Below are 115343 nucleotides of genomic sequence, written 5' to 3' on the forward strand. Positions count from 1 at the left end.
ACCGTGCTGTCCGTGGTCTCGGACTGAAGCTTCGACAGCTCCAGAATGGCAATGTAGGTATAGACCGGACTGTTGTATTCCTGAAAAGCCCCATGCTCCATGGTATGGGCATGCAGCTTCCGAAGCCGCTCCAGACCGTATGCCGCATAATCCTCGCGTCCTAATTGCTCCCCGGCAATTCTCGTAACAAAAGCTCCGATAATCGCAATATTGGTATAGTCCGGACCCACATTCCGCCTGATAATCGCCTCGCAGGCATAATCAATGGAATGAATCATATCTTCCCGCAGGCCTTCCGGAAAGCGGTGGCCGTGGCGTGCGATCGCCTGAACCAGCCGGCTGCCGCAGAAATCGGCCCAGTTCCAGTCCGGAGGCGCCATCTGGTGCAGCGGCTCCTCATAGAACCAGGACCAGATCCCGAAGGTAGCATGGCTCCGGTCGGTATCCTGCAGGGAGATCACCTGCCGGATGATATCGAATGCCCGCTGTTCATAACGGGCCAGCTCCGTATCAAGCAGTCCGAGTGCATAGGAGAGTGAATCTCTGGTGGAATGGATGAACTCCGCCTGCTTCAGGGTCGTATGATAACCCGGGCTGCTGAACGGGGAACGCAGCATGCAGATGCCCGGATCATAACGGGACTCCAGTCCGGCCATTCTTTGAATCAGCAGCTGCAGATGGTTCATCTCTTTATTTACAGGCTCTGCGGTTTCCTTCACGGTCATCTTCCTCACTTTCCTTCAGAGTTCAGCGGAACCGTCTGCTGCGGGTGCTGCGGGTGCTGGTGATCCAGCGCCTCTGTCAACAGCTGCATCACCAGTCCCTGACCGTACAGCGCCGGATACCTCTCAATGGCGTTGTAAGCTTCTATTGAAGTCATTACCGGGGTGCCTCCCGAGACTCCCTGCACCTCACCGTCTTCACGGATAAGCGGCAGGATTCCTTCAAGCGCCTTTCCGGCACTCTCCAGAAAAGAGTCATCCAGCAGGCCGCCCTTAACCGCCTTGAGGAAACCGCAGGCGATGCCGGCGCTGGCTGACGTCTCCTGGTAATAATCCGGCCGGTCGAGCACAGTATGCCAAAGTCCATTATCTCCCTGAACCTGCCGCAGGGCGGAAGCGAGCGTACGGTAGCGGCTACTGAGCTCTTCCGGGACGGTAACTACGCGCCCGGTCTCTGCCACAATCCCGGGAACGGCCAGCGTAATCCAGGCGTTGGCCCGGGCCCAGCGGGCAGCCGACATATGGCTGCCGTCCCGGCAGTTCCAGCCGTGGAACAGCAGCCCCGTCGCCTGGTCCTGCAGCAGTCGCAGATGCAGCAGGGTCTGCTGCAGGGCGGCCTCTGCAAGCCCTCGGTCGCCGGTCAGCCCGGCAAGCCGTGCCAGGAACAGCACGGCCATATACACCGTATCCGCCCACACCTGCTCCGGGAAGTCTACAGCCTCCGTCACGGTATGCTCCAGCGCCCCTTCCCGGGTTCGCGGCGCAGTCTCCAGCATCCAAGCGGCAATTTCCTGAGACCTGCTCAGAAACCAGGTGTCCCCGGTCAGCCGGTACAGTCCAGGAAACAGCGCATATGGAGCCAGGGAGTTGATGACCCGAACCCCCTCTGCCTTACGCTTATTCCGGTTCACCCAGAGCAGCAGATAATCAATTACCTTGTCTGCGCCGGTGGCAGTTCCGTATTCCATCAAGGAGATTACACCGACACCGGGCACCCAGTCCCAGTGATGAATATCCATCCCCCAATTGCCCTGATGCCCGACGGAAATCATATATTCGAAGATAAGATCCAGCTTCTCTTCTAACTCCTGTTTTGTACTCAAAACGTCCGAAGCCTCCTTGAACCGTGATAATCCCCCTCGAAATCTGCTTTGACCGGAGAGTTGCCCTGAAACGGAATTTCGCCAAACAGCGCTTTGACCGTAAGCTCTACCGTATCCTCATGCAGCGAATAAGCATTCACCAGCGTATCGAGGAATGGAATATCCTGCAGCAAATACGGCGATGCAAAAGAAATGCCGACCGGCTTGATCGTCTCCGCATGCTGCATAGCCCAGATGGCCTTGGCCGCTTCGCCTACCGGACGGGCCGTATTCATCATGCCATGCAGCGGTAGGAAATACGGTGCAAAAGCAGCATCCCAAGATATCCCTGTCTGCTCCCATTGCTGCAGTGTAGTCAGCGGTTCGAATTCATCGAGGATATCGACCTGCAGCCCTCTGCCCTTAAGCTGCTCAACGAAGAGATTCATCCGCTCGTATTTGCGTCCCTCCGTCACCTTGTTCAGCATGATCACCAGCACCCGGCGGACCGTCTGCGGACTCAGGGGCAGCTGGCCGGTCCGGTTGCGGACCAGCGTAATGCAGCGCCCGGCAAGCGCCCGGCTTAATTGTCTAACCTGCCAGTCCAGCTCGGGCGGCAGCTTATCCTCCAGCAGCGGTAATGCCAGCCCGTCTTCTCCCGCAGCGCCGGTAAACTGCATTCCAAGCCGGGCTTTCATCTCCAGAATCCGCCGGACGCTGGCCTTCAGCCGTTCCCTGCTTACCCGCCCGTCCGCCACCGCCTGCTCCATCACCGCGAAGTATCTCACACCCGGCCAGAGCAGCACATCCGTGCCGCAATTGAAACAATCGATCATGCGCTTCTCATAATCTCCCCAGGCCAGAAACCCGCCCATATCCAGCGCATCCGACAGCACCACCCCATCGAAGCCCATTCGTTCCCGCAGCAGCTCCGTAGTGATGCGCTCCGATACGGTTGCAGGCACCGGCTTCACGGCAGTATCCCCGTCTTCGATCCAGGGAAGGGCAATATGGCCGGTCATATAGGACATCACGCCCTGATCGATGATTCTCTGAGCCACATGTCCATATGTGGAGAACCATTCCTCTTCAGATAAGCTGTTAATCGTAGTAATGATATGCTGATCCCTGTAATCCACCCCGTCGCCGGGAAAATGCTTGGCGCAAGCCGCGATGCCATAATCCTGCATCCCGCGCATGACGGCCGTAGACAGGCGTGCCGCCCGCCCGGCATCATCCCCGAGACAGCGAGTGGTAATGACGGGATTCATCCAGTTCAGCAGAAGATCAACCCCCGGTGCCAGCGCCCAGGTGAATCCGGCTGCCCGGCCTTCCATCGCTGTATATTTACCGTATTCATAAGCCAGCGCTTCATCATCGGCTGCAGCAAGGGCGAGAAGGGGCGGGAAGGCTGTGAGGCTTTTGACTGCAGAGCCGGCCCCGAATTCCAGATCACCGGAGAACAGCAGCGGGAACTTGCTGATTCTCTGCAGCATCACGGTCCAGTCCCGGTAATCCTCCGCTCTGCCCGCAGCCTTCTGAATGACCTCTCCGCCGATAAAGAAGCTGCCCACCGGATATTGTGCCAGATACCCGCGAAGAGCGTCCTCGTCGTCCCCCCTGAACGGCAGTCTGCCTGCATGATCCTGCATCGTCTGCCCGATAAGCTCCCGCAAGCTCATAGCCTCCAGCGTGCCCTCTACCCAGTCCTGCTCTTCCTTGCTTAGCGGCCTCTGCATAGTCCCGATTCCTCCCGGTAATTTCTATTCCAAGTGTAACGAAAAGCCGGACCGCTCTAAATAAAGTCAACTATAATATAAGTTCAAAATTCTATAATCCTCCCACAAAGCGGGGTCTTAGCTTCGGTGATTACTCAGACATTTGGCCGGGACTCTTAAATAAATTCTTATGCAAAAATAAAATCACCCTAACGGTGAATCAAGCCGGAGGGTATGCGGGGTATGCGGGGTATGCGGGGTATGCGGGGTATGTGACCTGTACAGCTAATGTAGATATTAGGGCCACCACACAATGCTCCACTCACACTATTTCCGAAGCAGCCTCCGTTGTAATCAATAGTACTAATGCTCCTTATTCCCTCCTGCTGCCCACTTCTAGCGGATTCAGGGGTACTAATACCCCTCATTCACGCCTGCTGCCCACTTTTAGCGGATTCAGGGGCACTAGTGCCCCTCATTTACTCCTACTACCCACTTTCGGCGCATTCAGGGGCACTAGTGCCCCTCATTTACTCCTACTACCCACTTTCGGCGCATTCAGGGGCACTAGTGCTCCTCATTTACTCCTACTGCCCACTTTGGGCGGGTTCAGGGGCACTAGTGCCCCTCATTTACTCCTACTGCCCACTTTGGGCGGGTTCAGGGGCACAAGTGCCCCTCATTTACTCCTACTGCCCACTTCCGCGGATTCAGAGGGATTTATCCCTTTAATTTTCCCATGTCGCACACTTTTGGCGGAATTAGAGGGATTTATCCCTTTAATTTCCCCATGCCGCTCACTTTCGGCGGATTCAGAGGGATTTATCCCTTTAATTTCCCCGTACCGCCCACTTTTGGCGGGTTCAGAGGGATTTATCCCTTTAATTTCCCCATGCCGCCCACCTTGGGCGGGTTCAGAGGGATTTATCCCTTTAACTTCCTCATGCCGCCCACTTTGGGCGGGTTCAGAGGGATTTATCCCTTTAATTTCCCCATGCCGCCCACTTTCGGCGGATTCAGAGGGATTTATCCCTTTAATTTCCCCATGTCGCCCACTTTTGGCGGAATTAGAGGGATTTATCCCTTTAATTTCCTCATGCCGCCCACTTTGGGCGGGTTCAGAGGGATTTATCCCTTTAATTTCCCCATGCCGCCCACTTTTGGCGGAATTAGAGGGATTTATCCCTTTAATTTCCCCATGTCGCCCACTTTTGGCGGAATTAGAGGGATTTATCCCTTTAATTTCCCCATGTCGCCCACTTTTGGCGGAACCAGAGGCACTTTTGTTCCCCATTCCCCTCCTGTCGCCCACTTCAGGCGGATTCAGAGAGACCCCTGACACAGGACACATTCGTCCTTCAGACGAATCTGCTCCAATTCCAAAGAAGCCTATCCTCTGTAGACGAAATATAGTCATTCCCCGGAAATAGAAACTCCCCGCGGCTTCACACTTCAAAGCACGCGGGGAGCATAAGTCTTCATTCGTGAGCCCAAGCCTGTGTATTCCGCCCGTCAGGGCAGACTGATGAGCAGGGTCTCACTTAATTTGTTATTCTCCTTGTTCATCTCGGCATACCGCCAGATATCATTCACAAAGAAGCTGATGGTGAAGCTGCCAATGGTTGGCACTGTCCAGCGGGGTGTTCCCTGGGCGCTGCTGTTTGCTGTTAATGTGATCTCTTCACCCGGCTGGATCACGCTGGTGTTCGTGTCCGACCAGGATACAACCCCGCCATTTACCGAAAAGGCGCCGCCGGTGATCTGTCCGAGTCCGGTAGATGTGTTCAGCGGTGTAGGGCGGACGCCGATGTTCTTCACTTTGGCCCAGAAAATCAGCGAATCCCCCAGCTGCGGAGTGCTGTGCGCCGAAGGGCTGCCGTCGCTGTTCACGATATTCCAGCCGATATCCGTCACGGTCAGATCCGGCCCCGGCGCCGGCAATACCGATTCATAGCTCTGGAACTCCAGTCCGCTCACCATGACTTTTCCCTCGGTGCCTGTAATTTCAATCCGGTGCAGCCCGTACTCCAGGCCCGTCAGCTCGTAGACGATTTTATGATCCCCCTCAAGTCCGGCCTGCGGAATCACTATCGTCTCCATATATTCGCCGTCGACGTAGATGTCAGCACTGCCCATATCGCTTTTGATATCCGATCTCCAGCGGACGCCAGTGCCGTTAAAGCTAAACCCTGCCAAAGCATCCGGTCCATAGGTCACATGGGAGACCCCATTCGGCGCGGTCTCGAACCCGGTATAGTCGATGTAAGCATGGTTATGCGCAACCGGGTACCACGCGGAGACCGGAACATATAGCCCCTCTTCCAGCCTGAAATAATCGATATTCGCCCCGTTTCCTGCCGAGGTGAAGCTGATTGTGTTATAGCCCGCCTGGAGCGTGACCCCATACTGCCGCGCGGTTATATTGGCAGTCCAGCTTCCCGTAGAGGGCAGCGTAACCGTGGACTGTTTCACTCCGTTAACGAGGATATTTTTCTTCGATTCCTGATTGGAAGCGTATGCAATAGTTAAGGTGTAGCTGCCGCCGTTCGTGGAATAGAAGCCCTGAATGGCCAGACCCCCGCCATGTGTCTGCTCGACCACCTTCCCTCCCGAGGCGCTGCTGTTATTACTCACCTTCAGCGGCAGGGCAAACGAGGTGGCCTCCGCCTCGAATTTAGCCGGATCTCCCGTCACATGCGGCGTAACCGGCATGACCGGTGTGGTTGCGGATACGGCTGCAGTCAAAGGTGATACATTGCCGGAGTCATCCACAGCCTGCACCTTGTAGCTGTAGGTAGTCTGTGGCGCTACGGTATAGTCACTCCAGAAGGTAAGGCGTCCAGGAACATTAATTACCGGAGCCGTCCCGTTGTCACGGTACACGTTGTAGCTGACGACCGCATCATTATCTGTGGAGGCATTCCAGGTCAGCCTGATTTGCTCATGGCTTACGGCCAGTGCTGCCAGACTGGCCGGAGCGGATGGCAGAGTACTCTCCTGCTCATCCAGAATATACTGGACAGTCTCCCCGGCACCCAGCGAAACCGTAAGGGTAATATACGGTGTTGCTGTCAGCTGAACCCGGGAGTAGGCCGCAGCATAGGTATCTCCTGCACCGAAGCGTTCCCCCGTATACGTTCCGCTGGACGGCATCGCAACCCGCACCTGCATCGTTACCGGCGATTTCTCAAAGTTGACGAAGTTGAGCAGAATTTTATCGGACGAAGCGCCTATGGCCGTAACCCCCAGCGCCGAGGTATCCACTGCGCGGAAATATGCCTTTTGCCCGGTTAATGCAGACGCATTGAGAACTTCGTAGCTGAGCGGGCTTCCATGGGTCGCATAGGCGGCGGCCAGTCTGCGGAACGTCTTCAGCCGGGTCTCCCCGGACTCGTTGATATTGGCCGGCACTGCTGCCGTATCCTCATAGCGGTGCGTATTCCAGTTAATCGCGGAATCGAACAGCCCAAACTCCGTCCCGTCATTAAAGAAGGCGGCGTGCTGCATAATATGATCTACATAGCCGATATCCCCCCGCAGCTCCCGGTCAAAAGCAGAGGCGAACCTGTATGCATACGTGCCATATTTCGTATTGTCGGAATGATTGTCATTGCTGCCGGTCTCACTCATCGCCATTTCTTTGCCGAAGCCTTCATCCGCTTCGCTATAGACACGCAAATTCTCATACAGGCTTCCGCCCGGCAATGGCTGAACCCCGGTGCCGCCATAGCTGTGCCCGTTGGTCACATCCGACAGCGCTTCAATCGCCTCCCGCTGGCTGGCATCCCGCTCCCAGCCGTCAGGCGTTCCGTTATACGGCCAGTACGCCCAGCCGGGGGCCACAATCTTCAGGTACGGCTGGCTATTGGTCTGCCGCTCCTCATCCATCAGCTCATGAAGCGCAAGCACCGCCTTCTGTGCCCAGCCGAATAATCCCGGCTCATTGCCCGTTTCCGCATACTGGTACAGATCACCGAATTTGCTGACGAACCCGGCATAATAGCTCCGCAGCGCTGAGCTGATGGTTCCGGCGGCCAGCTCACTATTGCTCTTCCAGTTCCCGCCGATGATATTGACCATCGGCTCCAGATTCAGGTCGCGCAGCGTCTCCAGATAAGTCCGCCCCAGCGGGTCCCAGCCTGCGCTGGTATCGGACCAGAAGGAGGTGCGCATCCAGTTGCCGCTGTAAGCAATGCCCAGCCACTTGGTCATTGGCGCCAGATGACGGATTGCATTCTCGTCATACCTGAAGGTGGATGCGGCAATTGTGCTTCCAAGATGAATATACCGCCCGTGTATGGGCTCGGCGGCCTGCTCCTCCAGCGCATCCAGCCTGAAATAATCCCACTCAAACCACAGATACCTGTCCCCGTCATAACCGGGAGACTGCGGATCTGCGTATAAACCCCGGTCAACGGTGAGCTTAAGCTCATTCTGTCCTATCTTCAGCTGTTCTTTGGGAATGTAGAGCTTATAGGTCTGCTTCCATGTGCGCGTAAGCGGGGTCTCTCCATCATTCAGGCCGGTAATCTGAATAAGCCCGCTGAAGCTGCCGTTTGCGAAGACGGCCAGCTGCGGAATTGCGGTGCTTGCATCTATAACTTTGAAGCTGAACTCCACGCCGTAGAGAGGGACTCCGGTTAAATTAAAGGTGAGATTCATGGTACCGTTGTGGTCTGCTTTCATGCCCTTGGAGAGGGTATTCCAGCTCATGGGATTTGCGGGGAGGGTAATATTCTCACTGTACACATCTTGAAATACCGTAAATTCTGCCGAGCTGTTATCCTGCTCCCCTACCTGCCAGAGCAGCGTAGGCGGCTGATAGGTATCCTCTGTGACCGTCCTGCCATAAGGGGATTCAGCGGCAGGCAGCGGCGGCACCGCAGGTGACTTCATTTCTTGCACAGCAGTCAGTCCCGCTGGCGGTCCGGCGGACAGAATTCGCCCGCCAGGCGCCAGAACGGACATCAGCACCAGAACCGTAATGAGCAACTTGCCTGTTATCTTCTGTTTTCGCACATTAACACCCTCTTCTTGAGAATAAGATAAGGGCTCCCCAAATGCTGGTTCAGCGAATGAGAATACCCGGTATCCGGCAAGCGGCCGCTGGGACTGCCTGCTATGAATACCGGGCGTGCTATGGCCTTAGCTGCTTATTTGGCGGCCAGGAAAGCATCCAGTTGCGTTTGAATTTCTGTAATCACAGCATCCAGGCCTGCGGCCTTCAGCTTGCTGTTCATTTCCTTCAGGACCGGTTCAGGGTCCTTTTCCCCGGAGTACAGAGTGTTCTTATATTGCTTCGTAATATTGATCAGTGCGCCGATCTGCGACTGCACCTTGGTCGAATCAAAGACAAAGCCGATGACCGGCGAAACGGCAGAGTTCTTGTTCCAGTCAGTGTACAGCTGTACGCGGTTAGGATCTTCGTCTTTGTTCAGGTAGTTCAGCAGCACATTGCCGATCATCCAGGAAGACACGGAGTTGTAGCCGCTGTCCGGGATGAACTCCACCGTGTTGTTCTCCAGCTTCTTGTAATGCTTGCCCTCAATGCCGAAGGTCAGCAGGTTGTAGAGCACCGGATCGGTATGGATCAGGTTCATGAACATCATGGCCCGTTCAGGGTTTTTGGAGGTTCTGGAGATGGCGAGCATGGAGCCCTGCAGGCTCTTGGTGCTGACGCCAACCGGCAGCAGCGTCTTGATGATCATCGGCTTCTCGGCGAGCCGGGTCCAGTCATTGGTGGAGGTCGGATTCATATTGCCGTAGACGAACCAGGCTTTGCCGCTTTTGACCGCATCCTTCAGCTCAGTCTTGTCTGTGGCACCGTTCTTGTTAATATAGCCCGCTTCATACCAGCTGCGGATCAGCTTCAGCCGTTCCACAATTTCCGGCGTATCATATTCGTTGAATACCTTCATCGTTTTATAATCGAGCAGCGTCGGGATTTCATTACTGCCGTCGAGGTCTTCACTTTCCGGATATGCGGTGAACCAGTTCAGACTGTCCGTATGGTTCATGAAAAGCGGGGAAAGGGCGGGTTCTTTCTCCTTAATCGTCTTCAGCATCGGTTCAATATCCTCCAGCTTCTTGATGCTGTTCACATCGAAGCCGTATTTATCGACAATCGCTTTGTCAAAAGCAAACCCGACGGACTGGCCCAGCTCCTTCTCAGTGGGAATCGCATACAAATGTCCGTTAACAGTAGCCGCCTGCAGGTAAGCAGGATTGATCTGTGCCTTCGTTTCCTTGGCATAGGTCTCGATCAGCTCTTCCAGCGGCAGATACGCCCCCTTGGCGGCATTGGTCATGAAGTTCCAGGTGTAGACCATGTCGAACACTTCGCCGGACTGGATCATCAGGTTGACCTTATCGGCCGGTTTATCCCAGCTCAGCTGGTTAATCTTGATCGTGGCATTTATTTTATCCTTCAGATACGCATTGATCTCCTGCTCTACAGAAGCCACATCCTTATCCGGCCCGCCGGGCAGATAGAGCGACAGCTCCACCGGTTCCAGCGCATCCGGCGCTTCCGTCCCGGCCGCCTCCGTTGCAGCAGCTTCCTTAGTAGCTGCCGGAGCCGTGGTGCTCTCCCCTGCCTTCTCCGTAGGAGCAGCGGTATTGTTGTTATTTCCGGAGCATCCGGCTAGGGTAAACCCAACCATAAGTACAAGCGACAGCAGTAGACCCGTGACTTTTTTACCTGCCATACTTTGTTTCCTCCCCTTGATTGAACAATATATGCTAATCGGTTGATTCCGAGGTTAGCCTTTAATCGAGCCAAGCGTCAAGCCTTTGATGAAATACCGCTGAAAGAACGGGTAGGCCAGCACGATCGGGCCAATGCCAATCAGCGCCATCGCCATGCGGATCGTTTCCCCCGGTAATTTGGCCAGCTCGGTGGCCGAGCCCTGAATGAGCGCCCCGTTGCGGCTCAGGTAATCCGCCTGGGAGATCATTTTGTACATCAGATATTGCAGGGAATAGAGGTCGGTATCGGTGATGAAGATCATGCTGTTGAACCAGTCATTCCAGTAATGCAGTGTATTGAACAGCCCAATCGTGGCGAATACCGGCAGGGACAGCGGAAAAACAATCTGGAAGAACGTCCGCAGCTCCCCGGCCCCGTCGATTGTAGAGGCTTCGATCAGCGCAGGCGGTACACTCATCTGGAAATACGTTTTCATGATCAGCACATTGAACGGCGACAGCAGCATCGGCACGATGAGCGCCCAGATGGAGTTCTTGAGATCAAGCACCTGCGTATAGACCATATACCAGGGCACCAGCCCGCCGCCGAACAGCATGGTGAAGAAGATCAGGAAGGCGAAAAAGCCGCGGTATCTGAAATCGGTCCGTGAGATCGGATAAGCATACAGTGAAGAGATGAACACGCTGACCAGCGTTCCGGTGATGGTGACGAAGAACGACACGCCGTACGCTTTTAATACCACGCTGTAATCCTTGAAGATATACGCATAGGCTTCCAGGCTGAGCTTCTCCGGGATAAATTGATAGCCGTTCAGCACGATGTAATCATAGTCGGTAATGGAAATCATGAAGACGAGTACAATCGGCAGCAGGCAGGTAATGGACAGGATGATAAAAATAACATGGAGAATGATGTTGGTAAATCTGGATATTTCGTTATTAGCCACGGATTTCCACTCCTTTTTAGAATACCGCCTGGTCCTTGTCGACCTTGCGCACGATCCAGTTCGAGCCGAGGACCAGGAAGAAGCCGACCACCGATTGATACAATCCCGCTGCTGCGGACATGCCCAGGTTCCCCATATTAATCAGTGCGTTATAGACGTAGGTGTCGATGACCAGCGTTGTCGGGTACAGTGCTCCGGAATTCAGTGTGGTCTGGTAGAACAGCCCGAAGTCGGAGCGGAAGATCCCGCCGATGGCCAGAATCGTTGTGATAATAATGACCGGACGGATCAGCGGAATCGTGATATGCAGGATCTGCTTCCACTTGCTGGCACCGTCGATCAGGGCAGCTTCATAATACTCATTGTCAATGCCGATGATGGCCGCCAGATAGATGACACAGCCATAGCCCACTCCTTTCCAGAGGTTGATCAGCGGAAGAATGAACGGCCAATATTTCGGCTCGGAATACCAGTTCAGCTCATCCAGCCCGAACAGGGCGAAGATCCCTTTATTGATGAAACCGTATTCAACATTCAGAAAGGCGAACACCAGATAACTCACCACAACCATCGACAGGAAGTACGGGAAGAACATGATGCTCTGATAAAATTTGGCGGCCAGCTTATTCTTCAGCTCATTCAGGGCAATCGCGATCGATACGGCAATCACCAGGTTGAGAATAATAAACACAAAGTTGTAGAGCACCGTATTGCGGGTAATAATCCAGGCATCCGAGGTTGCGAACAGGAATCTGAAGTTATCCAGCCCCACCCACGGACTGCCGAGAATACCGTCGACATAGTTAATATTCTTGAAGGCAATAATGATCCCGAACATCGGCAGATAATTATTGACCAGCAAAAAAAGCACACCCGGCAGCAGCATCAGCAGCAGAACTTTGTGCTTCAGCAGATGTCTCAGCATGGCTCCACGCTTCGTGCTCCTGTGTACCGGCAGGCTGGCTCCTGCTTCGGCTACGCTTTTCTTCTCTTGAGTAATCATTCCTTCCGCCTCCTGATTCCTTCAGCAGTCTCTCTCTCCCATGACTTAAGTGTAGCCGGAGAACGGCTGATGCTAAATAAGGCCATCTATAATAAAAGTTCAAAATCCTACGGAGTTTAGAATTGTGGATTTGTAGTCATACAAAAAAGGCGCTCCACAATGATAGCTGTGGGGCGCCCCTTTTTAGTTAAGCTGACTCGTAGTTCAGTATCGTCTCATTGCTTACGTCAGTCTATGCACAGACCACACAACGCCCGAGGAGGAACCGCCAAGGTCCAGCGGAATTGTTAATCCATCTGCTGCGTAGAACAGTCCGATTACGTCGCCTGCCGTCAGTTCAAACTCACCCGTTAATGTCACTGTACCGTTCCCTAATATCGTCCGGAGTGACAACAGCAGTGCGATGTTAACATTCAGCAGAGGGAAGAGTCCGGTTACCAAATCTGTTACCGTAGGGGATGTTCTCCGCACTACAAAAGCCGGGTTCACTCCCGCACCCAACGCAACTGAAATCGCAGCCGTAGTACTGTAGTTAATAGTCGCCTCAAACGAATATCTGCCTGTGGCCGGGATCGTGTAGTTACCCGTTGTTTCGTTAAAAGTCGCGCTGTCGTAATAAGGCGTCGTCACCGTCCACCCTGTAAGCTGTGTGCTGGCTGCCGCCGAGAACGAAGGCAGGAATGCCGAGAAGCCTTCCGTTGAGATATTGGGGCCTGTCGCACCGGTGGTTCCGGTTAAGCCCGTGGTTCCGGTGACTCCAGTCACGCCGGTCACACCGGTTGCACCTGTTACGCCTGTTGCTCCCGTTACCCCAGTCGCTCCAGTCACACCTACTCCTGTCGCTCCGGTAACCCCGGTTGCACCTGTCACGCCTGCGTCTCCTGTTGCTCCCGTTACCCCAGTCGCTCCAGTCACGCCAACTCCTGTCGCTCCGGTAACCCCGGTTGCACCTGTCACGCCTGCGTCTCCTGTTGCTCCCGTTACCCCAGTCGCTCCAGTCACGCCAACTCCTGTCGCTCCGGTAACCCCGGTTGCACCTGTCGCGCCTGCGTCTCCTGTTGCTCCCGTTACTCCAGTCGCTCCGGTCACGCCAACTCCCGTAGCTCCTGTAACCCCGGTCGCCCCGGTCACTCCAGCTTCGCCCGTCGCACCAGTCACGCCCGCTTCGCCCGTCGCTCCGGTCACGCCCGCTTCGCCCGTTGCCCCAGTCACGCCCGCTTCGCCCGTCGCTCCAGTCACGCCCGCTTCGCCCGTCGCTCCGGTCACGCCCGCTTCGCCCGTCGCCCCAGTCACGCCCGCTTCGCCCGTCGCTCCGGTCACGCCCGCTTCGCCCGTTGCACCAGTCACGCCCGCTTCGCCCGTCGCTCCAGTCACGCCTGCTTCGCCCGTCGCTCCAGTCACGCCAGCTTCGCCCGTCGCTCCGGTCACGCCCGCTTCGCCCGTTGCACCAGTCACGCCCGCTTCGCCCGTCGCTCCAGTCACGCCTGCTTCGCCCGTCGCTCCAGTCACGCCAGCTTCGCCCGTCGCTCCAGTCACGCCCGCTTCGCCCGTCGCTCCAGTCACGCCCGCTTCGCCCGTCGCACCAGTCACGCCCGCTTCGCCCGTCGCTCCGGTCACGCCCGCTTCGCCCGTTGCACCAGTCACGCCCGCTTCGCCCGTCGCACCAGTCACGCCCGCTTCGCCCGTCGCTCCGGTCACGCCCGCTTCGCCCGTTGCCCCGGTCACTCCAGCTTCGCCCGTCGCCCCAGTCACGCCCGCTTCGCCCGTTGCACCAGTCACTCCAGCTTCGCCCGTCGCTCCGGTCACGCCCGCTTCGCCCGTCGCACCAGTCACGCCCGCTTCGCCCGTTGCACCAGTCACTCCAGCTTCGCCCGTCGCCCCGGTCACTCCCGCTTCGCCCGTCGCACCAGTCACTCCAGCTTCGCCCGTCGCTCCAGTCACGCCCGCTTCGCCCGTCGCTCCAGTCACGCCAGCTTCGCCAGTCGCTCCAGTCACGCCCGCTTCGCCCGTCGCTCCAGTCACGCCCGCTTCGCCCGTCGCTCCAGTCACGCCAGCTTCGCCAGTCGCTCCAGTCACGCCCGCTTCGCCCGTCGCTCCAGTCACACCAGTGGCTCCGGTCACTCCTGCGTTACCTGTTGCTCCCGTAACCCCAGTCGCTCCAGTCACTCCAGCTCCCGTTGCACCCGTAACCCCGGTTGCTCCAGCCACGCCAGCTTCGCCTGTCGCCCCGGTAATCCCCGTGGTTTCACCTAACAACTCAGCAGATACCAGCCGGTGGGCTGTTACCAGCTGTCCGGTGCTGCTCTTGCCCCACAGTGAAATCTGGATAGGGTCGTCCGTCATATCCTGGGTGACAAACAGAAATTCAAAAGCATCCAGATCCGCATAATAAGTGTTTGTTATCACTTCGTTTGCAGCCACATTCAGCGACTCGCTGACATACACGTTTCTTATTCCCCCGAGCATGTAATAACCCTGTACCAATACCGTAGAAGCTGAAGTACTGCTGCGGTTATCGATTCTGACCGTAACCTGCGTGGTCGGTCTAACACCTCCAACCATATTATTTTCCAGCGGTCCCGTTGATAAGAAGCTCATTTCCCAGTCTCCTTTAATTGCAGATTTAATTGTCCCATACTCTACTTCCTACTCCTGCTGAATCTATCTTTTCCCTCATAGAAGCTATATAGATTGAACTTGAAATGATTCCAATGGGGATGTTGTTGTCCTCCTTGGCTCAAGCTATATAGTACTGAAACTAGCAGTACAAAGATTGATTTATATAGTATTATTCCGGCACTCCCCTTACGGTGTGGACGTTAACGCTCCAATCCGGTACACATCCAGCACAAATGAATAAGCAGACAAAAAGGGACTTTCCCGAAGCCGCCACGGCCCGGTTAAGTCCCTGATTCATAATGGCTATTCTATTCCTGTCCCTTACTCAGCTGGCTCTCCAGACTCTCTGCATTTAGGGGATTATGCGGATCAAAGTCAGGATAGATATACTCCTCGCGCTGAAAAGAGTACCCCGTATCCGCAATGTCGAGCATCTGATTCAGCCGCTCCGTTTCGCTGCGGAGCCCCTCGTCAAGCGGCCTCTCTCCCGAGAGAATCTGCAGATACAGCTGCATCCTCGGACGGTCCCCCGAGTCACGCGGTTCCATGGATACCGAGCTTGGATCATATTGATCCATAATCTGCGGCGAGAGCGGATATATAGACTCAGCGGCATTCGGAACAAATTCCTTGAAGTGCCCCAGCCCCGGTGCAAGACCCGGAACATCGAGAATACCGTCCACCACCGGCAGGGCCAGCGCCTGCTGGAACAGAATGGTCAGGAATTCCCCGGACTGCAGGAATTTCCACACTTTAACCGCCGCCTCCCGGCTTGGAGCTGAACTATTCACAACCAGCGGAGAGTGCGGGATCATCATGAGCGCTCCGCCGCCCTGCTTGGAGGAGTCCGCCACGGGAGGCATTGCAACTCCCCAATCGTCCTTCGGCATATATTCCTGCAGCTTTACATAATCTTTGCTGGTGGCGTACATCATGCCGATATTGCCGTCCGCGAACTGCCGCAGGGCACTGTCACGCTTAAGCAGTGCCTCACCCGGATACAGACTCCCCTCACGCTTCATGTCCAGCACCATTTGCAGCCACAATCTGTATACACTCAGCTCATAACGCCCGGTCTGGTAATTATAAAGATAGTAACCGCTGGAGGTATTGGAGATTTCAAGACCGGTCTGCAGGCTATCCTGGCTGTCTCCGGCGGGAAGCGCGAAGCCGTATTTATTCACGCCCTCTCCTGCCTGGCTGATCCGGGCAGCAGCCTCTTTCACCGCTCCGAAGGTAAGCGGCGGGCGCTCCGGGTCAAGTCCGGCATCGCGGAACAGCTGCTTGTTGTAGAGGAGACGCACGGTATCAACACTGGAGGGCATGAAGTAGATCCCCCCTCTGAACAAAGAACTGTGTGCATAATTCCTGGCCCATGCCGGGAATCTGCTTAAGTCAGCAGTGTTCAATTCAGCAGACATATTAGCCAAATACCCTTTGTTGACATAGGTAGCCAGCCAGGTATTGTCGACACTGAACACATCCGGACCCTGTCCCGAGGTCATCAGCATATTTAAGGTGTCATCGTAGACATCTGCAGCGATATCCATAACGTTAATCTCGATATGATCCGGGTTGGTTTTGTTATATTGACTGATGGCATTCTTCACTTCCAGGTTCTCCGTCCAGTCATACAGGGCGATCTTTACCCGGATGGGCTGCACCGGCACCTCCGCAGGACCCGGACTGAAGTCCACCAGCAGCGGGCGGTCATAAGCAATGGCATACGCTGCAGTCCCGCATAATAGTAAGGCAAGGATATAGAACAGGAACCGTTTCATCTTGCACCTCCTGCGTTGACATCAAGACTCGTTGCGTTTTACAATGTATACCAGCTATTGATTGGTATTTTCCAACAATACCCGATAAATGGCAAGCCGCAAATATCGGGATGCCGGGGGAGGGCTCCAATGAGGAAGCTGTTTGATACGTTGTCGCGGACCCTCTTCTTGTATAATTTCAGCATCCGCAGCCGGCTGATTCTCTACTTCCTGTTCCTCGTCCTGCTTCCGACAACCATTATATCGGTGACGGTATATAACAAATCAGCCGATATTATCACCCGCAATGTTAATACATCCATTGAGAACAACTTCAATCTCGTTCAGGACAATCTGGCCCAGCGGTTCGAGGCCGCCAATAAATCCATGGTATCGCTCTATCTTAATTCAGAATTTGCTGACCTCATCTCCTCTAACCGGCCCACGGACAGCAGCGGAATCATTAATGAGCTGGCTGCCCTGAGCAAAATTCTCGAGAATTTCCCCGCGAACGGTACGTCTGGAAGCAGCTTTGTCCCTATGCTCTATATGCTGAACCGCCCGGAATATACCCAATATAACTTCTCCAGACGTGTATTCAATATCGATCTCATCTCTCTGAAGCCCTGGTATCTCGGCATTCCGGCCCAATCCGATTTCACTGTCGTCGGACTCAGCTCTCTGGATTCCAAGTACACTCTTAAATTCGCAAGGCGCCTGTTCGGCATCCGGCATGCACAGCTGCCCTTTGTCGGACTGCTCACCATCGACATTCCTGTAGCTGAATTCAGCACACTGCTGGAGCATTACAAGCCTACGCCCGGCAGCAAGGTCTATATCGCAGACGGAACCGGTACGATCGCCATCAGTCCGGAGCCGGCCCTGATCGGGCAGAACATCAACACACAGGACTACTACAGCAAGATGAACGCTCCGGCTGACGGTTCTGCGGGTCTGCATTCTTTTCACCAGATGATCGGCGGTGAGAATATGCTTGTCTCCTACCGGGCCATCGACAACACCGGCTGGACCATTCTCTCGTTCTCGCCTGTCCGTGAGCTTAACGGAGAATTAGCCGCCTTCCGCCGGGTGATGTATATCGTGATCGGCATCTGTATGCTGGTCTCGCTCATGATGGCCCTGCTGCTGTCAGAGAATATCTCAGCGCCGATCCGTAAGTTCATCCAGTCGATGTCGCATGCCGAAAGCGGAAATTTCAACATTACCATCCGCTACAGGCGCAAGGATGAATTCGCCTACTTGTTCAACCGCTATAACAAGCTGCTCCAGCAGATTAAGGCGCTGATTGACAAGCTCTATGTGACCGAGCTGCGCAAGAAAGAAGCCGAGCTCCAGACCCTGCAGGCCCAGATCAACCCGCATTTTCTCTACAACACCCTGGATTCGATCAACTGGATCGCCATTAATCACGATATTCCAGAGATCAGCAACATGGTTACCTCCCTCTCGGATTTCTTCAGGTACAGCCTGAGCAAGGGACGGAATATCATCCCGCTCCGCGATGAGCTGCGGCAGGTGGAGAGCTATCTGGAGATTCAGCAGTTCCGTTTCCGGGATAGGCTGGAATATGAACTCGAGGAGACGGACCCCAAGCTGCTGGAGGAATGCCTGGTGGTCAAGCTCAGCCTGCAGCCGCTGGTTGAGAATGCCCTGATTCATGGCATTCAGCAGCGCCGGGGTCAAGGCAGAATCCGCATCAGAGTCGACACTTCACAGGGGATTCTCAGCGTTTCGGTATTTGACGACGGCGTGGGGGCAGACCCGGAGCGGCTGAACCTGCTGCTAACCCATCCGCAGCCGGGCAACCAGTCCTATGGTATCCGTAATGTGCATATGAGAATTCAGCAGTTTTTTGGAGAGTCTTACGGAATCCGTTATTACGCTAATACCGAGGATGGCTGCGGCCTGCTTGCGGTGATCCGGTTTCCGGTGGTGACTATATGGGATGAGGTGAGTGAAGATGTTAACGATGATCGTAGCGGATGATGAGCCGTTTATCCGCAGCAGTCTGATCCACGTGTTCAAATGGCAGGAGGAATTCGGAATTGAGATTATAGGGGAGGCGTCTGACGGGCTGGAGGCCTATGAATTATGCCTGAAGCTTGCACCGGATATTCTGTTCACCGATATTATGATGCCGCTGATGGGCGGTCTGCAGGTGGCCGAGAAGCTGCGGGAAGCAGGCAGTCCTACCAAAATCATTATCATCAGCGGCGCCCAGGACTTCTCCTATGCCCGGGACGCGCTGAAGGTGAATGCCGAGGGATATATTCTGAAGCCGGTGAAATTACCCGAGGTCCGGGAGGTCTTCCATCAGGTTGTCGCTAAGCTTAAGGGAGAACGTGAGCATCAGATGGATGTAGAGCAGCTGAGGAAGCAGCTGCAGGACAGCATGCCGGTGATCCGCGACAAGTTCCTGCAGAATCTGATTGCCGGCCTATACCGGAACGAGGATGAAATTTGGCAGAAAATCGATTATTTCGCCCTTCCCTTCAAGCGGGGGACAGCTTTGACAGCCTGTGTACTGCAACTGGATGAATACCAGAGCGCAGTGGACAAATTCTCGGAGGAATACAAGCAGCTGCTCTATTTTTCCATTCAAAATATTATCAATGAGTGTCTGGTCAGCCACCCGTGCTCCATCAGCTTCGTCGCCAGCGAGAACGAGTTCATTATGCTTTTCTGCCCGGCAGACGATCCCTCGCCCTCTTCCATCTCAGAAGTATGCGGGCAGATTATCAGTAATATCCGCAAGTATCTGCGGCTGGATGCCTCGGCCGGCATTGGCAGAGCTTGTCCCCTGGCCGGCCAGCTGGAGGACTCCTATAAGGATGCGCTGGCCGCGCTGGTGTACACATTCTATACCGGGCACGGCTCTGTCCTCTACATTAAGGATATCCAGCCGGAAACGGAGACACTGGAGAGCACTTTCTTCTATAAATTCCAGGCCCGGCTCATGAATGAACTGAAGGCAGGCCATACGGGCACCGTCATGGAGCTGATGGAGCAGCTGTTCACCAGACTGGCCGGACCCAAGCTGCAGATCGGATATGTGCAGAGTATTTGTGCCGAGATGATTTTCACCTCCGCCAGGGCCCTGTATGAGATTGATGAGGATACCCGGCTGGTACTGAGTGACCGGATTACAATTATGGATAAGCTGTACCTTCAGAAGAATATTACCGGCCTGAAGGCGTATATGCTGTCGCTTTTTCATGACTTAAGTGCGTATGTAGCAGGCAAGAACACCTCCAAGAACAGCCGGATCATCAGCAAAATCCATTCTATTATCCAGGAAGGCTACGCCTCTGAGCTCTCCATTTCCAGAATTGCCGAGGAGGTATTCCTGACGCCTAACTATATCAGTCTGATCTTCAAGAAGGAGACCGGTGAGACGATTACCGACTATATCACCCGGATCCGTATAGGCAAAGCGAAGGAGCTGCTGACAAGCACAGACCTCAAAGTAATGGAGATTTCCGAACTCGTGGGCTATGAGAATCCCCATTACTTCAGTACGGTTTTCAAAAAAACCGTTGGCCTGCATCCGCTTAAATACCGCTCTGAACAAAATCAGTGATGCTGATCTCTATCTGATGATATAGGATCTGACGCCTATTCTGGAGTAGATGGCCGTGCTGGCTCCACGTTTACCGGATAACGGCAGGCCGGAACGTGTTGTTAATGTAGCTATATAGGCAAAGTCCGGGTGAAGTCCCTCATCCGCCAGGTATGCTGAGGTCCGGCTGCCCGGCACTCTTTCCCTGTTGAGTGAAGTGATCATCTCGGATGCGCTCTTAATACCCAGCCCGTGCCCGTAGAAGCGGTCATTCGACAGCATAATCGCGTTCTCCCCCTGCCACTCCGGCTTATCCGGATCATGATCGGGATTCTTGAAGTAGACTACATCCCCCGGCTGTAATTCCGACGGATTGAAGGTGGTGATCATCTTCAGATTGCTGTCATAGTTCCAGTCCCACAGGTACAGATCGGTGAAGTAGCGGTCGAAGGCATTCTCACCGATCATACTGATGGTCGCTCTATATAGAATCATTACCATCGCCATTGCGCATTCGAAGGCATACAGCTGTCCATTTACAAAAATATCATTGATTGCTGCAGAAGGGCTAACCCCTGCCTTCAATTCAAAACCGCCGCCCGCCGTACGATTCCAATATCTTGGATTGCAGCGGGAGTTCTTGAATGTCGAGAAGTCCGTCCCCCCGGCGTTCATCGCTCTGGCTGCAGCGATAATCTCCCCCCGCATTTTAATCTCGAATGCCGGATTCGCAGGAGCCGTGTATCCATACCCCATCCTGCTTCCCCCCTTCATCTTCTTGTCATGAAATATAGGTTATTGTACGTGTCGGGCCTCATATTGGTGCGTGGGACTTTGCGCCCAGCACAAAATAACCCCACAGAGTGGGGTCTTATCTTCAATAATTATATTAATTCTTGCGCTTCTTGTGTAAGGTTAGGCTAGGCTTCAAAGTAATTTCAAAAGCACGGCCCCAAATATAACCGGGATCATGGTAATGAAGTGCCGCACTGGAATATTCCGCAAATGACCAGGCAGCTCCGCTAATCTGACGGATACTGCAGGCTGGTTCAGGACTCCCGATAAGGAATGCATTTGTCCCGCCAAGGGTGGCCGTATGTGTCTGCATCCGCTCTCTCAGCAGAGCTTGTAAATGAGAATAGTCTTCCGGACTATTAAACAAAAGCATATTTTGATCTGCAATCGCAGCGACATTCACATATAACGAATGGGCTCTTGAATATTCCCGGATTTCACCAATAGCCAGCCTTTTGTAATAGTAATCTTTCAAGAAGCGTTTGAATAAAAGCGACCCGTGAGCGTTAACAGCAGAGCTAAGCGCCGCCGCATCTGTCTCGGTAACCAACAATGCATACCGGGCCTGGCCCATGCCCAGCGCTATCCCGATTTTGTTACCCGGCGTATTCCAGCCGCTATATCCTAATATACTTCCGGTATGCCGGCTGCCCAGCAGGCTTTCAGTTACCGCAGCATCCGCTGCACCGCTGCCGACAAAATCAATCACTACAGACAGAACACCATTGGCGTGGTTAGCCGCAAGGCGGTCAACCGCAGCCGGCGTCTGATCCGCAGCGGTAACCGCGATAATCTCCAAGGCAGCTGAACCGCCCACAGACTCAGACGCTGCACCCACAATGTCCACATGACGCAGAATGTTCTGATGTACATCCATATATTCATACGGACTCGTAATGGTAGAGCCATGGGGTCCGAAGTATTGAACGGCACACTCCGTCTTCGCCCCGTTACGATAGAGCTGATTCGCCATACGCGCCAATAACGCCTGTCCCAGTCCGTCTGCATCCGGCAGAATGATTGCACGCTCCGGATTTTGACCATTCATGCCGCCGAGCCAGCCATTAATGCACTCTTCTACAAAGTGAATCTCGTTAATCTGCACCCCTTGAGTATTGGCATCATCCACACCTACCGCAAGAAAATCAATATATCCCTCCTGCGCCAGCTTCTCCAGAATGTAATGGTTCGTTTTGAACTTATGCTGTCTCGTATTGTAATACTGTTCTTTATCGAAAGTAGCCGTGCTGCCATAGGAACCGGTTGGAGACAGATTATATCCGCTGAGAATATCGGCAAACTGCGTAAAGCTTCTTCGCGGCTGAAGCATGAAATTGCGTGATTCTGTATAGGCCGCCAAGTCCAGACCTTCTGCAAAAGACGTTGTAGCCAGCCTCATAATCGTATCCAGCACATACACCGGCTTGTCCGGATAAGACTGCTTCACTAAACGGATCACATCCAGCAGGTTCGTGATCTCAGGATCATAGGCCGGATAAGCTCCCCCCGCGTCCGCCCGGAGACGGCGGCTTCCGATCAGGCCCCCGTAGGCGAGCATATCCGTAGAGATTATAAAGCCGTCTGCAGACGCTGCATGATGAAGAATAAATTTCCGGATGCGGGCGGTGTCTCCATATGCCGGTGAAGATGTCGTTAGTAAGGTGGTCCCCGATGATGTCTTGTGCGAATCCAGACGGTTTCTAAGATCATTTACATGCGGGGTGATTACATGGATTCCTGCCGATTTCCCTTGAGTCATAACATCGTCCAGATTGACGGGTCTGTCATCCAATGGTACGTATAGCACCTTCTTCATTTGTATCAAGCTCCCTCTGAGTAGCAGATAGGCCCGGATGCCTTCACTTATAAGGTAAATTAGGCAGCTAAAATACAACCTGAAAATAAAAAAATATTAAATTTCCCAATATTGGCATCCATCTATTCAACTATGATACAATAAAACAGAACATATGTTCCTATTTATTCATCGATAATCATCATACACGCCCATATATACATATTATTATTTTTATTTCCAGAAAGGGGTAATCCGCTTTGGATAGAGCACAAACGGTATATGAACGCTACCGGAATGAACTCTGCCGGATAGGTTGGAGAGTACAGTATAGGGCTAAAAAGGCCGGACGGCTGGAATCTCCGCTTTTTGACAATATACAGGCTGGAACAAACTTTACTCAAGCTTCCGAGAACAAAATAATGATTGAGCAGCTCACGGAAGGCCTGCCTGCTTTTGAAAAATCCATCTTATATAACCTCTATCTGGAAGGGTACAGCGAAGCGGAGGTCGCCAAGCAATTCAATATGAGCCAACAGGCGGTGAGCAAATGGAAAAAGAAGATCATCCACCAGCTATCTCAGACAACGAAATTACAAGACTGATCCAAGCGGCCAAAAATAAAGAAGCCGCAGCGATGCTGCAGCTCCTTGAATTATTCCAGCCAGATATACAGAAGTTGAGCCAGTATGCCCGGTTACCCGATGAAGAGGCCGCCTCAGAAATTATCGTGGAGTTTCTTGAATTTATATCTGCACATGAAGAGACTACTCCTTGAACCCGGGCGCCTCCTGGAACCAGCCATTCACCTGCGCAGTCTCCTCGGTCAGAATATCGAGATAAATGGATGTACGGTAATCCGGTTCAGCCGGTACATTAATGTGTTGGTATGGATATGCAGAGCTTTGGTCAAGACTTTTACCATTAAGCTGAGGGAGCGGGCTGATCATGCGCTGTTTGGTGGATATGAGGAATGCCGCATGAGTAAAGACGTTTTCGAGTTATAGAATCTTTTTGTGCATATATGCTTGGGAACACTTAAAGCATTATCCAAAGCTTTTGGATAAATTCAGCAGACCATTGCCCTCAATGATATATTCTGCAGACCCTAGGTGAAAAGCTTGATAAGCTAGATCTGTCAGTGAACTTAATGAAACAATCAAGAAGATTAAGGATTAAGCATAGTCGTCATTCAATAAAGAGCCAGCCTGTTCCATGATGTTCGATATCGGACTTCAATGATCAGGCTGCTTTGTATTGCTTGAATCCCTACTCAGAATAGACCGTTGGAGTGATTAATGTTATTATTTTACATAATTAGGCATTTAAAGAGAGGGTTGAAGCTTGATGAACGCCAGATTATTCCGAAATATAGCGGTAATTACATTTTGTGTGGCCGTTCTCCTGTTTATCATCGATACGGTTTTTGTTTTTGATGATTCCTGGTTCAACGGAACTGGTATAATATCCACTTTTGTACTACCTCCTGTGGGGATATTGTCTGGTGTGCTAGCTTACCGGAAAACTGAATCAAGAATTGACGGTTTACTTATATTTGCCAACATATCTGCCCTGTTTATCTATTTCGCCTTCATGTTTATCGGTACTCTATTGCTCGGCCCCTGACTGTAACACAAAGAAGCAAGGATAGGATGATAAGACATCCTGGTCCTTGCTTCTCTAGTTATATGGAGCTATTATGAGCAGGCACCGGCTACTTGAGCAGCGATGAAATAAGCTCTGACTGCGAAGGCAGCCCAGCCGCTCATACCATTCGTGCATTCGAGAACCTTGACATCACAGAAGCAACTGACAGAAAACAGGCGGAATGGATTGGTTTTTTTATATTTTCATAGATAATATGTTCTATTGTTCAATCTATATTTGTGAAAATGGGAAGCAGAGGCAGTTACTCCTTGAACCCGGGCGTCTCCTGGAACCAGCCATTCACCTGCGCGGTCTCCTCGGTCAGAATATCGAGATAAATGGATGTACGGTAATCCGTTTCCTTCAGGCTCCTGCCTGTAATCTCGGCGATCCGGTTCAGCCGGTACATTAATGTATTGGTATGGATATGCAGAAAGGCGGCCGATTCCTTCAGATTCCCGTTCATCGTCAGGTAGACGGCAATGGTCTTGAGGAAATCACTCTTATGCTCGCGGTCATGCTCCTTCAGCGGGTAGAGCAGAGCGCTGCGCCGTGTGCGGCTGCGCTTCTGCTCCAGAATGGCCGGAAGGTAGGCCCAGAAGCCAATCTCTTCATAGAGCAGCAGCTCACGGGCGTGATAAGGCAGCAGCTTCTTAATCTCCAGAATCTGCAGCGCTTCGCGGTAAGCGGCGGCCGCAGAAGTATATTCGCGGTAGCCCGGACTGCAGCCGGCCTTAAGCCTGCAGCCTTCGCTTGCGCCCATATCCCGGATCAGCTTCTGCACGAACGAGGACAGCCGCTCCGTCCCTTCCACCGGGAACACAAACGAGAACAGAATAATCAGCCGGTTCTGCTCGGCAGTCTGGAACAGCAGCCGCTGTCCGGCATAGGCATCCATAATCCGGCGGAAATTCTGCAGGAAATGCTCATCCACCGGCTTATCGCTCTCCAGTACCCCGATATAATAGCTCTCCGGCAGCAGAATGGACCCGGCCTCCGCCTCCTGGCGGATGCGCAGCTCGCTCTCATAATGCGAGGTCAGCAGCTTCCAGAAGAAATCCTCGAATGTCTTCTCCTGCTTCGTCTTCCAGCCCCGCTGCTTCAGCAGATAACGCCCGGCAATGCCTGCGGCTTTTTCGACAATCCGTTCGGCATGGCCTTCGGCGAGATTCCCGCGGTCCACCACCCAGATGTAGCCGAGAATCTCCTGCTGGTGTTTGATGCACATAGCCAAGCGGGGGCCCAGACCTACCTCCATGACTGCAGGAATGCGGATGGGGTGGCTGGTATTCTCCAGATCATGCATGACCCCTTTTTTGCGGAGGCCTATAATCACCGTATTCGGAACTCTTTTGCCGATAATGGTCGAGATACGGGCCGGATCGCTCTCAAACTGATGGGAGCTGTACCCGATCACATGATGGTTGCTGTCCTCAATCGTCACCTGCGACTGAAGCGATTCGCTGATGGTATCCGCGAGGGATTCCATGCTGTCAAAAAAACGGTCAAATGTATGCTCTGATTCTGTCAATGTGCCCACCCCAACCTGAAGAATAACAGAAGCTTTAATCAATTTCTCTGTAGAATTGATTACATTATATTACACCGCTTGGCAGTTGCCTATAGGAACATCCAAGAAACACGGAGGAAACCTGACATGGACATTCAGTCTGCATAAAAATAGCCCGGCGATTGCCCGCCGGACTGTAAGGTGGTACCCCTCTACTCTTGTGTGATCTGTAAGCTCTATATGCTAGATCAGAGTGAACTCTTGTTCTACTGCTTTCTCTACCGTGAAGTACTCTTCCCCAAGAGCTTCTGCCACGGCTTGGCAGGTGATCTTTCCGTTGGCTACGTTGACACCGCTCTTCAGGCCGGCATTGTCTTCGATCGCCTGGAACACGCCTTTATTTGCAATTTGCAGCGCATATGGAACCGTTACGTTGGTTAAAGCAATGGTCGAGGTTTTGGCCACGGCACCCGGCATATTTGCTACCGAGTAGTGCAGAACGCCGTGTTTCTCGAATACAGGATGATCATGTGTGGTGACACGGTCAATCGTTTCAACGATACCGCCCTGGTCAATGGCCACGTCTACAATGACGGAGCCAGGCTTCATGGTTTTGACCATTTCTTCAGTCACCAGCTTAGGAGCCTTAGCCCCCGGAATCAGCACTGCGCCTACCAGCAGGTCTGCTTCAGCAACAGCTTTGGCAATGTTATATGGGTTAGAGATCAGGGTGCTGATCTGAGAACCGAAGATATCATCCAGCTGACGCAGTCTGTCCGCGCTAAGGTCGACAATGGTAACCTCTGCGCCAAGGCCGATCGCCATTTTAGCTGCATTAGTACCTACCACGCCGCCGCCGATTATGCTAACCTTACCGCGGCTTACGCCGGGAACACCGGAGAGCAGAATGCCTTGTCCGCCGTAGTTCTTCTGCAGGAACTGTGCGCCGAGCTGCACGGACATGCGTCCGGCTACTTCGCTCATCGGTGTGAGCAGCGGCAGTGTACGTCCATCCACTACAGTTTCATAGCCGATGGCGAATACGCCTTTGTCTTTCAGGGCAGCTGCAAGGGCAGGCTCTGGAGCAAGGTGCAGGTAAGTGAAGAGAATGAGACCCGGACGGAAGTAACCATATTCGCTTTCGAGCGGCTCTTTAACTTTCATAACCATTTCAGCGGCAGCCCAGACCGCTGCGGCTTCTGCAATCAGTTCTGCTCCGGCTGTGGCATATTCCTCATTCAGGAATCCGCTGCCCGCGCCGGCTCCGGCTTCAACCAGTACTTTATGTCCATCGGCTACCAGACTTACCACTCCAGCAGGGGTAATCGCTACACGGTTTTCATTATTCTTAATTTCTTTAGGTACACCAATAATCATTGTTATTCGCTCCCGTCTTGTGTGGATCTCTTATGTAAAGAATCATAACATAGGATATCCTGCCGCATTTTGGGTAAAAAGAAAAACTATATCTGCCATGATTGTGTTTTTACACAATGGGATGATATAACCGTGAGATAGAACGTTTCCTTGCACAAGAGCAGTATCCAGCCGGTGAAATGTAAAGTTATGTTCCATATTCTCAGGTTTTTTGTTACTTCTGAGGCTTTTTGCGATCTGCTATTCTTGATTTGCAAGCCTATACAGTTATACAGGGAGGTTGTCGCTTTTGAAAAAAACACGCTGGATCGCCGGAATTACATCACTCGTTCTTATAATGGGCCTGGCTACAGGCTGTGGTAACAGCAGCAATTCATCTGCAGCCAATAATGAAAGCCCTGCCAAAGGCAATGGGGCAACATCTGCAAGCCCGGTAACCCTCAAAATGTGGGGCGGCGTTCCGCCGGAATCCGGACCGCAGGAGGTCATTGATAGCTGGAACAAGGAGCATCCCGAAATTCAGGTGGAATATGTACGCTTTGTTAATGACGACGACGGGAACCTCAAGCTGGATACGGCCATGATCACCGGGCAGGATGTAGATTTATTCGTGAATTACACGATCTCCCATGCCTCCAAGCGGGTAGAATCGGGTCTGGCGCTGGATCTAAGTGCCTTTACCGATTACAATATCGACGAGAAAATGGGCATTGACGCCGAGAGCTGGAAAATTGACGGCAAGTATTACGGCGTTCCCACTACCAAAAGCCCGTTCTTCATCGCTTTGAACAAAGAGGCTCTTGACGCGGCGAACCTGCCGGTTCCGAAGGAATGGACCTGGAATGAGCTGCGTGAATATGCGAAGAAGCTGAAGACCGGCGACCAGTACGGATTCATTCAGAATATGGAGCCGTTCGTAGACCCTATCGACTCCGTGCTCTCCCAGGAGGGCTACACTAAGGCCGACGGCACCTCCAATCTGGATCATCCGCTCGTCAAGCAATGGCTGGAAACCCTGAACGGAATGATGAAGGACGATAAGACCACACCGCCGCTTGGCGAGCAATTGACGTCCAAAATGCCGGTCGAGCAGGTGTTCCTCAGCGGAGAGGTACCGATGCTCAATATCGGGGCGTGGCTGCTGCGCAGCTCGAATAACTTCACGGATTTCCCGCGTGATTTCACCATCGCCTTCGCGCCGGTCCCGAGGCTCACAGAAGCTGCGGGTGATTATGTGTCCCGCGGGGGATTAGGTGATTATATCTCCATTAATGCCAAGTCCAAGAAGCAGGAAGCGGCCTGGGAATTCCTGAAATGGTATTCCGATGGCGGCATGTCACCGATGGCAGCAGGCGGAAGATTGCCGGCTTCGAAGGATGCCAATCAGGATGATGCGGTGAAAAGTCTCATTGGCGACAAAAGCGATTCCTACGATCTGGATTCCCTGATGTATGTCATGTTTGACAATCAGACTCCGACCTATGTACGCAGTCTGCCTCAGGAGGTTATGGATCTGCGCTCACAGGAATACGAGAAATACTTCCTCGATTCGCAGTCACTGGATCAGACGGTGCAGGCCATGGTAACCCGGCATAACGAGTACCTGAAGCAGAATAAGTAGAAGCTGCGATACAGACAAAAATGGAAATAGAGAAATACTCTAATTTAAAAAATACGTATGGAGACTCCATTTCATATACGGATGCGGAGGGAAAGGGATTTAAGAGGTTTCAGAGACGTGATTGCTCGTTTGATGAATTAACTCAACGCTGTGCATACAGCTACGTCGTATTTCTTTTACTATATTTAGAAATATAAAGCCCCAAACATAAGAAAATATAAATGTTTGGGGCTTTATACTGTGTTATTTGAGGTTGAGCGTAAGTTTTCCTTTATAGGTATCAAAACTAACTGTCTCTCTCGTCCATTCTGGAGCAGAGTAATTAAAAATATCTTCTTGGGAAAGATATAAGTCGTGTGGTTCTTCTATAATAAATTCCTTAGTCGTTAACTCAGTTAAGAATAAACCCAGAAATTTCGTTTGGTAGACACGATACTGTGTAATGCCTTGGTCTATTATATTAGCTCGATGTTCAACTATAACTTCACTATAATTTCCAGGGGCATTTAGATGTTCGTAGCTGTATGGATAAAACACTGGAGCAAATGAATTCTTAATCAGAAGAAGAAAAGAAAGAATAATTAAAATAACAAACGGAATTAGCTTTCTTCCTTTACTTTTGTAGCCTAGCCAAAAAAATAGAATCATGTGTAGTACGATAGGAATTATAAAGTTACTTTTTTTAAATATAGTAATATCATAATTGATGATAGAAGAAAATAACCAAATTATATCTATAAATACTATCATTAAAATAAAAATATTTCGAAATTTAACGATAGAATTGTTCATATTTATACCCATTCCTTTCGCTGAAACACCTAATAAGGCCATTTCTGATTGTAACAATATACATAACGAGATATCTCTGGAGGAACTGGGCCGGCATCACACGCCCATTTGCTCTGAAGAAACGTTTGGGCATTTGGAACTGAATAAGATGGTTTCCGATCGCGGAAAAAGTAAGGGTTGTGTGCCAATTTTAATTGAACGGAAAACACGTCCGTATACCGCAATTTAAATGCCCGATAGGACGGCCTCGTAATGAAGATCACCTTGGGCTAGCCTTTCTGTACACCGTGAGAAGAAAAGAATATCTGCCTTCTCTAGATCGGCGATTATGTTCAACAAAGTATAGACTTTTATTGTTTCAATGTTCGCTTTTATTTCAGTTGGTCCGCAAAATTATGCAGAGTGACATAGGATTCGGACATCAAATAAGCTGCCGTTGCTTTATCTGTTGCCTCAGTTGGGAAATAAGGCAGTGAATAAAATGTTTGAAAATGATAACTATCAGCCTTATTTTGACCAGATGTTAAATAATACGCTAAAGCCACATAGCGGTCATAAGTAAACATTTCTGGATCCGAGAACATCTTCTCATATTCCGCCAGTACATCATCTAGACTTATCAGTGTTCCCTCAGGATAAACCTTTTCGGCAATGTTCTTTCTTTCTAAAACTGTAAGCTGGTAGGGCTCTTTCGTACTGTGTGGGGTGCTAAACCAGTTTTCCAGAGCAGATTTAAAATGTTCTTGTGATAATTCCTTTTGTTCGCCTACAGCCTTTTGAATTTTTTGGATAAATGCAACTTTAGCTTTGGCTGTCTCCGCTTCTTTTTTAGCTCGGTCAGCCTTAAATGCTTCTTCATTTAACGTTTCAATTCTCTGTAGTACCTCAAGATCTTCTGAGAGGGACGAGTATTTCTCTGCTATCCAGTTCTCCAGCATATCGGTAAGTAGTTGTGTGTTGTTGTAACTATGCGTTTCCTCAGCTTTTTTTAGAACTTCACTTAAAGTATTTAATCGTTCAGAGGTCATCTCTATGGACTGTTCTTTTGATTGAGCTGTAACAGTAAGGTTTTGCTCAGTGGTAGCTAATAATTTCATCACCTGTACAATGTAAATCTCGTCAGGTAATTCATTTTTCAACAATAAATCAGATATGTCTTTCTCGGGCGAGTCGCTTATTACAGGAATCTTAGGCATATCAGCTACTAGTACAGGCGAAACAGCTAAAGAAGTATTTCCTTGCTTGATGTTCACTTGCTCTACACCTTTTGGCTGAGCATTGGCTTGATTTATATTATTAATATAAAAAGTACCGACAAGCGTACTGGTGATTAAAATACCGGAAGCGACAGCAATTATTTTCTTAGCGGTCATCATTAGTCTCCTTATAATGGGATGTATATATTAACGTGTTTTTTTGCAAAAAGTTTTACAAATCCTTAAGAGATTAAATATATTTGGAAAAAACAAAATTATATACTGCGTAAAGATACGTTATATGCGGATACTTGTTCGTAGATGGATTTCCGGCACTACTTTCCGATTTCAATCCTGTATCTACTAATAGTTTTTATGACTATAGTACTGGTGGATACTCTACATTTGGTATTTGGAATGTTCGTCGTTCCACCAATGTATATGGTCCGAACAGGGTTATCGGTTCATGCTGTTGTAAACTCAGGCGGGCAGGCGGCCTCATTAGCACTCGCACCGTCTTTTTCCGCTGTCAAGCAGCCCGAGTAGAACAAAACTATGTATTTATAGCAGGCAATCCGTGCCCGCTGGAACAAAACCATGCAATTTAAGGTATTGGCTGTGCTGCTTTTTTATTATGCTATAATCTAAACCATAGAGACCCTTATCCTCCCGGACCGGGCAGGTGCAATCGTGTTTGGAGGTGCAGCCGTGTGTCAAAGCTCATGCGAATTCTGATTCCCCAGAAATTGAAATACCGCCTGTTTACCGCCTTTGTATGTCTGATTCTGCTGCCCTTTGGCGCATTGAATATGTATAACTACCAGCGCATTGAGACGCTGGTCCAGAAGAAAATCAGCCAGCAAAGCCACTACCAGCTGGAGCAGATGTACCGCACGCTGGAGGACCAGATCAGCATTGCCTTCAAGACGCTGCTGTTCCTGAAGCAGGATGACACCGTCAAGTCCGTGCTGCTCCATCCCGGACAGCGTAATGAGCTGGAGAATAAACGGCTGATGGAGAATATTTTCAAGAACCTGAACAACAGCTTCTTCCTGTACAATCCTTCGGTCTATTTCATGATTCTGGACTTAACTGAAAGCGCATACACCTCTTATCCGCCCAAGGATTCGCTGATCTACTCGGATCTAAAGGCCAATCCCGGGTTTGACCGGGGCCAGATGAATACCGGCTCTTATCACTGGGTGCCCAATGATACCAACTACGTGCTGCGCGATGTCTCTACCAGCGCCTACCTTCTATCCTTGTACGCATACCTGGAGGATGCCCGGAACAAGCCTTACGGAATGGCCCGGATCAGCATCGATTATACGTACTGGCTGCGCTCCATTCATAAGCAGTCTGACCTGGAGCAGCAGTATTTCCTGATCACCCGCTCGGGAGAAGATATCTCCCAGTCCGTTCCAGGCAGTCTTTTATCTGCGAAGGTGAAGGCAGGGTTCGCCGGGCAGCCCGGACAGCAGTATTTTATCGACAAGGATTCGAATTCGCTGATTAATTACATTTATGTGGAATCGCTGGACTGGTATATCGTCAACCGGATTCCGCTGTCTGTGCTGTTCGTGGAGATCGAAGGGCTGAAGCAGCAGTACTTTATTACGTTCTTTGTCCTGACGAGCATCTTCCTGATGATGACCTTCGTGATTGCTACGACCATCACACGCCCGTTGTCCCATTTGCAGAACAAGATGAAGGCGGCCGTGCAGAAGAGCCTCAAGATCCGCCTGCCGGAGCATAAATTCAGCGGGGAGATCCTGGATCTGACCCGGACCTTCAATACCATGCTTGACGATACTCACCTGCTGATCCAGAAGCTGAAGGCCGAGGAGCGCCAGAAGGAGGCTGTACATTTCCAGATGCTGCTGGCCCAGACGAATCCCCACTTCCTGCTGAACACGCTGAATACAATTAAATGGATTGCCATCCGTGAGCATAATGAGGATATTACAAACATGACCCTGTCGCTCGGCAAGCTGCTGGAGGCCAGTCTGAATACCGATAAGGACCTGATCCACCTGAAGGATGAGATAGAGCTTGTAGAGGCCTATGTCCATATCCAGCAGGTCCGCTACGCCCACAAATTCGAATTAACCTGCCGCTACGACGAGGATGTTCTGTATGCGCTGGTTCCCAAGCTCAGCCTCCAGCCGCTGGTCGAGAACGCTATTATTCACGGGATCAGCAGACTGCCCGGCAACGGCCTGATTGAGCTGATCGTGCACCGCGAAGAGAACCGGCTGATTGTAGAGATCAGGGACAACGGCGTAGGCATGGAGCAGGCAGGTTTGAACAAGGTCCCGCGCAAGCGTCCGGGTATCGGGCTGAGCAATATTCAGGAGCGCCTGCGGCTGCTCTATCGCGAAGAGGGGACTTTGGAGGTTCTCTCCACCGGTGAAGGTGTCACCGTCCGCTTCACTATACCGCTTCTATTGTCTGCACCTTACGGCAACGAACATCCGGCTTAAGCGCATTTATACGGGAGGGAATCACATATGTGGAAAGTACTGCTGGTCGAGGATGAGGTTTTTGTACGGGAGAGCGTCCGCGAGATTATTGCCTGGGAAGAGCTCGGGTTCACTGTCAGCGGAGAAGCGGGCAATGGTGCAGAAGCGCTGGAGATGATCCGGCAGGATGCTCCCGATCTGGTGATTTCGGATATTGTCATGCCGGAGATGGATGGCGTCGAGCTGCTGCGCAGAACCCGTGAAGAGGGCTACGATTCCCGCTTCGTCATGCTTACCTGTATGAGCGATTTCGAGAATGTACGTCAGGCGATGGAATACGGGGCCTCCAACTATATCCTGAAGCTGTCCATGAGTGTGAATTCACTGCGCGACACACTGCGCAAGATCAATAATGAACTGGTGAAGAGCCAGGAGAACCGCAAGGCAAACGCGGGCCCGCCCGGTTCTGCTGTTCCCCTGCCGCTGCCTCATGAGGAGATCACCAGCCATCCCGAGATCCAGAAGATCCTCCAGTATCTGCACGCCCACTATGATGAGGATATTACCGTCAAGTCGATGTCCCAGTATGTCATGATGGCCGAGAATTATGTCAGCACCCTGTTCAAAAAGAAAACCGGCCAGACCCTGATCCATTATCTGCATCAGATAAGAGTGGACCAGGCCATCCGGCTCCTGATCCACTCCGATCTGCCGGTATACGAGATTGGCAACCGGGTCGGCTTCGTCAACGATAACTATTTCATCAAAATTTTCAAACGCCTCACTGCGCAGACGCCGAGCCAGTACCGGCATACTCAGCGGCATAATACAGAATCTGTAAGCATATAGCCTGGCTTCAATAAACGCTTAGCTCTACTAAACAGCGGCCTTCCTTCCGGGAATGCCGCTGTTTGCTGTGAACCGGGATAGAACAAAACTACGATCGGGCCGCCCGCCGATACGGGGCAAATGTATATTTCTGTAGCATGAAGTCGTTGGTTTTGTTCCTTAACCCCTCTTAGATCGCTTGTTATGCTTGTAGTGTAATCAAAGTAATCAAAAGACCTAAAGGAGTGGGGCTATGTGAAGGCATCCTGGATGAAGCGGCAGCAGTACCTGGGCTATCTGTTTATCGGGCCAAATATGATTGGCGTGATTTTATTTTTCATCATACCTGCCGTCTATTCTTTCTATCTCATGTTTACAGACTATAAGTTTATGAGTCCCCATACCAAGTTTATTGGGCTGGCCAACATCCGGCGGATGCTTGGGGATGAGGTATTCTATATCGCTATCAAGAACACACTGCTGTTCCTGGTCTCTGTCCCGGTCTCGATCGGGCTGGCGTTCATCGTTGCCGTTGTGCTGAACCGGTCCGTGTATTTGAAAAAGCTGCTCCGCGCCCTGTACTTCATGCCTTATATTACAAGCGGAGTCGCTGTAGCCTTTGTCTGGATGCTGCTGTTCCATCCGAACAACGGGCCGATTAACGGTATTCTCCGCTCGGTCGGCATCGCGAATCCTCCCGGCTGGCTGTCCACCATGGAAACCTCCATGTATGCGATCGACATCATCTGGATCTGGTTCATGCTCGGCTATAACATGATCATCTACCTCGCCGCCCTGCAGGAAGTGTCCGGCGAGCTGCTGGAAGCCGCCAAAATCGACGGTGCCCGCACCTGGCAGACAGTCCGCAGTATCCTGTGGCCGCTGGTCAGCCCGACCACCTTCCTGCTGCTGATTACCGGACTGATCATGTCGATCAAGCAGTTCGGGATCATTCAGGCGATCACGCAGGGCGGACCGGGGAACAGCACCACCGTGTTATCTTTGTTCATCTATCAGAATGCCTTCCGCTATTACGAAATGGGCTATGCTTCAGCGGTCTCCTGGGCCCTGTTCCTGATCATTCTGATTTTCACCGTGATTCAATGGCTGGGCCAGAAACGCTGGGTTCACTACTAAGGAGCTGAGAACATGAATAAAGCCGTAGTTACCAAAAGCATTGCCACACTCATCATGCTGTTCTTCAGCATCGTCATGATTGTACCCTTCATCTGGATGATCAGCACTTCATTCAAGACACCTGCCGAGGTCTTTCAATATCCGGTCCAGTGGATTCCCAGCCATTTCAACTGGAGCCATCATGTTAAGGTCTGGACCGGTCAGGGCAGCTTCGTGCCTTACTATCTGAATTCCCTTAAGGTGGCTATTCTGAGCACTATAGGTGCCGTATCCCTGTCCGCCTTAGCCGCTTATGGGTTTGCCAGAATTGAGTTCAAAGGGCGGAACACCATGTTCATGGTTTATCTGTCCATGATGATGGTTCCCCCGCAGGTGCTGTTCGTGCCCAAATTCATCATGTTCGACTGGGCCGGCATCTACAACACCCACTGGGCGCTGATCCTGCCCGGAATGTTCACCATCTTCGGCGTATTCATGATGCGGCAGTTCTTCCTCTCCGTGCCTCATGAAATTTCAGAGGCCGCCTTCATCGACGGCGCAGGCCACTTCCGTATCTTCTCGCGCATTATCCTGCCGATGGCTAAGCCGTCGCTGGCCACGCTGGCCATCATCGACTTCTCCTGGCACTGGAATGACTATGAGAATGCGCTCGTCTTCCTGATTGACCATGATCTGTTCACCGTCCCGCTCGGGCTGCAGAATTTCATCCTGGAGAACAATGTCGACTACAACGGCATGATGGCCGCTGCAACAGCCGGAATCATTCCCATGATCCTCGTCTTCCTGCTCGGCCAGAAATACATTATTGAAGGTGTGGCCAGCTCAGCGGTCAAGGGCTGACCCCGCCTATAAATAAAGGAGCTATGCCACAGATCGTACGGTGGCATAGCTCCTTTTAAGTTTTTCTTCAGTTACGACAACCCTGCTTTGGTCAAGCCATATGCCGCATCAGATGAACCCGGTACGGTGGTAAAGCCTACGTTCACCCGGTTCCAGGCGTTGATCGCCATGATGGAGAAGGACAGATCGGAGATTTCCTGCTCGGACAGCTGTCCACGGACACGGTCATACAGCTCATCAGGCACGCCGTGCTCCGGCAGCTTGGTCAGTACCTCCGTCCAGGCGAGTGCAGCCCGTTCACGCGGAGAGAACAGTGTTGATTCCCGCCAGATAGAGATGTGATAGAGACGCAGTTCACTCTCGCCGTTAATCTTGGCCTGCTTCACATGCATGTCCAGGCAGAAGCCGCAGCCGTTCATCTGTGAAGCCCGGATGGACACCAGATCTTCAATTTTCTCCTCAATAGAGCTGTTCTTCAAGGCCATGCTGAAATCGAGAAACTTCTTGAAAAGCTCCGGGGACTGCTGCATATAATTCACACGTTGTGCCATAACTATACTCCTCCTATTGGGCTGGTTGTTGTAGTTAAGGTCCGGTCCAGACATTGTCTTCCGCCTGGCGTTTTCCGGCCTTGTTCCGCCCTTCGGACATATAACGAGACAGCTATTCGTTCTGTGACAATGCAGCAGCAGATTTTTTGTCCGGTCCAGTTTTCAGACGTACCTGCCATGAATAATAGGCACCTTCACGCATCCCCGCTCTCTCCTGTCACACATCTCCTCTTTATTTTGTCTACATTATAGCGGAGTTAGATTGACTATATATAAGGATTGGAAGTGGCGTTATGCAGGAGCTGTATGCCCAGTATAAGAACCTATTGTTTAAACTTGCCTACCAGTTAACCGGATCAGCCGCCGATGCCGAGGATGCGGTTCAGGACGTATTCCTGAAGGTGTATGATGTGCCGCCGGAGCGGCTGGCCGAACCGAAAGCCTATCTGTGTAAAATGGTCACGAACCGCTGCCGGGATCTGCACAAATCTGCGCGCAGACAGCGGGAGGAATATTTCGGCGAATGGCTGCCCGAGCCTCTTGCCGGTACAGACGGGGATTCCATGGACTCCGTAGTTCAGGATGATCTCTTATCCTATGCCATGCTTGTCCTGCTGGAGCGGCTGACCCCTGCCGAGCGGGCCGTATTTGTACTTCGTGAAGCGCTGGGCTTTGAATATCAGGAGATTGCCGGACTGGTTGACAAAAGCGAACCGAACTGCCGCAAGCTCTTCAGCCGGGCCAGTGCCAAGATGGGCCTTATCCCCGGGGAGCCTGTCCAGCCGGAGGCGGCTACAGAGGAATGGGTGCACGGGTTCCTGGCCGCCCTGAAGCAGGGCAACATGAACCAGATTCTGACGATGCTTGATCCGGCAGTCGAACTGATCTCCGACGGCGGAGGCAAAGTACGCGCTGCTGCCGAACCGGTAGTCACCCGCGAGCTTGTAGCCCGCTTCCTGCTGGGGCCCTTGCGCGGGGCAGCTACAATTAACGGCGAGGTGACTATTGAAACCGGCCTGATTAACGGACAGCCCGGCCTGATCCTCCGCTCGGACGAAGGTGTTCATACGATAGGCCTTCTGCATACCCGGGACAATCTGATCCGGAATTTATATATTGTCCGCAATCCGGACAAGCTGCAGTATGCCGGGAGTTAGGGCGGGTAACGGGTTTCCGGAAGTGTTGTTCATGTCACGGACTGTACGGTGCCTTCACAGCCACCCAGCCGTCAATCCTATGCGGTCTCTCATTACATCCCTCCGGTGTGGTAATCGGCTCTATGACCGGAACGCCATCCCGCATAGACGGGATTTGTCAGGACCGCTCATACCAGTACCCCGGAATGTCCCGCTCCAGCCGCATTAGCGCCTCCAGATAATAATAATCGCCCCAGATCGTGTAATCATCCGGCGAATCTCCGGCCCTGACTGAATACGAGCCATGCTTCAGCAGGCCTTCCGCTTCCCCGCTGCCATGGGTGGAATAGTGCTCCGCCAGTGCTCTCACTGCTGCCTCCGCCGCTTCCCGGAAGAAGCGGTATTCCGGGTCTGCTTCGCCCAGCTGAGCGGCAATCTCCAGCAGTCCGCAGGCGGCAATCGCCGATGCCGAGCTGTCCCGCTTCGTGTCCGGTCCCACAGGAGCATCGAAATCCCAATACGCCACCCCATCCTCCGGCAGCTGTGACACGAAATAACGGCCCAGCTGCTTCGCCGTTTCCAGCATTTCCGCGCTCTGCAGATAACGGCTGATTAAGGCGAAGCCGTAGATGCCCCACGCCTGCCCGCGCGTCCAGGTCGAGCCGTCACCATAGCCCTGATGCGTTCCACCGCGGATCGCGTCTCCGGTAGCCGGGTCGAAGTAGAAGGTGTGATAGCTTGAGCCATCGCCGCGCACCAGGAAGCGGCGGGCTTTGCGGGCATGCAGCTCAGCCACCCGCCGGTAAGAGGCCACGCCTGTATGCTCATGCGCCCAGAGCAGCAGCGGCAGATTGAGCAGACAGTCGATAATAATCCGGCCGCCATTAACGGAATCGCCCTCCGGCCCCCAGGCCTGAATTAAGCCGGCCGCTTCGCGCCAGCGCTTCATCAGCATATCCGCCGCCTCCAGCGTCAGCTGCGCCGCCCCGGTATCCTGCTCAATGATCCACTGGGCTTTGGAGGACAGGGAATAGAGGAAGCCTATATCATGATGATCAAAAATGATCCTATGGTCCATGCGGTGCCGGAAGCTACGGACGGTTCTTAGCGCCTGTTCGCGGTAGACCGGGTCCTCACTGTATTCAGAGCACAGCCAGAGAATGCCGGACCAGAAGCCCGCTGTCCACTCCGTATTGTCATTCAGCGTGTAATGCTCTCCATCGGTACTCACATGGGGGAACCGGTCCCCGAATCTCAGGATGTTTCGTTTGGTTACGCCAAGTGCGTCTTCAATCGCTTTTTGCCACATATCAGACATTGCTCCTCTTCATAGATTGCCCTGCTGGATCAGCCTGCTGTTCTGCTTGTACTGGCCGGGAGTGATCCCTTCGTATTTCTTGAATACACGGATGAAGGAATTGCTGTTCAGGAAGCCGACCAGCTCGGATACCTCCTGCACGGTCAATTCATCCTGCTGCAGGATTTTCTTGGCCTCTTCTATCCGGTACTGGTTGATATAGTCTATAACATTGGTGCCGGTCTGCTCCTTGAAATACTTGGAGACATACGTAGGATGGAACCGGAACCGTTCGGATATATGGGTCAGCCCCAAATTAACATCAGCGTAATTCTCATGAATGAATTCCAGGAGCTGATCCTTCAGCTCGGTATTATGGGAACGCTTGCGTTCATGCACCATTTGGCAGACCGTCTCCAGAATCTGCAGCAGTCCGGCCTCAATCTCCTCAAAGGTCTCACAGGCAAACAGCTGGCGGACCAGTTCATTGCGCCCGGCCGGCTCCTTCAGGTCATCGGTTTTGAGCTGCTCCGTTGCCTTCAGCATGGTGCCGATCAGCTCGAACATCAGGCAGCGGGCCAGCTCTACAGACAAGGGCTCCCCGGCAAAATTGGTCATCAGAATTTCGTTCATGACCTCAGTAGAGCGGGCATAATTACCTGTAGCGATATAATTGACAAGCTGACGCTCCAGATCAAGCGGATAATAGAGCTCTTCCTTGGGCTGCCGGATCCTGTACTGGTCAATAATCTGGCCGATGCCAAGAATCAGCCGGTACTCCAGCGCCTCCTCTGACTCCTGGAAGCAGGCCGAAATCTCAGCAATGGACTTGTGGACGCTGCTGACTCCGACCGAGAAATAGATGAGGAAGCGTGAATGGATGAAATGCTGCGCCTCCCCGGCGGCGTGGATCAGCTGCGGGACGGCCTCCCCTGCATCCCCCCGGATATTGACCAGGAAGGCGATCCGCCCGTCCATTTCAGCGGAATAGACGGGACCGGCCGAGCCCATCAGTTCCTCCAGCACATTGGACAGAATCAGGTGGACGAACTGGCGCTTCTTCTCCTTGTCCTCAGGTGCCCGGGTACGGAAAAGCCCTTCATAATTCTCGATGTGCACCAGCAATACAGCAAAGGAGTCGCTTTCAAAACAGATGCCAAGGCGGTCCAGCTCCGCAGTAAACCCTGCTCCCGGCTGCACCCGCCCTTTCAGCAGCCTTGCCAGGAAGCTGCTGCGCACCGTCATTTGCTGCTCCTTCAGCCTGCTGGCGAACTGATCCTGCTCTTCCCAGGCCCGGGTCAACACCGTTTGCAGAATACCGAATTCATCATCCGGCTGCTCCAGCTTCCCTTTGACTTTATCGGAAATAATACTCATAATCCGGCCAAGCGGGCGGTAATTACGCCGGGTGAACCACCAGGCAGCCACACCGCCCAGCAGCAGGACAGCTGCCACGCCGGTGAATGTGATGTTGCGGATCACCATCAGCTTCTTGGCATAAATGCGCGTGGGAACGATAGAGACATATTGCCAGTCCTGCACGTTAGAGGAGATCTGGGAGACCGTCACCGATTCCCCGTTCCAGTCTGCTGTTCCCGTCCGTCTTCCGCTATTCTTATTCTGCAGCAAATAGCTGTGTATCGTGTAAGGGGTTTCAACTGTCCCGGTAGAGAATAAGGTACGCCCGTCCCGGTCGAGTATGAACACGATGCTCTCTTGCTCCAGACGCACATTGTTGATGGCCTGCTGAAACCGATCCGGGTCCAGGGTAACCACAAAGGTGGCCGGACTGTTACCGGACAGCTGGATCGGAAAAGGCTGCAGGTAGACCAGCGTCTCCTCAATGCGGCGGTCCTCGCTGAAGACCTTCATTTTGCGGAATAGGCTCTCGTCCGAATCCTGCATCAGCCGGGTCCACTCCTGCTCGCTCACCCCGGTTCCCTCATAATAAATCTCATACAACAGGTTCTTGGAGACAAGCGATGAGGAGGACAGTGCCACATCTGCTGATTTCACGTAGATGTACAATTCACGAATCAATCCATTCCCGATCCGGATCGATTTGAGGTTCTTAATCAGCTCCAGTCCCATCAGCCGCCACCTGGCATCCTGTTCGGACGCGTGATTAATGAAGCTGCTCAGCTGGGAATCGGCCATCAGCTGGCTGCTGATGCTGCTGATATCTCCAATCTGGCTGTCGATCGTCTCCTGTACCTGGGACAGCAGGACCCTGTTGGAGCGGCTGACCTCCTCCTCCAGCAGACTGCGGGACTCCGCAAATACGGCCGCACCGATGGTGACCGGAATGAGCAGGATGACCAGATAAGAGAGGCTCCAGGACAGCAGGATGCTTTTCTTCTTCATGGCTCTCCTCCTCTTGTTCATGATGATGGTGCAATCCGGATAGGGCCCCGGGTTATTCCTTGATCGCGCCAATCATGACGCCTTTCACAAAATACTTCTGTAAAAATGGATAGATAAAGAGAATAGGCAGCGTAGCCACCATTACCGTTGCGTATTTCACACTTTCTCCGATCGCTTCCTTATCCCCCATCGCCGCTGCGGTAGTCATTGAATCCGTGCTGTTCTGGATTAGAATTTCCCGCAATATCAGCTGAAGCGGGTACAGATTACGGTCGCGGATATACAGAATGGCGCTGAACCAGGAGTTCCAGTGGGACACTCCATAGAATAGAATCATAACTGCAATTACCGGCATGGATAAGGGTACCACAATCCGCCAGAGAATTCGCACCTCTCCCGCACCATCAATTCTCGCTGATTCCAGCAGACTCTCGGAAATCTCCTGGAAGGCCGTACGCATAATGATCAGATTATAGCTGCTGACCAGTCCCGGTACAATCAGCGCCATCAGGTTGTTCCCCATGTGCAGCGTATTGTTAATCAGCAGATAGGTGGGAATAATCCCGCCGTTGAAGAACATGGTGAACACAATGGCCAGCATGATCGGATTGCGGAGCATGAAGCTTTTGCGGGACAGGGTATATGCACCCAGAATGGTGAACAGCAGATTGAGCGCCGTACCCAGCACCACGATCACAACCGTATTCCTGTAGCCGGAGAGAATGCTCGGATTGCTCAGCACCAGCTTGTAGCTGTCCAGATTGAACCCGTCCGGAAGAAGCAGCAGCCCGCTATGGGCCATCAGCCGGTTAGAGTCGCTTAACGATGCATTCAGCACATGCCACAGCGGATACAGGGTGATAATGATGAGAAGGAGCATGATCAGCGTATTGGCACTGTCAAACAGCCGTTCTCCTATGGTTCTTTTAATTTTCATGGGAATCCCTCACTTTGTCTTCCTGGTGAAGCGGCACTAGAACAGCTTGTTGTCAGATACCGCTTTGGACAGCCGGTTGGCGCCAATGAGCAGAATGAAGTTGACCACCGACTGGAACAGACCGACGGCAGTGGTATAGCTAAACTCTGCACTCTCACTGATCCCTTTGCGGTAGACAAAGGTTGATATGACATCCGCTGTATCGTAGATATTCGGATTATAGAGCAGAATGACCTTCTCGAAGCCGATCTCCATCAGTCCGCCCACACGCAGAATCAGGAGAATAACAATCATCGGAATAATACCCGGCAGGGTGATATGCCATACCTGGCGCATCCGGCTGGCCCCGTCAACCTTAGAGGCGTCATAGAGTTCAGGATTAATACCGCTTAGCGCAGCCAGATAGATAATCGTCGAGAACCCCAGCTCCTGCCAGACCGAAGATGCAGTATAGATCGTACGGAAATTACCCGGATCACTCAGCAGTGCGCTGCTCTGCCCGCCAAAGAAAACAATTATGGAATTAAACAGCCCGTCGCGGGACGAGAAATCGACCACCATTCCGCAAATGACCACAATCGAGATAAAGTGGGGAATATAAGAGACGGTCTGCACCGTGCGCTTGAACATTTCATGCCTGAGCTCATTGAGCAGCAGCGCAAGCAGGATCGGAGCCGGGAATCCGAACAGCAGCTGATAGAAGCTTAAGACCAGCGTGTTTTTGAGAATCCGCCAGAAATAATAACTCTGGAAAAAATCGCGGAAATGCTGCAGCCCCACCCAATCACTGCCCCAAATTCCTTTGCCGACGGTATATTCCTTAAAAGCGATCACCGCACCATACATCGGCAAATACTTAAATACCAGAAAATACAATACAACCGGGAGTGCCATCCAGTAGATCGCTTTGTTCTTTTTATAATTCATCCATACCAGAGATAACTTCTGCGGCATAGTCTCCCTCCTTTCCTCTTCTTCATTGCAGGTCCGCGGGGGTAAAATTCTCATTCACCGCCCCGCGGACAGCTCCTCTGTCTTATCTGGCGTTATAGCGGTCTAAGGCTGCCTGCTGAATTTCAATCGCCCGCTTCACATTGAACTTGTCAATCTGGGCGGTGAACTTGCCGAAGTTCTCTATCGGTTCCGCACCGATGACGAATTTGATGAACATCTCATCACGGTAAGTACTAATATCGCTCATGATTTTGCTGTACTCCGTGGACTCCTCTGTAGTCAGGCTGACCGGGGGAAGACCGACCTTGAGTGTGTTATCGCTGTATTTGGAAAAGAGCGCAACCGCGTCCTTCTGCTGCTGATACTGGTAATACTGCTCGTTGTACCGGTCATCATCCTCACCGACAAACGGATAATTGGCAATGAAATGCTTCGCCATCGCCTGAACCACCGACAACCCGTCCGGATTCTTCAGAATCTCATCCGTGTAGGTCGGATATCCGTCCTTCATCGTGTACGTTACACCCTCTACGCCGAAGTTCTTCAGCATATGGCCTTCTTCACTGAAGAAGTAGTCCAGCGCCTTCACGGTTTCCTCCGGGTTCTTGTTGCTCTTGGTAATCGTCGCGCCGGCACCGCTCCACTCCCAGGACCGGCCGGTGAACATCGGCTCATCCCCCTTGTTCACTACAGGGTACTGCACAGCGGTAAGGTTGGCCTCCGGCTCCTTCTCCTGCAGTGCAGGCAGATAACGTCCAATGCCGCCGCCAATGAAGGCAAAGAAGGCGCCGGCCTGACCGCCCAGAATCTTGGCATCATAGGTTTTCTGATCATTCGTGGCGAAGTCAGGATCAATCAGGCCCTCCTGATACCAGCGGTGGAACGTGGTCAGGAATTCTTTGAATTCCGGCTCTGTCGGCCCGTAGGCTACCTTACCGTCCTTCAGGAAGATCGTATTCGTGATCCCGTAGGCTTCGAGGAAGGTTGGGGCCGCCGGGCCCATCGTAGTCAGCTTAGGCGGTGCACCGAACAGGAGCGGAGCGGTGACCCCTTTCTTTTCCTTGAACGCCTTCAATACCGTCTCCCATTCAGCGAGCGTCTCCGGCTGCTGGAGATTCAATTCGTCCAGCCAGTCCTGGCGGATGAATGTGCCTCCGAACGTCTTATATTTGCCCAGCCGCAGATGGGGAATCGCGTAGATGTCTCCGTTATCCGCTTTCAATTGTTTCGCGACCTCGGGATTCTCGTCCAGAATCTTCTTCAGGTTGGGCGCGTACTGGTCAATCAGGTCGTTCAGCTTAATGATCGTGCCGTCCGTGTACAGCTTGGAATAATCCCCGTAGACGAACATCACATCCGGCAGCTCATTCGAAGCCAGCATGACATTGAACTGCTCCGTCTCCGCACCGACGGCGGGATGCTGGAATTCCGTCTTAATGTTGGTCTTCTTCTCCCACTCCTGAATCGCCGTAATCTCACTCATGTTCTTCAGCGTAATTGACACATTCGTATTCAGTGACGCCCAGATCGAAATTGGGGTAGGCTCATCCGCTGTCGCTCCTCCGGCATTCCCGTTCCCGTTCCCGCCCGAGCAGCCTGCCAGTCCGCCTATAGCCAGCAGCAAGCTGGTGCCGAGCATCATCCGTTGTCTCCAAGATCTCTTCATCCCTTCACATCTCCCCCATGTGTTCTTAATAGAAAGGCCATCGCCGGAGGCGCCTGTCTTGCGGTTTTGCTGTCCTGCCGAAGCTGCCTCCTGCTCCTCCAACTTAACGCCGTACGCCAGCCTTGACTATCTCCCATTCTTGCTGCGATATCGATATATTGATTAACGCCTGTCCATCACAGGAATTGCATACGGATGCTAAGAAATCGGGATTGATTTCGCCTGATATTCCAATCCGGGTTATTGCGAGTGATGATTACGCTTTCATATTATATCAAACTGCAGCGTTGTCGCGGCATTGCACATACTCTCTCCCTGCACCGGAGTGGCAAATGTACTCGGTTTTTCATGTACATTTGGTTCGTCTAGCCTATCGTTGGCACATTGTACTCGGTTTTTCATGTACATTTGGTTCGTCTAGCCTATCGTTGGCACATTGTACTCGGTTTTTCGCATACATTCGGCCCGTCTACCCTATCGTTGGCACAATGTACTCGGTTTTTCGTGTACATTCGGCTCATCCCCGTACCGCCCACTTTCAGCGGAATTAGAGGGTTTCAGCGGGTACCAATAATTTCCTATATAAAGAAAAAAGACACCGGTTAAGTGTCTTAAAGTCTTTGACATCAATCTATGCAATTCGCCCAGCCTGCAAGCCATCCGTCACGAACTCGCCAACACCGCCAGCACCGTTTCCAGCACCACATTCACGCCCATCTCGCACTCATCATAAGAAGTGAGCTCTTCCTCGCAGTGGCTTTTCCCCTTCACACTGGGTACAAAAATCATCGTCGACGGCAGGAATCCGGCCACGAACTGGGCATCATGCCCTGCTCCGCTGGCCATCTTCCGGCTGCTATAGCCCAGTTTCCGGGTAGCTTGCTCAACCAGGGCACAGACCTCCGTATCGAACCATACGGTATCGCGTCCCCACAGCTTCGTCTTCGACACACTACACTCCAGCAGTTCCTCAGGCAGACCGTTAATAATCGCCTCTACTTCACGGACAATATCCATATCCTTATGTCGGGCTTCCACGGTGAAGATCACCTTGTTCGGAATAACGGTATGAATATTAGGCAGCACGTTCATTCTCCCCATGGTATAGACCAGCTCGGAGTCCAGTACAGCCAGCTTCCGCCGCAGCTCCGTAATTATATCTGTAGCGGCAAAAAGCGCATCCCTACGCATATCCATCGGCGTGGTGCCCGCATGGTCCGATTCGCCTGTCACTTCAATCTCATAACAGGCCATCCCGACAACACAGTCGACCAGGCCGATCTTAAGATTTTCTTTCTCCAGCACAGGTCCCTGCTCGATATGCAGCTCCAGATAAGCCGTCGCTTCCTTGATCCGGTTCTCCGCATCGCCCGCATAGCCGCTGGCCTGCAGCGCTTCACCGAAGGTCGTACCCTCCGGGTCCTTCTTCTTCAGCATCTCCGCCTTGTCGAACTTGCCCGCCAAGACACCCGAAGCCATCATCGACGGCTCGAAGCGGGCACCTTCCTCGTTGGTGAAATTCATCACTGTTATTGGCAAGCGCGGCTTAATACCATGGTCAACCAGGGTTCTTACCACTTCCAAACCCGCGATTACACCGAGCACCCCATCGAATCTGCCGCCTTTCTTGACAGTATCCAGATGCGATCCGATCACTATGGGCGGACCTTCTTCACTGCCCGCAAGCGTAGCGTACATATTTCCCATATCATCGACTTTCACGGCCATTCCCAGCTCTTCTGCGCAGGAAGTGAAATAGCCTCGCACCCGCACATCCTGCTCCGACAGCGATAACCGGGTGACCCCGTTGTTGTCCGTCCGCCCGAAATCGGCGAATGACTCGATCGTATTCTTCAATCTCTCACCGTTCACGAATATCTGCTGCAGCTGCATGGCCCTATTCCTCCGTTTCGAACGCTCATTTATATGAAACGAACTTGAAGTCCCCGATTTGGGTGTTGTTCGCGACTGCGGTAGCCCTCCGTCACTCTCACCCATTCGCAAGTTTAGTTCGTTTTATATAGAATTATTGCTTTCTATATATGTTATACCATTCCGTATTATTTTCATTTTACAGACTGTAATAATATTTTTTGGTTTTGTTCACGTTATGTTATAACGCGATTGGGGAAGTCTGATAGAATATGAGCTGGTAGGAAGCATAATCTGAGAGGAGCTAAGCATATGAATACCCTTTTGCGCAGCGGCACAGCCGAAGCTGTGATCAGTTCACTCGGAGCCGAGCTGATCAGCTTCAGAAGAACAGATACGGAGACTGAATATATGTGGAGCGGGGATGCCGCCTATTGGACAGGCCGTTCACCAGTGCTGTTCCCGATTATCGGCGCAGCCATCCAAGGCGAGATCAAAGCGGACGGGCAAGCTTATAAGATTGCCAATCACGGCTTCGCCAGACGCAGTGAATTCACGCTGCAGGAGGCAAGCGATACCCAGGCGATCTTCCGGCTCTCGCATAGTGAGAGCACGTTGGCGGTCTACCCGTACAAATTCAACCTGTTCCTCACCTATATCCTGAGCGGAAGCACCCTTGAGATCAGCTACCGTGTGGAGAATTCAGATGAACAGGAAATTATCTTCCAGCTCGGCACCCACCCTGCATTCAATTGCCCGATTGCCGGAGAGGGCAGCTTCGCGGATTATTATCTTGAATTTGAGCAAAAGGAAACGTTAGACCGCCTGTTCCTGAATTCCACCGGCCAGTTGATTAACGGCCAGACCGATCCGCTCTTGCAAGAAGAGAACATTCTGCCGCTAAACCATGAGATGTTTGAGCATGACGCACTCGTCTTCAAGAATGTAAGCTCGCAGTCTGTAGCGCTGAAGAGCAAGCTGTCTGCCAAAAGCGTAAGCGTAGCTTACCATAACTTCCCTGATCTCGGGATCTGGCAGCCGAAGAACGCACCGTTCCTGTGCATTGAGCCCTGGCATGGTGTAGCAGACAGTGAAGACTTCACCGGGGACATCCGTGATAAAGCGGGAGCCATCTCCCTGCCGCCGGGCGGCCAGTCTACAAGCTCGCTTACGATTACGTTCAACTAACCGGTTGTTGCTCCACCGTTTCTCGAAGAACAAAATAACCCCACAAAGTGGGGCCTTATCTTCGATGATGATTCAGGTACTTTCCGGGGACCCCAAAACATATCGGCCGCAGCCGCCTAACGGTGGATGCGGCTTTTTGTGTCAAATTATAATCCATATCCTACGCTTGCGGCGGCAGGCCGTCCAATAAGTAAACTAAAGTAGTATATACAACCTTTTACTGCCAATAGTAAGCTTAAGGTAGTTAATTCACTACACATAGAATGGGAGAAATGGATAAGGGAGTGGAGTATATGCAAGGATTGTCAGTGGCTATCTGCACGAGGAACCGGGTACAGGACCTGACACGGTGCATTCATTCTATAACTAAACAAGACATAGGCAGGACATACCCCATTGAGGTCATACTTATAGATGACGGCGAAATACCAGCCCGTGTACTTACTGAATTTGAAGCTTTACTTACCGGATGCGGTTATCCTTTGACTTATTTCAGCAAGACGGACCGGGGATTATGGCTGTCCCGGATCAAGGCAGTGGAACTGTCCACCATGGACAAAATCCTCTTCCTGGATGATGACGTCGAAATCCCCGCTCACTACCTGTCTACCTTGATTCAAACCTACGATGATTATCCTAACTGCGCAGGAGTCGGCGGTATCGCCATCGGGATGCGGAACAGCTTCCTCGGAACCATCCGCTGCCTGCTGTCCTTCCAGCAATCCCTGTCGAGCGGCAAGCTCTCCTTAAGCGGTCAAGCCGGGTCCATGTACAACTGGCATAAAGCCCGGAAGATCTTCAAGACTGAATTCCAGCATGGCTGCAACATGTCCTTCAAAAAAGCGGCAATTCAGGACCTGAAGCCCGTTCCCTGGCTTACCAGCTACAGCGTCGGTGAAGATATTCTCATGTCCCGCATCGCCCGGAGCTCCGGCCCTTTGTATATCAATCCTGAGCTCAAGCTGCTGCATCATGAATCTCCGGCCTCCCGGGACAATCTCGAAGATGTCGCCTATACCCGGGTGCTGAATCATGTGCATTTGCTCAAGGATAAACGGTCGGGCCCCATCGGCTATCTCGCCCTGATGTGGACGACGCTCTACCTCATTCTCCGCGAGCAGCCCAAGAAGAATGTCGCCGCTATCAAGGGCTATAAGAAGGGGCTGAAGGAGATCTTCAACAGCCAGACCGCCGGGTAATCCGTCAAAACTCAGGAAGGGAGTGGAGTTATGAGTGTAAGCATTGTAGTTCCCATGTACAATTTAGAGCGTTATGTGGCTCCATTGCTGGATTCACTCCTGGACCAGAGCGAGAAGCGGTTCGAAGTGATTATGGTCGACGACGGCTCTACGGACCGTACGTACGAGGTGGCCGAAGCGATTCTGGCGCGGCATCCCATCCTGAGAGCCAAGCTGATCCGCACGGCCAATGCCGGAGTGAGCGCCGCCAGAAACACCGGGCTTGCAGCAGCCAGCGGCGACTATGTGCTGTTCCTGGACGGGGATGATTATATTGCCAGCGGACTGGTGCAGAGCATTGAAGCACATACCTGGAGCGCTGCTCCGGATATTCTCTGCTGGGGTTACAGTCTGGTCCGCGAAGACAAGTCCACGATTGTAAACTTCACTTCAGCGGCAAGCGACACTACGGGGAGCGAAGCGCTGAAGAATATTTTTGTGCATAAAAGCCTCAGAATCTGGACCGGCAGCATCGCCTTCAAACGGACCTTTCTGCTGGAGAACGGCATCCGCTACACCGAGCGCTGCGTGAACGGGGAAGATCAGGAATTCATCTACAAAGCGCTATCACGTGCCTCGCGGGCCATATCCATTCCGGATGTGCTGTCCTTCTATCTGCAGAGAACATCCTCCATCTCCAATACGTATAACGTGAACAAATTCGACATGGTCGATGCTTTCAAGCGGGTAGCTGATTATTTCAGAGCCCATCCCTTTGACGGGACATCTGAGATATCCGAATTACTGCTGAACCGGGAGCTGACCGAGAACTACTTTTACAACCTGAAGACCTGTCTGAACGGCACTGCGGGAATGGATGTCAGGCGCCTGCTTCAGGATATGGACACCCGTTATCCCGGACTTCCCCAGGAGATGCGGCCGATCATACGAGAGTACCAGGGGGACGACCGCCAGCTCGCGCTGCAGATCAGAGCCTTCTTAATCTCCCCGTCCTTGTACGGAGCGCTGATTGTTATCGACAGAAACTGGGTCCAATTCAAACAGAAGCTCAAAACCGTGATGGGCAGAAAGGAAATCAAAGTATGAAGAAGACGATGATGATCAACGCATATACAGAGTTCAATTTGGGCGATGATTTGTTCATTAAAGTGTTATGTGAGCGATACCCCGGTACCCGGTTTATGCTGATTGCCCCGCAGCAATATAAGCTCGTCTTCAAAGACCTCCGTAATCTCAAGGTGTATGCCTCGGACTCCGTGCTGCTGCGGGGGATCAACTATATTTTCCGCAAATTAAAGCTTCATCCGAACTTCGTGCAGAAGCTGCTGACGGATCAGGGCGACGGAACCGTGCATATCGGCGGGTCTATTTTTATGCAAGGTGAACAGTGGGAAGAATATGTGGCTGGTGCTGAAGCCCTTCGCAATAAAAGCAAGCCCTACTACCTGATGGGTGCGAACTTCGGCCCGTACAAGGATGAGGCCTACTACCAGCAATATAGGGAAATCTTCCAGAATTATGCCGATGTCTCTTTCCGGGAGCAATATTCCTATGACCTGTTTAAGGATCTGGACAATGTGCGGCTTGCGCCGGATATTATTTTTCAGCTGAAATACAGCGGCGGTAGAGCTCCGGCTGTGGAGGGTAAGACCCTTGCCATTTCCGTGATCAAGCCCTCGTCCAAAGCTTTAGACGGTTTTGACAACCTCTATTATGAAAAAATGAAAGATGTTGCAATCTATTTCATTCAGCAGGGGTATGACGTGCATTTCATGTCCTTCTGTCAGCATGAAGGGGACCAGGAAGCGATCAGTCTGATCCTGAATCTGATTCCTGCGGAGCTTCAGGCCCACACCCACGCCCATCTCTACAAAACAGATATGGATGAGATTCTCGCCGTGCTGTCCGGTGCAAGCTGCATTGTCGCCTCCAGATTCCATGCGATGATCCTCGGCTGGGTGTTCGGCAAACCGGTGTTTCCCGTGGCTTACAGCAACAAGATGATCAACGTGATGCAGGATGCTTATTTCGGGGGGGCGTATACGGACTTCGCCCATTTGGCTGAGCTGACGCCCGAGCAGGTCTATGAGAGCATGGCTGCGGGTACGCTCGATGTAACGCTGCAGGCGAACCAGGCGGAGAAGCATTTTGAGCAATTGGATGCTTATCTGACACCCGAACCGCTGCTGGAAGGGAGAAGAAGCTATGAAAGCTAAACGGAGCATGCTGAACCTGGGCTTCGGGCTTACCAGCCAGGTGATTACCATTATCCTCGGTTTCTTCATCCCCCGCCTGATCATGGTTAACTACGGCTCGGAAGCGAACGGACTGATTGCCTCGATTGTGCAGATTATCAGTTATTTCGCCCTGCTTGAGGCAGGGGTTGGCGCGGCATCGCTGCAGGCACTCTATAAGCCGGTGGCCGGCAACGACCGGAGCCACATCAACTCCATTCTGGCCGCTACCTCCAGCTACTACAAAAAAACCGGGATCTACTATTTCATCTCAGTCGTGCTGCTGGCGGTTATCTATCCGCTGGTCATTCATTCAGAGATCAGCAGTATCAGCGTAGTGGCCATTATCCTGTTCTCCGGCCTCGGCGGAGCGATCAATTATTACTTTCAGGGCAAGTTCAGGGTCCTCCTGATTGCCGAGGGTAAAAGCTATATTGAGACCTCTATCGTCACTGTAGCGAACATTCTGAACAACGTGGTTCGTATCATCCTGCTGCTGCAGGGCGTGAACATCATCGCCGTCCAGGCCTCGTTCTTCGTGCTGACTCTGCTGCAGATTGTCGCGTTCTATATCTATGCGAAGCGGCATTACAAATGGATGGATCTCAGTATGACGCCTGATTTTGCCGCCATTGGACAAAAGAATTCCGTCATGGTGCATGAGATCTCCTATCTCATCTTCCGTAACACGGATGTGCTGATCCTGACGATCTTCACCAACCTGAAGATTGTCAGTATCTACGTGATGTACAATATGATCTTCACCATCGTCGACAACATCGTCCAGACCGTCAACGGCAGCGTCAAATCGGCGCTGGGGCAGAGCTATCATGAGGGCAAAGAGGCTTTTGTCAAATTCTATGATGCGTATGAGGTCTATTTCATGGGCCTGATCTTCTCCATTCTGACCGTGGTCTATATTCTGATTCTGCCGTTCATGCGGCTGTACACCGCCGGGGTCAACGATGTGAATTATATCAACTTCTGGCTGCCGATTCTGTTCGTGGTGATCAAGCTGCTGACCAATGCCCGCACGTCGTCGAACAACCTGATTACCATTGCCGGACATTTCCGCAACACACAATTCCGTTCGATTCTGGAGTCGGCGATCAACCTCGGAGCTTCGATTGTGTTCGTAATCTTCTTCGGAATCTACGGTGTGCTAATGGGAACTATTGTTGCTCTGCTCTACCGTTCGATCGATATTGTGGTCTACGCCAGCCGGGTGCTGCTGGAGCGCAGCCCATGGATCACCTTCCGCAGATGGCTTACGAACGTCGCCGTCTTCGCGGCAATCGTGTTCATTACGACCAAGCTGAATCTGAGCATCACCTCCTACACCGGCGTAATCCTCTGGGGCGCGCTGCTGGGTGTGATTATCCTGCCGATCTATTTCCTGGTGGGTTCTCTGATGGAACGCGAGGTCTTCCTCTATACCTGGAGCTACGCCAAGAAATTCAGAACGAAGCTTAAGCTTAAGCGGAAGGTTGCGGCCGGGCAGACGCTGTAATGCTGGAAATGGGGTAGCGCAGATTCCCATTCCAGCCGCATACAACCTGCCGGCACACCTCCCCAGTTTTTAAGTGGATAAACGTAGCTTAATTTACCGTTGTTCGCACTCTGTACGTGAATAGTTGGAAAAAAGGCATTTACTTGCTGCCCTCCAGCCCGCTTCCCGCGAAATGTGCATTTTTAAGTGGAGTTTTTCCAACTAATTTTAGAATGATCTTCACAATCGGGAACATAAATGGAGAAAATCTAACTGCTATTTAAATTAAGCTGGTGATTTTCACCAAACTTAGCCCATGCTTCCGAAGCGAGTTTTATTACGAAGTAAACCAGGATGCATTGCTCCATAAAACTAAGCCTATGCTTCCGATGTTGTTTTGTTCGTAGGATATTCAGTGAAGCAACGCTCACAAAACTTAGGCCATGCTTCCGAAGCGAGTTTTATTGCGAAGTGAGCCTGGAAGTATTGCTCCATAAAACTTTTAGGAGGACTGATTATGGATCACCGCGGGGACTTACATGAAGCAGGACTGCATCTGCTGCATCAGCTGAGTGACGATATTCATCATCCGCCCGCCGGGGGTCTGACCCGTGAGGAGCTTATCCGCCAGGCCAGGAATATCAGCAGCAGCGAGAGTGATGCCGGAATCAAAGAACATCTGGAGACGCTCATCGGTGTCCTTGATGCCTTTCTGGCAGGCCGGGCTTCGGATGACGCGCTCCAGTATTATGTCAGCACTCAATTCAATATTCAAATCGATGAGATAATCGGGTTCATGCAGGGGCTTGCCGCACTCAGCAGCAGCGGGCCTGATACGCAGGAGTCTACACTCAACCTTGGCGCCGGTTCCGCAAGCCATCCGAAGGTCAGTGTAATTATTACCACTTATAATAGAAAAGATTTCCTGCAGCAGGCAGTGAACAGCATTCTGCGGCAGGATTATCCGCATACCGAAATTATCGTCATTGACGATTGCTCCAGTGACGGTACGCAGGAGATGATGAATGCCACCTTCGGAGCAGAGCCGCGCGTCATCTTCATGCAGAATGAGACCAACAGCGGCCCCGGCAACAACCGCCGCAGAGCGCTGGCCGCACATGGCGACGGGGAATTCATCCTGTTCCTGGACGATGATGACTATCTCATTGACCGCAGCTATTTCACCAAAGCCGTTAAGGTTCACCGGCTGCATCCGGAGCTGTCTTTTGTCGCCGCAAACGTATTCCTGGAGTATTCCCAGTCGCAGAAGCTCACCATCTCCAGTCTGGGGCTGAGTCCCGTCACAGACAAACACGACTATTTCATGAACTTCGAGCGGAAGAACTATCCCAAGCCGGCATCAACCTTAACCGCCATATTCAAGCGCGAGGCACTGATGAGCATGGATATTCTGAATATGAGTATGGTCAACGATGCTTCCATATACCTGCGTGCGCTGCTGATCGGCGATGCCGGGTTTATTGATACGCTGGCGGGCGTGTACCGGATTCACGGCAACAATATCACCTTCAATCTCAGCCAGTCGTTCCTGATCGAGAATCTGGAGGAGAAGCGCAACATCCGCAATATGGCCATCGAGCGCTTCGGCTACAGCAAGGCGGAAATGAATGAGTGGTTCAACCATAACGTCTATGATACGATCTCTTACTACCTGATGAACTCCGCCAAAAGCCACAGCGACTTCAAGTTCATGTACAGCTGGGCGAGCAACCACTCTCCTCAGGCCTACAATCAACTGAAGCGCCAGTTCCGCACCAAGCTGATGAAAAAACAGCTGCTCCGCGTTTCCTTCGTACGGGCGCTGATGAACCGGTAACGGGACAGACCGGCTAGATGGAAGGTATAACTCTCCACATAAAAAGCAGCTTCCTTATTAGGGGAAGCTGCTTTTTCTTCTTGCCCGCCTTAGATTTCCTGCAGCAGCTTATCCAGTAGCCGGAGGGCTTCTTCCAGCGCAGGCTTGGACACTCCGCTGTAAAGATCCCCGATGTTCAGCTCATACGAGCATGAAGCTTCTCCTGTTTCTTTCAACCGCGGTGTCAGCCCGATTCCCGATTCCTTGTACACCTGAATCAATACCGGAGCAAGCTGCTCCCTGGATAACGCGAAATGTACATGGAACATGTTCGAGACCGGCACCTCCGGCAGCGTAGACACCTTATGGCAGCTGTTGAATAAGGCAGCCAGCTCCTTGGCCTGCTCATAATACCCGGCCATCCGGCCGATCCGCTGCCCGTAATAATATTTAGCGGTCAGAATATACGGATAGAGACTGATCAGGTCACCGCCATGGCGCCGTTTCCAGATCTTCGACTCCTCCGTGAATTCCCGGCTTCCGGCCAGAACCGCTCCGGCAATTCCGCCGATGCCTTTGTAAAAGGAAATATATACGCTGTCGAACAACCCGCAGACCTCGGCAGCTGTCTTGCCGTAGTATGGCAGCACTTCGAACAGCCGTGCCCCGTCCAGATGAAGAATGATTCCCTGCTCCCGGCAATAGGCCGAAATAGCTTCCAGCTCGGCATACTCCGGCAGCTGCCCGCCGATTTCCCGCTGGGGAAGCTCAAGCAGCAGACAAGCAATACCCGCCCCCATATTCTTCACATCATCCAGTGTGATCAGGCGGTCTTTATCTGCCAGCAGCAGCGGCTCCAGATGATGCAGCTCCTTCAGCCCGTCCTGCTCATGAATCTCCAGGTGGCATAGCGGGTGATAGGCCACTCTTCTGCTGCCTTTGCGGTCACTCCAGATCCGCAGGGCGATCTGCTGGGCCATCGTGCCGCTGGGGAAGAATACGCTGCTTTCCTTGCCGAGCACCCCGGCCATCTCCGCCTGGAAATCCTCTATTACTGCGCCTGACCCATACAAGTCGGCAGCGAGCTGATCCTCCACTCCGGCCAGCGCTTCCTTCAGCACGGATATCCCTCTTTTCCCATGGCCTGCCAGCTGCACTTCTGTCCCGTTATAAGCTTCCAGTAAAGCATTCTGCTCATTCATTCCGCTAATCCGCTCCCTTTAAATATGCTCGATCTGTACGAATACTTGAAATTATATCATTTTTCGCTAAAATACCCGATTTATTTGAAAGTTCACATGATATTCCCCTGATCCAAGGTGAAATAAGTTGACCGCTGTGCTACAATATTGGAATTGCAAAGGCAATCGCTTAGGGAGGTTTATAAAAACACCATGCTTATTATTGGTATCGCCGGCGGGACCGGTTCCGGCAAAACGACGGTAGCGCGCTCCGTTATTGACCGTCTTGGATCTGACAAAGTGACGTTCATATCTCAGGATAACTACTATAAAGACCATTCTTACCTCAGCATGGCTGAACGCGGTGCGATCAATTACGATCACCCGCTGGCCTTTGATACGGAACTGCTGATAGAGCATTTAGATTGTCTGAAAGCCGGACAAGCCGCATTTGCCCCAGTGTATGATTTCACCGTGCATGCCCGCTCTACCGAGAAGACCGTTCGGCTTGCTCCGAACAATATCGTCATTCTTGAAGGGCTTCATGTCCTCTCCGACGAGAAGCTGCGCGAGCAGCTGAACATTAAGGTATTCGTGGATACCGACCCCGATGTACGTATCCTTCGCCGGGTACTGCGCGATATCGAGGAACGCGGCCGGACGATCCGTTCGATCCACACCCAATACCTGACCACGGTTAAGCCGATGCATGAAGCTTTTATCGAGCCGTCCAAGAAATATGCTGACCTGATTATTCCGGAAGGCGGACAGAATGAAGTAGGGATTCAGCTGCTGTCCGTATTGACCGAGAAATATCTGTCCGGCGATCATCAGTGGACTTAAGCAGAGCAGCCGCCTGCCCATACCTTAGTTGAATGAGAGCCGCCCGGCCATGCCGGGCGGCTTTTTGCTGTAGCCGGGCGGCCGGCGCACTTACTTTCCCGGAATCACCATCGATTCTTCCATGTGAAGAATACATCACATCACTTCCGGCAGACTTATGAAATATAGAGCTAACAGTCTCGGTTTTAATCTTCAAACCCTTATATGTGTAACTTTATCTAACACAATATCCATGATCGCAATGAAATTTTCTGCATTTTCAGCAACAGATCTCTTTAACTTGTTATATTTATTGACTGGTAGCGCTTTATTAAAGAAATAACTGTTGATTATTCCCGTTCCATCCACTATGATTAGTGCAAGAGGGCGACCTTAAAGTTAAAGCGGTTATACTTATTAATTTTTTATTTCTATTAAAAAGGCAATTTTCGACTTTTATTTATCCTAAAAGTTAAAGCGCTTATACTTTTAAGAAAGAAAGGCTGGTGTGTTCGTGATTAAGAGTGAGAGCCGGCGGCAGACGTTCTACATGTATCTGTTCATTTCCCCATGGCTGGTTGGCTTCCTTATCTTCGCCCTCTATCCTATCTTGTCGTCGCTGTACTACAGCTTCACCGATTATGACATTATTCATCCGCCGAAGTTCATCGGTCTCGCCAACTACACGGAGATGTTCCATAACGAGCTGTTCTGGCGGTCCGTAAAAGTCACGCTAAGATATACCTTCATCAGCGTGCCGGTGCAATTACTGCTCGGTCTCGGGTTCGCCCTGCTGCTGCATCAGACCATTCCGTGGCGCGGTTTCTTCCGGACAGCGATGTATTTCCCGAGCATGGTCTCCGGCGTTGCGATGTCGCTCCTCTGGTACTGGATTTTCAACCCGCAGATCGGTCTCTTCAACTACATGCTCTCCTGGTTCGGCATCCACGGCCCGGCCTGGCTGATGAATCCCGATACGGCGCTGTACGCCCTGATCATCATGTCCTTCTGGACAGCCGGCTCCGGCATGATCCTTTTCCTCGCCGGTTTGCAGGGGGTCCCGGCCAGCCTGATTGAAGCCGCTAACCTGGACGGGGCAGGACGCTTCCGCATTTTCATGAATATTACACTGCCGATGATCTCACCCGTCCTGCTGTTCCAGCTGATTATGGGTCTGATCGACTCCTTCCAGGTGTTCACGCAAGCCTTCGTCATGACCCAAGGGGGACCTAACTACTCCACCTGGTTCTACGTCTACAATCTGTATACCAGTGCCTTCAAGGAATACCGTGCTGGCTACTCTTCAGCCCTTGCCTGGATACTGCTGATTGTCGTCATGCTGTTCACGGCCGTCATTATGAAGCTGTCTAATCGCTACGTCCACTATGAAGGAGGCAGCCGCCGATGAGTACCGTTAAGGCCGCGAGCCCGCTTAGCCCGCCTTCCCGGCTGCGCCGGAGAGCTGATCCTGTCAAAATCACCAGCTTCATCACACTGATAATCACCACATTCCTCATGCTGCTGCCGCTGTTCTTCATGGTCTCCACCTCGCTGAAGTCGAAACGGGAAATGCTGAAGTTTCCGCCGACTTTTCTGCCGGAGAGCTGGGCCTGGAGCAATTATACCGATATTTTTGAGACTCTCCAGTTCGGCACACTGTACAAGAACAGCCTGATAATCGCCGGCCTCTCCGTCTTCGGCACCCTGCTCTCTTCGGCGCTGGTCGCTTACGGGTTCGCCAGATACCGGGGGCGCGGCAACAACTTCTGGTTCATCCTGCTGCTGAGCACGATGATGCTGCCTTATCCGGCCATTATGATTCCGCAGTTCGTGCTGTTCTCCAAAATGCAGTGGATCGATACCTTCCTGCCGCTGATCGTGCCCGCCTTCTTCGGCTCGGCGTACAACATCTTTCTGCTGCGGCAGTTCTTCTCTACACTGCCCGAGGAATTGTTCGACGCCGGACGGATTGACGGCTGCGGCGAGCTGCGGATGTGGCGGACCATCGCGCTTCCGCTGTCTGCACCGGCGCTGGCGACCGTTGCGATCTTTGCTTTTATCTACAGCTGGAATGATCTGCTGACCCCTGTGCTCTACTTAAGCTCGTCGGACAAATTCACGCTTCCGGTCGGCATGGCCTCGCTCACCTCATCACGTTTCCGCATTCCGCCGTGGCATCTGCTGATGGTCGCCTCGGTCCTGGCTATGGTTCCGATCGTCACTCTGTTCGCTATCGCCCAGAAGCAGTTTGTGGAGGGCATTGTGCTGACAGGCATTAAGTAATCCGGGTCCACAATACTTGAAATCATGGAGGGATTGGACAATGAACAAGATCATGAAGAGCAAGAGGCCGGCCGTCCTGCTTACAACAGTTCTGACAGCAATGGTAGCAATATCGGGCTGCGGCGGCGGCAAATCAGCAGGGAATGTCGCAGCAGGGGACAGCGGAGCAGGGAATTCCGGCGGGTCCGGTGAACAGGTGACAATATCCCACTATACGATTGACTCGGAGGACCGCACATTCATTGAGAAGCTGATTCCTGACTTCGAGAAAGAGCATCCGAATATCAAGATTAAGGTGGAGAAAGCACCTTACGAGCAGTTTGACAGCAAGCTGCAGACGCTGATTGCCGGCGGCAATTCCCCGGATGTTACGAGCCACTACGGATACGGCGGCTTCGCCGAGTATTATAACAAAGACATGCTGCTCGACCTGACCGACCTCATTAAGGAAGACGGGTTCAAGGCCGAGGACTATAACATCCCGGAGAATCTGATGAAGATCTACACGGTGAACGGCCATACCTACGGCATACCGGTCAATATGTATGTCACCCTGATGCTCTACAACAAGGATATGTTCGATACGGCAGGTGTCTCCTATCCGCCAAGCGACTATGAAGATAAGAGCTGGACTTTTGAGCGGATGGTTGAGGATGCCAAGAAGATGACGATCGTCTCTGACGATATCGCCAAAACGCAATACGGCGTAGACTTCACCTGGGCGGAACGGGATATGCGGCCGCTGTACTTCGGGGCAGAGCCTTACTCCGAGGATACCTGGACCAACGGCGGTGTTCCTTCCGAGACACACTTCGACTCCCCTGAGGTCATTGCCGCTTACCAGAAGCTGTTCGACCTTGTCTTCAAGGATAAGGTGTCCCCCACTTCCGAGTGGAGTAAAAGCGTAGCCGGACAGAACGGCGATCCGTTCGTTGCAGGCAAGATCGGGATGTCGATCGGCGGTTCCTGGAACCTCGCAGGGGCTAACGATTTTCCGTTCAAAATCGGCGTAGCCGCAGTGCCGTGGGGCGGCAATGAGCAGGTGCGCAGCACACTGTTCGTCGATCCGCTGCTGATTCTGAAGGATTCGAAGCATCCGAAGGAAGCTTTTGAATGGATCAAATACCTGATGACCACCGAGGTCCAGGAGAAGTCCATTGAGCTGAGCGGCGGCAATCCGCCGGTCAACACCGAAGCCGCTGAAGTCTATTACAAGCATTTCGACGGGATTGATCCGGAGGATGTGAAGAAGGTCTACGAGGGCGCAGTCAAATACGGTTATGAATCCTACAACCATCTGATTACCAACTACTCGCAGATCAACGACATGTTCATTAATGAGCTGCAGCCTGTCGAGACCGGACACAAGACGCTGGAAGAGGTGATGCCGGTGATTCAGAAGAAAGTAACGGAGATTATCAAAAGATAAGGCGGCTTCAGCCGCTGCGGCAATTATACGTTTAGCGGAACTCCGGCGCTCCCTGTATACTGGAGACAGATACTAGCACCGGAAAATCCGCCGCAAGGAGCGTTTGAGATGAAAGTAAGTATTTTTGATGTAGCCAAAAAATCAGGGCTGTCCGTGGTCACCGTATCGCGGGTATTAAATGGTGCCGGGTCAGTGCGGGAGAACAACCGCCAGAAGGTGCTCGATGCGATCAAAGAGCTGGATTACCGCCCTAATGCAGCTGCACGCAGTCTGGCCAGCGGCAAGACCGGCATCATCGGCCTGATTGTAACGACACTTCAGGATTCCTTCTTCGATGCGGTGGTCAAAGAGCTGAATGAGACGCTGGCCCTGCATGGTTATTTCCTGGCCATCTCCATCTCTACGGGCATCGGCTCGGACGAGAATCACTATCTGATTCAGGAAGACCGTGTAGACGGGCTTATCCTGCTCTCGCCGATGAAAGAAGACAATTATATCATGGAGCTGAAACGGCGGGGTATCCCCTATGTACTGATTGACAATCAGCTGCCGGAGAACGACACCTACTCGATTACCATTGATAACTTCAAAGGCGGATATGCCGCGGCCAGCCACCTGCTGGAGCTGGGGCATACCTCCATCGCCCATATCTGCGGGCAGGAAATGTTCCGCAGCACGCGGGAACGGCGCGCCGGCTTCCAGCAGGCACTGCAGGACCGGGGGATTACCCCGTTCGAAATCGTCTCCGGCGAATTCGAGATCGAGATGGGTTACAGCACGGCGAGACGCTGGCTGCAAGCGGGCAAGCTTCCGGCAGCCGTGTTCGCCGGGGATGACAATATCGCTCTCGGCGTCATCAACGCCCTGATGGAAGCGGGGGTGCGGGTGCCTGACGAAGTCGCAGTGGTCGGCTATGACGACCACTATATTGCTTCCCAGCTCCGGCCGCATCTGACCACCCTGCGCCAGCCGGCGGACAAGATCGGAGTGGCGGCAGCCGATATGCTGCTGCGCAGACTAAGCGGCGAGATGAAGCGCGGCTCGAACATCCGGATCGATCCGGAGCTGATCGTACGGGAATCTACGCTGAAATCCTGATGATGAGATGCTATCAAAACTAAGCATATGCTTCCGAAGCGAGTTTTGCGAAGTGGACATCAAAGAAGGTTAGGCTATCAAAACTTTAGGAGTGACGACCATTGGCTTACTACTTGGGGATCGATGGGGGAGGCAGCAAAACCTACGCCCTCCTAAGCGATGAACACGGCCATATCCTCGGCAAAGGCAGGAGCGGCAACGGTAATCACCAGACCGGAGCGCAGCAGGCGGCGGCAAGTATCCGCGAAGCAGCCTTGGCCGCTCTGGCTGAAGCCGGACTCCGGCTGGAGGATATCAGGCATACGTACCTGGGCCTTGCCGGGGCCGACCGCAAGACCGATTATGAGATCCTTCATCCGATGATCCGCGGCATCGGATTTACTGCATATACGATCAGCGGCGACCCAATGATCGGCCTGCGGGCGGGCACAGACCGCCCCTACGGGGTTGCCCTGATCTGCGGCACCGGCACTAACGCAGCCGGCCGCAACCCGCAGGGCCAGCACTTCCAGTGCGGCGGCTTCGATTATATGTACGGCGATTTCGGCGGCGGCGGCGCACTGAATATCGAGGTATTCCGCACGGTCATCCGCGCCTGGGACGGCCGGGAGTCTGCCACCCTGCTCACGGAGCCGCTACTGAAGCTGCTCGGCTATGAACGGGTGGAGGATATGTACAATGATTTCCTCGATCACAGCAAGCAGGTGCCGCTGGATGCCGCCCGCCTGCTCTTCCCGGCGGCTGCCGAAGGCGATGCTGCGGCGCTCGCCATCCTGCACCGTCAGGGCGTGGAACTGGGCAAGGCGGCAGCCGCCGTTATCCATAGATTAGGCATGGAGAACGATGGTTTTGATGTAGTGCTGGCCGGAAGCCTGCTGACCCGGGGCGACCGCGGCTGGATCCGCGATCCGATTGAACAGGCCGTGCGTGAAGCGGCCCCGGGTGCGTCTATAGTGACTTTAACTACGGAGCCAGTCGTCGGCGCCCTATGGTCGGCGCTGGAGAGTGACGGCATCACGATAAGCCATGAAATGTATGAGCAAATGCGTCCCTTTCAGGAATTTGAACATATCCCCACAACAACAAGACAGGAGTGATTCATCTTGGCAGTTAACCAAGGTCTTAAGATCGCCGTTATCGGCGGGGGTTCTTCCTATACCCCGGAACTGGTAGAAGGCTTCATTCTGCATTACAAGGAGCTTCCGGTGCGGGAGCTATGGCTTGTGGATATTGAAGCCGGCTTGCATAAACTGAACATCGTAGGCGCTCTGGCCAAGCGGATGGTCGAGAAATCCGGCCTTCCTATAGAGGTCTACCTCACCACCGACCGCCGCGAAGCCATTGCAGGTGCCGACTTCGTCAGCACCCAGATCCGCGTCGGGATGCTGGATGCCCGCGCCCGCGATGAGTCCATTCCGCTGAAATACGGCGTGATCGGCCAGGAAACGACCGGCCCCGGCGGAATGTTGAAAGCGCTGCGCACGATCCCCGTCATCCTCGGCATCTGCCGTGATATCGAGGAGCTGGCTCCGGACGCCTGGCTGCTCAACTTCACCAATCCGGCAGGTATGGTGACCGAAGCGGTACTGAGGTATTCGAAGGTAAAGAGCATCGGCCTCTGCAATGCCCCGATTGGTCTGATTAAGCAGGTATCCGCCAAATATAATGCGGCCCCAGACCGGATCTATGCCGAGTTCGTCGGTCTCAATCACCTGCACTGGATCACCCGCATTGATGTCGAAGGTGAAGACAAGCTGGATGACATGCTGGCCGATACCGCCGGCTACAGCGCGAAGAATGTTCCGGCGCGCGAGTGGAATCCCGAGTTCCTGCAATCGCTGCATGCCCTCCCCTCTTATTATTTGAAATATTTCTATATGACGGATGCGATGCTTGAAGAACAGCAGGCCTCGGCCTCAAAAGGCGAGAACCGTGCAGAAGTCGTCAAGCGCGTGGAGGAAGAGCTGTTTGAAATCTACGGAAACCTGGAGCTTAGCGAGAAGCCGAAGCAGCTGGAGCAGCGCGGCGGGGCTTTCTATTCGGAGGCTGCCGTCAACCTGATGCGCTCGCTGTATAACGGCACCAATGACATTCAGACGCTGAATGTTGCGAACCGCGGCATCCTGGACTTCCTGCCGGATGATGCCAGCATCGAGGTCAACTGCGTTGTCACCAAGACTGGCCCACTGCCGCTGCCGCTGACCAAGATTCCGCCGATGGCCAAAGGGCTGATCCATGCGGTCAAGACCTACGAGCAGCTCGCCATCGACGCTGCCGTTACCGGAGACCGGAGCCTGGCTATTCAAGCTTTGGCACACCATCCGCTTGTCCCTTCTGTCGAAGTGGCTATCGCTATGCTGGATGAGATGCTGGAAGCGAATAAGGAGTATCTGCCGGCATTCTTCGGGCAAGAGCCCGCGTCTGTACCTGCCTTGTACTTCCCCCGGTCTTAGGTGACGTCAAATCATCAGGTGTACAAATTGGAAAAAGTTGTTATACGGGACCGGACGATTTCATATATCTAAAGCATGAGTTTGATAAAAGGGGGGAATAGGTTTGAATGCATTCGTTGCCCGCTCTTTAGATGAAATACGTTTCTGGTCCAGAATCATGAAGGAGCATTCGTTGTTTTTAAAACTTGGTTTCAGATGTGAAGATACTCAGTTAATTAGGGAAGCAGAGCAATTTTATGCCACATTTGAAGCCATAGAAAACAAAGCGAATACTTTTGACGTTGGGACAGATCCCCAGAACATTCAGCGGTTTAATTCTGAGGTTCATACTGCTGTGTCCCATATCTGGGCATTTAAAAGAAAGGTGCTTGGATTAATACTGCAATGCAAGCTGCCGGGCGGAAATAACTTCCCCTTATTGGTTGATCATGTAAGCAGAGAAGCTAATTATTTCCGAAACCGCTTGAATGAACTCAATTCAGGGCAACTAGAGCCCTTGCCTGATGCGATTATTGACGAGAATGTCTTCTTTCTTAAGATTATGGCTGACCACGCGAAATTTATCGGCCATTTGCTGGACCCCTCTGAAAGAAAATTGGTTGACCAGGCACGAGAATTCAGTAATGAATTTGATACGCTTTTGTTTCAAGCCATGGATTTAAGTCATATGCGGCCACAATCTCAAACCGTCCCTTTATTAAGCCAATTTGTTGATGAAAACAGGGTATCTGTGAAATCACTCCGTGATTTCAAAAAAACTGCACGTGATTTAATTGAGGAATGCCGAATTAAAAGCATCATTCATCCGTTACTGGCAGACCATGTATTTCGTGAAGCTGAACGTTTCCTTTTTATACTCGATATGTTTGATAAATCCTTGTCGGGTGTTAAGGTGAACAAGCGGGAAATCCTGTTTTAAACGAAGAATCGCACCTAAATGGATAAAGGCGAATTCCCACTCCCTCCCGGGTAAGAATTCGCCTTTGGTTCATGTATTTCTTATTCGATGGCCACAGTTATAGGCCCAGGGTTATTATCATTGCAAATAAGCTCTAATCTTCCCGATCATCTCCTGAACCTCTTCATCCGTCAAATAGGTTTGGCCCGGATTCATCTGGAAGGTGGAACCATAATCCGCCTGCCCGTCGTACTTCGGAACGATGTGCATATGTAGATGATGCAGCTTGTCGCCGTAAGCGCCATAGTTTATTTTATCCGGCCCGAAGGCCTGGTCCACCGCTGCGGCTACCTGCGCAACATCATTCATGAACGCGGACAACTCGCCTGCGGTAAGCTGGAACAGCTCTTTTACATGATCGCGGTAGACCACATTGCATCTGCCCTTATACGTCTGCTCTTTGAACAGAAAGACTGTCGAAACCCCCAGCTCGCAGATTTCAATCATCAGGTTGTCCCGCCGTTCATCCTCCATACAATACATACACTCCTGATTCTTTTCCATATCTTCAGATCCTTTCCCCTCTGGATTACACTGCGATATCTTAGTACACGCTCTATACTGCTCCACAAATCTGCTGCCGACTATTAAAACGGTTACACTCTATCAAATTCCGATGCTCCTGGTTACGCCCGGTGCTGCTTGCGGTACTGCAGCGGAGAGCGCCCCGTAATTCCCTTGAACACCCGCCCGAAATGAGCGATGCTGTCGAAGCCCGTCGCTTCTGCGACCCGGGTGATCGGCCAATCTGTATCCGTCAGCAGCGCCTTCGTCTCGCGGATGCGGACATAATTCAGGTACTCGATAACCGTGAACCCTGTCGTCCGCTTGAACGTCCGGCACAAATACGTGGAGCTAACGAAGAACTGCTCGGCAATCCCGCCAAGGGTAAGCTTCTCGCCGTAGTGGGCATCCAGATATTCAATAATACCGTACACCCGGCGCTGCCCCTCGCTTTGTTCGGGAGAGACCAGGGCGGGCTTCGCCTTGCGTATCCGCTCCAGCTGGATCAGCAGCTGCAGCAGCAGCGTCCTGGTATATTCACTGCCCCACAGCTTAGCCTCCTTCTGTTCACCCAGCATGGCGTAGAGCAAATCAGCAATCACTCCCTGTTCATGCGCAGTAGGCCGCAGCAGGAAGCTCTCCCCCTCAAAAATACTCATCCAGTTCGGCCCGGGAGCGGCCGGTTCCAGATACGAATCATCGAAGCTGACCAGGACCCGTTCATGCGGCTGGTGGTTTCCGCCCGTTGTGCGGTGCAGATGATTTTTGTTAATAAACACCAGGTCTCCGGCCTCCAGCGCGTAAATACGGTTGCGGATATAGTAATGCCGTTCCCCGGACAGCAGATAGTAAATCTCATAGAAATCATGGAAATGGTCAATGTCCATATTGAAGTATCCGCTCCGCTTGAGCTGCTCGATCTGAAAGATGGGCTCCACTCTGCACCAGGCCTCCTGTGAGGATAAGATATGCATACTTTCCGGTTAAATAGACTAAATACCGTTCACTTTCTGCATTTCCTATACTATAAAATAGAATCAAATCCAAGTAAATGGAGTGATCCCCTTGTCCAAAAAGAAATATGTAATCGTCGGTACCGGTGGCCGGGCCGAATTTTTCTACGGCGCTCTTGTTACCGTTTACAACGAGACGTCCGAGCTGGTCGCCATCTGTGATGTCAATCAGACGCGGATGAATTTCGCTAACCATATGCTGACTGATAAATACGGCTACCATGAGGTGCCTACCTACAAAGCCGAAGATTTCGACCGGATGATTGCCGAAACCAAGCCTGACTATGTACTGGTAACCACCATTGACCGCACGCATCACAAGTATATTATCCGCGCAATGGAGCTTGGCTGTGACGTCATTTCCGAGAAGCCGATGACGATTGACGAAGAGAAATGCCAGGAGATCTTCGATGCCATCCGGCGCACCGGCAAGAATCTGCGTGTCACCTTCAACTACCGCTATGCGCCGCATAACACGAAGATCCGCGAGGTCATTATGGACGGCGTGCTGGGCGAGATTCTGTCCGTCAATTTCGAATGGCTGCTGAACACCCAGCATGGAGCGGACTATTTCCGCAGATGGCACCGCGATAAGCGGAACAGCGGCGGCCTCTTGGTGCACAAATCGACGCATCACTTCGACCTGATGAACTTCTGGCTCGCTTCACAGCCGGATACAGTGTTCGCCATGGGCGATCTGCGCTTCTACGGCAAGGAGAATGCCGAGAAACGCGGCATCACCGAGTTCTACCAGCGCGCCTACGGCAGCAAAGCTGCCGAGAACGACCCGTTCGCGCTTCATCTGGACCGCAACGAGCACCTGAAGAGCATGTATCTGGATGCCGAGCATGAAGACGGCTACCAGCGCGACCAGAGCGTCTTCGGAGACAATATCAGCATCGAGGATACAATGAATGTTATGGTCAAATACAAGAACAAGACAGTCATGAACTATTCGCTTAACGCGTATATGCCGTGGGAAGGCTTCATCATCGTCTTCAACGGCACGCAGGGACGGATGGAGGTCCGCATTACCGAGCAGTCCTACGTCAATTCTGGCGGCAAAAAAGAGAACGAAGGCGCCCTGGAAGGCGTGAATATCATGATCTATCCGCACTTCAAAGAGCCTTACCGCGTGGAGTTCGAGAGCAGCGCAGGCGGACACGGCGGCGGCGATCCGGTGCTGTTGCGCGATATTTTTGACAAGAAGCAGGAAGACCGCTTCAACCGTGCAGCCTCGCACAAGGACGGCGCAATGTCGATCATGACCGGCATTGCCGCCAACCGCTCTATCAAGACCGGCCAGCCGGTGAAGGTTGACGATATCTGGAAGGCTTAGTTCACCGGCCGGCATCCGTTAAATTATGCAGCAGACCAAAGAACCCATCCTCCGCCTGAACGCGGAGAATGGGTTCTTGTTTATTTTCAGCGGATGCTCGGGACAGGTTTGGCTTAAATGACCTTGTGCTGCAGCCACTTCTCGCCGAGGAAACGCCGTATGAAGATGAAGCCGCGTATCCCCCATTCACAGTTCATTGCCAGCCATACCCCGATAATGCCCATGTTCAGCACAATCCCCAGAATATATCCGAGTACTACACGGAACAGCCACATTGAGAGCATGGAAACAATCGAGGTGAACTTGGAATCACCCGCTGCTCTGAGCGCCGAAGGGGTAATGAAGCTGATCGACCATAACGGAATCTGGGCCAGCGAGTTGATCAGGAAGACGATGAAGATATCCCGGACAATCTCCTGCGGCGGATGGAACATCGATACCAGCGGATTAAATAACGGGAAGATCAGCAGTCCCATCAGTATAAAAGAGGCCGAAGACAGCCACAGGAAGGACTTCACAAATTTGCGTGCATCTTTGACATTGCGGCTTCCTATGCATTGACCGACCACCGTAATCAGCGTCAGGGACAGTGCATTCGCCGGAATCTGCATTACTCCCGCCAGCGTAGAACTGATCGCATTGGTAGCAATCGCATAGGTACCCAGGCTGACGATGAAGATCTGCGTGAGAATTTTCCCGCCGTTGAAGAACATCTGCTCCGCCGCAAACGGCAGGCCGATCGACATGATTCTCCGGAGCATCGTCCAGTTCAGCACCAGCAGGTCACGGATCTTTACATGCAGACTGCTGTCCAGCCGGAAGAGATAGATCAGCGAGCAGGCGGCCGCAAGATACCGCGATATATTAATGGCAATGGTCATTCCGAACACACCCATATGCAGCCCGTTAATGAAGACAAAGTTCAGCAGCACATAGGAGAAATTCATGATCAGTGACAGTACGAGCGATGCCCTCGTCCGCCCGATGCCGCGCAGCGCGCCGCATACCGCCTCCATCACAGCAATCCCCAGATAGGATAAGCTGCTGCCGATCAGATACGTCCGGGCATTGGCCATCACCTCAGGCGAAGCCGCACCGAACAATAAATGCAGCAACGGACCATGGAACACAATTCCGAATAAGCCGATGCAAAAAGCCATCAAAGAAACGGAAGACACCGCTCCGGCGGTCGCCTTGGAGACCATAAGCTCGTTGCCGCTCCCTTTGTACTGGGCTACAACGACAGTACCCCCTGTAGATACGGCGATGAACACACTGATCAGAAAAATATTCAGCGAATCTATCATATTCACCGCACTGATTGCTGCTACCCCGGAGGAACTGATCATCGCTGTATTGACGAGATTCAGCCCGACCACGAAGGCCTGGTCCACCAGTACAGGGAGGAATAATGCTATGATCTGGCGATAGTCAATGGATTCTCCGGAGAAATGCTTCTCAAGGAATCGCTGGCTGGGCTTCATATTGCTGCTGGGCTCCATTACAAATTCACTTCTCTTATGTTTAGACTTGTTGCGGCAAACTTCCGCAAAAATAAAAAAAGGCTCTTCAGGAAGAAGAGCTTTCGCTTGCACTACGTATAAAGCTGTATGCGGTCAAGAGGACTCGAACCTCCACGATATTGCTATCACTGGCACCTGAAGCCAGCGCGTCTGCCAATTCCGCCATGACCGCAAAGAAAAGATTCAATGCAATGCAAGAATTAATATATCATGATTTTGCCGGAAGAACAAGAGTTTTTTTATTTTTTTGTTCAAGATAATTATCATAGGAAGATTCGCTGAATAAAGCGGAAATCAGGACAGAGTACTTTAACAGCAGCATCCGGCAGGCGTCCGGAAAAATCCTGTGCATCAACCTGCAGTTGATTTTTTCATCTCCGGGCCTATACTCCAATAAATGGTCATATCAGGAGTTCAGATTATAATAGAGTTACGACGTCGAAATCCATTATAGGAGTTGTACTTTGTATGGTTAGTAGCGAAAAGGTTGGACAAAGGATTGCCACGCTCCGGAGAACAAAAGGCTTGTCACAGGAACAATTAGCGGAACTGCTGCATGTCAGCGCCCAGGCGGTGTCCAAATGGGAAACCGGCAAATCCCTGCCGGAGACGGCGACCCTCCCCCTGCTATCCGCTGCATTAAGCCACTCGATCGACAGCATTCTGCTGCCTCAAGAGCTTGTAGTGCTCTCAGCTATCTACACGGATGGCCGGCAGGAGCTGGATGTTACTCATTTCGTGAATCAATTTGTTACCTCGAACCGCCTAAGCTTAATTGCCGGGGATCAGATTTTTCCCCAATCTTTAGAGGGTGACCGTCTAAAGCTGCTGCTCGTTACCTATGAGACCCCAGCGGGAATCTATTCAACTTATGTGCTGAAGGACCAGCTTTTGGTGATAGATGTTCATTCTACCGGCTATGTCTCCGGCGGCAATGAGCTGCAGATTCTTGAAGCCAAATACGGTAATGAACAGGCGAACCGCAGCGTCTTACAGAAAATGAAGCATTATGAGCATTTCCGGTGGAATTCATTCACCGCCTCACATGAGCTGTTTCCGAGTCTGATTGACAATGAAGGCAATGACTACCTGCTGCTGGTGTACCTGAATGGTCATGGCATTCATGCTATTAGCTGTGCAGAAGGCGAACAGATTCATTACAGTCCGGACCGGGCCTCTCTCTGCCAAAGTGATCCTGCCGATCGGCAGTGCATTGTAGAGGGAGTCAGCCGGCTGGGATTCGGCCGGGGGATGGACTGCTCCTGGGCAGGAGCAATGACGCTCTCACTTGCCGCCAGAGGGATAGAGACAACCTATGAGCGGGTTATGGGCTATTCAGGAGCATGCTGGAGGGTCGCCTTTGAACCAGTGTGGGATTACAGCTCTGCGGATGCGCTAGTCGTCTATGACTACTCCGTGCCAGCCTGCACAGCTTATGGAATACACGCCATCCAGGCCAACCGGCTGGAACCGCAGCAGCGCGCAGCCGAGAAGCTGGCAATTCTCGAGGATATTCGTGCAGGCAGGCTGCCTATAGCCATTAATCTCAGGGTGGCACCTGAATGGGGAGTGATTACCGGATATTTGGAGGATGGCCTAACCCTGCTGTGCCGGAGTTATTTTGACGATGAGACCTTTGAAGCGCTTGAAGCAGACTCCGAATTCCAGATGTATATGGAGGTAAGCAAGGGTTACCTTCATGTCGATCATTGGCCCTATAAGATTATCCGTCTTGGCGAACAGACCATGCTCCCTTCTGCATTGGATAATCTGTATGCTTCCCTTCGGATTAAGCTCGATTCTATGCATATGGAGTCCGAAGGCAATAGCTGTTATACAGCCGGCTACAAGGCTCTGGAAGTATGGAGCGAGGGACTGCTGGACCATCAGTGGTATGCTGCAGCGGAGGATGAAGCGTACAGCCGCAGGCTCTCAGTCAACCACTTCTGCATGATGGCGCTGGCCGATGCCAGAAGAAGTGCCGCCGCCTATTTGCAGGAATCTCTGCCTCTGGTGCAGGATCCGCGTGAGCTGACAGCCTTGTCGGAAATGGCCGGGGTATATGCTGAAATGGCTGCTCTGCTCGAAGACTTTTATAAGAATCTTGCCGATCCTGCTGTAGTCCGGAAGACAGGAGCCTCACCCCGGCTTAGCTGGACGGCCCGGCAACGGGAAAAGCAGGCAGAGCTACTGACGCTGGTAGCGTCATTGGAGCGCCGGGGAGATACACTTGCAGAGACAGTGCTTGGCATAACAGAGGATTGACCTGAAATGGCTCAAGGAGAAGCGCTTAGCGCTTCTCCTTGTTTGGGCGGTAGCCCGCGGATTAAGCCAATTTACGGACCGGCCGCAGCACCGCATACCCGTACCCTTCGGGGAAATGGCGCTGATAGTCCTGCTTGACCTCTTCGTCCCATGCATAGCCCATGGCCGCCGGATCATAATTCCAGGCCACTTCCTCTACGATGCGCATCACCTGCCCATTGTCCTGCAAATAATCAAACGGCGGGTGAAAAAAGACCAGATACTCCGATTCCGGCACATCACGGCACTCCATGCCCTCCGGTATTTCACCATCATAGTCTGCTGCAACAGGAATGCCGTACAGGTAACCCTTGCGCCCATCCTGATAGAACCAGCCTGCCGTCTGGCCCAGCTGCCCTGGAAGCGTATGATGAGACATGCTCTCCAGCGTTCCGGAGACCTCATCGCAGTCATGCCCGTTCTCCCAGAACCCTCCGTAATTCTTCGAGTCGATATCCCGGATGCCGATGAATTTATGCGCCGGTATGAACTCAAGCTTGATCTCTGCTTCCTGCAAATGCACTTGTCTCATTCTATCCCGCTCCCTGATCAGATAATGATAAGGGGAGAACACCTCGGCCCGAATGGCGAGCGGAATCGGCCGCGGGGCTTTGCGGTAGGCATGGGGAGTAATCTTGAAGGCTCTAAGAAACGCCCGCGAGAATGCCTCCTGTGAAGAAAAGCCGAACTTCACGGCAATATCGAGTATCCGCGTATCCGTATCCCTCAGCTCCAGGGCCGCCCGGCCGATTCTGCGCTGCCAGATGTAATCCCGCAGCGTCATCCCGGTCAGAGCATGAAACTGCTTGGTGCAATAATACGGCGAATATCCCAGCTGTTCAGACATCTTCAGCAGCGTGGGCGAAGCCGCAAGGTCTTCTTCGATCCAGTCAATCATGAGCTGAACCATCTCGTTCCATTCGTACAATGATGTTCCCCTCCTTTCATCAAGAATCATAACAAAGAGCATTTCTCCATATTTGATCTGAATTGCACTGTCCTTACGCCAGCACCGCCGGCTCCATCCTCCCGCCGATAATGATATGCTTCATTACACTATCCCTGCTGAACCCGTTCTTGTCATAGAAGCGGACCGCTGCTTCATTCTCCTCGTTGACATCCAGCCCGATGCGCGTATAACCCAGACCTCTATAGGTCTCCGCCAGATAGGCAATCAACTTCCTGCCCGTTCCCCGGCTTCTCTCATCAGGGCGGATACAGATGTACTCCAGATGGAGGATACCGGTCAGAGCATTTCTTCTAACAATTATGTATCCTATGAAAGAACCCTCGTTAAGAACGGCGTAGATATCATAATCACTGTTGCCGCTATCCTCTATTTCCGCTGTGATATCCTCTTGTGTCAAAGTAGCTCCCTGGAAGCCTTGATTATGCAGTTCAATAATCTGATCCAGCCACTCCGACTCAGGCTCTGTGACGGGCACAATGGACAGGTCCGCATAACTGCTGCTACTAGGCGGTGATGCAGTATCCATCGAATAATGATAGTGGGTTCTCACCTTCTGGGTACGATAGCGGGCGGCATAGTTAATCAGCGGAACATTATCCGCACGGGTGAACAAGTGGATATACCGGATTGCCGCTGAGTCCGCGGCTTCGCTCAGATACCTGAATAACAGCTGGAGTTCATCCTCAGGGCGGGCGGAATAATAGGGTCCCCACACTTCTATATCCTCTTGTCCACCGCCTACGTCATAGGTGTCCAATATAATTGCGCCTGTGATTTCCTCTCCCTCATACAACACGAGGCTTGATTCTGCCATACCGTCACTCAGGTCATGAATAATATCATCAAGTGTGCTGCCCACGTACCCGCATTGCTGGCTTTCCGAATTACGGGCACAGATAAATGCCGCCAGATTCCGGATGTTTGTCAAACGGCTCTCCCCCTTGGATTAGAATATGAAAATAGCAGATTATACCACTATATATTGATGCTACGATATTTTCATGGAAAATACAGCACATGGTTGTTCAATTTATTTCCGGGAAAACTCCATACCCGCACAAGCCGCCTTCCAGGTTCTGAGTAAAATATAGTAAATAGAACAATGAGGTGAGTGACGAATGGCAAATTCAACAAAAATCCGCAAGCGGGCACAGCAGTTGAAAGGCCGGCCGGTCTGCATTACTTTACACGATGGACGTTCATATGTAGGTTGGATAACAGACCTTAATAAAGAAGCAGTTATCCTCTCCAGAACGAGCACGCATCATAAACCTAAACGGAAATCGTCTTCAGGTGCCCGGAAAGCAGATGTCTCCGGCTTCATGCCTTTACTCGGATCGTTCATGGGCGGGGCAGGCGGAGCTGCCGGTATCGGAGGTCTGGGGAAATTCATGGGAATGTTCGGAATGGTGCAGAAGGCGATGCCTGTCATGAAGATGGGCTACAATATGATTAAGTCGATCCGGCCCTTTTTGGGCGGTCTCAAGGGCTTAATGGGCTAACGCTGTAACGGTATAAGCAGCGGCATAAGCAGAAACGGCTGTGCACTCCTATTGAGGGCGCCAGCCGTTTCTTTTTCAGCTGCTTTTCTGCCAAAAAGGGGGACGTTGCCGGTTTATTTTTTGACCACAATGAAGTTATCTTCTATTAACAGCCAATTCTGCGGAAAAGGCAGACCAAGCTTCCAATAGCTGATGCCCCGGAGACCCAGCTCCTTGATCAAATCGAACTTGGCCTGAATCGAGCGGGCATCTTCGAACCATACCTTATGCTGCCGGCCTGCGTCATCGGTGTAATCGAAATGCGGAGCCTGGGCTTTATAGTCGTACTGAATGGCGGCATTCCTGTTCCTCGCCAGATCAATTGCCGCCTGCGGGCTAAGTGCTTTGGCATACTCTCCGCCAGCCACATAAGGCAAAGTCCAATCGTAGCCGTACAGATTCTGGCCCATCATAATTTTGCCGGGGGGAATTTCACTGGCCGCATACGTCAGCACCTGACGCACCGGTCCTATAGGCGAAACGGCCATCGGCGGGCCTCCGCTGTATCCCCATTCGTAGGTCATAATAATGACAAAATCAGCAACCTGGCCATGCACTTTATAGTCATGCGCCGTATACCAGGCCCCGGTTTGGGAGGCACTGGTTTTGGGAGCAAGTGCAGTCGACAGCAGGAAGCCCTCCTTGTGAATGATGTCCGCTGCCTTGCGCAAAAAGGCATTATACGCTTCGCGGTCCTCCGGCCGGAGGAATTCCAGGTCAAAGTGGATATCTCTGAAATTCAGCCGCTTCGCCTCTGTCACAATGTTCTCCAGCAGCCGGTCCTGCACCGCTACATCATTCAGTATAATCCGTCCCAGCTCCGAGCTGAACTGGGCATCCTCCAGATTCGTGACGACCAGCATCAGCGTGACCCGGTTCTGCGCCGCGATTGAAGCCAGATTATCCAGCGGCGGCGCCTGCAGCGAGCCGTCCCGCTTAATCCGGAAACTAAACGGAGCCAGATACGTAAGCTCAGGGGCAGCTTCTGCGGCAGCATTCTGCAGCGCCTGGGAGACCGCTTCCCCTCTCGGCTCAATATAGGCATTCACTTCTGCCTGCCGCCTTGGCACAGGAGGTATGTACAGGCGGAACCCGGCCTGCAGCGGCAGGTTCAGCGTCAGCCCGTTCACTTCTGCCAGATCGCTGGCCTTCAGGCCGAATCTCTTCGCGATACTATAGAAGCTATCCCCCTGTTGAACCCAATAATACTGGCCTACGATAGGAATCACCAGCGTTTGTCCAATGACCAGTCTCTCTGGCGCAGACAACTGATTCGCCTCAGTTATCGTATCCATGTTCACGCCATAAGCATCAGCGATCCCATACAGCGTCTGTCCCGGCTGCACAACATGTATTTGCATCTTTCCATGCTCACCCCTTCATAGTAGCAGTTATACCCCTATTTTATTCGGCAGTGCTGCAGGTATGCGGACGCAAAAAGACACCCCGGAGGGTGTCCTGAAATTAAAAGCTGTTACACCTGCTTGAATTCAATCCACTCAATTTCTAGACCCGGTTTGACGAAGTCCAGCTTCATTTCATACAGACCGGCCTCAAGTCCGATCTTGACCAGCTTCTGTCTGATCCATTTGCCTTCTGTCCCGTTCGTCTGAATGGTGGTCACTGGCTGTCCGTTCAGGGTCACGTTGCAGGCGCTTTGGGCAAGCTCAGGTTCCGGGGACATGATGCTGACGAAGATCCGGTACTCACCGGCTTCATCCGCCTGGATATAGGTTGGTCCAGACACACTAGGTGCAACCTGTGCGTTCTGGCTCAACACCTGAACCTGCTCAACCGCCAGGGAAGAGTCTGCCTTAAAGGTCTCGACAGCTTCTACAATCTCATGCTTTCTGGAGAAGACCGGTGCCTGCATGATGAATTCGCAAATGTTGATGGCCGAGCGCTGAAGCTCGCCGCGGGTAAGCGTTCCATTCTCCAATGATTCGAGCGTATTGTCATCATAGGCGTTGACTTCCGCACCATAATTGGATACTACCATGTACAGATCGTTCTGTGCCCGGACCATCCAGTTCGTGTTCTTGCGGTCCGCAGTCCCTCCATTCACGACATCATTCATGATTGCCCACCAGTCGGTCATTACAATCCCCCGGAAGCCCCATTCACCGCGCAGCAGCGTGGTATTCAGGTCATAGTTGGAAGCTGCCCAGTGTCCGTTGACCGGATTGTAGGAGGTCATGATTGAATTCGCACCGCCCTGCTTCACAGCGATTTCGAAGCCCTTCAGGTAAATCTCGCGCAGCGCGCGTTCGGATACGACAGCATCCACTTTGCTGCGGTGCTTCTCCTGATTGTTGCAGGCGAAATGCTTCAGCGTGGCATTGGAGCCGCCCTTCATAATACCGCGTGTGCACGCGGCAGCGAAGATCCCGGAGATCAGCGGGTCTTCAGAGAAATATTCGAAGTTACGCCCGTTCAGCGGACTGCGGCGGATATTAAGACCCGGTCCCAGCAAAGCATCCACCTGGTTGCGTAACAATTCCTGGCCTTCCATAACATACAGCTCTTCAACCAGTTCTGCATTCCATGTAGCAGCAAGCAGGGTGCCAATCGATACCTGGGTTGCCTTCTGTCCGCTGTCCATCCGGATACCGGACGGGCCGTCTGCTGTAGCGGCAACCGGAATACCGTAACTGAACAGGCTGTCGCTGACTCCGCCGAAAGCCGAAGCCGTCCCCGGCGTAACCAGCGGACTGCTCATTCCTTCGCCTCTGACAATGGCCGCCAGATCATGGTCGCTGAGCTGGGCAATGAACGTATTCATGCTGACTTTGCCTTCATGAACATCTCGCAAGGTATGGCCCTGATTGCCGGTCTGTACCAATGTCTCCGGAAGATTGCTTTCAATCCGCGCTGCCATATCTACCTTGCGTACCGGCACCTCAGCAGAGATCAGTTCATAAGAACCGTCTTCCTTCCGGGCCCCCGGTTTCATTCTCTTGAAGCTCTCAGTCGGTGCCATCGCCTCTTGCAGCTGCTCTACAACCTTAAGCTCATCCAGAACATAACCTGCTTGTCCATCTACGTTAACTTCCGTCACGGCTTTAACACTGGTTCCCACGTAGAAGCGGTAGGTTCCAGCTTCCAGTACATAAGCGGAAGGGTGCCCTGTCACTCCGGCGTCATCATACGAAGCCAGAGAATGGAGCGGGAAGCTTACCGTAAGGTGCTGGGACTCTCCCGGCTCAAGCAGCTTGGTCTTCCCGAATGCCGCCAGCGCTTTGGCTGGTTTGCCCAGTTGTCCCTGCGGCGCTTCATAATATACCTGCACCACTTCTTTACCGGAGTAGGTATCTCCTGTATTGGTTACAGTTACACCGATCTGAATCTGTGGTTCACCCGCCTGGTCCACCAGCTTCGCTTCCTCCGGCGCAAGCTCAAAGGCGGTGTAGGAGATGCCATAGCCGAATTCATACTGAACCTTATCCGGACAGAAGGTCTCGAAATAACGGTATCCTACATAGATATCTTCCTCATACAGGTTCTTGAACTCATTGCCGTAGTTGCTTGTGGACGGGTAATCCTCAATGGAATACGCGATCGTATCCGTCAGCTTGCCGCTTGGCGTCACCTCTCCGGCCAGTACATCGGCAATCGCATTGCCGCCTTCCATACCGCCATGCCAGGAATAGATCACAGCAGAGATGGGATGTACATATCCGGCATCGTTAACCCAGCTCATATCCATAATATTCGAGACATTGAGCACAACAACAATCTGTTCAAAATGAGCCGTAACCTGCGTAAGCATAGCCTTCTCATCTTCCGTCAACCGGTAGCTTCCCGGTGCATCGGCATTGTCCTGATCCTCACCGGCGGTACGTCCAATCACTACGACAGCCTTGGCCGACTGGCTTCTTGCTTTCTTCACCAGCTCATCCGTAAGCGGCATTTCCTTCTGGTTCCACGGCTCAGCCGCCCATACTTTTCCGCCGTCGTCAAACGGGTTAAGTCCGATCCAATCCTCGTAAGCTGCTGCCAGTTCTTCATTAACACTGATGTTCTTCTTGCTGCGCAGACCGTCGAGCAGGTTAGTCGTATATGCAACATGAACACTTCCGCCTGATCCTGTACCGCTGCGGTAGTAATTCACTTGTATTCTGCCAAAAATGGCAACGCTCTCGCCGTTTCCAAGCGGAAGCACCTGCCCCTCATTCTTAAGCAACACCGTGCCCTCTGCGGCTACTACCCGGCTAAATTCTGCAAAACCCTCTAACGGCACTCCGATATTCTGTGTACTCAATTGGTTTCCTCCTGTTTGTTCGTTTCCCAACGTGTATTGATTCTATAGATAACACCCTCCCTTACGGGATTCACGATATCTTGAACCTTTGTTGTTATTTATATAGCATATCCTTCTAAGAATAAAAGCTACAGCCCTAATATACAAGCTCTGCAGCTTAAAAAGCAAAACCGGGCAACCGCATTCTCTTCGCCCGGAACCCCTCTTAAGAACAAAATCGCCCGGAGGGCGAATCAGCACCTTACTACATTAGATTAGTTCCTTGATCACCGTTGCCGGCTAAATTCCCATTAAAATTAGTAGTGACATACAATGGTGGTCATAGGGGTATCATGCATTCCGCATAATTAATTGGAAAAACGTATCCTAATTTAGGTTTATTCGAGAGTTAGACGTAATTAAATGGATAAACGTCATTTATTCTGTTGCATTATCTCGACTCTGATCTATTTGTAGCCTATTAAGTGCTGTTTTTCCAACTGTTGCTTGGCAAAGGCTCTTACGTTCATTAGCAAGTGGACAAAATCCATCTATTTCTGGCCGCCGCCGCAGCCCTCCCCTCCAATGCTGTTTCCATCTAAGGTTTGGGGAATGGTGTAATTCCCCAAACCATGAAAAAAGACACCTGTGCGGGTGTCTTCAAATGTTCTCGCATACAATTCGTTTCACCCGGGGAACTTACGGACTTCTATTTATTTGCGGCGGCGGCTCTTCATCATACGGTTATACATTACAAGAGCGGCAACAACCATACCAAGCATGGCGACGCTGCTTGCCGATTCCTGCGACATCCCAAACATCAGACAAATACTTGAAACCAAGGTTCTCGTAAGCAACGCAACCGCAATCAGCATGATTGGCCGCCAAATGTTGTATCCTCTCATTCCCAGCAACACTCCTAACCCAATTTTCAGAAACAGTACAGTTCTAAATGCTATGAACCATTAGAAACTATTATAGCATAATAAGGAATGCGCATACATTCTGCACGGGTAACCGGCACATAGAGATGCCTTTGACAAGAACATACGTTCGTTATATACTTTCCTCTATGAGGGGGCTTGTGATCGTGGATGTTATGGAGAAACTTGAGATTCTGACCGCTTCGGCCAAATATGATGTAGCCTGCACTTCAAGCGGTTCAGACCGCAAAGGCCAGGCCGGAAGCTTGGGCAGTACTGCTGCAATGGGCATCTGCCACAGCTTTGCGGCGGACGGCCGCTGTATTTCGCTGCTGAAGGTGCTTATGACCAACGCCTGTGTATATGATTGTGCCTATTGCATTAACCGCAAATCCAATCCCGTCCGCCGGGCGGCTTTTACCCCCGAAGAGATCGCGGATCTTACCATGCAGTTCTACCGCCGCAATTACATAGAAGGGCTGTTCCTCAGCTCAGGGATTATGCGCAATCCGGATTATACAACCGAGCAACTGATAGCAGCACTGGAGCTGCTGCGGAATGTGTACCATTTCAACGGCTATATTCATGTAAAAGCGATTCCCGGATCTGACGACGCCCTGCTGTCCAGACTCGGACTGCTTGCTGACCGCATGAGCGTCAATATCGAGCTGCCCTCGCAGGAGAGTCTCGGGGTTCTCGCTCCCGACAAGAGCAAAGTATCCATTCTGAAGCCGATGGGGCTGATTAAAGACCGGATTACGGAGAACAGCTCCGATATCGTTAAATATAATCACGCTCCCCGCTTCGCTCCCGCCGGCCAGAGCACACAGATGATTGTGGGCGCCTCGCCCGATACGGATTATCAAATTCTGAATCTAACGGAGGGCCTGTACAAGAAGTACGCATTGAAGCGCGTGTTTTTCTCTGCCTATACCCCGGTGATCGAGGATTCGCTGCTGCCCTCTTTGGACACCGAACCTCCGCTGCTGCGGGAGCACCGGCTCTATCAGGCTGATTGGCTGCTGCGCTTCTACGGCTTTCAGGCAAGCGAATTATTGGACGAAGCCGTACCCAACTTCAATCCGCTGCTTGATCCGAAATGCAGCTGGGCCGTTAACCACCGGGAGCAGTTCCCGGTTGAGATCAACCGCGCTCCGTATGAAATGCTGCTGCGTGTACCCGGTATCGGCGTAAGGAGCGCACAGCGGATAGTGAAGGCAAGACGGGCGGGAACGCTGGATTTCCAAGCGCTGAAGAAGCTTGGCGTCGTGCTCAAGCGGGCCCAATTCTTCATCACCTGCAAGGGCAAACCGCTGGAAGGGCTGAAAGTCAGTGAACATACCCTGCTTCGTTCACTAATGTCCGGCCAACAGCTGGCCCCCTATCAGCCGCACCAAGTTGAGCAGCTGACCTTGTTCGACGACCACTACGCAGCGGCCTTGCCGGCTGCAGGAGGATGGGCGGAATTCAAGAAAGGAGCGGAAGCCTGATGTTCAAGCCGTCCGCTCTGGCTTATACCTATGATGGCAGCTTTGAAGGGTTGCTGTGCTGTGTATTTGAGAGCTATACCTGGAAGGAAATTCCGCTTGCTGTTCATTCAGAAGGTGCGGAGCAAGGCCTGCTGCTGGAATCGAAGTGGATCGAAACCGACAAGGCGAAGGCGGAGAGAGTCCTTAAGTCCATTCCGCTCCGCATCTCACCGGAAGCGGAGGAACTGGTCCGTCTGGGGTTCTGGTCAAACACACCGGGGAAGGAACTGCTGCTGCTGAATTTTCTGTATCTCGGCTTCAAGCATGGCCGCAAGGTGATGAATATGCTGGCCGATGATACGGTACACGCCTTACAGAAGGCGGTTCAGCAGCTTCGGCGGGAAGGTCATCTGTATCTGGGGTTTGTCCGTTTCTCTGTATACGGTCCGGTCATGGCTGCGGTTATTGAACCGCAGGGATATATCCTTCCGGTCATTCAGGAGCATTTCTGCGACCGGTTCCAGGGCGAGAGCTTCATGATCTACGACCAGACTCATGAAGTAGCGCTGATTCATGAACCCGGACGGGAGGCCATCATTCCGTTAAGCGGCTGGACCCCGCCTGAGCCGGATGAAGCTGAAGAGGCTTATCGCCGCCTGTGGACAGGGTTCTATCACGCGATCGGAATCAAGGAGCGCCGAAACGACCGCCTGCGCTCCTCGCTGATGCCCAAGCGGTACTGGAAGCATATGGTTGAGATGAACGGCAGTAATGGCGTCCCTGCACTCGCTGCTGCGCAGCGGAAAAAGGCGTTACAGCCGGAGCCGCCGAAGACAATCGGCCCGCTCCCGGCTTCACTCAGACAAACAAATACTCATACTTAAGCATTTGTGACCTGAGCACCTTGGACACTCTGCCCAGTTCCTTATCATTTTGCTCTATGAATTGCAGTACAGAGTAGCGATTAAACCGGAGGGTTGTATCAAGTGCACGGGCCTGTTTGGAGAAATCTTTGCTGAACGGTTTGGCTTTGACGCTTCGCAAAGCAACATCTATTGGCATACTTAAAGGATAATCTGCCGTGTCTGATAATAGACTTAATCCATGATCGAAATAGGGACAAAGCTGATATCCTGAATTCCCGTGAATAAAGGCGATATTGTTCAAGTCGGATAATCAACACTATCATTTTCTCTCAAAATGCATTGGTTATAATATTATCCAGCACAAAAAGAGTGCCCCGCAGTCATTATCATGACCACCCGGAGCACTCCCTTCTTGAGAACTTACTATTTAATTCAATTTACACGTGTGAACGTTAATTAATTCAAAGCCTTCCATACCCAGTTCTCAACCTCTGGAAGATCGATGCCTTCTTCACGGATGTATTGGTTATGTTTCTTCACCATGGCATCCATTTCATCAGCAATCGCCTGATATTTGCCGGCATCCGGCAAACTCAGCACAGCTTCCTTCGTGAGGTCGAAGCGGTCCATCTGGTTGAGTACGCGCATATCGAACGGTGTAGTGATGTCGCCATTCTCGCGGTAGCCATGTACATGCAGGTTATGGTTGTGGCGGTCGAAGAACAGGTCTTTGATCAGGCCTTCATAGCCGTGGAAGGCAAAGATGACCGGTTTATCCTTTGTGAAAAATTGATCAAACTCCTCGTCAGATAAGCCGCGCGGATCGAGCTTTTGGCTTCTCAGCTTCAGCAGATCTACCACGTTGATATAGCGGATTTTCAGCTCAGGCAGCTTCTCATGTAGAATCGAGATTGCAGCCAAGCTCTCCATAGTAGGTTCTGTACCCGACGAAGCAATAACCACATCCGGCTCTCCGCCCTTGTCGGTGCTTGCCCAGTCAATGATTTTGAGGCCTTTGTCCACCAGTTCCTGAGCTTCATCTGCCGAGAACCACTGCGGACGCGGGTGCTTGGACGATACAATCAGGTTGATCTTCTGACGGTCATTCAGGATGGTGTCGAAGACAGCCAGCAAGGAGTTGGCATCCGCCGGCAGATACTCACGGATAAATTCCGGCTTCTTGTCAGCCAGATGACCCAGCAGACCCGGATCCTGGTGAGTATAACCGTTATGATCCTGCTGGAACACAGTTGATGTGGCAATGACGTTCAAGGACGGGATATCTGCGCGCCAAGTTTGATCTGTAGCCTTGCGCAGCCATTTGAAGTGCTGGGTAATCATCGAATCAACAACTCGCAGGAACGCTTCATAGCTGGCGAAGAATCCGTGACGTCCGGTCAATACATAACCTTCGAGGAAGCCTTCCGCCTGATGCTCGGATAATTGGGAATCAATGACACGGCCGTAAGGAGCCAGGAATTCATCCTGCGGTTCCTGGATGGAATCCATCCACTGGCGTTTCGTTACCTCAAACACAGGTCCCAGACGGTTCGACATCGTTTCATCCGGTCCGAAAATTCTGAAGTTGCGGTTCTCTTCGTTGAGCGTTACAACCTCCTTCAGGTATTTGCCCAGTACAGCCATATCCTGCGCGATCACTTGACCCGGTACGGAATTATCCAGTGCATAGTTGCGGAAATTCGGCTTGTGCAGATCTTTAATCAGGTTACCGGCGTTCGTTACAGGGTTCATCCCCATACGTCTGTTACCAGTAGGCAGAATCTCAGCCAGATCAGCGTTCAAACGGCCATTCTCATCAAATAATTCTTCAGGTCTGTAGCTGTTCAGCCATTCGAGCAATGCAGGCGCATGCTTCATGTTCTTCTGATCTACCGGAATCGGCACCTGATGGGCCCGGAAGGAGCCTTCATTCGGCACACCGTCCCACGCTTTCGGACCGGTCCAGCCTTTAGGCGTACGGAAGACCAGCATCGGCCAAGCCGGGCGTGTGGTATCGTTATTTTCACGGGCATTCTTCTGAATCGCTTCGATCTTCTCAATAATGGTGTCCAGAACCTTAGCCATTTCCGGATGCATCAGATCAGGATTCTCGCCTTCCACGAAGAACGGTTCCCAGCCGCTTCCTGCAAAATAAGCCGTTAACTCTTCTCTGGACATCCGGGACAGAATGGTCGGGTTGCTGATCTTGAAGCCGTTCAAATGCAGAATCGGCAGCACCGCACCATCTGTAATCGGGTTAATAAACCGGTTGGAGAACCAGGAAGCCGCCAGAGGTCCGGTCTCTGCTTCGCCGTCACCTACAACAACTGCCGAGATCAGGTTCGGATTATCCAGAACTGCGCCCACACTGTGAGACAAGGAGTAACCCAGCTCGCCGCCTTCATGAATCGATCCTGGTGTTTCTGGGGCAGCATGGGAAGCCACTCCGCCCGGGAAGGAGAACTGTTTGAACAATTTCTTCAGTCCAGGGATATCCTGAGTGATCTGCGGGTAGATTTCGGTGTAGCTTCCGTCCAGATAGGAGTTCGATACCATAACCTGGCCGCCATGGCCCGGACCTTCAATATAGAACATATCCAAATCATATTTAGTAATTACGCGGTTCAGATGCGCATAGATAAAGTTCTGCCCAGGGATTGTGCCCCAGTGTCCGATCGGCTTCACTTTTACGTCTGCGTCCTTCAAAGGTTCTCTTAACAACGGGTTATCCTTCAAATAGAGCTGACCCACGGAGATGTAGTTCGTTGCGCGCCAGTAGGCGTCAAGCTTTGCCAAATAAGTTTTAGAAGAATAATCCACCTGTGCGATTGATAATCCCATTTCTTCCACTCCCTAATTTTTATCTTTGTATTTTGAATGTATCACTTCTACAGTTACATCATACTCCTGACTTTAATAAATTCAATCTTTTTAGCAATTGATACGGTCCAATATTGTGAAATTTTGAACATAGTATGAAATCGGGAGCAATAAATTTATATATAACCTTTATTTTATGATTTATGTAAATAAATTCTAATCAAATTTTCGATGAAAAAACTTCTAAAGCATCTCCCTTCTGGACATCACCATTCCAAATACGGTATCATTTTGTGGGAATTACTTACAAGTTTAAATCATAAGCATATCACCCAGCTGCTATCAGGAAGGAGAACAGATATTCGTGAGAACTTCATCCACCCCCTCCCGATCCCGTATTACGGTAAAAGTGACCCTTACAGGACTTATCCTTCTTGCCGCAATCGGCCTGTGCCTTTGGACAGGGTTCGGTTTATTTTTAGCCAAAAGCGGGTACCTTTATCAAAAAGGAATCGTCCGGGCCTTAAATGCAACCTATCAATCTGAATTTGTTATCGTGTCTAAAGAAGGATTAAATGAGGACGGGTATCAGGTGTTTAAGGCATCGCCGGCGAATGACCGCAGCTTGGTATTTACGGTAAGCCGCACCAACGGCCATGTGGATGGCGGTCTTCCGCTTAGGAGACAGCTCAGCAACAATTATGAGGAAACCGCTCAAAAGAAGTATTATCCTCTTCTGGTTAAGAAATATTTTGGCATTGAGCTGCAGGATATTCCTATGTCTATTTATCGGGGAACCCGTTCGTCCCGGGAGATATCTGATGAAAATTACGTAGCGGTGAACCGGGCGAATCTGGACGAGATCGCCTCCAAAGCCAAAGCATTCTTCAGTGAAGCAGAAAGCCACCGTCTAAAACAACTTTTTCTCCGCTTTGAAGATGACTTGGGCGTTTCCTCCGAAGATGCAGGCATAGCTATTCAGCGGCTTGAATTGCCGGGCTTTGATTTTAAAGTAGGAGAGCACTGGAAAAAAGGATTCCGGCTTTTGAGTGAAGAGGAGCTTAAACAGAAAATCGTAAGTCAGGCTGGACGGGGGATTGCCGATCGGGTGGCCTATACTTTTGATACAGAATATCCGGACTTCAGCGGGAATTTCGCAATAAAGTTTACAGGGAATGATCTGAACAGCTTTGAAGCCTATGTGTCCGCCCACACAATAACAGCAGAGAAAAGGGAAGATGCTCTTGCTGAAATTTATGAGGCCTACACCAGGGTGATTATTTTTATCCCTAAGCTGCCTCTTAACATGACCGCTCTTCACCTGAAGTACGAAACCAACACAGAGACAGAGTCAGTAACCCTCAAGAAAGAAGAGATAAGTAAAGTCAGCAGCCTGGCTGCCCTGAAAGAGCTGTTCAAGCATTCCCAACAAACCGTAAACCCTCGCTAAACCGAGGCTAAATTATATGCAGACCCCAAAAAGACCGGGAAATTCCCGGCCTTTTTTTCGTTAATGAACAGACACGAACGTGTTGAATTTCAGATACTGGTAATGGAAGCGCATATGCGAGAATTCAAATGGCGTCCCGTTATCCAGGAAGAAGATCCCTTCCATGATTCCAACAGGCTCATTCTCCTTCAAGTGGAGCAATTCCTGATCACTAGGCAGCGAAGGCTCGGCAAAAATAGATAAAAAGGATTTGGTAACCGCCAGATTGCGCGACTCCTCCAGATAATGAAAGATCGATCCTTCGATAATCGCCATATCGAGATCCTGTACAATTTTAATCGGAATATATCCGGTCTCAATCATAAAGGGCTCCTCATCAAACAGGCGCAGGCGGACAATCTTATATACGAAATCATGAGGCTGCAAGAATAAATCACGCTGAAGCTCTTCCGTGGGCCGGATAACCTCGAAGTTCAGTACTTTGATCTCCGGCTTCTTGCCATGCATTTGAAAGTTGTCGGAGACCCCCAGATTAGAGCCCTCGTAATTAAAAATCGAATCGTTTTTTATGTACAGCGGATTAATAAAGGTTCCCGATCCGCGTTTCTTGAAAATAATGCCGTAGCTCTCCATCTTGGTCAGCGCACGCTTAATGGTACTGCGGCTAACCTGATACGTTTCACTGAGACTACGCTCATCCGGCAATCTCATATCAGCAAACCGTCCCGCAAAAATCTTCATTTTGAGGTCATCAATAATTTGCTTATAGACAAATTGTGTCATGTAGTACTCCTTCGTCGGGTCGAGCCTAAACTTCAATATTAAATATATCATATTAGGATGAATGATAGCGCTCAAATTTCAAACCTGAAACCCCGCCTGTCAAACCGCGTACATAGAACTGGAAATAAATATATTACCAGGGGGAAATACAAAATGAAGAGAAAATTTGTTATCGGACTTATTATTGCTTTTATGGCACTAACGGGCTGTAGCTCAAATAAAAACACGGCAGAGCCATCGGCGACTACAGCAGCTGCTCCGGCAGAAACACAGGCATCCTCAATTCCTACCGAGGCGCCAACACCTGCACCTAAAAAATTGTCTGATACAGAAGCTGTGGCGCTTGACTACGTTAACATTTTCTTAAACGGATCGGATAGTGAAGCAAAAAAAACCTTCATTACAGACAACGTCTATCCGGATGCCCAGCCGCTGTTTCAAATGATTCAATCCGTAGAAACACCTGATGACCAGAAACTTAAGAATCCCCAGGTTCTCGAGTCTACACATTATTCTGATGAAGGCGGTATGAAAGTTGAGGCCGTGTTAATCCAAGGCCAAAAAGCCTCTAACCTCAAAAGCGAATTGATCGTTCTTATCAGTGACCTGAAAATTATCTGGGCAACAGATTCATCAGACCAGGAAACATTCGGCGAAGCAAGAAAGGTCTTCAAAGAGCCAGTCCCGGAAGCTTCGTTATCAACCGTACCTGCTCCTAGCGAAATGTTAAGAGAGATCCGGAATTTCGTAATCTCCGACGTGTGGAACGAGGGATTTGTTGACATCCATTCGTATATTAATAGCGGGACCGGCAGTACAGGACAGAGTCTGGATATCAATTTCACCGTTGAGCAGCTGGCCAAGACCATGGATAAGAAAAAGGAATACGACAGCTATATCACCGGTCTTGATTCCAAGTATGATTCTCTTAAACAGGTCTGGACGAAGCTTTCCTCCGAAACTGATCGTCTATACAGCCTGGTTCAACAGAATCCGCCCAAAGCCAACGATACCACCGCGAATTTTGATACCGGAATCTTCAATCAGTATTTGGAGGCCTTTGAGAAGGAAGTAGACGCCGCAATCAAATAATTGCTAATTAAAAATGCAGTCCATCTCCTTGGGGGGAAAGGACTGCATTTATCTATAGATGCTTATTGATCAATGCTCCCCATAATCATATCCATGAGATTACCCGGTTCCAATATAACAAACACCTATAAAAATATTATATTGTTTGCTTTTTACACTAAAAATTAGGGTTTCTTAGTAGGCCGAAACTGTCTTATAATGAGATTGGGCGGGAAATTCCAACCGTTTGTGAACGCGTGTTTACACTCCTGCCTGTCATCCACTTTGTAGGAGGAATGGTTATGCAATACGGTCATTTTGACGAAAAGAACAAAGAGTATCTCATCACGAAGCCTAATACACCTGCCCCTTGGGCCAACTATCTTGGCTCGCCGGAATACGGCGCGATTATCTCAGGAAATGCCGGAGGCTACAGCTTCGTGAAGTCCGGGGCCAACGGACGGCATCTCCGCTACCACTTCAACTCTAAGGACGAGCCGGGACGCTACATTTATGTAAGAGACCTGGAGAACGGGGATTATTGGTCCGGCTCCTGGCAGCCAGTGGGTAAAGATCTGGAACAATACCAATCGGTATGCCATCATGGAACCGGATACACGAACATCGTCTCGGATTACGATAACATCCATACGGAATCGTTATACTATGTGCCGCTGAACAAAACCTACGAGGTATGGCGGATGAAGGTGCGTAATGACGGCACCAAACCCCGGAAGCTGGCTCTCTTCGGTTTTGCCGAACTGACCAACAATAACAACTACGAGCAGGATACCGTCAACCTGCAGTACACCCTGTTTATCTCACGCACCTACTATAAGAATAATATGATCCTTCAGGTCATCAACGAAAATATCCCCGAAGAGCAGAGCTGGAGATTCTTCGGCGCAGCCGGCGCGGAAGTTACCGGTTACGACGGCGACCGCGATACCTTCCTGGGCGATTACCGCAGCTACGGGAACCCGGCTTCCGTTGCGAACGGCGAATGTTCCAATTCACTCAACTACAATACCAATGCCTGCGGCGCCCTGCAGATCAATGTGGAGCTGCAGCCGGGAGAAGAGAAAGAAGTCGCCTTCCTGCTGGGACAGTATGATGAGCAAGGTGCGTCTGAGATTCTGAGTCACTACAAAGATTTGTCTGTGGTAGAGAAGGAGCTCGAAGAACTGAAGGCGTTCTGGCACAGCAAGCTTAACCGCTTCCAGGTTCAGACCCCGAGCGACAATCTGAACAATATGATCAACACCTGGAATGCTTACCAGTGCTTCATTACCTTCATCTGGTCGCGTGCTGCCTCCTTCCAGTACTCCGGTCTGCGTAACGGGCTCGGCTACCGGGATACCGTGCAGGATATTCAAGGCATTATCCATCTGGATCATGAGATGGCCCTTGAGCGCCTACGACTGATGATTTCAGCCCAGGTCTCCAATGGCGGCGGACTGCCACTCGTCAAATTTGATCATAATCCAGGCCATGAAGGCACACCGGACGACCCGGAATACGTGCGGGAAACCGGACATCCCCATTATCGTGCGGATGATGCCCTATGGCTGTTCCCGACGGTTATCAAATACTTAAATGAAAGCGGTAACTGGGGCTTTACGGATGAAGTAGTTCCTTATTCGGATAAAGGCGAGGATACCGTATATGGACATCTGCGCCAGGCCCTGCAGTTCAGCCTGGACCGCATGGGTGCACACGGGATGCCGGTTGGGCTGCATGCCGACTGGAACGACTGTCTGCGGCTTGGAGCTAAAGGGGAGTCTCTGTTCGTTGCCTTCCAGCTGTATATGGGCTTCAAAATATTCATGGAAATTGCCCGGAATAAAAACAAGCCGGAAGATGTAGAGTGGGCACAGGCGCTGCTCGAAGAGCTGGACGGCAATATTCAAAAGCATGCCTGGGAGAATGACCAGTTCGTCCGCGGGTTCACCGAAGACAACTATACCATCGGCTCCTGGGAGAACGATGAGGGCAAAATCTGGCTGAATCCGCAAAGCTGGGCGGTTCTCAGCGGCGCTGCCCGTCCGGAACAGGCCAAGCTCTCCATGGATAAAGTGTACGAGAATCTGCGGACCGATTACGGCTCTATGATTTTCTATCCGCCGTTCCGTAAATACGGTCTGCCTGTAGCGCTAATGGCCCTCTTCAATGCCTCCACCAAGGAGAACGGCGGGATCTTCAGCCAGCCGCAGGGTTGGCTGATTCTGGCCGAGACGATGATCGGCAACGGCGACCGCGCGTTCGAGTATTTCCTGAACTGCAGTCCGGCCAGCATGAACGATCAAGCCGAGGTCCGCAAGCTGGAGCCATACGTACATGGCCAGTTTGTTGAATCCAAGGACAGCCCGTACCAAGGCCGGGCACATGTCCACTGGCTCACCGGCACCGCCTCGACCGTTATGGTCTCTCTGGTAGAGGGCATTATGGGGGTTCAGCCGCAGAAGGATGGCCTCCGCCTGAATCCGTGCGTCCCTTCCGAATGGACAGAATTCTCTATGGTGCGGGAATTCCGCGGCAAGAAGCTGAACATCCGGGTTGAGAACAAGAACGGCGTGCAAAAAGGAGTATCGCATATCGTCATTAACGGCGAAGAAATTCAGGGCGACCTGATTCCGGTTACCCAATTGGCGGCAGAGAATGATGTGCTGGTTGTTATGGGATAACGTTTAGGGATAGACAAGGAGAGCGGACCGGTTACGGACGCTCTCTTACTTTTTGCGGTATAGCAGACATTTCCTCTGTGGCCCCCGCAGACTCCGGTCTACTTCAATATCTTATTCAACTCCGCAGCTTGTTTCTTACTGTTCAATCTGGCATAGAAGTAGAACGCAATTGTATGCAGGACAACGGATAACAGTAGCATTGCAGGCAGCCATGGTCTGATATGGTTGAACATATCTACAGAGAACAGCCACACCATCCCCATTCCGCCTGCTATACTGAGGGTCGAAGAAATAAGAATGTTCCACAGCGGCCGTAGCGTGAAATGATTCCACAGCACATTGTACATAACTCCGAAGATCCCCGCAGCAATAACAGCGATACCCGCAAGCCGCCAGAGATACAGCATATCCAGCGATTGCTCCCGGAAGAAGACCGTAAGCAGCAGCATGATCCATAACGAAGTTAAGGTGAACACCTGAAAAAACGACTGTTTTAATTGATTAGCCATGATAACTCCTCCTGAAATTATTCATATAGTAACGGCTGACATAATAATATGAACCATCTGTCAAATTCACTTTTATCCGGGCATTATCTGTGGCTGAGAATTCTTTAATGTAGCTGGTGTTAATGATGGTCTGATTATTGATTTTCATGAACCGGGGTGAATCCAGCACTTCCAATGCGAATTTCAACCGTGTATTCAGCAGAAACATTTCACCGGTAATGACACGTACACTGCACATCCGGCCTTCCGGCTCTATAACTGCAATAGTGTTGGTCACAATCGAAACATTCCGGTCATTCTTGGCGTTGATTACCACGATCCGTCTCTCCGCCGCCTGAATGGCTGCTTCGATATTTCCCCATTGCCCCTGTTCAGCCGGGTGGGTGACTATTTTCGCAATTCCTTGCCCCATACCTGATTCCGCTTCAAAAATAATATCCAAGCTGCACTGCCTCCTCTCAGATTTCATATTAGTATCAAAAAGGAGCAATGACCACCATTCTACGTTTTCTTGCATATATTCGTCGGTTTGTTTCAGGAGAGATATTCCCCCTGCTCCCCAGACACAAATAAGACCGCCGGGATCTTCCCGGCAGTCTGTCTCACCTCCCGCTACAACCGCGGGTCCATCTCCTTCTCCTTCGTTACCTCAAACAACAGGTTGGCCGCAATCTGCTTGTAGACCTCGTTCTCAGCCGAAATCTCATCCAGCCTCACTTCCAGCAGTTGTCTGCCCAGCTGGTGCTCGGCTAAGGACGTGCGCAGCTTGGGAACGATATTCTTCTGCTTCATCAGCTTGGCATATTTATGCGGGAACTTGTAGTCATACCCGTAGATGATCGACAGGTAGCCGGGATTACGGACCTTCAGGTAAGGGACTACCCCTTGCTGCTCCTGCTCAGGCTTAATCACAATACCCTCCATACCCTTTTCCACCGTTACTTTTGCAAAATACGCCTCTGCCTTGATGTAGGCATCCGGCTCATTCAAGTCGAGCACCAGAATTTCGTCGTCATTTAGGAAACGGTATTGTTCCGAAGTCAGGCCGTCAGGTATCCGTTCATCTCCACTTTCCAGCACTTCCTTCAGGATGGCAAAAGGTTTATACTCCAGCTCCGCGTCACCCGCATACAGCTCCAGCTGCTGCTGGTATACCCGGTAAGCTTCGTCCCGCTGGTCCAGGTCCACGTAGGAATCTCGTATGTCACGGATATGCTTATACGTCTGGTACACATGAGCTCCATAGCTGCTATTAAGCGCCTCTTTGGTCAGATGATGCTGATCCTGCTCAAATCCGCTCGCCTCATAATCCTGAATCAGCTTACCCAGCGACTCTTCGAACCCGTGTTGTCTTAAGAATTCCAGCTCTGTCTCCAGCGCCTTGCCGATCGGCTTGAACTGGCGTTCAATCAGCCCGTCGCCAAGCGCCTTCCACGGCAGCAGCTCCCCGTCCAGCAGAAGCACACGAATGCCTTGCTCAGCCATATACGGTCCGAATTTCTGCAGCAGACCTTCGTAGATTGGAGCCAAGTCAACCGCCTTGACCTTATAGCCGTTACGGCTGACCGCATAACACTGCTCTATATCCCGGTAGAGGTACACACTACAGCGTGATCCCATGTACTTGGGCTGCAGGACAACTTCAGAAGCGCGCCGGTCAGCGAAATAATCCAGACCCTTACGCAGCGACTCCAGCTCACCGGCAGCCACATCCTTGTCCGCAGGTGACATCGTCCCGGAGATAAAGTTCACCCGGTTCCTCGAGGAATATTGCAGTCTGCGCACAGCTTCGTAATCCAGCTCCTGCAGCGATACGGGCTGCTCTTCATGGAACAACGTCGGCAGCTCTTCCTGCAGAACAATCTGATGGGATTTATGGCTTTTGTAGAAAGGCTTGAACGACATGCGGACAGACGTCAGCCCATTTCCCTGTACGGCTCCAGTGTCGAGGTGGAGCTTGTTCTTGATCCGGAACGTCTGCTTGGCGGCAATGTGACCAAAGAGATGGAACGGGTGATTACTCACCGCCTCCTGCTTCAGGAAGTCAAGCTGCTGCTCATACGCAGCCTCACGGTCCAGCCGGAAGTTACGCTGATGGCGCAGCGAATTCGTATCCAGCTTCCCGATGTACTTATTGCGGCAAGGCGCGTGCGTAACATAGAAGGAAGGACCCTGCATACCGATATAGCGGTAAAAGGGCTTGGAATCCTCCACCAGTACCGAGAATTTACGGAAGAGCTCAGCGTCCTCTTTTAAAGCCCGGGTCGAATCGAAATACGTTCTTAGCAGCTCCGGATCGGTCCCTTGAATCTCACCCCGCAGGTATTTATAGACGAAATTCTCATGGTTGCCCATCACCAACAGGAAATGCTCACGATTCCCGTACAGGAACTCTATCGTCTCCCGGGTCTGCTTGCCCTTATCTATCCAGTCCCCTACAAGAATAATCTTTGTGTTACCCAGCTTATCTGTAGCGCTTAACTTACCTTCTTCTAGCTTATATCCATAGCTGCGCAGCAGCCCCTGAAGCTCTTGAACACACTCATGGACATCGCCGGCCACAATATACTCTTGATCCTGCGGAAGTACCGAGGCTGCGTAAGTCTCCCAATCCTCAATATTCACCCGGTAATCCGGGTTTGGCAGCCCTTGACCTTCAGCCTCCCCTTCCAGGAGGAAATCTTTGGCGCGCACCTTATGGATCTTGTTGTAGCCTTCGCGGGACAATACGGGCAGCACTTCTTTTCTCAGCCGGTTCAGATGACCTGAGATCAGCTTCTTCGACCGCTCCGAGGCATAATAATCCTCCCGCTTGCGGTAATCGAACAGAATAACCTCGAGATTGTAATTGTTCTCCTGGGCAATGGCGCGGACTTTACTGCGGTAATCTTCAGCCAGTCCTATCGTATCCATAATCACAAACTCCGCATTAATCGGCCAGGAGGTCACCAGCTTCAGCCGCTCAAACAGCAATTGAAACGTATGCGAGCTCGCCTCCAGCATCACCTGATCATATTTGTCGTAATCGTAACCTAAGATGTCCTGCCGGATGCTATCCGAGGACAGGTACTGCACATTCGTGCGCAGCCCTTTGGAGTTATCCGCAAGCTTCAGCTGCGGGATCAGGACTTGCTTGGCAAATGTCGTTTTTCCGCATTCCGTTGCCCCCACCAGCATGAATACCGTGTGTACCCTGGTTTGAATGTCCACTGTCTATTCCTCCTTTCTGCGCACAATCGCGCTTTGCGTCGTCCGGATCTCATCTACCCGGTCACCGACCATCCCGTACTCCGCCTCAACGGCCAGGCCTTGAATTGTATCTGTAAACCAATCACGGAACGCATCAATACCCATTTCCCACTTATGATCCTCATGACGGAATCCCTCCAGCTCATAATAGCGGTTGAAGTCGGCATTCGGCGTGGTCACAATCAGCTGTTCGAAATCCACACTTCCGATAATTTGCCGGATCAGCGCAGCCGCTTCATCCTCGCTCATATGCTCTACCACTTCGGTCAGAATCACATCGACCTGCTCCCCGTTATACGACTCCAGAAAATGATCCAGCGAGCCGAAGGTAGCGATGTTATCGATTTGCTTGGCCTTTGCCTTCCGGTTCACAACCTCCAGCAGCTCTGCATTGATATCCACGGCGTAGTAGGTACTCTCGATCTTCCCGGCAAACGGAATGGCATAGAAGCCCTCCCCGCAACCGATATCCAGAACCGGCTTATTGAATGGAAGCACACCTGAGATAAACGTCCGCCGCTGCATCGCCGTACCGCCATACTCCAGCCCGATGGAAGCCTGCTCCGTTTGCTCAATAGAGGCTTTGTAGCGCTTGAACAGCTCCCGGGTAGTAAGGAAGCTCCGTGCAAACAGACTGCGGATATAAAAAGGGGCATCAATCACATTCAGGCTGCGGATATATTTATCCAGAATGCGGTCCGAAATATCGATATACTCATCCCCAAATATGGATAAGAACAGGGACAGCACCTGAGTCACATGCAGGAGGTGATACAGGCTTTTATGCGTGGTAATGGTCAGTGAGTAGCTCTTATGCGCCTGATGCTGCAGGGAGAAGGTATAATCCTTCAGATGCTTGTTGAAAAATTCAATATAGTGCAGCCGCTCCACCTGAACCATATGGATATAAAAGGTATGCTCGTAGCCTTCAATGTCCCGCTCGTCCTGCGCCTTAACAGGCGTGGAGAAGAACTCATTAACCGCATTCAGCGGAAACAGCGGGGTGTTATACCGGGAGACATTGAGATACTCAAAGCTGTCACTGTCGTTCTGCTTATAGGAGAGTTCATTATCTGCATCCTTGAAAAAAACGTTATAGGTCATATCATCCGAATACCAGCCATAGGCTATTCCTTTGCGGACCGGGCGAAGCTGCATGCCGCTCTGCGGATTCTTTTTGATCAAAAAGGTGAACTTCGGATTTGTAGATTTCAGTTGTACAATAGCCACTACGATCTTCCTCCTGTCAGTCGTTCTGTCTCAGTCACTTTCCCCATACTTCCTGCAGCGCCTCCCGGAATAGGGCATCCAGCTGCTGGTCCCGGTTATCCTCTTTGATACTCAAGGCCGCCGCTGCCACCTTCTCCAGCACTTGAAGCTGCTCTTCCAAATAATCGTTAATGGCGCTTAACCGCGGCTCAACATCCAGTTCTTCACCGGATTTCTTCCGTGCCAGCAATTGCTGCACTACCTGCCACAGCTCTCCATCCTGCGGAATCAGCCGGTCTACCAGCACATCGAACTCCATCGGCGGCATCTCTTCATAACGGTTAATCCATTCACAGGCCAGAACCGGGCGCAGCACATAAAAGTATTTCTTGATCTTGACCTGCCCGCCCTGCAAGTAATCGCGGTAATTGCCTTTAGCCATATTCAAGTAATGGTACATACAGGATTTCGGTGAAAAGGTATACGGCGATATCCCTCTAAGCTGTCCGGCTACACTGAATTTCTCTGCATACTGAATCGGCGATTGCAGCCACTCCAGCAGCGGCGGATTGGACTTACGGAATAAATTAAGCGCCTTACGTAAATCCCAGCCGTTGATATCCAGCATATTGTTAATCGGACGCTCTATGACATCCCGTTTATCGTAGATAGATAAATACCATTCCGGCTTATGCAGGTATATGAACCGCACATCATAATCACTATCCTGCGAGGGGAAACCCCACGCCCGGCTGCCTGATTCACAGGCATACAATATGGCAACCTGCTCCTCCTGTTCAATCTGTTCCAGCTGGCCGCGGATAAGTTTGTTTATAGGGGTCATTGTTATCACTCCAGTTCAACTCGGCTTCATGAACCTATCTTCCCTCATTTTCCCATTCACGAACAGGGCGGAAGTATGGCGGCAGGCAAAAAACCTTCCATTTTATTCAACTCTGGTGCTTAATATAAGTAGGTACTATCACTTCTAATGGATGCGCTACAGGCTGGAGGAATACAAATGGCCAAGGAAAGTTTCGATAAAGAAATTCAGTTTCTTCGCATGCTGTCTTTAGCCGGGGGAGCCTACAGCAGACAACAATTCGCCGACCGGCTCGGCATTTCCGTACATACCTACGACAAAACGCTGCGCAACCTGAAGGAAATGGTTACTGTCCTGCAGCAGGATCTGCCTGCTGAACAGGGAACCGAGCTCTCCGAGTGGCTCCGTTACAACTACTATGAATCTGCCGATCCGCTGCTGCTCTTCCTGTTCCGGGCGAAGTCGCTTAAGGAAACGGAGAGCATCCGGCTTACTTTACTCTTAACGGCACTCCAGACTCAGGAGCGGACTGCCAAGGATCTGCAGGATCTGTGCAGTGAGCAAATGCCCGCCGATTCGCCGCTGCCTGATGAGAAAACCATCCGGGGCGATCTGAAATATCTGGAGGAAGTCGGCGTCATTCTCCGTGTCAATGAGCGGCGTCCTTACCGGTACAAGGCTGCCAACGACCTGATTGACCAGCTAACAGATGACCAGCTTTTGGACCTCTATGACTACGTGGATGTCATCGCCAATACACAGATTCCGTCTGTACAGGGCTACCTGCTGCGCGACACCCTGAAGAAGGTTCTGCGGAAGCGGGGATTTAACCCCGAAGCTACAGAGACCCATAGATATAAATACAATTACCATTCACGTATTCTTGATGAGGCTCATCTCTACACGATATTCGGTGCTATTCAGCAGCGCCGGAGAATCCAGTTTCTCTATCTGTCCCCGAAAAAAGGAATGAACTACACCTCCCAGAACACGAACCCTCTCTTTGAGCGGGAGTCTGCGGGTATTACAGATAGTATCCTTCCGCTACGCGTCGTCTACGACCATCAGTATGGGCGGTGGTATTTAATCGGACATCATGCCCGGATGGGGATCAAGAAATTCCGGATGGAAGGCCTTACGCAGATTGAAGAGGGCGAACCCGTGGAAGAAGACGAATATACGGAGAAGCTTAAAGCTCTGGAAGCGCAGATGAAGAACAGCTGGGTTACAGATACCAACCGTGCGGTTAAGGTAGCTGTCAGATTCTATAACCCCAGCGGGTCCGGCGCTAATTTCATCCGGGAGCGGGTTGAGGCGCAGGGGCAATGGGGCGTGATTACAGAGGAGTCCGATTCAACGTTCCTGTACGAGATCGGAGTGAACGAAATTTATGAAATCAAGCCCTGGTTACGGAGCTTCGGTTCGAGCTGTGAGATCTTAGAACCCCGCTGGCTTCGTAAGCAATTTATTGCAGAATGGAAGGAGCTCCGGAGCTACTATGAATCCATTTGAGAAAATATTCAATTTCCAGATCATCTCACGCCTTGATGAAGCGGGGTCGCTTGCGCTGACCTCCCAGGAACGTTCCTGGCTGAAAACGATGTTAATACACCCTGCTTCAGAGGCGGCTTTTACACCGGAAACCTTAAATAAATTAAACTCTCTACTGGAGGCTGAAGCATCCATAGAAGTGCGGGAGATTATTATGGAGAAGGCCCGCAGTAAAGAGCGCCAGGTCTATCATCCGCTGCTCCGCACACTCCGCCGCATGATTATGCAGAATAAAGGCATCCTGATTACTTATCAGATTAAGCATGGCGGCGAACGAGCGGATCAGGCCGGTTTCCCTCACAAGCTGGAGTACAATATGTATAAGCGGGAGTGGTATCTGCAATGGTACAGCACCCGGCAGCGTTCGCTCATGTCCACCAAACTGCGCAACATGGTGTCGGTCGAAGTATTCCCCATCCCTGCCAAACGGATTGACGACCTGAAGGCACGGATAGCGCGCTTATTAGACGGTCTGAAAGAATCTGCCTGCATTCAAGTGATGCCTGTCTTTAATGCGGAGCTGTCACGTATCCTGTCTGCCTTCTCCTGTTTCGATAAGTCCGTGTCTTTTGATGAAGCCTCCGGCATCTACCGGATCCATGTCAACTACATGAGAGACGACAGCGAGTTCCTGTTATCCCGAATCCGGTTCCTTGGGTTACGTGTGAAAATTACCCAGGGCGAGCAGCTTAAGCGTCGTATGCTGAAAACGGCTGATATGGCGATTGAGCGGTATGGGGAGGATGTGAAGTGAATGTTGACTAGTCACGCATTGCTAAGCATCTACAAGGACTTCGATCATCATCGCCGTCCCGGCCTAAAACCCGGACACAAATGCAGCTGTCATCTCCAGCCCCTGTATTTGCGAATACAGTTCTAAGACTCCAGCTCCTCAAACTCGCCTGCGGACAGCTTCTGCTTCCAAGTCTCTAGAGACTCGGTAATTTGCCTGTTGAGCGGTCGGTAATTGGAATCCTTAGAGATAATATCCTCGTTAGGGAATTGACTGCCATGATATAGTGATTCGAGTATGTTTGGCATAAGAGCCTCCTTTATCGGCTACATAATTATATTCGATAAAATCAGCGTAGCATATTTGCAGAGTGTACGTGGTACGCTTTGGCGTAATATCACAAAAATAAACAAGGATCAATCTTCGTGATTCTTAGGATAAATTTAAAAAGACACCTCTAAGGGTGTCTTTTATTTATGATTTTAAAACTATCTACTCCACCTTCATATAATACAAATTCGCAGTACTATCCTTCGTAATCGTATGCGCACCCGCTGCAACAGAGACCGTAGCAATACCATTCGTGATAGTATAGCTTGTTCCATCTACTTTTACTTTGGTTCCTTCGGAGTTGAACACTAATGTTAAAGTCGAGGCTTTGGCTGCTGTGAATCCAATGCTGGTTGCGCTCTCGATTTTCAGACATTGGGTTAAGGTCAGACCGCCATATACTACAGTTCCTTTACTCGTGGAGAGATTCCCGGAAATAGAGAAGAAGCTGCTCGTTGTTCCGGATGTGGTGAAGTTATGAACAATTGCCCCAGTAGTGGGCGTTGCAGTCGGCACCGGAGTTGCCGTTGGCGCAGGTGTTACTGTTGGCAACGGAGTTGCCGTTGGTGCTGGTGTTGCTGTTGGTGCTGGTGTTGCCGTTGGTGCTGGTGTTGCTGTTGGTGCAGGTGTTGCTGTTGGAGTTGGAGTCGGTCCTACCGGACTGGAATTACCTCCTACTGATACAAGACCCGTAATATAATTTCTGATTGCGGACATCAGTGCGGCATTCAGCGCATACGATGCGTCATCCACAGCGTCATTGAAAGCCCATGTGAAGTCTCCACCGCCCTGGCGTCCGGCTTCTGCCGTAACGACCTGTTCCACAGTGCTTACGCTATCAACATCTGAGGCACTAACTCCCGTATCAACGCTCGTATCGAAGTTGTTATACGCTGTCCCACCCACTAGAGCTTTGTATGAGCTTGGGACGGTCTCATTTCTCGAAGAAGCTAAGTAGGCATCAAACGAGGTAGCATTCGCCGGAGCCGTTCCGGTACTGGAGTTGGCATAGATCAGACTTGCCGCACCAGTAATACTGTTGTTGTAGGCTTTAATTACACCCCCGTTTTCGCCGGAGAATGTTCCTTCTTCCCCTATAGCATCCGTACCTTGCAAGGAACTAAGCATTGGATCTTTAGTATTTCTGAACACATTCGATTCTACAAAAGCCGAGGCTCCGGTTGTAACGCCGACACCATATTTGGAGACTCCATCATAGAAGTTATTATAGACATGAACAGAAGCCACTCTAATCCGCGGATGACGGGAATCCGAATGATCGAACCAGTTATGGTGGAAGGTAACAAAGAACTCAGCAGATTCACTAAGTCCAACCAAAGCGGCTTTTCCGGAATCAAAATAGTGGTTGTACGAGATGGTGATATACGTTGAGCCCTTCTTGAGGTCCGTAGAACCGTCCCCCTTAGCCTGGTCCGCGTCACCTCCTGCTGATCCGTAGAAAATATCGTTATTATGCACCCATACATTCGCATTGCCTGTATCCATGGAGATACCGTCGTCAGGGAATAACATCACGCCCAGATTTCTGACTTCGACATTCCCGGTATATCTAAGCAGCATTCCCCAGCCGTAGGCATATGCATCTTTCCCGATACCCTCGATGGTAATATTCATTTCCGTATAATTGTTTTTACCTTTGACTTCAAGATAACCGCTGCTGTTGAGCTGTCCGCTTAGGTCAGCCGCTGTAACTTTTCCGATAATCCGGATGGCCAGCGGTGTTGTATCATAGCCTTTTTGTCTCAGTGTCAGAATTCCGCCAAGACCAACCCCGGTCTGTACGGTACCCGAGCTGCTGGTCTTCACACCGAGCGTTACGGTTTGCGCATTCTGGGAGGTGATATACAGCACCTGTGCCCCGCTTTTGAGCGTCCCATTATCATTATAAGCACCTGAGCCTGTACCAAATTGCGAATTGGCTGAAAAAGCAAATCCGGACCGGTCATACGGCGCTACCGCCAGCGTTCCTGAGACGGCATTTGCCGTCACTGCGCCTGACGATACGGCCTCAACCTTCATCACATAACTTCCGGCTGCAAGCCCTACCGCATCAGCTCTCCAATAGGAAGAATACTTGCGGATCAACTCGTTATTAATCTGCTGATACTGGGAGTCCGCTGCGCCCGCTGCTTTAACATATACATTATATCCCGATGCATTGCTTACTGGTGACCACTCCACATAAGCAGCTTCATTTCCGCCTCCACTGCCCGTTATCGTAAGACCCGCAGCGTGTGCTACCGTAGTTCCCCATCCGCCGGCGATCAGAGATAGTGCAAGAGAAAATAACAAAACTATACTGGTTACCTTTGCAACTGTCCTTTTCATTTCATTGCCTCCTAATTTTAATTTGTTGCAGATCCTTCTGTAACCGCTTGCAATAATCTGTGATGCTCCTCTTGCACCTCCTCTTGTACCGGCTAATCCGAACCGTTGAAGCAGGATGAGATGAACCCTCTCGGACAACCCGAGCATATCAAATGTGAAAAGGGTGCTTAAACAATCATTTGCTCATATTGGCAGTAATTCTGCGGTATTATGAGTTAATGATTATTTCGCAGTGAGATGATACCCGGCATAAGCTTTGTTGAGCTTACAAGGGGCCGTTAGAGCCAGATTCGCATAAACAAAAAAGACACCCCTTAAGGTGTCTTTTTCTGAAATTTATTGAAATTTTGTATTGACGCGAATGGGGATGCTTTGTTGCTTGACTGGAGGTTTTTCGGGTTCTTGATTTAAATTTTGCCCTATTTCCGAAGCGTTTTTTTTGAATGTCTCTGTCACGGTCTGAATCACTTCACCCACATTGTGCGCAGATTCAAAGATCGGATCTATCGTTTTGATTTTACCTTTCACATCCCTGGTAACCTGATTAGCCGTATGAATGAGTTGGGTAGCCTCTCCTGTTAAGCCATGAATCGCATTTCTTACGTCAACCAGCGTCTTATTGGTCTCTGAGAGTGTAGTCATTCCTTTGCGCAGCGTAAGAATCAAGAAACCAACCAGACAGATAAAAGCAACTGCAGCCAAAGCAATACTAAGTTGGATAACCATGCAACACCTCCTGTAGTTCCACTGTATGTCCAACTTGTTGGGTTCATTCCTTCAATTGCCCTCAAGCAGGTTTTCCCGGCCGAATTTGTTCTACTTCCTATTCCTGATCCTTCACTGCAAGCGTTCTGAGCAGAACCGTGACCGTTTCCGCCCTCGTCGCGGCATCTTTCGGGAAGAAGCAGTTATTACCCTTACCCTGCATAATCCCCAGCTTCTTCATCTCGGCTGCCGCTCCAACCGCCCAGACCGGGATGTCGCGGTCATCCGCGAATCCAGCGGAATGAGCTTTGGGTACAAGGTCTAATGCTCTCGCCAGCATTACGGCCATTTCCGATCTGGTCATAGGCGCATTGGGACGGAAGTTAATATTGTTATCTCCCTGGATAAGCCCCAAGCCTACAGCCCGTGCAACAGCTGCCTTGGCCCATGGCCCGATCCGGTCAGTGTCCTTGAAGGACAGGATTGCTTCTTCGTTCTGAAGCTTCAGCGAATTCGCCAGCATCACCGCGAATTCAGCGCGCGTTACCGTGCGACCGGGCCGGAACGAGCCGTCCGGATAACCTGTGATCATTCCCCTCTTCTCTGCTTCCAGGATATTGGCTTCGGCCCAATGACCGCCAACATCCGCGAAGGCATGACCGGGTACCGGAACGTCCGGCGTGTCCGAACCGCCGTTTGGATCATCGCTTGGATTAACGTTCGGATTATTGGGAGTTACCGGCGGACTCACGGGAGCTCCTCCTCCCGAATTACCTCCGCTTCCGCCATTTGAACGCTCGTTTACGGAAACGTTTATTTTCCCCGTAACGGACGGATTTGCGGTCAAGACGGCTGTAATTGTCACTTCTCCGGCTACGGAAGGCGCTGTAAAGACCATGCTGAACCGGCCGTTCGCATCCGTGATTGTCTTTGAGCTTTGGAAGCTGCCCGACGAAGCCGCGACTTCGGCCTTCACGCCGGAGACCGGAAGATTGTCACTGTCGTAGACGATTCCCGCAACGGATACATCGTCTCCCACCGTCACGGCAGACGGCGTCGCCTGGAGTTCGATTAGAACGGGTACTTGTGCAGCCTTAATTACGGAGACGGTAATCTTATCCGCCACGGCCGGACTCGCCGTCAAGACGGCTGTAATCGTCACTTCTCCGGCTGCGGAAGGCGCCGTAAAGACCGTGCTGAACCGGCCGTTCGCATCTGTTACTGCTTTGGCACTCTCAATGCTCCCTGACGAAGCCGCAATTTCGACCTCTACGCCCGGGACCGGAAGATCGCCGCCGTCGTAGACGAGTCCCGTAACAGACACCTTGCCTCCAACCATCACGGAAGACGGTGCCTCCTGGAGTTCGATCCGGGCGGGCACTTGTACGACCCCTTCTACGTAAACGGTAGTCGTCCCGCTCACAGACGGATTCGCGGTCAAGGCTGCTGTAATCGTCACTTCTCCGGCAGCAGACGACGCTGTAAAGACTGTGCTGAACCGGCCGTTCGCATCCGTTACCACACTGGCGTCATTGACACTGCCCGATGCAGACGCGATCTCGACCTCTACGCCGGATACCGGAAGATCGTCACTGTCGTAGACGGCTCCCGTAACGGACACGATGCCTCCGGATGTCACGGAAGACGGCGCTGCCTGAAGTTCGATTCGGGCGGGCACTTGTACGTCCTGGTTCACGGATACGGTAACCGTATCCGTCACGGTCGGACTTGCAGGCAGGACAACCGCGATCGTCACTTCTCCGGCTGCGGAAGGCGCGGTATAAACCGTGTTGAACCGGCCGTTAACGTCCGTTACTGCTTTAGCCGTTTCGATGCTGCCCGATGCAGACGCGATTTCGACCTCCACGCCGGGGACCAGAAGATCGGCGCCATCGTAGACGACACCTGTAACGGACACTTTGCCTCCAGCCGCCACGGAAGATGGCGTCGCTTCTAGTTCAACCCGGGCCGGAACCTTTTGTACGTTCTCTGGACCATACACTTTAAATTCCCAGAGCGAGTAGCCGTACGTGGTCGCTCTTTTCGTACCATACATCCGGACGTATCTTGCATTCACCGGTTCGAAGGAGATCTCATCGATTTCTCCGTCTCCGGTGGTGGTACTGTATACTGTCGTCCAGTCCGCCGTGTTGTCGGAAACCTGGATTTGATACTCCTTCCCGTACGCACTTTCCCAATGCAGCATAACCTTCGCAATGGGCTGGCTGGAGCCAAGATCGGCGTAAATCCACTGCGGATCAGCATAGTTAGATCCCCAGCGGGTCGTCAATGACCCGTCAACCGCATTACCGGGAGACACGTCGGCGGCTCTGGCCGAGCTTGCCGTTACCTTCATGCCTTCGGCGAGATTGGGTGCCACCGCCTCAAACACATTAAATTCTGCAAGCGAATAGCCGTCCCCGGTGCCCTGCTGAACGCCCAGCATCCGGACGAACCTGGCATTGACCTTACCAAAGGAAAGCTCGTCGATTCCGCCATCCCCCATAGAAGTTGTATAAACGTCCTTCCAGGTGACAGCATCCTCCGACACTTGAATTTTATAGCTTTTTCCATACGCCTTTTCCCAATTTAGCCTAACTTTATGGATCATATATTGATCTTGCAGATCGACATAAATCCACTCGTTGTCCGAAGCACTTGAACTCCAATAGGAACTTCTGTATAGATCGGTTGCATTCGAGGCAAATTGCTTGCCTTGGCTGGAGGAAGCGGTCGCCCCTTTACTGTAAGCGAGATCGAACCCTCTGTCGTCGAGAGAGGTTCCCTCGTTTAGGGTCATACTCCGGCCGGTAAACGTATCCTTGCCGAGTCTATAGGTTGTTGTGGTTTTTTCTCCGTTACGGTTCAGCGTTACGTTCACTGTAATCCCCGGGGTTTCGGGATTAGCAACCGAGATGCGGACAGGTGTCACGGATTCGTCAATGATCACCATGGACGGTTGGTCAGCTGTGACCGTCAAGCCGTCTCTTAGCGTCACCGTCCCGGGTTGATAGAACAGCAATTCCGCAATACCAAGGGAATTGTGCCGGACTGCCTGAACCGACGGTGTATTCGCAAGAATACTGACCGGGCTCGGGCTCACGCTTGCGTAGCTGCTGACCTCTTCAGGGGTTTTATTCGGCAATACGATATATTCATAGGAAGCGTTAGTCGGTTTCACGCCATGATCGAGCCATATTGAAAAAACCGGCTTGGTGATCGGCTCCGCCGAGCTTCCCGTGATGACATCGCCCCATTTTCCCGTCTTCGTCTCCCGCTTCACTTGAAAGCCGGTAGGATTCGGGAAAACATAGCCGATTTTATCGTTATATGCCCAGCGCCCGTTAGCCTGCACCGTTCCGTCCGCTATTACTTTTCCGTCTACGAGCACATCCCCTGCCGCCAGACTTTGGTTCAATGTTGTATGGACCGGTGCAGCGTTAGTTGAAGCGATACCTGTGCCCAGCGCCACCATTTCATCATCGAAAAAGAAGTAGCCTTTTTTGCCGCTTGTACTCAGCTTGTTGAAATCAAACGCCGTGGCTCCATAACGCTCGTTGGTCACGCCGCCTACAAATGTTTTGGGATTGTTGAAATTCGTATCCTTCGTGAGTACATACGGTGCCGTCGTACCTGGAACATGAGCCCAGTCCATCAGCGGATAAACCGTCCTGTATTCATCCCCGGTTCTCTGAATGGCAGTGGCTCCTTGCGGCGTCCAGTAGAGCAGGTTATATCCGCTAGGATTAATGGTTCTCCACTCGCCGCCTTTGACCGTGCTGGAAGACATCTTGACCGTAATTCCATAATCATCCCGCATATGCGAGGAGACTAGCGTCTGCCATTGCGTCATATTGCTAGCATCCAGTCCGTTGCTCGTGCTCGTACCAATACTGCGGATGTTCTCAAGAAAACCCGCAAACTCGGCTGCGCGCTTCGGATTGGCCGCCTGCATCCACTGCAGCGGATCTTCATAGAAGGTCAAAGCCGCGCTAGCATAATCCGGCCACTCCGGTCCATTCATCCCCATACCCAGATCGGCAACATCGCCTCTCACGAGGTACCTGGTGCCATCCAGCAGGTAGGACGATAACGAATCAATCGCCGCCTTGCTGTACGAGAATGAGGTGCCCGAGGTTACATATGCCCAGAATGACATATCTCTGGCAAAGCTTCTTCCATAGCCCGTCGTATAATTCGTTTTGCCATGCATGAAGAATGACATGTCTGACTGGATTCCCGTCACAGTCGCCGTCACATTGGACAGCACATTAAACGCTTCCACAGCGTTCCGGACGATCTGGGCATCCTCCAGCAATAAGCCGCGGATCATATAATTCTGATTGTACCAGGATGAGTTGGCTCCATCGACAGTGTGCGGGCTGCTGTCCAGCGTGCCGATTATATTGGAAGCTTGCGCTTCTGTTAAATAGCCTTCACATAAAAGCGCGATTTTCCCCAGCCTTAATTGCTTGCCGATTCCGGTCTCCCACCAGTTGGTGGAAGTGGGCTTCACCGTAAACCAATAGTCCAGCCCCTTTTGAATGCCTCCTAACAGGGTTTCATTATGATAGTATGGACCCTTCGGGTCAGCAAACGCCTGAGCCATCGACTGCAGCCGGTCTAATGCGAGATAAGGCGACCAGGCCCTCCCATTGGCACTGGAGGCTGTACTCGCATAATCTACATCTCCCCAGCTTCCATTGGAATTTTGATTGGTTAAGTACGTGCCGGCCTGAGATTTGTAGGTCCATTCGACCCGGCCGTTCGTTCCGTCGTTGATGATATCTTTGGAGACATAAAATGCCGCCGTCCGGTTTTTCATCAATTTTATTTCAGCGATCTCTGGAGAAACGTTGGCCGCCCCGGGCGTGCTCGCCGATACGGGCGAATATAACCCTATGGAGGATATCAACAAACAAACAATACCAAGACATGTCCACCTCTTTACAAACCTTTGCCTTTTGTCAGTCATGTACATGCGCTCCTTTGTCTATCTAAATTCAATCGTTTATGACAGCGCTTTCCTATATATGGATTGAAGAAGGCAGCTTGCACTGCCTTCAGCCTTCTACACTAGCGTATTATATATATCCTCCAGCGGTATGTCCGCTACTGCCATCACTTCGTCTGCGGCACCGTAATACATGCGGACCGTCTGATCCAGAAGCAAGGCTCCGCATGAGAACACGACCTTGCCGAAGAATCCATTCACCTCATAGACAGCTTCCGGCTCCAAAATCGGTACACGGGATCTGGCGATGACCTTGGCCGGGTTCTCCAGATCAAGCAGCACCGCGCCCATACAATAGCGGTGCTTGCTGTCCGCTCCGTGGTACAGCGCCAGCCAGCCGCGTTCGGTTCGAATCGGAACCGCCCCGCCGCCCATACGAGCCGAATCCCAGCCTTGTTCGCTTAGCCCCATCAGGAAGCGGTGATTCCCCCAATGGTCGAGATCGGGCGATTCGGCGATCCACATCTCGGGAGAGCCGAATGACTTGGGCACCGGACGGTGCAAAGCGTAATATTTGCCGTTAATTTTATCCGGGAAGATCATGACATCCTTATTCTCGGGAGCCAGCATAAGTCCGCGGCGTTTGAATGTCCGGAAATCCCGGGTCTCTGCCAGGCCGGCGCCAACGCCGCGGGCAGAAGCAGAGCTGTAAGTAATATAATAGATATCCCCGATTTGGGTCACACGCGGATCTTCAATTCCCCACGCTTCCAGGGCATTTTCCGGAAATAAGGCCGGATGCGGCTCCACATCGAAATGAATGCCATCCTTGCTTCGCGCCACCCGCAGATGAGATAAGGAGGTGAGCATGACCGTTCGTCCATCCTTCGCAACGAAGCGCGAGTCGGAGAAATCATAGCCCGGATCGGTCTTGTCGTAACGTTCTACAAGGACATCAGTACCCGCTTCATTCAGCCGGGGGACAAGCACTTCATCCGCCCGGTCCGATATCGGCGCCTCCGCAATGCGCAGTAAAAGGATCGTTTCATCCCCTAACTGCGCCACCCCTGCATTAAACGCACCCAGCACCCGAAAATCGGGGCGGGAAGGGACAACGTCCCGGACTCGTATAACAGGATTGTGCGCGCTGCGTTGTATGTTCATGTGAAGTACCTCTTTCAGTATTTTTAGGCCGTTATTTACCGGATGTGACAGCGTCGATTTGCGCCTGAATTTCCTCGATTACTTTTTGTCCGCCGAGGCTCGCCATTTTTTTCTCCATCATCTCCTTGCCTTCAGCAGCAGGCACCAGGCCCTGGCTAAACGGCAGGAAGGTCGAATCGTGAAGTGGAGTGATTTTGGCATATTCCGTCTTCACCTTTTCAGCGTTAAAGTTGAAGCCCGCCGTTGGACTAAGTGTGAAATTGGCCGGGTTGGTAGAGAAGTCGAACCACTTCTTGTCATCCTTCATCATCGTGTCCGGCGTGCGGTTCAGCGTTGGCCGCCAGGTTAGCACGAACCCCGGGAATGAATAGCTGGACAGCACCTTATAGCTCGAATCCCCGACCGGTTCCCAGTCCTTCCCTTGAATGCCGTATTCCATCAGATCGTGGTTTTCCTTAATGGACAACCAATTGGCTACATCCATTGCCAAATCAGCGTGCTTGGAAGCAGCTGGAATACACAGGAAATTCCATTGCTGGAAAGCGGTATACGGCTTGGCTTTATCCCCGTTCGGAATGAAAATCTCAAGCTTGTCGCTGCCGTCTTGCAGCATTTCCGAATATTTCAATCCCTCCACACCATCCGCCGCATAATAAGTGGCCGCATATTTCCCCTGCTTGAACAGTGTCTCTGCATTCTGCTCCTGTGCGATATTTTTGGAAATGATGCCGTCCTTGTAGTATTGGGTGACGCGTTCATAACCATCAGCAATCACCGGGCTGGTCCATTGGCCGATTACTTTCTTGTCCTTGATGGAATAGGCGAACATGTTGACACCGATTTCAAGCACTTCATCCAGCGCCTGATTAGCGGATTCGCTCAGGATAAACGGAAGTTTATCCGCTTTGATGCCGTTAATGACGAAGGGTTTGACATCCTTCTCTTGTTCCTTGACCATATACAAGAATTTCTCCAAATCACCCAAGGTTTTCAACTCGGGAAGTCCATACTTCTCGCGCAAATCTTTGCGGATCAGAAGGCCATATAGCTGGCCCTGGGTGGTACCGAGCGGAATCCCCATAATTTTTCCGCCGAATTTGTTATACTCCCACATTTCCTCGGGAATGGATGCTTTGAGCTCCGGACGTTCGGCCACCGCGGCATCCAGTTCCATTAAAGAATTGCCCTCGATCATCTGATTCATGGATATCCATGGGGCATCCAAGTACATATCGAAATCTTCTCCGGCAGACATCTTCACGGATACCGCATTCCCGTAATCGGTCCACGGCAAGAAATTGATGTTCAAGGCCGCTCCGATGTTATCCGCTTTCAATTTATCATTGACCGCCTGTAGCACATCGTCAAAGCCCACCGGTTTATCCCCCGGAAAATAAGCTTTCAATGTCACCGTTTCCTTAGATGCGGGTGCAGCACTTTCCGTATTCTTTGGAGAACTCCCTTCATTGCCCCCAGTCTTCGTATTGCCTCCGCAGCCTGCCAGGATCAGTGAAGATACCAGTACCGTTGCCGTTGTCATACCAAACACTCTTTTTAACCTCATTCTGTTACCCTCCCATATCTATGAACAAAATTCTGAAATTAACTGGGTTAGTCCGGTTAATCCCGGACATCCCCGTTTATCCTTTTACGGCTCCTACCGTTAGACCTTTGACGAAATACTTCTGAAGCATGGGATACAGCAGGACAATCGGGCCGATCGTCAGCACAGTTGTCGCCATCCGCACACCATAGGTCGGTGGAGTCACTGCAATGGCTGCTCCGGAGGGAATGAGATTTTTGGCGGCTTCCATATTGGATACCATCCGGCGAAGAATTAACTGCAGCGGGTATAACTTCTCATTATCCACGAACATCAATCCCATAAACCAGTCATTCCAGTAACTCAGAGCATAGAAGAGACCGACGGAAGCCAGAATCGGCTTGGAGATCGGGATCATAATTTGATAGAAAATTCTCATTTCATTCGCTCCGTCTATTCTTGCGGCTTCCTCCAGTTCCTCAGGAATGGTGCGGAAGAAGCTCACGAGTAAAAAGACGAGGAACGGCTGGCATAACATAGTTAAAACGAGCACCCAGATGGTATTCTGCAAATGCAGCCACTGACTGACCACAATATAAAATGGAATGATCCCTCCGGAAAACAGCATAGGCAGGTAGCAAAAGAACAGAAAAGGTGTTTGCAGAACATTCCGTTTGTTAGCCAGCGAATAGCCAAGCATTGCGGAAATGCACAACGCGCTTAATGCACCTACGACGGTGATAAAAATCGTGACCGCATAGCCGTTGAACAGCACATCCGATTGCAAAACCGCCTTATACGCGTTCAGCGATAGTTTTTGCGGAATCAAAGTATAGCCGTGCGCAATCAGTTCCTGTTCATCCGTAATAGAGCCGATAATCATCAGCAGAAAAGGAAACACACAAAATATGGTGAACAACAAAATGAACGTATGGGCAAATATCGTAAACGTTCGATCCGCAGCGCTCTGTTTCTGTCTCATAGTTATTCTCCTAGAATAAAGCAGATTCTTTAGACACCCTCCGGGTTACCCAGTTGGCAGCAATGACGAATATCAGACCCATCACCGATTGGAACAGGCCGACTGCCGAAGACATGCCGAAGTCATGCAGCTGTCTCATGGAGCGGAAGACGAAGGTATCAATGACATCGGTAGTCGGATAGAGCGATGAATTGTCTCCAATGATGGCATAGATCATAGCAAAATCGCCATTGAAAATCTTGCCTACGGCCAATAAGGTCATGATCATGATGGTAGGAACGAGCAGCGGCAGCGTAATACGCATTACAATCTGCAGCTTGGATGCCCCGTCAATCCGGGCAGCCTCGTACAAATCCTCCGATATGCCGGTAATCGCGGCCAGAAAAATAATCGAAAGATAACCCGCACCTTGCCACACGCGGATAACGGTCAGAATATACGGCCAAAGCTTCGACTCAAACATCCAGTTGACCGGCTCCATACCGATATTTTGCAGCCAGTTATTGATCATCGGCTCTTCCCCGCCGAATAAAGATTGGACAATCATTCCTATCACAATCCAAGACATAAAATAAGGAAGAAAAATGAGAGACTGCGATATTCGTTTGAAATACTTATTGCGGATTTCGTTGAACATAAGCGCAATTAAAACGGCTGCGGCTGTAGTAAAGAAAATGAACAGTATGTTCAACACCAGCGTATTGCGCAGAATGGTCCAGAAATCACCTGAAGTAAAAAAGTAATCGAAATTTTTAAAACCGACCCAATCACTTCCTGTGATTCCCTTGGCGAAGTTATAGTCTTTGAAGGCAATCATAATCCCGTATATGGGAAAATAACTGAATACTAGAAAAAACAACAACCCCGGCACGGCCATAACATAAAGAAATGGATTTCGGACAATATGCTTCAGTTTAGACTTTTTACTGGCATTAATTGTGTAATGCATCTTTTTATATCCCCCCTTTCATCAAGACCGGCAATTGCATTAGCACGCCGTTATCTATGCCGTCACCTTATCAAGCCCTCACTGCTACGGCAATTCCGAAAAGCTCTAATCCTTCCTGCAAGCGCAGATTTACAAACTTCCCAAAAACAACACTACTGCGAAAACAAACGATTCTGAAGACGAAAATAATCGGTATGCTATAATAAATCTACAATTTATGAGCTCGGCAGTTATGATTACGGAGGTTCCAGCAATGAAATTCAGACGTCCACTCCTCGCATCGCTGAAGCAGCATCCTACTTATATGAAGCTTATTTTTTATTTCGTCAGTGCAAACGTACTGGTGCTGGGTATATCATTTGCGCTGCTCTATTGGCAGTCCTCCAAGACGCTTCTGGAAGAGATCGGCGATCATTCCGAATCCTTGCTGGTAAACAGCGCCCAGAACACCACACGGCTGATGGAATGGGCCCTGGAATTTAGCTTCTCCTCCAGTGATGACAGCGCCCTCAAGGTATATGCCCTTTCAGATCAGTACAGCGATTTTGAGACTTTTGAGGTATGGAGCCGGCTTATGGACATCAAGAACGCCAATCCGTCTATCGATTCGGTATACCTCATTAACGATTACACGAATACAGTTGTTGATTCCAGACTTGGATTGAATGATGCGGAAAATTTCTACGATCAGGATATTATTAAGCGTTTACAGGATCCGGTTACGGCGAACCATAGCGTGCTCATTCCCAGAACCTTGTCCCTGCCTCTTACCGGGAATACGCCCAAAGAGGTGATGACCATCATAAGATTTTACGAAAGAGGCAGTTCTATTTCCGCTTTCGTTATGAATGTAGATACAGATAATCTCATGACCCTGCTTCAGGACAATTCGAATGATGGCGACAGGTCAGTTGCGGTTCTGAATGACCGGGAGGAGACGGTTTTTAGCAGCACTTCTCTGAATCAGGAACAAACTGCGGAGCTCAGAAGCCACGTGATTAAGGGCGAGAGCGGATGGAAGCTCTTTCATCCCCGGGATCAGGGAGAACAGCTAATGGTTTACGCAGGCATCTCCATCAAAGGAATCCAGGATTGGACCTTTATCGAAACAATACCGAAGTCTGTCATTTTGGATAAAATTACGGTTCTTCGCAACACCAGCCTGATCTTGTTCATTGCCCTGTTCGCAGCCTCCTGGACCGTTATCGTGCTGATCTCCAAACGGGTATACTCGCCCATTCAAGAACTGATTACCAGAGTAATGCGGCAGCATCAAGCGGAAAAGCCCGGTCTGGGATACAGCACATATGAACTTGACTACTTATCCAATGTGTTTATAGCCCAGCATAATCAGATTAACGAACTGACCGAGCAATGGCGGCTTAATAAATTTTTAGGCAGAGAGAGGTTTTTACGGGATTTTCTGGGGGAGACTTACCATTCAGCAGAGGAGATAGGTTCTCAATTTCTGGAGTGGGGCATTGACCTGCCGGTAGATCAGCTGTCGGTGGCCATCTTCCGGATTGACCACTTCTCGGAATTCTCGGAGACCTACCCGGAGAAGGACCGGCGTCTGCTCCGGTTCGCAATGTCCAATATTATTCAAGAGTCGCTGCAATCGTCCAAGCACAAGCTGCAAACGGTGGATATGGGTGACGATCACGTGGCCGTTGTCCTATCCGCCCCCTTGTCCGAAGAATATGCGAGGAAGCTGCAAGGCTCCCAACAGTTAATAGAGCAGTATTTGTCAGTTGGAACGACTGTCGCCTGGGGCAGGACGCTGCCCGGCCTGACCGACATGCATGAGATATATATGGAGACGTATGAACTGACGCAGGAACGGTTCAGGTTCGGACACAGATCGCTCATCGTGAAGGAATGGCTACCCGATGCGCCAGGAGAACTGTACCATCTGCCTGCGAACAAAGAGCGGCAGATCGCTCAGGCTCTTCCCAAGGGGAATGCAGATACGGTTCTGGAAGTCATACGCTCAGCCGTAGTCAAGCTGCGGGAAATGCCCTATTTTGAATGTAAAATGTCATTGATTACCCTGTTTATGGATATACGCAGGCTCATGCAGGAGCATTCCGCTCAGCCTCTGCCCAGTTCATGGGGGCTGACTTCTATTGAGAAACAGATTATTCAGCAGGAGACGATGGACAAGGTGGTGCCATGGATGGAAGCCTTGGTCACCAAGACACTCGAAGACATTGTAGCTGCCCGCGGGCTGTCCAAGAATGTGACTCTGATCGAGCAGGCGGACCGGTTCATTGAAGAACAATTAACCGATCCGAACTTGTCCGCAAAAATGCTTGCTGATCATTTGGGGTTATCCGTTAATTATTTCCGCAGTTTATATAAAGCGGAGACAAACCAGTCCATTACGGACAAAATCTCGGAGAAGCGCCTAAGCTTCATCTGTCAGGAGCTCATTGCCTCCGACTCGCCGATTGAGCCCATCGTCCAAAATTTCGGATTTTCGTCGCTCAACACATTTTATTCCAGCTTCAAAAAGGTGTACGCAATGACACCGGCCCAATACCGGAAGAAGTATAGAGGTGGCAATAGCATTGAGAAATAAGAATGCAGCTGCGACAAAAAAGCGATGGGGGTAACAACCCTCATCGCTTTTTTCATATTACTGAAGCAACACGTTACAGCAAATCCCCTGGCACAGAATAAGGGTTATGCAGTCATTCGCCCTTATAAGCCTTATGCAGTTCCGCAAGCTCAAATTTCTTCATCTTAAGAAATGCCTCCGTAACACGCGCAAGCTGCTCCGGTGTCCCCTTCTCCATCATCTCGTCCATCTCAGCCGGAACAATCTGCCAGGACACGCCATACTTATCTTTCAGCCAGCCGCATTGCTCAGCTTCAGGAACCGCAGAAAGCTGCTCCCAATAGGTATCAATCTCCTCCTGCGAGTCGCATTTCACCATGAAGGATATGGCTTCGTTGAAGCTGAATTTATGATCATGTGCACTATCCATTGCGGTGAACCACTGATTCTCCAGCATGAAGTCAGCGAACATAATCGTTCCCTCTTGATCAGGCTCCATTCCTGTCGGGTAACGGGCTATAAGTCCTTGCCGAGAATCTTTGAATATGGACAAATAGAAGGACATCGCCTCTTCTGCCTTGCCGCAGTTATTACCGATGAACATAAATGACGGTATTATAGCAGGCCGCTCTTCACCTTCCGGATTGGTAAGAATCAACTGCCATGAGACGCCATACTTGTCCTGAATCCAGCCATACCGCTCACTGAACGGATATTTATCGAGCGGCATCAAAGCCATGCCGCCATCGGATAATTTGTTCCACACCTCATCTAATTTCTCTGCTGCGTTCTTATCGCGTGAGGGATCAAAATTAACGAAAAAAGACACGGACGGATTCAGCTTAAAATACGGCCCTGCACTGATCGCCATAAACTTCTGCCCCCAAATTTCAAAAGAAACCTGATCGCAGTCGCCTGACGGAGTGTCATGAAGTGTTGTAACACTCGTAACTTTGGAGTCCGGGAACACAGAAGCGTAAAAATGGGCAGCTTCTACCGCCTCCTTGTCATACCATATATGCGGAAAGATTCTCTGATTGATGTTTGCCACAAGTTATTCCTCCCCGGGGACATTCACTTGAAAAGTAACGCCGAACTTGTCCTTCACAATTCCATACAAAGGGCTCCAATCCGTCTTCTGCAGAGGCATGATCACTTGACCGCCGT

Annotated in this window: 86 protein-coding genes, 1 tRNA gene and 1 pseudogene (2 of these 88 running past the window's edge); 36 read left to right on the forward strand and 52 right to left on the reverse strand. The window is 51.4% G+C overall.

Annotated elements, in window-relative coordinates:
- The 10 genes from NSU14_RS30915 to NSU14_RS30960 form a co-directional block, all read right to left on the reverse strand.
- Positions 1-734, reverse strand: partial view of a hypothetical protein gene (locus NSU14_RS30915; RefSeq protein ID WP_340948379.1) — the 5' end (the start) only. Its footprint begins 1012 nt before the window's first position; 734 of the gene's 1746 nt are visible here — the first part of the coding sequence; its start codon is at positions 732-734; the stop codon falls past the left edge of the window.
- Positions 731-1825 (reverse strand): glycoside hydrolase family 88 protein, encoded by a 1095-nt coding sequence (locus NSU14_RS30920; RefSeq protein WP_340948381.1) that lies wholly within the window; start codon positions 1823-1825, stop codon positions 731-733. Before NSU14_RS30920 ends, NSU14_RS30915 begins: the two co-directional genes overlap by 4 nt.
- Positions 1822-3543 (reverse strand): glycoside hydrolase family 3 protein, encoded by a 1722-nt coding sequence (locus NSU14_RS30925; protein ID WP_042132849.1) that lies wholly within the window; start codon positions 3541-3543, stop codon positions 1822-1824. The genes NSU14_RS30920 and NSU14_RS30925 overlap by 4 nt, the downstream gene beginning before the upstream one ends.
- Positions 3544-4201: 658 nt before the next feature.
- On the reverse strand, positions 4202-4816 hold the full coding sequence (locus NSU14_RS30930) for a hypothetical protein (protein ID WP_340948382.1): 615 nt from the start codon (positions 4814-4816) through the stop codon (positions 4202-4204).
- 218 nt (positions 4817-5034) lie between these two features.
- The gene (locus NSU14_RS30935; RefSeq protein ID WP_340948383.1) at positions 5035-8541 is read right to left on the reverse strand and encodes a carbohydrate-binding domain-containing protein; all 3507 of its coding nucleotides are present in this window, start codon (positions 8539-8541) and stop codon (positions 5035-5037) included.
- 134 nt (positions 8542-8675) lie between these two features.
- A complete protein-coding gene (locus NSU14_RS30940) occupies positions 8676-10229 on the reverse strand; it encodes an ABC transporter substrate-binding protein (RefSeq protein WP_336100658.1) in 1554 nt (517 codons plus the stop codon).
- A 54-nt stretch (positions 10230-10283) separates the two neighbouring features.
- The gene (locus NSU14_RS30945) at positions 10284-11177 is read right to left on the reverse strand and encodes a carbohydrate ABC transporter permease (RefSeq protein WP_042132846.1); all 894 of its coding nucleotides are present in this window, start codon (positions 11175-11177) and stop codon (positions 10284-10286) included.
- Between the two features lie 16 nt (positions 11178-11193).
- Positions 11194-12180 (reverse strand): ABC transporter permease, encoded by a 987-nt coding sequence (locus tag NSU14_RS30950; RefSeq protein ID WP_042132845.1) that lies wholly within the window; start codon positions 12178-12180, stop codon positions 11194-11196.
- A 222-nt stretch (positions 12181-12402) separates the two neighbouring features.
- Positions 12403-14778 carry a beta strand repeat-containing protein gene (locus NSU14_RS30955; protein ID WP_340948386.1) on the reverse strand — a complete coding sequence of 792 codons (2376 nt, stop codon included), beginning with the start codon at positions 14776-14778 and terminating at the stop codon, positions 12403-12405.
- A gap of 329 nt (positions 14779-15107) precedes the next feature.
- On the reverse strand, positions 15108-16580 hold the full coding sequence (locus NSU14_RS30960; protein WP_042132844.1) for an ABC transporter substrate-binding protein: 1473 nt from the start codon (positions 16578-16580) through the stop codon (positions 15108-15110).
- Between the two features lie 129 nt (positions 16581-16709).
- On the opposite strand from NSU14_RS30960, the gene NSU14_RS30965 reads away from it, so the two are divergent.
- Together NSU14_RS30965 and NSU14_RS30970 are read left to right on the forward strand one after the other, a co-directional pair.
- Complete coding sequence (locus NSU14_RS30965) at positions 16710-18566, forward strand: cache domain-containing sensor histidine kinase (protein WP_042132843.1); 1857 nt, start codon at positions 16710-16712, stop codon at positions 18564-18566.
- The gene (locus tag NSU14_RS30970) at positions 18541-20160 is read left to right on the forward strand and encodes a response regulator (RefSeq protein WP_336103633.1); all 1620 of its coding nucleotides are present in this window, start codon (positions 18541-18543) and stop codon (positions 20158-20160) included. Before NSU14_RS30965 ends, NSU14_RS30970 begins: the two co-directional genes overlap by 26 nt.
- Positions 20161-20169: 9 nt before the next feature.
- Here the strand turns inward: NSU14_RS30970 and NSU14_RS30975 are convergent, their stop codons facing one another.
- Complete coding sequence (locus NSU14_RS30975; protein WP_076243471.1) at positions 20170-20895, reverse strand: protein-glutamine gamma-glutamyltransferase; 726 nt, start codon at positions 20893-20895, stop codon at positions 20170-20172.
- A 133-nt stretch (positions 20896-21028) separates the two neighbouring features.
- Positions 21029-22750 carry a DUF4127 family protein gene (locus tag NSU14_RS30980; RefSeq protein ID WP_340948389.1) on the reverse strand — a complete coding sequence of 574 codons (1722 nt, stop codon included), beginning with the start codon at positions 22748-22750 and terminating at the stop codon, positions 21029-21031.
- Positions 22751-22989: 239 nt separating this feature from the next.
- Here NSU14_RS30980 and NSU14_RS30985 point away from each other — a divergent pair, with 239 nt between their 5' ends.
- Complete coding sequence (locus NSU14_RS30985) at positions 22990-23334, forward strand: sigma-70 family RNA polymerase sigma factor (RefSeq protein ID WP_076243469.1); 345 nt, start codon at positions 22990-22992, stop codon at positions 23332-23334.
- A complete protein-coding gene (locus tag NSU14_RS30990) occupies positions 23280-23507 on the forward strand; it encodes a helix-turn-helix domain-containing protein (protein ID WP_144026044.1) in 228 nt (75 codons plus the stop codon). The genes NSU14_RS30985 and NSU14_RS30990 overlap by 55 nt, the downstream gene beginning before the upstream one ends.
- A gap of 48 nt (positions 23508-23555) precedes the next feature.
- Here NSU14_RS30990 and NSU14_RS36090 read toward each other — a convergent pair whose 3' ends face one another.
- The 3 genes from NSU14_RS36090 to ald form a co-directional block, all read right to left on the reverse strand.
- Positions 23556-23654: a helix-turn-helix domain-containing protein gene (locus tag NSU14_RS36090; RefSeq protein ID WP_076243468.1), complete on the reverse strand. Its 99-nt coding sequence runs from the start codon at positions 23652-23654 to the stop codon at positions 23556-23558.
- A gap of 984 nt (positions 23655-24638) precedes the next feature.
- The gene (locus NSU14_RS30995) at positions 24639-25916 is read right to left on the reverse strand and encodes a PucR family transcriptional regulator (RefSeq protein ID WP_340948391.1); all 1278 of its coding nucleotides are present in this window, start codon (positions 25914-25916) and stop codon (positions 24639-24641) included.
- 213 nt (positions 25917-26129) lie between these two features.
- A complete protein-coding gene (gene ald / locus NSU14_RS31000) occupies positions 26130-27263 on the reverse strand; it encodes an alanine dehydrogenase (RefSeq protein WP_076243467.1) in 1134 nt (377 codons plus the stop codon).
- Between the two features lie 289 nt (positions 27264-27552).
- On the opposite strand from ald, the gene NSU14_RS31005 reads away from it, so the two are divergent.
- Positions 27553-28884: an ABC transporter substrate-binding protein gene (locus tag NSU14_RS31005; RefSeq protein ID WP_340948392.1), complete on the forward strand. Its 1332-nt coding sequence runs from the start codon at positions 27553-27555 to the stop codon at positions 28882-28884.
- A 243-nt stretch (positions 28885-29127) separates the two neighbouring features.
- Here the strand turns inward: NSU14_RS31005 and NSU14_RS31010 are convergent, their stop codons facing one another.
- Positions 29128-29676 (reverse strand): hypothetical protein, encoded by a 549-nt coding sequence (locus NSU14_RS31010; protein ID WP_340949050.1) that lies wholly within the window; start codon positions 29674-29676, stop codon positions 29128-29130.
- 112 nt (positions 29677-29788) lie between these two features.
- On the opposite strand from NSU14_RS31010, the pseudogene NSU14_RS31015 reads away from it, so the two are divergent.
- Positions 29789-29902: pseudogene (locus NSU14_RS31015) on the forward strand (IS30 family transposase); the annotation flags it as partial.
- Between the two features lie 145 nt (positions 29903-30047).
- On the opposite strand, the gene NSU14_RS31020 reads toward NSU14_RS31015, so the two are convergent.
- Positions 30048-31052: a DUF6241 domain-containing protein gene (locus NSU14_RS31020; RefSeq protein WP_336102162.1), complete on the reverse strand. Its 1005-nt coding sequence runs from the start codon at positions 31050-31052 to the stop codon at positions 30048-30050.
- A gap of 530 nt (positions 31053-31582) precedes the next feature.
- Between NSU14_RS31020 and NSU14_RS31025 the strand changes: the two genes are divergently transcribed.
- From NSU14_RS31025 to NSU14_RS31040, 4 genes are all read left to right on the forward strand, one after another.
- Complete coding sequence (locus tag NSU14_RS31025) at positions 31583-33355, forward strand: sensor histidine kinase (RefSeq protein ID WP_156118504.1); 1773 nt, start codon at positions 31583-31585, stop codon at positions 33353-33355.
- 27 nt (positions 33356-33382) lie between these two features.
- Positions 33383-34183: a response regulator gene (locus tag NSU14_RS31030; protein WP_042132836.1), complete on the forward strand. Its 801-nt coding sequence runs from the start codon at positions 33383-33385 to the stop codon at positions 34181-34183.
- A 234-nt stretch (positions 34184-34417) separates the two neighbouring features.
- Positions 34418-35299 (forward strand): carbohydrate ABC transporter permease, encoded by an 882-nt coding sequence (locus NSU14_RS31035; protein WP_042132835.1) that lies wholly within the window; start codon positions 34418-34420, stop codon positions 35297-35299.
- A gap of 12 nt (positions 35300-35311) precedes the next feature.
- Positions 35312-36139: a carbohydrate ABC transporter permease gene (locus NSU14_RS31040; RefSeq protein WP_042132834.1), complete on the forward strand. Its 828-nt coding sequence runs from the start codon at positions 35312-35314 to the stop codon at positions 36137-36139.
- A 71-nt stretch (positions 36140-36210) separates the two neighbouring features.
- Here NSU14_RS31040 and NSU14_RS31045 read toward each other — a convergent pair whose 3' ends face one another.
- Positions 36211-36690 (reverse strand): carboxymuconolactone decarboxylase family protein, encoded by a 480-nt coding sequence (locus NSU14_RS31045; protein ID WP_042132833.1) that lies wholly within the window; start codon positions 36688-36690, stop codon positions 36211-36213.
- Positions 36691-36983: 293 nt separating this feature from the next.
- Between NSU14_RS31045 and sigJ the strand changes: the two genes are divergently transcribed.
- Positions 36984-37847: an RNA polymerase sigma factor SigJ gene (gene sigJ, locus NSU14_RS31050; protein ID WP_340948395.1), complete on the forward strand. Its 864-nt coding sequence runs from the start codon at positions 36984-36986 to the stop codon at positions 37845-37847.
- 157 nt (positions 37848-38004) lie between these two features.
- Here the strand turns inward: sigJ and NSU14_RS31055 are convergent, their stop codons facing one another.
- From NSU14_RS31055 to NSU14_RS31080, 6 genes are all read right to left on the reverse strand, one after another.
- Positions 38005-39135, reverse strand: coding sequence for a glycoside hydrolase family 88 protein (locus NSU14_RS31055; protein ID WP_076243465.1), 1131 nt, complete (start codon positions 39133-39135; stop codon positions 38005-38007).
- An 18-nt stretch (positions 39136-39153) separates the two neighbouring features.
- Positions 39154-41487 (reverse strand): helix-turn-helix domain-containing protein, encoded by a 2334-nt coding sequence (locus NSU14_RS31060; RefSeq protein WP_340948396.1) that lies wholly within the window; start codon positions 41485-41487, stop codon positions 39154-39156.
- 52 nt (positions 41488-41539) lie between these two features.
- Positions 41540-42424, reverse strand: coding sequence for a carbohydrate ABC transporter permease (locus tag NSU14_RS31065; RefSeq protein WP_042132829.1), 885 nt, complete (start codon positions 42422-42424; stop codon positions 41540-41542).
- A 36-nt stretch (positions 42425-42460) separates the two neighbouring features.
- On the reverse strand, positions 42461-43378 hold the full coding sequence (locus NSU14_RS31070) for an ABC transporter permease (RefSeq protein WP_042132828.1): 918 nt from the start codon (positions 43376-43378) through the stop codon (positions 42461-42463).
- A gap of 82 nt (positions 43379-43460) precedes the next feature.
- Complete coding sequence (locus tag NSU14_RS31075) at positions 43461-45044, reverse strand: extracellular solute-binding protein (RefSeq protein WP_340948398.1); 1584 nt, start codon at positions 45042-45044, stop codon at positions 43461-43463.
- A gap of 663 nt (positions 45045-45707) precedes the next feature.
- Positions 45708-46937: a Zn-dependent hydrolase gene (locus tag NSU14_RS31080; protein WP_340948399.1), complete on the reverse strand. Its 1230-nt coding sequence runs from the start codon at positions 46935-46937 to the stop codon at positions 45708-45710.
- Positions 46938-47228: 291 nt separating this feature from the next.
- Here NSU14_RS31080 and NSU14_RS31085 point away from each other — a divergent pair, with 291 nt between their 5' ends.
- The 6 genes from NSU14_RS31085 to NSU14_RS31110 all read left to right on the forward strand — a co-directional run bounded on the left by NSU14_RS31085 (position 47229) and on the right by NSU14_RS31110 (position 54863).
- Positions 47229-48104, forward strand: a complete 876-nt coding sequence (locus tag NSU14_RS31085; protein ID WP_340948401.1) for an aldose 1-epimerase family protein — start codon at positions 47229-47231, stop codon at positions 48102-48104.
- Positions 48105-48397: 293 nt separating this feature from the next.
- Positions 48398-49303: a glycosyltransferase family A protein gene (locus NSU14_RS31090; protein WP_039296997.1), complete on the forward strand. Its 906-nt coding sequence runs from the start codon at positions 48398-48400 to the stop codon at positions 49301-49303.
- 30 nt (positions 49304-49333) lie between these two features.
- A complete protein-coding gene (locus tag NSU14_RS31095; RefSeq protein ID WP_076243459.1) occupies positions 49334-50389 on the forward strand; it encodes a glycosyltransferase family 2 protein in 1056 nt (351 codons plus the stop codon).
- Positions 50386-51519 (forward strand): polysaccharide pyruvyl transferase family protein, encoded by a 1134-nt coding sequence (locus NSU14_RS31100; protein WP_336102171.1) that lies wholly within the window; start codon positions 50386-50388, stop codon positions 51517-51519. Before NSU14_RS31095 ends, NSU14_RS31100 begins: the two co-directional genes overlap by 4 nt.
- Positions 51509-53047 carry a lipopolysaccharide biosynthesis protein gene (locus tag NSU14_RS31105; RefSeq protein ID WP_042132823.1) on the forward strand — a complete coding sequence of 513 codons (1539 nt, stop codon included), beginning with the start codon at positions 51509-51511 and terminating at the stop codon, positions 53045-53047. The genes NSU14_RS31100 and NSU14_RS31105 overlap by 11 nt, the downstream gene beginning before the upstream one ends.
- Positions 53048-53543: 496 nt before the next feature.
- Positions 53544-54863, forward strand: coding sequence for a glycosyltransferase family 2 protein (locus NSU14_RS31110; protein ID WP_340948404.1), 1320 nt, complete (start codon positions 53544-53546; stop codon positions 54861-54863).
- Positions 54864-54952: 89 nt separating this feature from the next.
- Here the strand turns inward: NSU14_RS31110 and NSU14_RS31115 are convergent, their stop codons facing one another.
- On the reverse strand, positions 54953-56044 hold the full coding sequence (locus tag NSU14_RS31115) for a threonine aldolase family protein (protein WP_340948405.1): 1092 nt from the start codon (positions 56042-56044) through the stop codon (positions 54953-54955).
- A 192-nt stretch (positions 56045-56236) separates the two neighbouring features.
- Here NSU14_RS31115 and udk point away from each other — a divergent pair, with 192 nt between their 5' ends.
- The 8 genes from udk to NSU14_RS31155 all read left to right on the forward strand — a co-directional run bounded on the left by udk (position 56237) and on the right by NSU14_RS31155 (position 65027).
- On the forward strand, positions 56237-56866 hold the full coding sequence (udk, locus tag NSU14_RS31120; RefSeq protein WP_039296931.1) for a uridine kinase: 630 nt from the start codon (positions 56237-56239) through the stop codon (positions 56864-56866).
- 529 nt (positions 56867-57395) lie between these two features.
- Positions 57396-58253 (forward strand): carbohydrate ABC transporter permease, encoded by an 858-nt coding sequence (locus NSU14_RS31125; RefSeq protein ID WP_042140641.1) that lies wholly within the window; start codon positions 57396-57398, stop codon positions 58251-58253.
- A complete protein-coding gene (locus NSU14_RS31130; protein WP_340948406.1) occupies positions 58250-59128 on the forward strand; it encodes a carbohydrate ABC transporter permease in 879 nt (292 codons plus the stop codon). Before NSU14_RS31125 ends, NSU14_RS31130 begins: the two co-directional genes overlap by 4 nt.
- A gap of 40 nt (positions 59129-59168) precedes the next feature.
- Positions 59169-60557 carry an ABC transporter substrate-binding protein gene (locus tag NSU14_RS31135; RefSeq protein ID WP_340948407.1) on the forward strand — a complete coding sequence of 463 codons (1389 nt, stop codon included), beginning with the start codon at positions 59169-59171 and terminating at the stop codon, positions 60555-60557.
- 108 nt (positions 60558-60665) lie between these two features.
- Positions 60666-61655: a LacI family DNA-binding transcriptional regulator gene (locus tag NSU14_RS31140; RefSeq protein ID WP_076243454.1), complete on the forward strand. Its 990-nt coding sequence runs from the start codon at positions 60666-60668 to the stop codon at positions 61653-61655.
- 101 nt (positions 61656-61756) lie between these two features.
- Entirely contained in the window at positions 61757-62752 is a 996-nt protein-coding gene (locus NSU14_RS31145; RefSeq protein ID WP_042132820.1) for an N-acetylglucosamine kinase, read from the forward strand.
- 6 nt (positions 62753-62758) lie between these two features.
- On the forward strand, positions 62759-64108 hold the full coding sequence (locus NSU14_RS31150) for a 6-phospho-beta-glucosidase (RefSeq protein ID WP_042132819.1): 1350 nt from the start codon (positions 62759-62761) through the stop codon (positions 64106-64108).
- 103 nt (positions 64109-64211) lie between these two features.
- Positions 64212-65027 (forward strand): DUF2935 domain-containing protein, encoded by an 816-nt coding sequence (locus NSU14_RS31155; protein ID WP_042132818.1) that lies wholly within the window; start codon positions 64212-64214, stop codon positions 65025-65027.
- 117 nt (positions 65028-65144) lie between these two features.
- On the opposite strand, the gene NSU14_RS31160 is transcribed toward NSU14_RS31155, so the two are convergent.
- Positions 65145-65570, reverse strand: a complete 426-nt coding sequence (locus NSU14_RS31160) for an HIT family protein (RefSeq protein WP_042132817.1) — start codon at positions 65568-65570, stop codon at positions 65145-65147.
- Positions 65571-65692: 122 nt separating this feature from the next.
- Positions 65693-66544: a helix-turn-helix domain-containing protein gene (locus NSU14_RS31165; protein WP_042132816.1), complete on the reverse strand. Its 852-nt coding sequence runs from the start codon at positions 66542-66544 to the stop codon at positions 65693-65695.
- Between the two features lie 91 nt (positions 66545-66635).
- Here NSU14_RS31165 and NSU14_RS31170 point away from each other — a divergent pair, with 91 nt between their 5' ends.
- Positions 66636-67922: a Gfo/Idh/MocA family oxidoreductase gene (locus tag NSU14_RS31170; protein WP_039296914.1), complete on the forward strand. Its 1287-nt coding sequence runs from the start codon at positions 66636-66638 to the stop codon at positions 67920-67922.
- A gap of 113 nt (positions 67923-68035) precedes the next feature.
- Here the strand turns inward: NSU14_RS31170 and NSU14_RS31175 are convergent, their stop codons facing one another.
- Both NSU14_RS31175 and NSU14_RS31180 read right to left on the reverse strand, forming a co-directional pair.
- Positions 68036-69424 (reverse strand): MATE family efflux transporter, encoded by a 1389-nt coding sequence (locus NSU14_RS31175; RefSeq protein WP_076243450.1) that lies wholly within the window; start codon positions 69422-69424, stop codon positions 68036-68038.
- 109 nt (positions 69425-69533) lie between these two features.
- A tRNA-Leu gene (locus NSU14_RS31180) sits at positions 69534-69617 on the reverse strand.
- Between the two features lie 296 nt (positions 69618-69913).
- On the opposite strand from NSU14_RS31180, the gene NSU14_RS31185 reads away from it, so the two are divergent.
- Positions 69914-71710, forward strand: a complete 1797-nt coding sequence (locus tag NSU14_RS31185) for a helix-turn-helix domain-containing protein (protein ID WP_340948412.1) — start codon at positions 69914-69916, stop codon at positions 71708-71710.
- 61 nt (positions 71711-71771) lie between these two features.
- Here the strand turns inward: NSU14_RS31185 and NSU14_RS31190 are convergent, their stop codons facing one another.
- Positions 71772-72677: an AraC family transcriptional regulator gene (locus NSU14_RS31190; protein ID WP_171716343.1), complete on the reverse strand. Its 906-nt coding sequence runs from the start codon at positions 72675-72677 to the stop codon at positions 71772-71774.
- A 73-nt stretch (positions 72678-72750) separates the two neighbouring features.
- A complete protein-coding gene (locus NSU14_RS31195; RefSeq protein WP_340948414.1) occupies positions 72751-73647 on the reverse strand; it encodes a GNAT family N-acetyltransferase in 897 nt (298 codons plus the stop codon).
- 190 nt (positions 73648-73837) lie between these two features.
- Between NSU14_RS31195 and NSU14_RS31200 the strand changes: the two genes are divergently transcribed.
- Positions 73838-74221 carry a hypothetical protein gene (locus tag NSU14_RS31200; RefSeq protein ID WP_039296898.1) on the forward strand — a complete coding sequence of 128 codons (384 nt, stop codon included), beginning with the start codon at positions 73838-73840 and terminating at the stop codon, positions 74219-74221.
- A gap of 113 nt (positions 74222-74334) precedes the next feature.
- On the opposite strand, the gene NSU14_RS31205 is transcribed toward NSU14_RS31200, so the two are convergent.
- The 3 genes from NSU14_RS31205 to NSU14_RS31215 form a co-directional block, all read right to left on the reverse strand.
- Positions 74335-75621, reverse strand: a complete 1287-nt coding sequence (locus tag NSU14_RS31205) for a glycoside hydrolase family 18 protein (protein WP_076243446.1) — start codon at positions 75619-75621, stop codon at positions 74335-74337.
- A 113-nt stretch (positions 75622-75734) separates the two neighbouring features.
- Complete coding sequence (locus tag NSU14_RS31210) at positions 75735-78521, reverse strand: glycoside hydrolase family 3 C-terminal domain-containing protein (protein WP_076243445.1); 2787 nt, start codon at positions 78519-78521, stop codon at positions 75735-75737.
- A gap of 692 nt (positions 78522-79213) precedes the next feature.
- A complete protein-coding gene (locus tag NSU14_RS31215; protein WP_039296893.1) occupies positions 79214-79405 on the reverse strand; it encodes a hypothetical protein in 192 nt (63 codons plus the stop codon).
- 194 nt (positions 79406-79599) lie between these two features.
- On the opposite strand from NSU14_RS31215, the gene NSU14_RS31220 reads away from it, so the two are divergent.
- Positions 79600-80913, forward strand: coding sequence for a putative DNA modification/repair radical SAM protein (locus NSU14_RS31220; protein WP_231575387.1), 1314 nt, complete (start codon positions 79600-79602; stop codon positions 80911-80913).
- Positions 80880-81776 carry a TIGR03915 family putative DNA repair protein gene (locus NSU14_RS31225; RefSeq protein ID WP_340948415.1) on the forward strand — a complete coding sequence of 299 codons (897 nt, stop codon included), beginning with the start codon at positions 80880-80882 and terminating at the stop codon, positions 81774-81776. The genes NSU14_RS31220 and NSU14_RS31225 overlap by 34 nt, the downstream gene beginning before the upstream one ends.
- On the opposite strand, the gene NSU14_RS31230 is transcribed toward NSU14_RS31225, so the two are convergent.
- Together NSU14_RS31230 and NSU14_RS31235 are read right to left on the reverse strand one after the other, a co-directional pair.
- Complete coding sequence (locus NSU14_RS31230; protein ID WP_340948417.1) at positions 81751-82059, reverse strand: hypothetical protein; 309 nt, start codon at positions 82057-82059, stop codon at positions 81751-81753. The two genes, NSU14_RS31225 and NSU14_RS31230, sit on opposite strands and share 26 nt — an antisense overlap.
- A 155-nt stretch (positions 82060-82214) precedes the next feature.
- Positions 82215-84599: a phosphoketolase family protein gene (locus NSU14_RS31235; protein ID WP_076243444.1), complete on the reverse strand. Its 2385-nt coding sequence runs from the start codon at positions 84597-84599 to the stop codon at positions 82215-82217.
- A gap of 343 nt (positions 84600-84942) precedes the next feature.
- Between NSU14_RS31235 and NSU14_RS31240 the strand changes: the two genes are divergently transcribed.
- The gene (locus NSU14_RS31240) at positions 84943-86028 is read left to right on the forward strand and encodes a hypothetical protein (protein WP_340781316.1); all 1086 of its coding nucleotides are present in this window, start codon (positions 84943-84945) and stop codon (positions 86026-86028) included.
- 60 nt (positions 86029-86088) lie between these two features.
- On the opposite strand, the gene NSU14_RS31245 is transcribed toward NSU14_RS31240, so the two are convergent.
- Positions 86089-86811 carry a GntR family transcriptional regulator gene (locus NSU14_RS31245; RefSeq protein ID WP_042132808.1) on the reverse strand — a complete coding sequence of 241 codons (723 nt, stop codon included), beginning with the start codon at positions 86809-86811 and terminating at the stop codon, positions 86089-86091.
- 153 nt (positions 86812-86964) lie between these two features.
- Here NSU14_RS31245 and NSU14_RS31250 point away from each other — a divergent pair, with 153 nt between their 5' ends.
- On the forward strand, positions 86965-87903 hold the full coding sequence (locus NSU14_RS31250) for a hypothetical protein (RefSeq protein ID WP_076243442.1): 939 nt from the start codon (positions 86965-86967) through the stop codon (positions 87901-87903).
- 281 nt (positions 87904-88184) lie between these two features.
- Positions 88185-90566 carry a GH36-type glycosyl hydrolase domain-containing protein gene (locus tag NSU14_RS31255; protein ID WP_076243441.1) on the forward strand — a complete coding sequence of 794 codons (2382 nt, stop codon included), beginning with the start codon at positions 88185-88187 and terminating at the stop codon, positions 90564-90566.
- Positions 90567-90664: 98 nt separating this feature from the next.
- Here the strand turns inward: NSU14_RS31255 and NSU14_RS31260 are convergent, their stop codons facing one another.
- The 5 genes from NSU14_RS31260 to NSU14_RS31280 form a co-directional block, all read right to left on the reverse strand.
- Complete coding sequence (locus NSU14_RS31260) at positions 90665-91075, reverse strand: hypothetical protein (RefSeq protein WP_076243440.1); 411 nt, start codon at positions 91073-91075, stop codon at positions 90665-90667.
- On the reverse strand, positions 91068-91517 hold the full coding sequence (locus NSU14_RS31265; protein WP_076243439.1) for a LytTR family DNA-binding domain-containing protein: 450 nt from the start codon (positions 91515-91517) through the stop codon (positions 91068-91070). The genes NSU14_RS31260 and NSU14_RS31265 overlap by 8 nt, the downstream gene beginning before the upstream one ends.
- Before the next feature lie 170 nt (positions 91518-91687).
- Entirely contained in the window at positions 91688-94285 is a 2598-nt protein-coding gene (locus tag NSU14_RS31270) for a metallophosphoesterase (protein WP_340948420.1), read from the reverse strand.
- A 3-nt stretch (positions 94286-94288) separates the two neighbouring features.
- The gene (locus tag NSU14_RS31275) at positions 94289-95554 is read right to left on the reverse strand and encodes a class I SAM-dependent methyltransferase (protein ID WP_076243437.1); all 1266 of its coding nucleotides are present in this window, start codon (positions 95552-95554) and stop codon (positions 94289-94291) included.
- A gap of 34 nt (positions 95555-95588) precedes the next feature.
- Positions 95589-96377, reverse strand: coding sequence for a nucleotidyltransferase domain-containing protein (locus NSU14_RS31280; protein ID WP_039296876.1), 789 nt, complete (start codon positions 96375-96377; stop codon positions 95589-95591).
- A 177-nt stretch (positions 96378-96554) separates the two neighbouring features.
- On the opposite strand from NSU14_RS31280, the gene NSU14_RS31285 reads away from it, so the two are divergent.
- Positions 96555-97868 (forward strand): helix-turn-helix transcriptional regulator, encoded by a 1314-nt coding sequence (locus NSU14_RS31285; protein ID WP_340948423.1) that lies wholly within the window; start codon positions 96555-96557, stop codon positions 97866-97868.
- Positions 97855-98661, forward strand: a complete 807-nt coding sequence (locus tag NSU14_RS31290) for a WYL domain-containing protein (RefSeq protein ID WP_076243436.1) — start codon at positions 97855-97857, stop codon at positions 98659-98661. Before NSU14_RS31285 ends, NSU14_RS31290 begins: the two co-directional genes overlap by 14 nt.
- Positions 98662-98783: 122 nt before the next feature.
- Here NSU14_RS31290 and NSU14_RS31295 read toward each other — a convergent pair whose 3' ends face one another.
- From NSU14_RS31295 to NSU14_RS31330, 8 genes are all read right to left on the reverse strand, one after another.
- Positions 98784-98948, reverse strand: a complete 165-nt coding sequence (locus NSU14_RS31295) for a DUF6809 family protein (protein ID WP_340948424.1) — start codon at positions 98946-98948, stop codon at positions 98784-98786.
- 184 nt (positions 98949-99132) lie between these two features.
- Complete coding sequence (locus NSU14_RS31300) at positions 99133-101319, reverse strand: pectate lyase family protein (RefSeq protein WP_340948425.1); 2187 nt, start codon at positions 101317-101319, stop codon at positions 99133-99135.
- A gap of 336 nt (positions 101320-101655) precedes the next feature.
- Positions 101656-102045: a DUF948 domain-containing protein gene (locus NSU14_RS31305; protein WP_052421618.1), complete on the reverse strand. Its 390-nt coding sequence runs from the start codon at positions 102043-102045 to the stop codon at positions 101656-101658.
- Positions 102046-102142: 97 nt separating this feature from the next.
- Positions 102143-106849, reverse strand: coding sequence for a polysaccharide lyase family 8 super-sandwich domain-containing protein (locus NSU14_RS31310; protein ID WP_340949023.1), 4707 nt, complete (start codon positions 106847-106849; stop codon positions 102143-102145).
- A 246-nt stretch (positions 106850-107095) separates the two neighbouring features.
- Positions 107096-108142, reverse strand: coding sequence for a glycoside hydrolase family 130 protein (locus NSU14_RS31315; protein ID WP_336102099.1), 1047 nt, complete (start codon positions 108140-108142; stop codon positions 107096-107098).
- 31 nt (positions 108143-108173) lie between these two features.
- Positions 108174-109706: a DUF3502 domain-containing protein gene (locus tag NSU14_RS31320; RefSeq protein WP_340948427.1), complete on the reverse strand. Its 1533-nt coding sequence runs from the start codon at positions 109704-109706 to the stop codon at positions 108174-108176.
- Positions 109707-109782: 76 nt separating this feature from the next.
- Complete coding sequence (locus tag NSU14_RS31325; RefSeq protein ID WP_340948428.1) at positions 109783-110667, reverse strand: carbohydrate ABC transporter permease; 885 nt, start codon at positions 110665-110667, stop codon at positions 109783-109785.
- 10 nt (positions 110668-110677) lie between these two features.
- Positions 110678-111616 (reverse strand): ABC transporter permease, encoded by a 939-nt coding sequence (locus NSU14_RS31330; RefSeq protein ID WP_340948429.1) that lies wholly within the window; start codon positions 111614-111616, stop codon positions 110678-110680.
- A 253-nt stretch (positions 111617-111869) separates the two neighbouring features.
- Between NSU14_RS31330 and NSU14_RS31335 the strand changes: the two genes are divergently transcribed.
- On the forward strand, positions 111870-114197 hold the full coding sequence (locus NSU14_RS31335) for a helix-turn-helix transcriptional regulator (protein WP_340948430.1): 2328 nt from the start codon (positions 111870-111872) through the stop codon (positions 114195-114197).
- A 112-nt stretch (positions 114198-114309) separates the two neighbouring features.
- Here NSU14_RS31335 and NSU14_RS31340 read toward each other — a convergent pair whose 3' ends face one another.
- Both NSU14_RS31340 and NSU14_RS31345 read right to left on the reverse strand, forming a co-directional pair.
- A complete protein-coding gene (locus NSU14_RS31340) occupies positions 114310-115227 on the reverse strand; it encodes a VOC family protein (RefSeq protein ID WP_340948431.1) in 918 nt (305 codons plus the stop codon).
- A gap of 3 nt (positions 115228-115230) precedes the next feature.
- Positions 115231-115343, reverse strand: the final stretch of a protein-coding gene (locus tag NSU14_RS31345) for a VOC family protein (protein WP_340949025.1). The gene runs 316 nt beyond the window's last position; 113 of the gene's 429 nt are visible here — the last part of the coding sequence; its start codon lies beyond the right edge, outside the window; it ends in the stop codon at positions 115231-115233.

It is taken from the genome of Paenibacillus sp. FSL R10-2771, from assembly GCF_038000205.1.
GTDB classification, from domain to species: domain Bacteria; phylum Bacillota; class Bacilli; order Paenibacillales; family Paenibacillaceae; genus Paenibacillus_AQ; species Paenibacillus_AQ phytohabitans.

Excerpts from the sequence above, each read along its gene's own strand:
- NSU14_RS30925 (WP_042132849.1), bottom strand. The coding sequence starts at position 3,543 with ATGCAGAGGCCGCTAAGCAAGGAAGAGCAGGACTGGGTAGAGGGCACG.
- NSU14_RS30930 (WP_340948382.1), bottom strand. The coding sequence starts at position 4,816 with ATGGGGAACAAAAGTGCCTCTGGTTCCGCCAAAAGTGGGCGACATGGG.
- NSU14_RS30940 (WP_336100658.1), bottom strand. The coding sequence starts at position 10,229 with ATGGCAGGTAAAAAAGTCACGGGTCTACTGCTGTCGCTTGTACTTATG.
- NSU14_RS30950 (WP_042132845.1), bottom strand. The coding sequence starts at position 12,180 with ATGATTACTCAAGAGAAGAAAAGCGTAGCCGAAGCAGGAGCCAGCCTG.
- NSU14_RS30955 (WP_340948386.1), bottom strand. The coding sequence starts at position 14,778 with ATGAGCTTCTTATCAACGGGACCGCTGGAAAATAATATGGTTGGAGGT.
- NSU14_RS30960 (WP_042132844.1), bottom strand. The coding sequence starts at position 16,580 with ATGAAACGGTTCCTGTTCTATATCCTTGCCTTACTATTATGCGGGACT.
- NSU14_RS30965 (WP_042132843.1), top strand. The coding sequence starts at position 16,710 with ATGAGGAAGCTGTTTGATACGTTGTCGCGGACCCTCTTCTTGTATAAT.
- NSU14_RS30970 (WP_336103633.1), top strand. The coding sequence starts at position 18,541 with ATGTTAACGATGATCGTAGCGGATGATGAGCCGTTTATCCGCAGCAGT.
- NSU14_RS30975 (WP_076243471.1), bottom strand. The coding sequence starts at position 20,895 with ATGGGGTATGGATACACGGCTCCTGCGAATCCGGCATTCGAGATTAAA.
- NSU14_RS30980 (WP_340948389.1), bottom strand. The coding sequence starts at position 22,750 with ATGAAGAAGGTGCTATACGTACCATTGGATGACAGACCCGTCAATCTG.
- NSU14_RS30990 (WP_144026044.1), top strand. The coding sequence starts at position 23,280 with ATGGAAAAAGAAGATCATCCACCAGCTATCTCAGACAACGAAATTACA.
- NSU14_RS36090 (WP_076243468.1), bottom strand. The coding sequence starts at position 23,654 with ATGGTAAAAGTCTTGACCAAAGCTCTGCATATCCATACCAACACATTA.
- ald (WP_076243467.1), bottom strand. The coding sequence starts at position 27,263 with ATGATTATTGGTGTACCTAAAGAAATTAAGAATAATGAAAACCGTGTA.
- NSU14_RS31010 (WP_340949050.1), bottom strand. The coding sequence starts at position 29,676 with ATGAACAATTCTATCGTTAAATTTCGAAATATTTTTATTTTAATGATA.
- NSU14_RS31020 (WP_336102162.1), bottom strand. The coding sequence starts at position 31,052 with ATGATGACCGCTAAGAAAATAATTGCTGTCGCTTCCGGTATTTTAATC.
- NSU14_RS31030 (WP_042132836.1), top strand. The coding sequence starts at position 33,383 with ATGTGGAAAGTACTGCTGGTCGAGGATGAGGTTTTTGTACGGGAGAGC.
- NSU14_RS31040 (WP_042132834.1), top strand. The coding sequence starts at position 35,312 with ATGAATAAAGCCGTAGTTACCAAAAGCATTGCCACACTCATCATGCTG.
- NSU14_RS31045 (WP_042132833.1), bottom strand. The coding sequence starts at position 36,690 with ATGGCACAACGTGTGAATTATATGCAGCAGTCCCCGGAGCTTTTCAAG.
- sigJ (WP_340948395.1), top strand. The coding sequence starts at position 36,984 with ATGCAGGAGCTGTATGCCCAGTATAAGAACCTATTGTTTAAACTTGCC.
- NSU14_RS31055 (WP_076243465.1), bottom strand. The coding sequence starts at position 39,135 with ATGTGGCAAAAAGCGATTGAAGACGCACTTGGCGTAACCAAACGAAAC.
- NSU14_RS31060 (WP_340948396.1), bottom strand. The coding sequence starts at position 41,487 with ATGAAGAAGAAAAGCATCCTGCTGTCCTGGAGCCTCTCTTATCTGGTC.
- NSU14_RS31065 (WP_042132829.1), bottom strand. The coding sequence starts at position 42,424 with ATGAAAATTAAAAGAACCATAGGAGAACGGCTGTTTGACAGTGCCAAT.
- NSU14_RS31070 (WP_042132828.1), bottom strand. The coding sequence starts at position 43,378 with ATGCCGCAGAAGTTATCTCTGGTATGGATGAATTATAAAAAGAACAAA.
- NSU14_RS31075 (WP_340948398.1), bottom strand. The coding sequence starts at position 45,044 with ATGAAGAGATCTTGGAGACAACGGATGATGCTCGGCACCAGCTTGCTG.
- NSU14_RS31080 (WP_340948399.1), bottom strand. The coding sequence starts at position 46,937 with ATGCAGCTGCAGCAGATATTCGTGAACGGTGAGAGATTGAAGAATACG.
- NSU14_RS31085 (WP_340948401.1), top strand. The coding sequence starts at position 47,229 with ATGAATACCCTTTTGCGCAGCGGCACAGCCGAAGCTGTGATCAGTTCA.
- NSU14_RS31090 (WP_039296997.1), top strand. The coding sequence starts at position 48,398 with ATGCAAGGATTGTCAGTGGCTATCTGCACGAGGAACCGGGTACAGGAC.
- NSU14_RS31095 (WP_076243459.1), top strand. The coding sequence starts at position 49,334 with ATGAGTGTAAGCATTGTAGTTCCCATGTACAATTTAGAGCGTTATGTG.
- NSU14_RS31100 (WP_336102171.1), top strand. The coding sequence starts at position 50,386 with ATGAAGAAGACGATGATGATCAACGCATATACAGAGTTCAATTTGGGC.
- NSU14_RS31105 (WP_042132823.1), top strand. The coding sequence starts at position 51,509 with ATGAAAGCTAAACGGAGCATGCTGAACCTGGGCTTCGGGCTTACCAGC.
- NSU14_RS31110 (WP_340948404.1), top strand. The coding sequence starts at position 53,544 with ATGGATCACCGCGGGGACTTACATGAAGCAGGACTGCATCTGCTGCAT.
- NSU14_RS31115 (WP_340948405.1), bottom strand. The coding sequence starts at position 56,044 with ATGAATGAGCAGAATGCTTTACTGGAAGCTTATAACGGGACAGAAGTG.
- udk (WP_039296931.1), top strand. The coding sequence starts at position 56,237 with ATGCTTATTATTGGTATCGCCGGCGGGACCGGTTCCGGCAAAACGACG.
- NSU14_RS31125 (WP_042140641.1), top strand. The coding sequence starts at position 57,396 with ATGTATCTGTTCATTTCCCCATGGCTGGTTGGCTTCCTTATCTTCGCC.
- NSU14_RS31130 (WP_340948406.1), top strand. The coding sequence starts at position 58,250 with ATGAGTACCGTTAAGGCCGCGAGCCCGCTTAGCCCGCCTTCCCGGCTG.
- NSU14_RS31135 (WP_340948407.1), top strand. The coding sequence starts at position 59,169 with ATGAACAAGATCATGAAGAGCAAGAGGCCGGCCGTCCTGCTTACAACA.
- NSU14_RS31140 (WP_076243454.1), top strand. The coding sequence starts at position 60,666 with ATGAAAGTAAGTATTTTTGATGTAGCCAAAAAATCAGGGCTGTCCGTG.
- NSU14_RS31160 (WP_042132817.1), bottom strand. The coding sequence starts at position 65,570 with ATGGAAAAGAATCAGGAGTGTATGTATTGTATGGAGGATGAACGGCGG.
- NSU14_RS31165 (WP_042132816.1), bottom strand. The coding sequence starts at position 66,544 with ATGCATATCTTATCCTCACAGGAGGCCTGGTGCAGAGTGGAGCCCATC.
- NSU14_RS31175 (WP_076243450.1), bottom strand. The coding sequence starts at position 69,424 with ATGGAGCCCAGCAGCAATATGAAGCCCAGCCAGCGATTCCTTGAGAAG.
- NSU14_RS31185 (WP_340948412.1), top strand. The coding sequence starts at position 69,914 with ATGGTTAGTAGCGAAAAGGTTGGACAAAGGATTGCCACGCTCCGGAGA.
- NSU14_RS31200 (WP_039296898.1), top strand. The coding sequence starts at position 73,838 with ATGGCAAATTCAACAAAAATCCGCAAGCGGGCACAGCAGTTGAAAGGC.
- NSU14_RS31205 (WP_076243446.1), bottom strand. The coding sequence starts at position 75,621 with ATGCAAATACATGTTGTGCAGCCGGGACAGACGCTGTATGGGATCGCT.
- NSU14_RS31215 (WP_039296893.1), bottom strand. The coding sequence starts at position 79,405 with ATGAGAGGATACAACATTTGGCGGCCAATCATGCTGATTGCGGTTGCG.
- NSU14_RS31220 (WP_231575387.1), top strand. The coding sequence starts at position 79,600 with ATGGAGAAACTTGAGATTCTGACCGCTTCGGCCAAATATGATGTAGCC.
- NSU14_RS31225 (WP_340948415.1), top strand. The coding sequence starts at position 80,880 with ATGGGCGGAATTCAAGAAAGGAGCGGAAGCCTGATGTTCAAGCCGTCC.
- NSU14_RS31235 (WP_076243444.1), bottom strand. The coding sequence starts at position 84,599 with ATGGGATTATCAATCGCACAGGTGGATTATTCTTCTAAAACTTATTTG.
- NSU14_RS31245 (WP_042132808.1), bottom strand. The coding sequence starts at position 86,811 with ATGACACAATTTGTCTATAAGCAAATTATTGATGACCTCAAAATGAAG.
- NSU14_RS31250 (WP_076243442.1), top strand. The coding sequence starts at position 86,965 with ATGAAGAGAAAATTTGTTATCGGACTTATTATTGCTTTTATGGCACTA.
- NSU14_RS31255 (WP_076243441.1), top strand. The coding sequence starts at position 88,185 with ATGCAATACGGTCATTTTGACGAAAAGAACAAAGAGTATCTCATCACG.
- NSU14_RS31260 (WP_076243440.1), bottom strand. The coding sequence starts at position 91,075 with ATGGCTAATCAATTAAAACAGTCGTTTTTTCAGGTGTTCACCTTAACT.
- NSU14_RS31280 (WP_039296876.1), bottom strand. The coding sequence starts at position 96,377 with ATGACCCCTATAAACAAACTTATCCGCGGCCAGCTGGAACAGATTGAA.
- NSU14_RS31285 (WP_340948423.1), top strand. The coding sequence starts at position 96,555 with ATGGCCAAGGAAAGTTTCGATAAAGAAATTCAGTTTCTTCGCATGCTG.
- NSU14_RS31290 (WP_076243436.1), top strand. The coding sequence starts at position 97,855 with ATGAATCCATTTGAGAAAATATTCAATTTCCAGATCATCTCACGCCTT.
- NSU14_RS31295 (WP_340948424.1), bottom strand. The coding sequence starts at position 98,948 with ATGCCAAACATACTCGAATCACTATATCATGGCAGTCAATTCCCTAAC.
- NSU14_RS31300 (WP_340948425.1), bottom strand. The coding sequence starts at position 101,319 with ATGAAAAGGACAGTTGCAAAGGTAACCAGTATAGTTTTGTTATTTTCT.
- NSU14_RS31305 (WP_052421618.1), bottom strand. The coding sequence starts at position 102,045 with ATGGTTATCCAACTTAGTATTGCTTTGGCTGCAGTTGCTTTTATCTGT.
- NSU14_RS31310 (WP_340949023.1), bottom strand. The coding sequence starts at position 106,849 with ATGAAAAACCGGACGGCGGCATTTTATGTCTCCAAAGATATCATCAAC.
- NSU14_RS31315 (WP_336102099.1), bottom strand. The coding sequence starts at position 108,142 with ATGAACATACAACGCAGCGCGCACAATCCTGTTATACGAGTCCGGGAC.
- NSU14_RS31320 (WP_340948427.1), bottom strand. The coding sequence starts at position 109,706 with ATGAGGTTAAAAAGAGTGTTTGGTATGACAACGGCAACGGTACTGGTA.
- NSU14_RS31325 (WP_340948428.1), bottom strand. The coding sequence starts at position 110,667 with ATGAGACAGAAACAGAGCGCTGCGGATCGAACGTTTACGATATTTGCC.
- NSU14_RS31330 (WP_340948429.1), bottom strand. The coding sequence starts at position 111,616 with ATGCATTACACAATTAATGCCAGTAAAAAGTCTAAACTGAAGCATATT.
- NSU14_RS31335 (WP_340948430.1), top strand. The coding sequence starts at position 111,870 with ATGAAATTCAGACGTCCACTCCTCGCATCGCTGAAGCAGCATCCTACT.